At 71.2% G+C, this 115,343-nt stretch carries 85 protein-coding genes, 3 rRNA genes, 1 other RNA gene and 1 pseudogene (1 of these 90 running past the window's edge); 58 read left to right on the top strand and 32 right to left on the bottom strand.

Going from position 1 to position 115,343, the window contains the following annotated elements; genetic code table 11:
- Positions 1-204 precede the first annotated feature (204 nt).
- The gene (gene ahcY / locus K7C20_RS14440) at positions 205-1,662 is read left to right on the top strand and encodes an adenosylhomocysteinase (RefSeq protein WP_222892605.1); all 1,458 of its coding nucleotides are present in this window, start codon (positions 205-207) and stop codon (positions 1,660-1,662) included.
- 172 nt (positions 1,663-1,834) lie between these two features.
- Positions 1,835-2,449, top strand: coding sequence for a hypothetical protein (locus K7C20_RS14435; RefSeq protein WP_030082752.1), 615 nt, complete (start codon positions 1,835-1,837; stop codon positions 2,447-2,449).
- 819 nt (positions 2,450-3,268) lie between these two features.
- Here the strand turns inward: K7C20_RS14435 and K7C20_RS14430 are convergent.
- Positions 3,269-4,321, bottom strand: coding sequence for an RDD family protein (locus K7C20_RS14430; RefSeq protein ID WP_222892604.1), 1,053 nt, complete (start codon positions 4,319-4,321; stop codon positions 3,269-3,271).
- 113 nt (positions 4,322-4,434) lie between these two features.
- On the opposite strand from K7C20_RS14430, the gene K7C20_RS14425 reads away from it, so the two are divergent.
- The 4 genes from K7C20_RS14425 (at position 4,435) to rrf (ending at position 11,315) form a co-directional block, all read left to right on the top strand.
- Positions 4,435-5,442, top strand: a complete 1,008-nt coding sequence (locus K7C20_RS14425; RefSeq protein WP_030082748.1) for a stage II sporulation protein M — start codon at positions 4,435-4,437, stop codon at positions 5,440-5,442.
- Between the two features lie 729 nt (positions 5,443-6,171).
- Positions 6,172-7,700, top strand: a 16S ribosomal RNA gene (locus K7C20_RS14420).
- 302 nt (positions 7,701-8,002) lie between these two features.
- Positions 8,003-11,124, top strand: a 23S ribosomal RNA gene (locus K7C20_RS14415).
- A 74-nt stretch (positions 11,125-11,198) separates the two neighbouring features.
- Positions 11,199-11,315 (top strand): 5S ribosomal RNA (gene rrf / locus K7C20_RS14410).
- Together the 16S, 23S and 5S rRNA genes form the textbook arrangement of a ribosomal RNA operon.
- A gap of 416 nt (positions 11,316-11,731) precedes the next feature.
- Here the strand turns inward: rrf and K7C20_RS14405 are convergent.
- The 5 genes from K7C20_RS14405 to K7C20_RS14385 are packed head-to-tail and all read right to left on the bottom strand — an operon-like array spanning position 11,732 to position 17,513.
- Complete coding sequence (locus K7C20_RS14405; protein ID WP_053208506.1) at positions 11,732-13,042, bottom strand: DUF58 domain-containing protein; 1,311 nt, start codon at positions 13,040-13,042, stop codon at positions 11,732-11,734.
- A gap of 9 nt (positions 13,043-13,051) precedes the next feature.
- A complete protein-coding gene (locus tag K7C20_RS14400) occupies positions 13,052-14,017 on the bottom strand; it encodes an AAA family ATPase (protein WP_053208507.1) in 966 nt (321 codons plus the stop codon).
- Positions 13,998-15,227 carry a DUF4350 domain-containing protein gene (locus tag K7C20_RS14395; RefSeq protein ID WP_053208508.1) on the bottom strand — a complete coding sequence of 410 codons (1,230 nt, stop codon included), beginning with the start codon at positions 15,225-15,227 and terminating at the stop codon, positions 13,998-14,000. The genes K7C20_RS14400 and K7C20_RS14395 overlap by 20 nt, the downstream gene beginning before the upstream one ends.
- Complete coding sequence (locus K7C20_RS14390; protein WP_048828822.1) at positions 15,224-15,898, bottom strand: DUF4129 domain-containing protein; 675 nt, start codon at positions 15,896-15,898, stop codon at positions 15,224-15,226. The genes K7C20_RS14395 and K7C20_RS14390 overlap by 4 nt, the downstream gene beginning before the upstream one ends.
- Before the next feature lie 22 nt (positions 15,899-15,920).
- Positions 15,921-17,513 carry a DUF7544 domain-containing protein gene (locus K7C20_RS14385; protein ID WP_030076761.1) on the bottom strand — a complete coding sequence of 531 codons (1,593 nt, stop codon included), beginning with the start codon at positions 17,511-17,513 and terminating at the stop codon, positions 15,921-15,923.
- A gap of 152 nt (positions 17,514-17,665) precedes the next feature.
- On the opposite strand from K7C20_RS14385, the gene mtnA reads away from it, so the two are divergent.
- The 7 genes from mtnA (at position 17,666) to K7C20_RS14350 (ending at position 26,553) form a co-directional block, all read left to right on the top strand.
- Positions 17,666-18,838, top strand: coding sequence for an S-methyl-5-thioribose-1-phosphate isomerase (gene mtnA / locus K7C20_RS14380; RefSeq protein WP_030076763.1), 1,173 nt, complete (start codon positions 17,666-17,668; stop codon positions 18,836-18,838).
- On the top strand, positions 18,835-19,512 hold the full coding sequence (gene mtrA / locus K7C20_RS14375; protein WP_053208509.1) for a two-component system response regulator MtrA: 678 nt from the start codon (positions 18,835-18,837) through the stop codon (positions 19,510-19,512). Before mtnA ends, mtrA begins: the two co-directional genes overlap by 4 nt.
- Positions 19,513-19,516: 4 nt before the next feature.
- Positions 19,517-21,622 carry an MtrAB system histidine kinase MtrB gene (gene mtrB / locus K7C20_RS14370; protein ID WP_409351346.1) on the top strand — a complete coding sequence of 702 codons (2,106 nt, stop codon included), beginning with the start codon at positions 19,517-19,519 and terminating at the stop codon, positions 21,620-21,622.
- Positions 21,612-23,495, top strand: coding sequence for an LpqB family beta-propeller domain-containing protein (locus K7C20_RS14365; protein WP_030076769.1), 1,884 nt, complete (start codon positions 21,612-21,614; stop codon positions 23,493-23,495). The genes mtrB and K7C20_RS14365 overlap by 11 nt, the downstream gene beginning before the upstream one ends.
- Before the next feature lie 354 nt (positions 23,496-23,849).
- A complete protein-coding gene (locus K7C20_RS14360) occupies positions 23,850-24,578 on the top strand; it encodes a phosphoribosyltransferase family protein (RefSeq protein WP_078952829.1) in 729 nt (242 codons plus the stop codon).
- Positions 24,579-24,871: 293 nt separating this feature from the next.
- The gene (gene hpf / locus K7C20_RS14355) at positions 24,872-25,558 is read left to right on the top strand and encodes a ribosome hibernation-promoting factor, HPF/YfiA family (protein WP_030076773.1); all 687 of its coding nucleotides are present in this window, start codon (positions 24,872-24,874) and stop codon (positions 25,556-25,558) included.
- Positions 25,559-25,791: 233 nt separating this feature from the next.
- Positions 25,792-26,553, top strand: coding sequence for a response regulator (locus K7C20_RS14350; protein ID WP_030076775.1), 762 nt, complete (start codon positions 25,792-25,794; stop codon positions 26,551-26,553).
- 134 nt (positions 26,554-26,687) lie between these two features.
- Here the strand turns inward: K7C20_RS14350 and K7C20_RS14345 are convergent, their stop codons facing one another.
- Complete coding sequence (locus K7C20_RS14345; protein ID WP_048828824.1) at positions 26,688-27,917, bottom strand: winged helix-turn-helix domain-containing protein; 1,230 nt, start codon at positions 27,915-27,917, stop codon at positions 26,688-26,690.
- 130 nt (positions 27,918-28,047) lie between these two features.
- The gene (locus K7C20_RS14340) at positions 28,048-28,671 is read right to left on the bottom strand and encodes a GNAT family N-acetyltransferase (RefSeq protein ID WP_030076779.1); all 624 of its coding nucleotides are present in this window, start codon (positions 28,669-28,671) and stop codon (positions 28,048-28,050) included.
- 252 nt (positions 28,672-28,923) lie between these two features.
- On the opposite strand from K7C20_RS14340, the gene secA reads away from it, so the two are divergent.
- A complete protein-coding gene (secA, locus tag K7C20_RS14335) occupies positions 28,924-31,746 on the top strand; it encodes a preprotein translocase subunit SecA (protein ID WP_030076780.1) in 2,823 nt (940 codons plus the stop codon).
- A gap of 104 nt (positions 31,747-31,850) precedes the next feature.
- On the opposite strand, the gene K7C20_RS14330 is transcribed toward secA, so the two are convergent.
- Positions 31,851-32,753: an Rv3235 family protein gene (locus tag K7C20_RS14330; protein ID WP_222892602.1), complete on the bottom strand. Its 903-nt coding sequence runs from the start codon at positions 32,751-32,753 to the stop codon at positions 31,851-31,853.
- 294 nt (positions 32,754-33,047) lie between these two features.
- On the opposite strand from K7C20_RS14330, the gene K7C20_RS14325 reads away from it, so the two are divergent.
- The 3 genes from K7C20_RS14325 to K7C20_RS14315 all read left to right on the top strand — a co-directional run bounded on the left by K7C20_RS14325 (position 33,048) and on the right by K7C20_RS14315 (position 39,726).
- Positions 33,048-33,554, top strand: a complete 507-nt coding sequence (locus tag K7C20_RS14325; RefSeq protein WP_030076783.1) for a DUF6912 family protein — start codon at positions 33,048-33,050, stop codon at positions 33,552-33,554.
- A 95-nt stretch (positions 33,555-33,649) separates the two neighbouring features.
- Positions 33,650-34,312: an HAD family hydrolase gene (locus K7C20_RS14320; RefSeq protein ID WP_030076784.1), complete on the top strand. Its 663-nt coding sequence runs from the start codon at positions 33,650-33,652 to the stop codon at positions 34,310-34,312.
- Positions 34,313-34,764: 452 nt separating this feature from the next.
- On the top strand, positions 34,765-39,726 hold the full coding sequence (locus tag K7C20_RS14315) for an NAD-glutamate dehydrogenase (RefSeq protein WP_053208875.1): 4,962 nt from the start codon (positions 34,765-34,767) through the stop codon (positions 39,724-39,726).
- A gap of 139 nt (positions 39,727-39,865) precedes the next feature.
- On the opposite strand, the gene K7C20_RS14310 is transcribed toward K7C20_RS14315, so the two are convergent.
- Entirely contained in the window at positions 39,866-40,666 is an 801-nt protein-coding gene (locus K7C20_RS14310) for an ABC transporter ATP-binding protein (protein WP_222892600.1), read from the bottom strand.
- On the bottom strand, positions 40,659-41,594 hold the full coding sequence (locus K7C20_RS14305; RefSeq protein ID WP_222892598.1) for an ABC transporter permease: 936 nt from the start codon (positions 41,592-41,594) through the stop codon (positions 40,659-40,661). Before K7C20_RS14305 ends, K7C20_RS14310 begins: the two co-directional genes overlap by 8 nt.
- Positions 41,595-41,741: 147 nt before the next feature.
- On the opposite strand from K7C20_RS14305, the gene K7C20_RS14300 reads away from it, so the two are divergent.
- Both K7C20_RS14300 and K7C20_RS14295 read left to right on the top strand, forming a co-directional pair.
- Positions 41,742-42,365, top strand: coding sequence for a TetR/AcrR family transcriptional regulator (locus K7C20_RS14300; protein ID WP_030083539.1), 624 nt, complete (start codon positions 41,742-41,744; stop codon positions 42,363-42,365).
- A 172-nt stretch (positions 42,366-42,537) separates the two neighbouring features.
- On the top strand, positions 42,538-44,796 hold the full coding sequence (locus K7C20_RS14295) for a PIG-L family deacetylase (RefSeq protein ID WP_063781295.1): 2,259 nt from the start codon (positions 42,538-42,540) through the stop codon (positions 44,794-44,796).
- On the opposite strand, the gene K7C20_RS14290 is transcribed toward K7C20_RS14295, so the two are convergent.
- Genes K7C20_RS14290 through K7C20_RS14280 form a run of 3 tightly spaced genes read right to left on the bottom strand, consistent with a single transcriptional unit; the run spans position 44,700 to position 48,846 of the window.
- Positions 44,700-45,146, bottom strand: coding sequence for a GtrA family protein (locus tag K7C20_RS14290; protein WP_053209874.1), 447 nt, complete (start codon positions 45,144-45,146; stop codon positions 44,700-44,702). The two genes, K7C20_RS14295 and K7C20_RS14290, sit on opposite strands and share 97 nt — an antisense overlap.
- Positions 45,146-46,150 (bottom strand): glycosyltransferase family 2 protein, encoded by a 1,005-nt coding sequence (locus tag K7C20_RS14285; protein WP_053209873.1) that lies wholly within the window; start codon positions 46,148-46,150, stop codon positions 45,146-45,148. Before K7C20_RS14285 ends, K7C20_RS14290 begins: the two co-directional genes overlap by 1 nt.
- Complete coding sequence (locus K7C20_RS14280; RefSeq protein ID WP_107083474.1) at positions 46,147-48,846, bottom strand: YfhO family protein; 2,700 nt, start codon at positions 48,844-48,846, stop codon at positions 46,147-46,149. The genes K7C20_RS14285 and K7C20_RS14280 overlap by 4 nt, the downstream gene beginning before the upstream one ends.
- Before the next feature lie 115 nt (positions 48,847-48,961).
- Between K7C20_RS14280 and K7C20_RS14275 the strand changes: the two genes are divergently transcribed.
- From K7C20_RS14275 to K7C20_RS14265, 3 genes are all read left to right on the top strand, one after another.
- Positions 48,962-50,908 (top strand): glycosyltransferase family 2 protein, encoded by a 1,947-nt coding sequence (locus K7C20_RS14275; protein WP_053209872.1) that lies wholly within the window; start codon positions 48,962-48,964, stop codon positions 50,906-50,908.
- Positions 50,909-50,979: 71 nt separating this feature from the next.
- Entirely contained in the window at positions 50,980-51,252 is a 273-nt protein-coding gene (locus tag K7C20_RS14270) for a DUF1876 domain-containing protein (RefSeq protein ID WP_053209871.1), read from the top strand.
- 19 nt (positions 51,253-51,271) lie between these two features.
- Positions 51,272-51,502 (top strand): hypothetical protein, encoded by a 231-nt coding sequence (locus tag K7C20_RS14265; RefSeq protein WP_030083526.1) that lies wholly within the window; start codon positions 51,272-51,274, stop codon positions 51,500-51,502.
- On the opposite strand, the gene galE is transcribed toward K7C20_RS14265, so the two are convergent.
- From galE to K7C20_RS14250, 3 genes are all read right to left on the bottom strand, one after another.
- Positions 51,497-52,471 carry a UDP-glucose 4-epimerase GalE gene (gene galE, locus K7C20_RS14260; RefSeq protein WP_053209870.1) on the bottom strand — a complete coding sequence of 325 codons (975 nt, stop codon included), beginning with the start codon at positions 52,469-52,471 and terminating at the stop codon, positions 51,497-51,499. The genes K7C20_RS14265 and galE overlap by 6 nt on opposite strands.
- A gap of 52 nt (positions 52,472-52,523) precedes the next feature.
- A complete protein-coding gene (locus K7C20_RS14255; RefSeq protein WP_078953436.1) occupies positions 52,524-54,176 on the bottom strand; it encodes a glycosyltransferase family 2 protein in 1,653 nt (550 codons plus the stop codon).
- A gap of 265 nt (positions 54,177-54,441) precedes the next feature.
- Positions 54,442-58,080 (bottom strand): bifunctional glycosyltransferase/CDP-glycerol:glycerophosphate glycerophosphotransferase, encoded by a 3,639-nt coding sequence (locus tag K7C20_RS14250; RefSeq protein ID WP_053209869.1) that lies wholly within the window; start codon positions 58,078-58,080, stop codon positions 54,442-54,444.
- A 251-nt stretch (positions 58,081-58,331) separates the two neighbouring features.
- Between K7C20_RS14250 and K7C20_RS14245 the strand changes: the two genes are divergently transcribed.
- Complete coding sequence (locus K7C20_RS14245; protein WP_053209868.1) at positions 58,332-59,018, top strand: class I SAM-dependent methyltransferase; 687 nt, start codon at positions 58,332-58,334, stop codon at positions 59,016-59,018.
- A 91-nt stretch (positions 59,019-59,109) separates the two neighbouring features.
- On the opposite strand, the gene K7C20_RS14240 is transcribed toward K7C20_RS14245, so the two are convergent.
- The 5 genes and pseudogenes from K7C20_RS14240 to K7C20_RS14220 all read right to left on the bottom strand — a co-directional run bounded on the left by K7C20_RS14240 (position 59,110) and on the right by K7C20_RS14220 (position 68,156).
- Complete coding sequence (locus K7C20_RS14240) at positions 59,110-60,063, bottom strand: class I SAM-dependent methyltransferase (protein WP_030083511.1); 954 nt, start codon at positions 60,061-60,063, stop codon at positions 59,110-59,112.
- 353 nt (positions 60,064-60,416) lie between these two features.
- Positions 60,417-61,331, bottom strand: coding sequence for a carbohydrate ABC transporter permease (locus K7C20_RS14235; protein WP_030083509.1), 915 nt, complete (start codon positions 61,329-61,331; stop codon positions 60,417-60,419).
- Positions 61,328-62,706 (bottom strand): annotated as a pseudogene (locus K7C20_RS14230) (carbohydrate ABC transporter permease). Before K7C20_RS14230 ends, K7C20_RS14235 begins: the two are co-directional and overlap by 4 nt.
- Positions 62,707-62,853: 147 nt before the next feature.
- Complete coding sequence (locus tag K7C20_RS14225) at positions 62,854-64,227, bottom strand: ABC transporter substrate-binding protein (RefSeq protein ID WP_209443991.1); 1,374 nt, start codon at positions 64,225-64,227, stop codon at positions 62,854-62,856.
- A gap of 476 nt (positions 64,228-64,703) precedes the next feature.
- A complete protein-coding gene (locus K7C20_RS14220) occupies positions 64,704-68,156 on the bottom strand; it encodes an FtsK/SpoIIIE domain-containing protein (protein WP_053209867.1) in 3,453 nt (1,150 codons plus the stop codon).
- 494 nt (positions 68,157-68,650) lie between these two features.
- Here K7C20_RS14220 and K7C20_RS14215 point away from each other — a divergent pair, with 494 nt between their 5' ends.
- The 4 genes from K7C20_RS14215 to K7C20_RS14200 all read left to right on the top strand — a co-directional run bounded on the left by K7C20_RS14215 (position 68,651) and on the right by K7C20_RS14200 (position 74,344).
- Positions 68,651-70,300: a serine/threonine-protein kinase gene (locus tag K7C20_RS14215; protein ID WP_053209866.1), complete on the top strand. Its 1,650-nt coding sequence runs from the start codon at positions 68,651-68,653 to the stop codon at positions 70,298-70,300.
- Between the two features lie 347 nt (positions 70,301-70,647).
- Positions 70,648-71,919 (top strand): serine/threonine-protein kinase, encoded by a 1,272-nt coding sequence (locus K7C20_RS14210; RefSeq protein WP_053209865.1) that lies wholly within the window; start codon positions 70,648-70,650, stop codon positions 71,917-71,919.
- Positions 71,920-72,087: 168 nt separating this feature from the next.
- Positions 72,088-73,194 carry a peptide chain release factor 2 gene (gene prfB, locus K7C20_RS14205; protein WP_030083488.1) on the top strand — a complete coding sequence of 369 codons (1,107 nt, stop codon included), beginning with the start codon at positions 72,088-72,090 and terminating at the stop codon, positions 73,192-73,194.
- Between the two features lie 322 nt (positions 73,195-73,516).
- On the top strand, positions 73,517-74,344 hold the full coding sequence (locus K7C20_RS14200; RefSeq protein ID WP_053209864.1) for an LPXTG cell wall anchor domain-containing protein: 828 nt from the start codon (positions 73,517-73,519) through the stop codon (positions 74,342-74,344).
- 112 nt (positions 74,345-74,456) lie between these two features.
- Here the strand turns inward: K7C20_RS14200 and K7C20_RS14195 are convergent, their stop codons facing one another.
- The gene (locus K7C20_RS14195) at positions 74,457-74,651 is read right to left on the bottom strand and encodes a hypothetical protein (RefSeq protein ID WP_030083484.1); all 195 of its coding nucleotides are present in this window, start codon (positions 74,649-74,651) and stop codon (positions 74,457-74,459) included.
- Between the two features lie 249 nt (positions 74,652-74,900).
- On the opposite strand from K7C20_RS14195, the gene ftsE reads away from it, so the two are divergent.
- The 8 genes from ftsE to K7C20_RS14155 all read left to right on the top strand — a co-directional run bounded on the left by ftsE (position 74,901) and on the right by K7C20_RS14155 (position 81,053).
- Positions 74,901-75,590, top strand: a complete 690-nt coding sequence (ftsE, locus tag K7C20_RS14190; protein ID WP_018091242.1) for a cell division ATP-binding protein FtsE — start codon at positions 74,901-74,903, stop codon at positions 75,588-75,590.
- Positions 75,591-75,622: 32 nt separating this feature from the next.
- On the top strand, positions 75,623-76,537 hold the full coding sequence (ftsX, locus tag K7C20_RS14185; protein WP_030083482.1) for a permease-like cell division protein FtsX: 915 nt from the start codon (positions 75,623-75,625) through the stop codon (positions 76,535-76,537).
- Positions 76,538-76,605: 68 nt separating this feature from the next.
- On the top strand, positions 76,606-77,826 hold the full coding sequence (locus K7C20_RS14180) for a S41 family peptidase (RefSeq protein ID WP_030083480.1): 1,221 nt from the start codon (positions 76,606-76,608) through the stop codon (positions 77,824-77,826).
- 18 nt (positions 77,827-77,844) lie between these two features.
- Entirely contained in the window at positions 77,845-78,348 is a 504-nt protein-coding gene (gene smpB / locus K7C20_RS14175) for an SsrA-binding protein SmpB (protein WP_030083478.1), read from the top strand.
- Between the two features lie 124 nt (positions 78,349-78,472).
- Positions 78,473-78,842, top strand: a transfer-messenger RNA (tmRNA) gene (ssrA, locus tag K7C20_RS14170).
- A gap of 263 nt (positions 78,843-79,105) precedes the next feature.
- Positions 79,106-79,417, top strand: a complete 312-nt coding sequence (locus tag K7C20_RS14165; RefSeq protein WP_030083476.1) for a hypothetical protein — start codon at positions 79,106-79,108, stop codon at positions 79,415-79,417.
- Positions 79,417-80,373 (top strand): WXG100 family type VII secretion target, encoded by a 957-nt coding sequence (locus K7C20_RS14160; RefSeq protein ID WP_030083474.1) that lies wholly within the window; start codon positions 79,417-79,419, stop codon positions 80,371-80,373. The genes K7C20_RS14165 and K7C20_RS14160 overlap by 1 nt, the downstream gene beginning before the upstream one ends.
- On the top strand, positions 80,370-81,053 hold the full coding sequence (locus K7C20_RS14155; RefSeq protein WP_053209863.1) for a hypothetical protein: 684 nt from the start codon (positions 80,370-80,372) through the stop codon (positions 81,051-81,053). The genes K7C20_RS14160 and K7C20_RS14155 overlap by 4 nt, the downstream gene beginning before the upstream one ends.
- Here the strand turns inward: K7C20_RS14155 and K7C20_RS14150 are convergent.
- A complete protein-coding gene (locus K7C20_RS14150) occupies positions 81,046-82,356 on the bottom strand; it encodes an MFS transporter (protein WP_053209862.1) in 1,311 nt (436 codons plus the stop codon). The two genes, K7C20_RS14155 and K7C20_RS14150, sit on opposite strands and share 8 nt — an antisense overlap.
- Positions 82,357-82,496: 140 nt before the next feature.
- On the opposite strand from K7C20_RS14150, the gene K7C20_RS14145 reads away from it, so the two are divergent.
- Positions 82,497-83,471 carry a LysR family transcriptional regulator gene (locus K7C20_RS14145; RefSeq protein ID WP_053209861.1) on the top strand — a complete coding sequence of 325 codons (975 nt, stop codon included), beginning with the start codon at positions 82,497-82,499 and terminating at the stop codon, positions 83,469-83,471.
- A gap of 128 nt (positions 83,472-83,599) precedes the next feature.
- On the top strand, positions 83,600-84,139 hold the full coding sequence (locus tag K7C20_RS14140) for a DUF4232 domain-containing protein (RefSeq protein WP_053209860.1): 540 nt from the start codon (positions 83,600-83,602) through the stop codon (positions 84,137-84,139).
- 6 nt (positions 84,140-84,145) lie between these two features.
- On the opposite strand, the gene K7C20_RS14135 is transcribed toward K7C20_RS14140, so the two are convergent.
- Both K7C20_RS14135 and K7C20_RS14130 read right to left on the bottom strand, forming a co-directional pair.
- Positions 84,146-84,406: a DUF397 domain-containing protein gene (locus K7C20_RS14135; RefSeq protein WP_030083458.1), complete on the bottom strand. Its 261-nt coding sequence runs from the start codon at positions 84,404-84,406 to the stop codon at positions 84,146-84,148.
- Positions 84,403-85,230 carry a helix-turn-helix domain-containing protein gene (locus K7C20_RS14130; RefSeq protein WP_245171583.1) on the bottom strand — a complete coding sequence of 276 codons (828 nt, stop codon included), beginning with the start codon at positions 85,228-85,230 and terminating at the stop codon, positions 84,403-84,405. Before K7C20_RS14130 ends, K7C20_RS14135 begins: the two co-directional genes overlap by 4 nt.
- 111 nt (positions 85,231-85,341) lie before the next feature.
- On the opposite strand from K7C20_RS14130, the gene K7C20_RS14125 reads away from it, so the two are divergent.
- The 4 genes from K7C20_RS14125 (at position 85,342) to K7C20_RS14110 (ending at position 89,208) form a co-directional block, all read left to right on the top strand.
- Positions 85,342-85,746, top strand: a complete 405-nt coding sequence (locus K7C20_RS14125) for an ATP-binding protein (RefSeq protein ID WP_030083454.1) — start codon at positions 85,342-85,344, stop codon at positions 85,744-85,746.
- Positions 85,747-85,814: 68 nt separating this feature from the next.
- Positions 85,815-86,015 carry a hypothetical protein gene (locus tag K7C20_RS14120; RefSeq protein ID WP_030083452.1) on the top strand — a complete coding sequence of 67 codons (201 nt, stop codon included), beginning with the start codon at positions 85,815-85,817 and terminating at the stop codon, positions 86,013-86,015.
- A 242-nt stretch (positions 86,016-86,257) separates the two neighbouring features.
- Complete coding sequence (locus tag K7C20_RS14115) at positions 86,258-87,727, top strand: nitrate/nitrite transporter (RefSeq protein ID WP_030083450.1); 1,470 nt, start codon at positions 86,258-86,260, stop codon at positions 87,725-87,727.
- A 290-nt stretch (positions 87,728-88,017) separates the two neighbouring features.
- Complete coding sequence (locus tag K7C20_RS14110) at positions 88,018-89,208, top strand: uroporphyrinogen-III synthase (protein WP_030083448.1); 1,191 nt, start codon at positions 88,018-88,020, stop codon at positions 89,206-89,208.
- A 229-nt stretch (positions 89,209-89,437) separates the two neighbouring features.
- Here the strand turns inward: K7C20_RS14110 and K7C20_RS14105 are convergent, their stop codons facing one another.
- A complete protein-coding gene (locus K7C20_RS14105; protein ID WP_030083446.1) occupies positions 89,438-90,214 on the bottom strand; it encodes a class I SAM-dependent methyltransferase in 777 nt (258 codons plus the stop codon).
- 231 nt (positions 90,215-90,445) lie between these two features.
- Between K7C20_RS14105 and K7C20_RS14100 the strand changes: the two genes are divergently transcribed.
- The 6 genes from K7C20_RS14100 (at position 90,446) to K7C20_RS14075 (ending at position 97,633) form a co-directional block, all read left to right on the top strand.
- Positions 90,446-91,087 (top strand): CGNR zinc finger domain-containing protein, encoded by a 642-nt coding sequence (locus K7C20_RS14100; RefSeq protein WP_030083444.1) that lies wholly within the window; start codon positions 90,446-90,448, stop codon positions 91,085-91,087.
- Positions 91,088-91,188: 101 nt separating this feature from the next.
- Entirely contained in the window at positions 91,189-91,728 is a 540-nt protein-coding gene (locus K7C20_RS14095; protein ID WP_088797889.1) for a sigma-70 family RNA polymerase sigma factor, read from the top strand.
- Positions 91,725-92,459 (top strand): anti-sigma factor family protein, encoded by a 735-nt coding sequence (locus K7C20_RS14090; RefSeq protein ID WP_030083440.1) that lies wholly within the window; start codon positions 91,725-91,727, stop codon positions 92,457-92,459. The genes K7C20_RS14095 and K7C20_RS14090 overlap by 4 nt, the downstream gene beginning before the upstream one ends.
- 221 nt (positions 92,460-92,680) lie before the next feature.
- Complete coding sequence (locus K7C20_RS14085; protein WP_053209859.1) at positions 92,681-95,185, top strand: HelD family protein; 2,505 nt, start codon at positions 92,681-92,683, stop codon at positions 95,183-95,185.
- Between the two features lie 425 nt (positions 95,186-95,610).
- Entirely contained in the window at positions 95,611-97,044 is a 1,434-nt protein-coding gene (locus K7C20_RS14080; protein ID WP_030083434.1) for an NAD-dependent malic enzyme, read from the top strand.
- Positions 97,045-97,351: 307 nt separating this feature from the next.
- Entirely contained in the window at positions 97,352-97,633 is a 282-nt protein-coding gene (locus tag K7C20_RS14075; protein WP_030083433.1) for an HU family DNA-binding protein, read from the top strand.
- A gap of 157 nt (positions 97,634-97,790) precedes the next feature.
- On the opposite strand, the gene K7C20_RS14070 is transcribed toward K7C20_RS14075, so the two are convergent.
- Both K7C20_RS14070 and K7C20_RS14065 read right to left on the bottom strand, forming a co-directional pair.
- A complete protein-coding gene (locus tag K7C20_RS14070) occupies positions 97,791-98,471 on the bottom strand; it encodes an HAD family hydrolase (RefSeq protein ID WP_053209858.1) in 681 nt (226 codons plus the stop codon).
- 99 nt (positions 98,472-98,570) lie between these two features.
- Positions 98,571-99,311 (bottom strand): GntR family transcriptional regulator, encoded by a 741-nt coding sequence (locus K7C20_RS14065; protein WP_053209857.1) that lies wholly within the window; start codon positions 99,309-99,311, stop codon positions 98,571-98,573.
- 290 nt (positions 99,312-99,601) lie between these two features.
- On the opposite strand from K7C20_RS14065, the gene K7C20_RS14060 reads away from it, so the two are divergent.
- Genes K7C20_RS14060 through K7C20_RS14045 form a run of 4 tightly spaced genes read left to right on the top strand, consistent with a single transcriptional unit; the run spans position 99,602 to position 103,632 of the window.
- Positions 99,602-100,750, top strand: a complete 1,149-nt coding sequence (locus tag K7C20_RS14060; protein WP_409351307.1) for an extracellular solute-binding protein — start codon at positions 99,602-99,604, stop codon at positions 100,748-100,750.
- Positions 100,751-100,793: 43 nt separating this feature from the next.
- Positions 100,794-101,687, top strand: coding sequence for an ABC transporter permease (locus K7C20_RS14055; RefSeq protein WP_053208914.1), 894 nt, complete (start codon positions 100,794-100,796; stop codon positions 101,685-101,687).
- A complete protein-coding gene (locus K7C20_RS14050) occupies positions 101,675-102,583 on the top strand; it encodes an ABC transporter permease (RefSeq protein ID WP_030083417.1) in 909 nt (302 codons plus the stop codon). Before K7C20_RS14055 ends, K7C20_RS14050 begins: the two co-directional genes overlap by 13 nt.
- Positions 102,580-103,632, top strand: coding sequence for an ABC transporter ATP-binding protein (locus K7C20_RS14045; RefSeq protein WP_030083416.1), 1,053 nt, complete (start codon positions 102,580-102,582; stop codon positions 103,630-103,632). Before K7C20_RS14050 ends, K7C20_RS14045 begins: the two co-directional genes overlap by 4 nt.
- 172 nt (positions 103,633-103,804) lie before the next feature.
- Here the strand turns inward: K7C20_RS14045 and murA are convergent, their stop codons facing one another.
- Positions 103,805-105,151: a UDP-N-acetylglucosamine 1-carboxyvinyltransferase gene (gene murA, locus K7C20_RS14040; RefSeq protein WP_053208913.1), complete on the bottom strand. Its 1,347-nt coding sequence runs from the start codon at positions 105,149-105,151 to the stop codon at positions 103,805-103,807.
- Positions 105,152-105,448: 297 nt separating this feature from the next.
- On the opposite strand from murA, the gene K7C20_RS14035 reads away from it, so the two are divergent.
- Complete coding sequence (locus K7C20_RS14035; protein ID WP_053208912.1) at positions 105,449-106,120, top strand: YqgE/AlgH family protein; 672 nt, start codon at positions 105,449-105,451, stop codon at positions 106,118-106,120.
- A 233-nt stretch (positions 106,121-106,353) separates the two neighbouring features.
- A complete protein-coding gene (locus K7C20_RS14030; RefSeq protein ID WP_053208911.1) occupies positions 106,354-107,034 on the top strand; it encodes a hypothetical protein in 681 nt (226 codons plus the stop codon).
- Here K7C20_RS14030 and K7C20_RS14025 read toward each other — a convergent pair.
- Together K7C20_RS14025 and K7C20_RS14020 are read right to left on the bottom strand one after the other, a co-directional pair.
- The gene (locus tag K7C20_RS14025) at positions 107,031-107,987 is read right to left on the bottom strand and encodes an IS481 family transposase (protein WP_222892712.1); all 957 of its coding nucleotides are present in this window, start codon (positions 107,985-107,987) and stop codon (positions 107,031-107,033) included. The genes K7C20_RS14030 and K7C20_RS14025 overlap by 4 nt on opposite strands.
- 104 nt (positions 107,988-108,091) lie before the next feature.
- On the bottom strand, positions 108,092-109,105 hold the full coding sequence (locus tag K7C20_RS14020; protein ID WP_053209746.1) for a LysR family transcriptional regulator: 1,014 nt from the start codon (positions 109,103-109,105) through the stop codon (positions 108,092-108,094).
- Positions 109,106-109,236: 131 nt separating this feature from the next.
- Between K7C20_RS14020 and K7C20_RS14015 the strand changes: the two genes are divergently transcribed.
- The 5 genes from K7C20_RS14015 to K7C20_RS13995 form a co-directional block, all read left to right on the top strand.
- The gene (locus K7C20_RS14015; RefSeq protein WP_053209764.1) at positions 109,237-110,418 is read left to right on the top strand and encodes an MFS transporter; all 1,182 of its coding nucleotides are present in this window, start codon (positions 109,237-109,239) and stop codon (positions 110,416-110,418) included.
- Positions 110,405-110,698 carry a DUF3039 domain-containing protein gene (locus K7C20_RS14010; protein WP_026169910.1) on the top strand — a complete coding sequence of 98 codons (294 nt, stop codon included), beginning with the start codon at positions 110,405-110,407 and terminating at the stop codon, positions 110,696-110,698. The genes K7C20_RS14015 and K7C20_RS14010 overlap by 14 nt, the downstream gene beginning before the upstream one ends.
- Positions 110,699-111,347: 649 nt before the next feature.
- Positions 111,348-113,003: a beta-N-acetylhexosaminidase gene (locus K7C20_RS14005; protein WP_053209747.1), complete on the top strand. Its 1,656-nt coding sequence runs from the start codon at positions 111,348-111,350 to the stop codon at positions 113,001-113,003.
- A 336-nt stretch (positions 113,004-113,339) separates the two neighbouring features.
- A complete protein-coding gene (locus K7C20_RS14000) occupies positions 113,340-114,236 on the top strand; it encodes an FAD binding domain-containing protein (RefSeq protein ID WP_030077462.1) in 897 nt (298 codons plus the stop codon).
- A protein-coding gene (locus K7C20_RS13995; protein ID WP_053209748.1) for a (2Fe-2S)-binding protein crosses the window boundary here: on the top strand, positions 114,233-115,343 show its beginning. 1,289 nt of this gene lie beyond the right edge of the window; the window shows 1,111 of its 2,400 coding nt (coding positions 1-1,111); it begins with the start codon at positions 114,233-114,235; its stop codon lies off the right edge, out of view. Before K7C20_RS14000 ends, K7C20_RS13995 begins: the two co-directional genes overlap by 4 nt.

Here is a 115,343-nt window from a genome sequence, read left to right as displayed (position 1 = left end):
AGACGTCGCTGCTGATGGCGGTCGGGCGGCCCGCACCGCGGACCGGCCGAGGGAGAGAGGGCCTCCGACGGACTGCGCTGCGGCCAACGGGAGGGGTGCGTCCGCTTCCGCGTACGCTCGTATTCGCCCCGGTTGTTGCCGGGGACCTCGGCCCGCGCCGCAGACTGCCAGCCCATCCACCTCGACGCTCGAGGAGCAGCCCGCATGACGACAGCAGCCACCGGCCAGGACTTCAAGGTCGCCGACCTTTCCCTCGCCGCTTTCGGCCGCAAGGAGATCACCCTGGCCGAGCATGAGATGCCCGGTCTGATGGCGATCCGCAGGGAGTACGCGGCGGCTCGGCCGCTGGCCGGTGCGCGTATCACCGGTTCCCTGCACATGACCGTGCAGACCGCCGTTCTGATCGAGACCCTGGCGGCGTTGGGCGCCGAGGTCCGCTGGGCGTCCTGCAACATCTTCTCCACCCAGGACCACGCCGCCGCGGCGATCGCGGTGGGCCCGGACGGCACGCCCGAGGCGCCGGCCGGTATTCCGGTCTTCGCCTGGAAGGGCGAGTCCCTGGAGGAGTACTGGTGGTGCACGGAGCAGGCGCTGACCTGGCCGAACTCGCCCACCGGCGGCCCGAACATGATTCTCGACGACGGTGGTGACGCCACCCTGCTGGTCCACAAGGGCGTCGAGTACGAGAAGGCCGGCAAGGTTCCCGGCGTCGAGACGGCGGAGAGCGATGAGCACCGCGCGGTTTTGGAGCTGCTGACGCGCACGCTGGCCGAGGCGCCGCAGAAGTGGACGAACCTGGCCTCCGAGATCCGCGGTGTGACCGAGGAGACCACCACCGGTGTGCACCGTCTGTACGAGATGCACCGTGACGGGGACCTGCTGTTCCCGGCGATCAACGTGAACGACGCCGTGACGAAGTCGAAGTTCGACAACAAGTACGGCTGCCGTCACTCGCTGATCGACGGCATCAACCGTGCCACCGATGTCCTGATCGGCGGCAAGACGGCCGTGGTCTGCGGCTACGGCGATGTCGGCAAGGGCTGTGCGGAGTCGCTGCGCGGCCAGGGCGCCCGGGTGATCATCACGGAGATCGACCCGATCTGCGCGCTCCAGGCGGCGATGGACGGCTACCAGGTCACCACCCTCGAGGACGTCGTCGAGACCGCCGACATCTTCGTGACCACGACCGGCAACAAGGACATCATCATGGCGTCGCACATGGCGCGGATGAAGCACCAGGCGATCGTGGGCAACATCGGCCACTTCGACAACGAGATCGACATGGCCGGCCTGGCCAAGCTCGAAGGCATCGTCAAGGACGAGGTCAAGCCGCAGGTGCACACCTGGACGCACCCGGACGGCAAGGTCCTGATCGTGCTGTCCGAGGGCCGTCTGCTCAACCTGGGCAACGCCACCGGTCACCCCTCCTTCGTGATGTCCAACTCCTTCGCGGACCAGACGCTGGCCCAGATCGAGCTGTTCACCAAGCCCGCCGAGTACCCCACCGACGTCTACGTGCTGCCCAAGCACCTCGATGAGAAGGTCGCCCGCCTCCACCTCGACTCGCTCGGCGTCAAGCTGACCGAGCTGCGCCCGGAGCAGGCCGCCTACATCGGTGTCCAGGTCGAGGGCCCGTACAAGCCCGACCACTACCGCTACTGATCCAGCAGGCGATCACCAACCGGTCGGCCCCGCCGGCCGTTGGTGTTCTCCACAGCAGCCGGTGATCCCAGGCCCTCGCCACACACGGCGGGGGCCTGGCCCATAAGGACCCCGCACCGACCCGCCGCCCCCGACTCACCGGCCCGTCGCCGCCAGAAGGACTTGACCCCCCATGCCCCGCGGCCACTACTCCCTCCACGACCCGCACGATCACACCCCCCTGGGTGAAGAGCACTTCCATTGCGCCACCGGCCCCTCCGGCTGGCGCTATGTCTCCCAGATCGTCAACCCCTCCGGCGACCACATCGGCTCCGTCGACCTCACCCTCGACGAGCTCGGCCGCCCCATCCGTCTCGAACTCCACGCCTCCGCCTGGCAGGTCCGCGGCGCCGCCCTGGAAGGCGTCACCTGGGTACGCACCGACCCGACCGGTGAACACGCCACCGAGGGCAACGTCCCCGCCCACGCCTTCACCGGCGCGTCCCCCGCCTTTCTCATCGCCACCGCCCGCCTCCTGCGTCCCACGCTCGGCGCCGGCGCCGTCCGCACCCGCCTCGTCGCCTTCACACCCCCCGTCCTCGCCCCCCGCACACTCGACCAGTCCTGGGCCCTGCTGAAAAGCACACCACACGCCACTGACAGCGCCCCCCTCGTCGCCGACGAATACCAGGTCAACGACCTGGAAACCGGCGAACAGCACACCATCCACATCGCCGGCGACGTGGTCCTCTCCGCCCCCGGCATCGAACTCGAATCCCTCGAGTCCCCGCCGTCGACGTTCCCCTGATCCGTCCCGGCCCGGTGATCCGACCCGGCTGCCCGGCTCGGCCCAACCTGACCCCGCCGACGCTGCCCGCCGCTTGCCCGCCCCCTCGCAGCACGCCAGGAGCCGACGCGGAGCACACCACGGACCGCGCCAGGGACCGCCCACCGCCGCATGCATGCCCCGCCGACCGAAGGCGGGAGGTGGAGCGTGATCGTGACCTCGGCCGGCGGACGGAGCAGCGGCGCCACTTCATCGCGGTGCGCGAGGTCGGTCACCGAGCTGTGGGACGGCCGCCCAGACCTGCTGCCGAACGGGGCGGCCAACGGCGATCAGGGGGTTGAGGCTCGGGCCCGCGAGCAGTCCCCTCTCCGCACGCCGGACAGCCGCAGCGCCCCCGGCACGGTCCCCTGATCCGCGGTGCCGCCTCGTCCCAGCCCGCTCAGTAACCCTGCCCAGTGCACGGCCACCACCCGGGTCCGGTGCATACGCAGCCACCACCGAGAAGGCGAACACCCGGGCCCGACCCGCGCCCCTTGCACGCTCTGCCCACCACCAACGCAGAGGCATACGGCAGACTCACGCACGCCCCCACCACAAGCCCCGACGTACGGCCGACTCACGCACGCCCCCACGACCAGTCCCGACGTACGGCCGACTCACACACGCCCCACGACAGTCGCGGCATCCGCCGGGCATGCCCCCCGCCCGGCGCCCTACTTTCCCCACCGTCCCTGCGCCCTACGCCCCGCCATCCAGGCTCATCACCCGACGGCCGATCGCCGACAAGCGCCCACCCTCACGTCCTCGCCATCCCCCAACGCCGTCGCCACCCCACCCACCTCACACCGGAGGCGCAAACCCCGTACGCGGCGGCCGCCCTCCTCCGCCACCCCCTTCATCGCCCCCACGCTCCCGCACCGGCGCCCCCAAAGCCCCGCCACCGTCATGACGAGCCGGCCCGCCCCCGGCCGAAGCCCCGGACCCGGGCGACGCCCAAGCCCCCACCGGTGCCGACGCGACCACATCCCCCGCGGTGCCCGACGACGCAACATCCCCCGCCACCCCCACAGGCTGAACCGACGACACCGGTTCACCACCCCAGGGCTTCCCCCCACCCGCAAAGCGCGACGTCCCGGCCGCGGCCGCCCCGAACGCCCGCTGTGTCTCCCGTGCCTGCCGTTCCCCGACCACCGCCGCCAGATACGCCACCGGATGCACCCCCGCAGGCGCGGGCGCCCCGGTGAACCCCCGCAGATCCTCCGCCAGCCGCCCCGCCATCGTCCCGCCGACCTGTGGATCGAGCTGCCCCATCCGCGCCAGGTACTGCCGCACCGTCAGCCACCACCCATCGGGCACCCGCGACAGATCCAGCGCCCCGAGCTCGGCCACCAGCCACGGAGGCGGAGGCGGCAGCGCCGTCCCCGCCTCCGCCACCGGCATCCGCTCCCGTATGACCAGCGTCCCCGCGAACACATCCCCCATCCGACGCCCCCGCGCCGACACCAACGAGGCAATGGCCGCCACCACCCCCATCGTCATCACGATTTCGATGGCCCCCATCGCCCCGCGCACCAACGCATGCCGGAACCGGATCGGCCCGCCGTCCTCCCGTACGACCCGCAGTCCGCAGACCAGCTTCCCCAGCGACCGGCCGTGGCTCAGCGTCTCGATGACAATCGGTATCCCGACCTGCACCAGCACGAACGTCGCCACCGACACGGCCGCCACCGCCGCACTGTCCATCGACGACGTCGCACTCAACAGCAGCAGCGATACGCCGAGGTAGACCGCCCAGGCCACCGCCACATCCACGGCCACCGCCAGTCCCCGGCTCGGCAGCCTGGCCGGCCGCAGCCCCAGCACCACCGCTTCACCCGTTACGAGCTCACTCACGCCGCGCCCCACTCCCTCTCGATCCCCGAAGTCCCGCCCACCCCACGCCGGACACGCCCAGTCTGCCAAGCTGATCCGGCCCCCATCCACGGCGCTGCGAGGAGCGACAGCAAATGGACCTCGATGTCTTCGTCACGGCCCATGGCGCCGAATGGGACCGCCTCGACACCCTGCTGCACCGCAAACGCCGCCTCACGGGCGCCGAGGCCGACGAACTCGTCGCCCTCTACCAACGCACCACCACACACCTCTCCCTCCTCCTCTCCAGCGCCCCGGACCCCGCGCTGACCAGCCGCCTCACTTCTCTCGTGGCCCGCGCCCGCAGCGCGGTCACCGGCGCCCGCAAGGCCTCCTGGCGCGACGCCGCCCACTTCTTCACCACGGCCTTCCCGGCAGCGGTCTACCGCCTGCGCCACTGGTGGATCCCCACCGCGATCCTCTCGACCGCGGTCGCCGCCCTCATCGGCTGGTGGATAGCCGCACATCCCGAGGTCCAGGCGGCGATCGGCGCCCAGGAGGACCTCCGCAACATGACCCGACCCGGCGGCGAGTACGAGACGTACTACTCCAGCCATCCCGCCGCGTCCTTCGCCGCTCAGGTATGGACGAACAACGCCCAGGCCGTAGCCCTGTGCCTTGTCCTCGGCGCTTTCGCCGGCCTCCCCGTCCTGTGGGTCCTCTTCCAGAACATGCTCAACCTGGGCGTCGGCATCGGCCTGATGTCCTCAGCCGGCCGCCTCGACACCTTCCTCGGACTGATCCTTCCGCACGGCCTCCTCGAACTGACCGCCGTCTTCGTCGCGGCCGGCATCGGCCTCCGCCTGGGCTGGACCCTCATCGACCCGGGCCACCGCACCCGCCGGACTGCGCTGGCCGAGGAAGGCCGCTCCGCGCTGGGAGTCGCCATCGGTCTCGCCGCGGTGCTCTTCGTATCCGGCGTCCTCGAAGGCTTCGTCACCCCTTCCGGCCTGCCCACCTGGGCCCGCATCGGCATCGGCATAGCCGCCGAGGTGGCCTTCCTCCTGTACGTCTACGTCCTGGGCGGCCGCGCCGTACGCGCCGGAGCCATCGGCGACGTCGACCTCACCGACCGCGAAGCCACCGTCCCCACCGCCGCGTGATGTGCATCGAGCCCCGCTGACCTGCTAATCTCCTCTTCGCCCCAGGAGCCCGTTGACACGAGCGCCAGGGGGAGGTAGATTCGAACGGTTGCAGCGAACTGGACAAGTTCATCCGCGACGGGTAGTCTCTTCTCCGCTTCGGCCGGAATATCAATTCGGCGAAGCGCAACCGACCACTTACCGGAAGCCCCGGCTGATCAATTCGGCCGAACCCCTTCTGATAAAGTCGGAAAAGCCAAAAGGCGCCCCTCCGACGGGGAATCGGAAACGAATTCGGACCGGCAACGGAACGAAATCGGGCCTGATAGAGTCGGAAAGGCCGGAAAGCGAAAGCCGAACGGCCGACCCCGCTCCGACAGGGGCCAGAGACGGAAACGGATCTGGTAGAGTCGGAAACGCGAAGAAGTCGAAAGGCGGAAACGCACCGGCGAAAATCGGGCCCGCAAGGATCTGATAGAGTCGGAAACGCAAGACCGAAGGGAAGCGCCCGGAGATCCTGGTGAAACAGGAACAAAGGAAGCGTCCGTTCCTTGAGAACTCAACAGCGTGCCAAAAGTCAACGCCAGATATGTTGATACCCCGTCCACTTCGGTGGATGAGGTTCCTTTGAAAGCCCACCACGGCCCATGCGGTCGGGGTGGCACACACAGCGAGGACGCTGTGAACGACCGGACCTATTCCGTCTGGTCGTTCCGCTCTCGTGTGTGTTGACCCGATTACGGGTAAACATTCACGGAGAGTTTGATCCTGGCTCAGGACGAACGCTGGCGGCGTGCTTAACACATGCAAGTCGAACGATGAACCTCCTTCGGGAGGGGATTAGTGGCGAACGGGTGAGTAACACGTGGGCAATCTGCCCTTCACTCTGGGACAAGCCCTGGAAACGGGGTCTAATACCGGATACGACACACGACCGCATGGTCTGTGTGTGGAAAGCTCCGGCGGTGAAGGATGAGCCCGCGGCCTATCAGCTTGTTGGTGGGGTGATGGCCTACCAAGGCGACGACGGGTAGCCGGCCTGAGAGGGCGACCGGCCACACTGGGACTGAGACACGGCCCAGACTCCTACGGGAGGCAGCAGTGGGGAATATTGCACAATGGGCGAAAGCCTGATGCAGCGACGCCGCGTGAGGGATGACGGCCTTCGGGTTGTAAACCTCTTTCAGCAGGGAAGAAGCGAGAGTGACGGTACCTGCAGAAGAAGCGCCGGCTAACTACGTGCCAGCAGCCGCGGTAATACGTAGGGCGCAAGCGTTGTCCGGAATTATTGGGCGTAAAGAGCTCGTAGGCGGCTTGTCACGTCGGATGTGAAAGCCCGGGGCTTAACCCCGGGTCTGCATTCGATACGGGCAGGCTAGAGTTCGGTAGGGGAGATCGGAATTCCTGGTGTAGCGGTGAAATGCGCAGATATCAGGAGGAACACCGGTGGCGAAGGCGGATCTCTGGGCCGATACTGACGCTGAGGAGCGAAAGCGTGGGGAGCGAACAGGATTAGATACCCTGGTAGTCCACGCCGTAAACGTTGGGAACTAGGTGTGGGCGACATTCCACGTCGTCCGTGCCGCAGCTAACGCATTAAGTTCCCCGCCTGGGGAGTACGGCCGCAAGGCTAAAACTCAAAGGAATTGACGGGGGCCCGCACAAGCAGCGGAGCATGTGGCTTAATTCGACGCAACGCGAAGAACCTTACCAAGGCTTGACATACACCGGAAACGTCTGGAGACAGGCGCCCCCTTGTGGTCGGTGTACAGGTGGTGCATGGCTGTCGTCAGCTCGTGTCGTGAGATGTTGGGTTAAGTCCCGCAACGAGCGCAACCCTTGTTCTGTGTTGCCAGCATGCCCTTCGGGGTGATGGGGACTCACAGGAGACTGCCGGGGTCAACTCGGAGGAAGGTGGGGACGACGTCAAGTCATCATGCCCCTTATGTCTTGGGCTGCACACGTGCTACAATGGCCGGTACAATGAGCTGCGATACCGCGAGGTGGAGCGAATCTCAAAAAGCCGGTCTCAGTTCGGATTGGGGTCTGCAACTCGACCCCATGAAGTCGGAGTTGCTAGTAATCGCAGATCAGCATTGCTGCGGTGAATACGTTCCCGGGCCTTGTACACACCGCCCGTCACGTCACGAAAGTCGGTAACACCCGAAGCCGGTGGCCCAACCCCTTGTGGGAGGGAATCGTCGAAGGTGGGACTGGCGATTGGGACGAAGTCGTAACAAGGTAGCCGTACCGGAAGGTGCGGCTGGATCACCTCCTTTCTAAGGAGCACTTCTTACCAACTTCGGTTGGTCAGAGGCCAGTACATCAGCGAATGTCTGATGCTGGTTGCTCATGGGTGGAACGTTGACTATTCGGCACACTTGATTGGTTGTCACTAGTACTGCTTCGGCGTGGAACGTGGGGATTGATGGAGTGGGCCGGGCACGTTGTTGGGTATCTGAGGGTACGGACTGTTGAGTCTGGACCTTCGCGATGCCGGCCCCAGTGAACTCAGCCTTCGGTTGGGGTGGTGGGTGGCTGGTCGTTGCTTGAGAACTGCACAGTGGACGCGAGCATCTGTGGCCAAGTTTTTAAGGGCGCACGGTGGATGCCTTGGCACCAGGAACCGATGAAGGACGTGGGAGGCCACGATAGGCCCCGGGGAGCTGTCAACCGAGCTTTGATCCGGGGGTGTCCGAATGGGGAAACCCGGCAGTCGTCATGGGCTGTCACCCGCTGCTGAACACATAGGCAGTGTGGAGGGAACGCGGGGAAGTGAAACATCTCAGTACCCGCAGGAAGAGAAAACAACAGTGATTCCGGGAGTAGTGGCGAGCGAAACCGGATGAGGCCAAACCAGTCACGTGTGATACCCGGCAGGGGTTGCGTGGTTGGGGTTGTGGGATCTCTTTACTGCAGTCTGCCGGCTGTGGGACGAGTCAGAAACCGTTGGTGTAGGCGAAGGACATGCGAAAGGTCCGGCGTAGAGGGTAAGACCCCCGTAGCTGAAACATCAACGGCTCGTTTAAGAGACACCCAAGTAGCACGGGGCCCGAGAAATCCCGTGTGAATCTGGCGGGACCACCCGTTAAGCCTAAATATTCCCTGGTGACCGATAGCGGATAGTACCGTGAGGGAATGGTGAAAAGTACCGCGGGAGCGGAGTGAAATAGTACCTGAAACCGTGTGCCTACAAGCCGTGGGAGCGTCGCACAAGGAACTTGTTCCTTGTGTCGTGACTGCGTGCCTTTTGAAGAATGAGCCTGCGAGTTTGCGGTATGTTGCGAGGTTAACCCGTGTGGGGAAGCCGTAGCGAAAGCGAGTCCGAATAGGGCGTTGAGTAGCGTGCCCAAGACCCGAAGCGGAGTGATCTAGCCATGGGCAGGTTGAAGCGGAGGTAAGACTTCGTGGAGGACCGAACCCACCAGGGTTGAAAACCTGGGGGATGACCTGTGGTTAGGGGTGAAAGGCCAATCAAACTCCGTGATAGCTGGTTCTCCCCGAAATGCATTTAGGTGCAGCGTCGTGTGTTTCTTGCCGGAGGTAGAGCACTGGATAGGCGATGGGCCCTACCGGGTTACTGACCTTAGCCAAACTCCGAATGCCGGTAAGTGAGAGCGCGGCAGTGAGACTGTGGGGGATAAGCTCCATGGTCGAGAGGGAAACAGCCCAGAGCATCGACTAAGGCCCCTAAGCGTGTGCTAAGTGGGAAAGGATGTGGAGTCGCAGAGACAACCAGGAGGTTGGCTTAGAAGCAGCCACCCTTGAAAGAGTGCGTAATAGCTCACTGGTCAAGTGATTCCGCGCCGACAATGTAGCGGGGCTCAAGCACACCGCCGAAGTCGTGTCATTGCAGCATGAGGACCAACGTCCGTTGTGATGGGTAGGGGAGCGTCGTGTGCCGGGTGAAGCAGCCGTGGAAACGAGTTGTGGACGGTTCACGAGTGAGAATGCAGGCATGAGTAGCGATACACACGTGGGAAACGTGTGCGCCGATTGACTAAGGGTTCCTGGGTCAAGCTGATCTGCCCAGGGTAAGTCGGGACCTAAGGCGAGGCCGACAGGCGTAGTCGATGGACAACCGGTTGATATTCCGGTACCCGCTTTGAAACGCCCAATATCGAATCCATTAATGCTAAGGCCGTGAAGCCGGCCTGGAGTCTTCGGACAAAGGGACGTGGTGGAGCCGCCGATCCAAGGTGGTAGTAGGTAAGCGATGGGGTGACGCAGGAAGGTAGTCCAGCCCGGGCGGTGGTTGTCCCGGGGTAAGGGTGTAGCCCGTCATCTAGGCAAATCCGGATGACATGAGGGTGAGACCTGATGCCGAGCCGATTGTGGTGAAGTGGATGATCCTATGCTGTCGAGAAAAGCCTCTAGCGAGTTTCATGGCGGCCCGTACCCTAAACCGACTCAGGTGGTCAGGTAGAGAATACCGAGGCGTTCGGGTGAACTATGGTTAAGGAACTCGGCAAAATGCCCCCGTAACTTCGGGAGAAGGGGGGCCATTGCTGGTGATGGAATTTACTTCCTGAGCTGGTGGTGGCCGCAGAGACCAGCGAGAAGCGACTGTTTACTAAAAACACAGGTCCGTGCGAAGCCGTAAGGCGATGTATACGGACTGACGCCTGCCCGGTGCTGGAACGTTAAGGGGACCGGTTAGTCACATTTCGGTGTGGCGAAGCTGAGAACTTAAGCGCCAGTAAACGGCGGTGGTAACTATAACCATCCTAAGGTAGCGAAATTCCTTGTCGGGTAAGTTCCGACCTGCACGAATGGCGTAACGACTTCTCGACTGTCTCAACCATAGGCCCGGTGAAATTGCATTACGAGTAAAGATGCTCGTTTCGCGCAGCAGGACGGAAAGACCCCGGGACCTTTACTATAGCTTGATATTGGTGTTCGGTTCGGCTTGTGTAGGATAGGTGGGAGACTTTGAAGCAGCCACGCCAGTGGTTGTGGAGTCATTGTTGAAATACCACTCTGGTCGTGCTGGATGTCTAACCTGGGTCCGTGATCCGGATCAGGGACAGTGTCTGGTGGGTAGTTTAACTGGGGCGGTTGCCTCCTAAAGAGTAACGGAGGCGCCCAAAGGTTCCCTCAGCCTGGTTGGCAATCAGGTGTTGAGTGTAAGTGCACAAGGGAGCTTGACTGTGAGACTGACGGGTCGAGCAGGTACGAAAGTAGGGACTAGTGATCCGGCGGTGGCTTGTGGAAGCGCCGTCGCTCAACGGATAAAAGGTACCCCGGGGATAACAGGCTGATCTTCCCCAAGAGTCCATATCGACGGGATGGTTTGGCACCTCGATGTCGGCTCGTCGCATCCTGGGGCTGGAGTCGGTCCCAAGGGTTGGGCTGTTCGCCCATTAAAGCGGTACGCGAGCTGGGTTTAGAACGTCGTGAGACAGTTCGGTCCCTATCCGCTGTGCGCGTAGGAGTATTGAGAAGGGCTGTCCCTAGTACGAGAGGACCGGGACGGACGAACCTCTGGTGTGCCAGTTGTCCTGCCAAGGGCATGGCTGGTTGGCTACGTTCGGAAAGGATAACCGCTGAAAGCATCTAAGCGGGAAGCCTGCTTCGAGATGAGTACTCCCACCCCCTTTGAGGGGTTAAGGCTCCCAGTAGACGACTGGGTTGATAGGCCAGATATGGAAGCCTGGTAACGGGTGGAGTTGACTGGTACTAATAGGCCGAGGGCTTGTCCTCAGTTGCTCGCGTCCACTGTGTAGGTTCTGAAGTAACGACCTGTGTTATTGCCGGGTTGGTCAACTTCATAGTGTTTCGGTGGTCATTGCGTTAGGGAAACGCCCGGTTACATTTCGAACCCGGAAGCTAAGCCTTTCAGCGCCGATGGTACTGCAGGGGGGACCCTGTGGGAGAGTAGGACGCCGCCGAACAATCATTGTGGGGAAGCCCCGCACCTTATGGTGCGGGGCTTTTCTGCGTTCCGGGGTGCCTCGTTTCCGGGTTTCGGTCCGGGGCGGGGCATTTTCGCGTTGAGGGCCGGTGTGGGTGACCGATGGGTGGGGGATGAGAGCTCGGCGCTGGTGGCGATGTGGGATGTTTGGTCCCTCAGGGCGGTGCGGACCGGTAGGTGCGGCTCAAGGAGCTGAGGCTGAGGGCTTTCCCTCTACTGGTCCTTCGGTGAGAGTGCATGGGGCGGCCGGGCTCCGAGGTGGCACAGCGACTGCTAGCGGGGGGGGGCGTTGCCTCGTATCGCTGCTCTGTAGTCCCGTGTCCCGTGGAGCCCCGTGTCCCGTGGGCTGTAGCTGCTGGGGCCATGTTCTGTGAGGGGCGGGGAGGAGCGCGGAGGCTACAGGCGGCCGGCGGACTTCAGGGTGAGGTAGGCGTCGGCCAGGTCGGGGGCCAGGCGGGCCGGGGTGGAGTCGATGACCGTGATGCCGTGGTGGCGGAGGCGGTCTGCGGTGCGGCGGCGGGCGGCGTGGGTCTGTTCTGCGGCTGCTGCTGCGTAGACGGCCTGGGGGGTGTGCCGGCCGGCGGCCATTTCCTCGATGCGGGGGTCGGCCACGGCCGCGACGATCAGCTCATTGCGTTGGATGAGGCTGGGGAGGACGGGCAGGAGAGCCTCCTCCACGGGAGCTGCGTCCAGGCCTGTGAAGAGCACGATGAGGGACCGGCGCGGGGTGCGGCGGTGGATCGTGGCGGCCAAGCCGCGGGCGTCCGCCTCGACCAGTTCGGATTCGAGGGGGGCCATGGCGTCGGTCAGGGCCGGGAGAAGATCGCGTGCCGTGCGGCCTTGCACGGAGGCGCGTATGCGGCGGTCGTAGGCGAGCAGGTCCACGCGGTCACCGGCGCGGGCGGCGAGGGCGCCGAGCAGCAGGGCGGCGTCCATGGAGGCATCGAGGCGGGGGATGTCGCCGACGCGGCCGGCAGAGGTGCGGCCGGTCTCCAGGACGAGCAGGATGCGTCGGTCGCGTTCGGGGCGCCAGGTGCGGACTGCGAGGTTCTGCCGACGGGCGGTGGCGCGCCAGTCGATGGAGCGGGTGTCGTCGCCGGGGGTGTAGTCGCGGAGGCTGTCGAACTCGGTTCCCTCACCGCGGGTCAGGATGCTGGTGCGGCCGTCGAGTTCGCGGAGCCGGGCGAGCTTGGCGGGGAGATGCTTGCGGCTGGTGAAGGGCGGCAGGACGCGCAGCGTCCATGGGACGTGCTGGCTTCCTTGGCGGGCGGCCAGGCCGAGCGGGCCGTAGGAGCGGACCGTGACGCGGACTGCGTGATGGTCACCGCGGCGGGTGGGGTGGAGCGTCGTGGTGAGGCGTCGGCGTTCGGCGGCGGGGATGCGCACGGTGTGGCGGGATGAGGGGAAGTCCGAGCCGGGGTGGAAGGAGCTGGGGGGCCAGGCGTCACGGATCTGGGCGCGCAGCGTGCGGCGGCTCGGGTTGGTGACCGTGAGGTGGGTGTGGGCTTCGTCTGCGAGTCGAACTGTTGTGTCACCGGTTCGGGTGAAATGGAGCTTTCGCACTGGCGCGGCGAGCGCGATATCGCACAAGATTGCTATCAGCAAGGCGAGTTGGATGGTGAGGATGCCAAGCCAGCTGGGCAGCACGAAGCCGACGAAGAGGGCTCCGAGTGCGGAGATGAGGGCGGTGCGTCCGGTGAGGGCCACGGTGTCGTCTCAGCGGGGGACGGGGAGATGAGCGAGCACGGCGTTGATCACGGAGTCGGCGGTGACTCCTTCCATCTCCGCTTCGGGGCGGAGGTGGACGCGATGTCGGAGCGTGGGAAGGGCGAGGGCCTTGACGTCATCAGGGGTGACATAGTCGCGGCCGGTCAGCCAGGCCCAGGCTCGTGACGTGGAGAGCAGGGCGGTGGCGCCTCGGGGGGAGACGCCGAGAGAGAGCGAGGGGGATTCGCGGGTGGCACGGCAGATATCGACGATATAGCCGGTGACTTCAGGGGAGACGGCGGTCTTGGCGACCGCGGCCCGGGCAGCGTCGAGGTCGGCGGTGGAGGCGACGGGGCGCAGACCTGCGGCGCCGAGGTCGCGGGGGCTGAAGCCGGCCGCGTGGCGGGTGAGGATGTCTATCTCGTCGTGGCGGGCGGGGAGCGGCACTGTCAGCTTCAGTAGGAAGCGGTCGAGCTGAGCCTCGGGGAGGGGGTAAGTGCCCTCGTACTCCACGGGGTTCTGGGTGGCAGCCACCAGAAACGGCTCGGGGAGGGGGCGGGCTGTGCCGTCGACGGTCACCTGCCGCTCTTCCATCGCTTCGAGCAAGGACGCCTGGGTTTTGGGAGGCGTGCGGTTGATCTCGTCGGCGAGCAGGAGGTTGGTGAAGACGGGGCCCGGCTGGAAGGAGAACTCGGCGCTGCGGCTGTCGTAGACCAGTGAGCCGGTGACATCACTCGGCATCAGGTCAGGGGTGAACTGGACGCGCTTGGTGTCGAGTTCGAGAGCGGCCGACAGGGCACGTACGAGCAGGGTCTTGGCGACGCCGGGGGCGCCTTCGAGGAGCACGTGACCGCGGCAGAGGAGTGCGACGACCAGCCCGGTGACGGCGGGGTCCTGGCCTACGACGGCCTTGGCTATCTCGGTGCGCAGGTCCTCAAGGGAGGTTCGGGCGCTGTCAGCGGTCGGGGTGCTCACGGGGGGCGTGCCTCTCTTGGGAAACGATCGAGGATTCGAGTGCGTCGAGTTGGTCGGCCAGGCGCACCAAGGCTTTGTCGTCCGCGGGTGCCGGACCGAAGAGCAGGACATGGAGGTCTGCTGAGGGGCCGGGCGCGACGTGCAAGTGGGCGTGAATGGCAGGCAGAAGGACGTCGGCGGTGTGGGCGTGTGCTGCGGACACGCCGATGAGGGGGGCGAGTCGCGTGCGGGTCGCGGAGCGCAACACGTCGGAGGCCCGGTCGCGGGCATTGGCCTGCTCGTAGAGGCGGGCGTGGCCCTCGGTGGTCTCGGCGGCGGGGACGGTCACCGGGAGCTTTTCCGGAACCAAGGGGCCGAGGCGGCGGGCGCGCCACAGGGCTGCGAATCCAGCGGCGAAGGCGAGTTGGAGCAGGGCCCAGCGCCAGCCGGAAGGGATGAGGCCGAAGAAACCGCGCTGTTGGTCCTGGGCGGATGACGGGTCGCTCACGGAGGGGAGGTACCAGACCAGATGCTTGTGCTCACCGAGGAGTTGAAGGGCCAGCGAGGCGTTGCCGTGCTCGGCGAGGTGCTGGTTGTAGAGGAGGTCGGCGGAGCCGAGGAGCACGGTGTCGCGGCCGGTGTCGCGGGCCGGCAGGCGCAGCAGGGTGGGCCGGCCGCCGCTGACGTAGCAGCGGTCGGCGCCGTTGGTGGCCGTGGCGTAGCGGAGGCCGCCGAGGAGGGCACTGCCCGCGCGTCGGGCGTCCGGCAGGGAACAGGCCGGCGGGCGTGCCGACGTCCGGACCGGGGGTTCCATCCGGACGCCGGGGGTGAAGGTTTCGAGGGACGAGGTGCCGGGGGCGAGCAGGACGGTGCGGCCGGGGGTGTGCGCGGTCGCGGTGTGCAGGCCCGTCAGCTGATCCTGCGTCAGTACGTCGGGGTCGGTGACGAGCAGGGTGGTGTCGGGGCCGGCCGCGGCCGCGGCTTCCTCAGAGGTGGTCACGACCTGGGTGGAGACACCGTGGGAGGCCAGGAGCCGGGCGATGGCCCGGCTTCCGGTCCGGTCCGTCGACCGGGGATCGAGCCGGCCGTGCTGTTCGCCGGACTGGAGGGCGCCGAGGACCACACCGCTGACGACGAGCAGAAGAAGCGCGAGCAGTGGCCCGCGGGACCGGGTCCACAGACCACGAGCGGGGGGAGCGATTCCGGGGGAGTCGGGGGCGGCCGTAGTCATCCGCGGCTCCCGGTCGGGGTGATGGCCAGGTCGGGCTTGGCGTGCTGGAGGTCGGTGTCGAGGCTGGTCAGGAGGGTGTGCGCCCGTTCCGTGCCGGGGCGGCCGCCGTATGTGACCTCGTCGAAGGTGCGGGCCGCGGTGCGCAGCCGGTCGGCGTATGCGGGAAATGCCCGGGTGGCTTCGCCGGCGGCCTCGTCGGCGGTGCGGCCCGGGCCGGGGGCGAGCAGTGTGCGCTCTTCCAGGGCGAGGACGAGGGCCCGCATGCGGTCCTGGATCGCTTCGTTCCAGCGGCCCTCGGCGGCGTGCCGGTCAGCTGCGGAACGGTGTTCGGCTGCGGTTCGGGGCGTTTCGGCGAAGAGCACGCCGCTCGTGGTCGGAGTGCGGCGCACCGCGCCGAGCCGCAACCGGAGGGCGGCGATCAGCAGAACGACGAACGCGGCGATGGCCAGAAGCCCGATCCAGCCACCCGGGGTGGTGCCGGCAGCGGCGCCGACGAGCTCGTCGACGCGTGCCCAGAGCCAATCAAGGGCCTGCTGGATCGGGTTGGGGTCGTGCTGGTGGTACCGGGGGTCGGACAGTTCACGCTCGGCCGCCTCGCGGGCGGGGACGCGCGGGGTCCTCACCGGTATGTGGTCGTCGGAGCGCGCCATGAGTGGTCCGAGCGCGGTCATGTTCCCCCCTCTGGTCACCGCATCAGTTTCCCGGTGCGGCGTCGTTGGGGCGTTGCCCGGAGTCGCCGGCGGGGGTGGTGTCCGAGGCGGCGTCTGTCGGCGTGGGGCCGTCCGTGGCCGCGGAGCCCGGCTCGGGGGCGGTCGCGCCGTTGCTTTCCGCCGGGGAGCCGTCTGCCGTGGGGCCGTCCGGTGTTGCGTCTTCCGTCTTCGCGCTGCCTGGAGAGGTGTCAGCGGGGCTCGGGGCTGCTGCTGTGGGCGCGTTGCCGGCGGTCGGGTCCGTGGAGGCGGGAGTGGGCGCGGCCGGGTGGGTGGTGGGGATGTCGGCGCCGTAGCCGGGGAGGCCTGCGGCGCGGGCGAGTTCGAGGTCGAGTGCCTCGCGGCGGATGCGCTGGTCCACGTACAGGAGCGCGGTGACGCCGGCGCTGATCGGGAAGGTGATGGTGGAGCTGATGACGGCTCCGATGCCCAGCACGATCAGGAACGACCAGCCGGCGGTGTTGCCGGTGCCGTTCGCCCAGTCCATGAGGTTCTCGCCACCGATGAGGAAGGCGATGACGGTGGCAGGGATCTGGATGATGAATTCGACGATGCCGGTGAGGAGGAAGGCGAGGAGCTGGACACCCAGCACGCGCCACCAGGTGCCCCGGACGAGCTTCGCCGAGCGGCGCATGGCGGCGATGACGCCCTGCTTCTCCAGCATCAGGGCCGGGGAGGCGAGGCTGTAGCGGACCCCGAGCCAGATGCTCACGACGCTCGCGGCGAGCCCGCCGAGCAGGGTGAGCAGCAGGCCCACTTCCAGCGTGCCGGTGGCGGTGAGGATGAGACCGGGAGCCATGCCCACCGCGACTATCGCCGTGATGAGCAGGGGCAGCAGGACAAGCAGGCCGAGCAGGCGCGGGAGTTGGGGACGCGCATCGCGCCAGGCTTCCCCGGCGGTCACCGAGCGGCCCAGGACGGCGCGGCTCACGACCATGGTCAGCAAACCTGTGACGACGATCGTGGCGAGCAGCCCTATCGCCGAGGTGATGCCGGAGACGGCGAGCGAATTGCCCATCTGGTGCAGGGTTTCGCGGAGGGGCGGGACGTTGTCGTTCGCCAGGGAGGGGTCGCGGCCGGCGCCCCGGAACCAGATGCCGGTGACCACGGTGATGGCGGTCTGTGCGACGACCGCGACGATCAGCGAGATGCCGAGGACCGTGCGCCAGTGGGCGCGCATGGTGGCGACCGCACCGTCGAGGATCTCGCCGACGGCGAGCGGACGCAGCGGAATGACGCCGGGCTTGGCGGCCTGCGGAACCGGGGCCCAGGCGCCGCCCCAGGGCGGCTGATTGCCGGGGTGGCCGCCCCAGCCGGGACCGCCGGGACCGGGCGACGAGGCGCGGGAGCGGTCACCTGCCGTGTCCCGGCCACTGCTCCCGTGGGGGCCGCTTTGGCTGGGGATGCCGGTGGGGGCCGACCACTGGCCGGCGGGCGGCTGTTGCTTGGACCAGTTCGGTGGGGACGACTGCTCGCCGGGGGCGGGCTGGTCTTCCTGAGGGGGCTGCTCCTGTGTGCCGCGGGCCGGCTCGTCGGAGGGAGTGGATCCGGGCGAGGCCCAGCCCGGAGAGTTGTTCATCGTCGCTCCTTCTTGCTGCCCGTCCGCCGGGGCGGCGGGGGTCCGGGGTCCGCGGTGGCAGTCATCGTGTCATGGCGGCCGACGTTGTGTACCGGGGCCCGGAGCGCGAGGGGACCTTCTGTTCGAGGGGCGGTCGGCGTCAGACTGAAGGAATGGGCGATCAGTACGAGGTATCCGAGCCGGGCGCCGGGGCGCTCGCCATTCCGTCATTGCGCTGGGAGGAGCCGCCCGAGGGGCCCGTATTGGTCCTCCTTGACCAGACCCGGCTGCCGGCGGAGGAGGTCGAGCTGGTCTGCACGGACGTGCCGGCGCTGGTTCAGGCGATTCGGACGCTGGCCGTACGCGGCGCTCCGCTGCTGGGCATCGCGGGTGCCTATGGCGTCGCGCTGGCCGCTGCGCGGGGCTTCGACGTGGAGGAGGCGGTGGAGGCGCTGGCGCAGGCCCGGCCGACCGCGGTCAATCTGGGCTACGGCGTGCGGCGGGCGGCTGACGCCCACCGTGCCGCGGTGGCCGACGGGGCCGGTGCTCAGGCGGCCGCGGAGGCGGCGCTGGCCGAGGCGCGGGCCGTGCACGCCGAGGACATCGAGGCCAGCGCACGGATGGCGGAGCACGGGCTGGCGCTGCTGGGCGAGCTGCTGCCGGGCGGCGGCCACCGGATTCTCACGCACTGCAATACGGGAGCGCTGGTGTCCGGGGGCGAGGGCACCGCCCTGGCGGTGGCGCGGGCGGCACACCGGGCCGGAGAGCTGCGCCGGCTGTGGGTGGACGAGACACGGCCGCTGCTACAGGGGGCGCGGTTGACCGCCTATGAGGCGGCTCGGGCGGGTATGGCGTACACGGTGCTCTCGGACGGTGCGGCAGGTTCGCTGTTCGCCGGGGGTGAGGTGGATGCGGTGCTGATCGGCGCGGACCGGATCGCGGCGGACGGATCGGTGGCCAACAAGATCGGCAGCTATCCGCTGGCGGTTCTGGCGCGGTTCCACCACGTTCCGTTCGTGGTGGTGGCACCGACGAGCACGGTGGATCTGGAGACCGAGGAGGGATCGGACATCGAGGTGGAGCAGCGGCCGGGCCAGGAAGTGACGGAGTTCTCGTTGCCGCGTGTGCAGGGGCCCGGGGTGGAGGCGGGCACCGGTATACCGGTGGCGCCGCTGGGCGCACAGGCCTACAACCCGGCCTTCGACGTCACTCCGGCGGAGCTGGTGACGGCGATCGTCACGGAGGCCGGAGTGGTGTCGCCGGTGACCCGGGAAGGGCTGGCAGAGGTGTGTTCCACGTCACGATGGAGTAAGTCACGATCAGGTAATGGGATGATGGCCGAATGAAGGGACGCGTCCTGGTCGTCGACGACGACACCGCACTGGCAGAGATGCTTGGCATCGTGCTGCGCGGCGAAGGTTTTGAACCGTCGTTTGTGTCGGACGGTGACAAGGCCCTTGCGGCCTTCCGCGAGGCCAAGCCCGATCTTGTACTGCTCGACCTGATGCTGCCGGGGCGGGACGGTATCGAGGTGTGCCGCCTGATCCGGGCCGAGTCCGGAGTGCCGATCGTCATGCTGACCGCCAAGACCGACACGGTGGATGTGGTGGTCGGGCTCGAGTCGGGCGCGGACGACTACATCGTCAAGCCGTTCAAGCCCAAGGAGCTGGTGGCCCGTATCCGGGCGCGGCTGCGGCGTTCGGAGGAGCCGGCGCCCGAGCAGCTGGCGATCGGTGACCTGGTCATCGATGTGGCGGGCCATTCGGTGAAGCGCGACGGGCAGTCGATCGCGCTGACCCCGCTGGAGTTCGATCTGCTGGTGGCGCTGGCGCGCAAGCCGTGGCAGGTGTTCACCCGTGAGGTGCTGCTCGAGCAGGTCTGGGGCTATCGGCACGCCGCCGACACCCGGCTGGTCAATGTCCACGTGCAGCGGCTGCGCTCCAAGGTCGAGAGGGACCCGGAGCGGCCGGAGATCGTGGTGACCGTGCGCGGGGTCGGCTACAAGGCCGGGCCCAGCTGAGATGATGACCCGGGACGGTTCGGGCCCGGAGGGAAAGCGGGGGCGAACCGTCGACCCGGCGGGTGATATGTCCTTTTCGGGAAAAATGGTCGCTCGATTGCTGCGCGGCGGGCAGTTGCTGCCCGATGGCGCGGTGAGCGGGCCGGTCCACCCCCTGGTCCGGCTCTTCAGCCGCTGGGTGCGGCGGCCGCTGCTGCCCGCCCTGCGCCTGTGGCGGCGCAATATTCAGCTCCGCGTGGTGGCGACCACGCTGCTGATGTCGCTGGCCGTGGTGCTGCTGCTCGGTGTCGTGGTCGTCGGCCAGGTCCGGAACGGCCTGCTCACGGCCAAGGCACAGGCCGCGCAGAGCCAGGCCGTGGGCGGTTTCAGTGTGGCCCAGAAGATGGCCGACGACACCCGGCCCGAGGACACCGTGCGTACCGGCAACCGCGGCACCCAGGACTCCGCGACCTGGCTGACCGGCCTGGTCGAGCAGCTCGCCAGTGGCGGGCAGGGCGTCTTCTCCGTCGTGGCACTCAGCTCCGACTCCGACGAACCGTTCGGCGACTCCAGCCCTGGCACCCGCGGTCCGCGTGCCTCCGGCGATGTCGATCCCGAACGGAGTGTGCCTCCCGAGCTGCGGCGGAAGCTGGACACCAAGTCCGGGACGTTCCGCCAGTACACCCAGATCAAGCGCATCGGGTCGGACGACGGTGTGTCGGCGCTGATCATCGGCAAGCGGCTCAACGATGCAAACAGCAATCAGTACCAGCTCTACTACCTCTTCCCGTTCAGCCAGGAAGAGGAGTCGCTCAAGCTGGTGACGGGGACGCTGGCGACGGCCGGGGTGTTTGTCGTGATCCTGCTCGGCGCGATCGCCTGGCTGGTGGTGCGGCAGGTCGTCACGCCCGTACGGATGGCCGCCGGGATCTCCGAGCGGCTGGCCGCAGGCCTCCTCCAGGAGCGGATGAAGGTCACCGGCGAGGACGACATCGCCCGGCTGGGCGAGTCCTTCAACAAGATGGCGCAGAACCTCCAGGTCAAGATCCAGCAGCTGGAGGAGCTGTCCCGGATGCAGCGCCGTTTCGTGTCCGACGTCTCGCACGAGCTGCGTACGCCGCTGACGACCGTACGGATGGCGGCCGATGTCATCCATGACGTGCGGGACGAGTTCGACCCCGCCACCGCACGCTCCGCCGAGCTGCTGCGCGGGCAGCTGGACCGCTTCGAATCGCTGCTCGCGGAGCTGCTGGAGATCAGCCGGTTCGACGCCGGCGCGGCCGCGCTGGAGGCCGAGCCGGTCGATCTGCGCGATGTGGTGCACCGCGTCATCGAGGGCGCCGAACCGCTCGCCGAGCGCAAGGGCACCCGGATAGTGGTGCGCGGCGCCGAGCAGCCCGTGATCGCCGAGGCCGACTCCCGCCGGGTGGAGCGCATACTGCGCAATCTCGTCGTCAACGCCGTCGAGCACGGCGAGGGCCGAGATGTGGTGGTGCGGCTGGCGTCGGCGGGCAGCCGGAACGGCGGCGCGGTGGCCGTCGCGGTGCGTGACTACGGCGTCGGCCTCAAGCCCGGCGAGGCCACCCGCGTCTTCAACCGTTTCTGGCGTGCGGACCCGGCCCGGGCCCGCACGACGGGCGGTACGGGGCTGGGCCTGTCCATCGCCGTCGAGGACGCCCGGCTGCACGGTGGCTGGCTTCAGGCCTGGGGCGAGCCGGGCGGCGGCTCGCAGTTCCGGCTGACGCTGCCCCGTACGGCAGGCGAGACGCTGCGCGGATCCCCGATCCCCCTGGAGCCGGAGGACTCGCGGCGCAACCGGGGGCTGGACGAGTCGGGCCAGCCGCGCGCCGGGTCGGACCGCAAGGCGTCCACGATCCCGGTGCAGACGCGTGCCACCCCGGCAGACGATGCCTCGGCCCCCGCCCCGGAGCCGAAGGTGGCCTGGCCGGCGGCCGACCCGACGGCACTGCCCGGCAACGGTGCCCGTGTGGTGCCGCAGAGCGGGGGCGAACGGAGCGAAGAGGCAGCGCGCGGCGAGAGCGCGCGCACCGACGAGCCGGTCCGTGAGAACGGAGCCGAGCAGAAAGCCGAGCACGGCGTGGATCGGGAAGGCGGGCTGCGTGGACACTGAGCGCGGAGGCGAGCGCGGGGAGGCGACCGGGTCCCGTACGCGCGCCCGCAGGGGAGCCGGGCCGGCGCGGACATTCCTGCTGCTCGGCTGTGCGGCGGTACTGCTGGCCGGGTGTGCGTCGATGCCCGACGGCGGGGATGTCACGTCGGTCGACCAGTCGCCGCGCTCCGAAGGCGAGTCGCAGGTGCGGGTCTACGGCGTGCCCCCGCAGGACGGTGCGCAGCCGACCAACATCGTGCGCAGCTTCCTTGACGCCACGACCAGTGACGAGGCGGATTTCCGTACCGCCACCCAGTATCTGGCCAAGTCGGCGAAGCGGACCTGGCGGCCGTTCCAGGTCACCAATGTGCTCCAGGAACGCCCGAAGCCGGAGCCGAAGGCGCTGCCCAACCGGGAGGACTCCAACGGCTACACGGTCACCCTGTCCGGCAGCCAGGTGGCGGCGGTGGACGACAGCCACGCCTACACCCCTGAGGAGAAGCCGTACCGCCAGACGATCCACCTCATCAAGGAGGGCGGACAGTGGCGTATCGACCGGCTGCCCGATGGGCTGGTGCTCGGGCTGTCCGACTTCCAGCGCATCTACCGCTCCGTCAACAAGTACTACTTCGCGTCCTACAACTCGGAGTCGGGAGAGCCGAAGGCGAGCCGGAACGCGCTTGTCGCGGATCCCGTCTACCTCCGGCAGCGAATAAAGCCGATCACCTCCAGTGTGGAGGCGCTGCTGTCCGGGCCCACCGACTGGCTGAACCAGGTGACGACTTCGGCGTTCCCGACCGGCACCCAGCTCGCCGCGCACGATCTGGTGTTGGACGACTCGAACGCGCTGCTGGTCAAGCTCAGCAAGGACGCGGTGAACACCGACCACACCCAGTGCCAGCAGATGGCGGCTCAGCTCTTCTTCACCGTGCAGGACATGACGCGGGCCTCGAAGATCAGCAAGGTGGAGCTCGAGGACAACAGTGGCAACTCGCTGTGCGGGCTGACCCAGGAGGACGCCGAGCACGACTTCGCACCCTCCCCGGGCACCGGGCGCTCCGGCAAGGAGTACTTCATCGACGGTGACCACCAGGTCGTCGCCATGTCGGACTCCGCGACTGAACCGACGCCGGTGCGCGGGCCGTTCGGAACGGGCAAGACCCCGCTGCGCTCGGTCGCCATCTCGCGCGGGGAGGACACCGCGGCCGGAGTGTCGAGCGACGGCCGGTCCCTGTATGTGGCCGGCCTGGAGGACGGCATCGAGCGTGGCGATCCGCTGCTGACCAGTACCGGTTCGGCCAAGAACCCCGATAGGGGGCTGACGGCACCGAGCTGGGACGGTCTGGGCGACCTGTGGATCGCGGACCGCGATGCGCACGGTTCGCGGCTGATGCGGCTGCGCGAGGGCAAGGGCGCTCCCGAAAAGGTGACGGTACCCGGTCTCGGCGGGCGGCGGATCAAGGCGATCAAGGTGGCCGCTGACGGTATCCGGATCGCGGTCCTGGTGGAGGACAAGGGGCGTACGACACTCCAGCTGGGCCGGGTCGAGCGCGACGGCACTTCCACGCATCCGGTGCTTTCGGTGCAGGAGCTCCGGCCGATCGCACCGCAGTTGGAGGATGTGGTGGCGGCGTCCTGGGCGGGCGGCAGCCGACTGGTGGTCGTCGGACGGGAGTCCGGCGGGGTTCAGCAGATGCAGTTCATGGAGACCGACGGCTCGACGTCGAACGTGCAGCCGCTGCCCGGCGTCAACGGCGTCATAGCGGTGGCGGCCTCGGAGGACGAGAACAGGCCGCTGATCGCCCACGCCACTGAGGGCATCGTGCGGCTGCCTCTGGACGCGAACTGGAAGACGGTGGCGAAGGAAGGGACGGCGCCGGTCTACCCCGGGTGACCGCGAGCGTGGCGGTGACCGTGAGCGTTCGCCGGTGACTGGTGACTGGTGACTGGTGGCTGGTGACCCGTGACGCGGGTGACGCAGGACCGGCCCGGTGCCGATGGCGAGGGGGCGGCCGGTCCCGGGCCGGGGCGTGCGGCGGGCTCGGCCTGCCGCGATGTGCCGTACGGCTGACCCGCAGCCTGCAGCCCGCAACCCGCAGCCCGCAGCGGGACAGGCCGCAGCCCGTCCCCAGACCCCACCAGGTCCGTACGGCCCCAGCTCCCTACGTCCCCGGTTTCCGCCTGTCCGCGCTGCCCACGGTTATCCACAGGGGTGGTGGCCGGGCGTGGACGGCGGGACAGTGGAGTTATGCAGGGGGTGTGGCGCGAACTGGCCGCTCTGGTGCTGCCGGTCGACTGTGCAGGGTGCGGCCGGCCGCGTACGGAGCTGTGTGCGGAGTGTCGTCGGGTGCTTGCGCGGGACGGGCGCGGGGCGCGGCGGGTACGGCCGCGGCCGAGCCCGGTGGGGTTGCCTCGGGTGTGGGCGGGGGCGCCGTACGCCGACGAGGTGCGGGCGGTGCTGCTGGCCCACAAGGAGCGGGGTGCGCTGCCGTTGGCCGGGCCGCTGGGAGCGGTGCTGGCCGGGGCCGTGCGCGGGCTGCGGGCGGGCGACGGGCCTCAGCTGCTGGTGCCGGTGCCCTCGGCTCGGAGATCGGTGGCCGGGCGGGGCCATGATCCGGTGCGCAGGATCGCGCTGGCGGCGGCCGGCGAGCTGCGGCGGGCGGGGACGGAAGTCCGGGTGCTCGCGGCGTTGCGGCAGCGGCGTGTGATGGCCGACCAGGCGGGGCTGAGCGCCCGGCAGCGGCTGGCGAATGTCGCCGGTGCCCTGGAGGTGCCGGGCGGGGCCAGGAGGCTCCTGGCGGGGCGGTCAGCCGTACTGGTGGACGATCTGGTGACCACGGGGGCGACGCTCGCCGAGGCTGCCCGGGCGGTCGCGGCGGCCGGTGGCCGGGTGAGCGGGGCGGCGGTGGTGGCGGCACCCCGGGGTGCCTTCGCCGTCGAGGGCGGACCGATGGAGCCGTTATCACGGGGAAAGTAGTCGAGGAGGAAAAGTCACCCAAATGGAGCCGGGGGCTCCGAGGGGGTGCCGACATCCGTCCGGGAGAGCTATGTTCGGTTGTGAGGACTTGGCGAGTGTTTTGCCTCGAATGTCGGGTTGAATGCGTTCAGGGGCGTTTGCAGCGATCCTGAAAACGGGGGAGTGGAGAGCGGGTCGTCGGGGGAGGAGGAGGTGAAAGTCGCCAAGTCCGAGGCTTCGGCAACCACCGGAGCCTGGTGCAAGAAGGAATTGCTCCGCTTGATGAGCGGAGCGATCCGGGAACGGAGTTCTGCGTGGACATCGTCGTCAAGGGCCGCAAGACAGAGGTGCCCGAGCGGTTCCGCAAGCACGTGGCCGAGAAGCTGAAGCTGGACAAAGTCCAGAAGCTCGACGCCAAGGTGATCAGCCTGGACGTCGAGGTGTCCAAGGAGCCCAACCCGCGGCAGGCCGACCGTTCCGACCGAGTGGAGATCACCCTCCGCTCCCGTGGCCCGGTGGTCCGGGCCGAGGCCGCCGCAGCCGATCCGTACGCCGCGCTGGATCTGGCCACCGCGAAGCTCGAGGCGCGTCTGCGCAAGCAGCACGACAAGCGTTACTCGCGTCGCGGCAACGGCCGCATCCCGGCGAGTGAAGTCGCGGTCAGCGTGCCCGACGCCGCGAGCCTGACCCCCAACGGCGAACTCGCCGCTGACGTCGACCAGAAGGTGCCGACCACCCGTATGGGGTCGATCGACGTCCAGGGCGAGGGGCCTCTGATCGTCCGTGAGAAGACCCACTCGGCCGCGCCGATGCTGCTCGACCAGGCGCTCAACGAGATGGAGTTGGTCGGGCACGACTTCTACCTCTTCGTCGACGCCGACACCAAGCTGCCGAGCGTCGTCTACCGGCGGCACGCCTACGACTACGGCGTCATCCACTTGAACCCCGATTTGTTCGGGGAGGAGGAGCCCGGCGGCGCAGGCGGCGCGCTGGGCGGCTGAAGCCCATCCGTTCGGTGCCCCCGGCGTACGCCGGGGGCACCATCGTGCCCGGAGGAGCCAGGAGTTGAAGCCGTATAGTGTTTGTGCCAGCCAGGGAGCGTGTGGGCACGAATCGGCGACATGCCGGGGAGACGGTCGTATGGCATTGATCGGGCTGGCCGCAGGGGGCTGTTGTCAACCAGCCTTATTTCCAAGCTCAGGCCTTACGGCCGAGTAGTTGACGGGGAGGACCAATGGGGGACAGTTTCGGTCCCGTGCGCGACGCCGCGGACCATGACCACAACGCTGCCGGGGGCGACGACGAGGCCGGCCGGGACGTCAGCGTGCCGCGCAAGGAGCCGATCCGGGTCCTGGTCGTGGACGACCACGCACTCTTCCGGCGGGGCCTGGAGATCGTTCTGGCCCAGGAAGAGGACATCCAGGTCGTCGGCGAGGCGGGGGATGGTGCGGAGGCGGTCGACAAGGCCGCGGATCTGCTGCCCGACATCGTGCTGATGGACGTGCGGATGCCCAAGCGCGGCGGAATCGAGGCGTGTACCTCCATCAAGGAGGTGGCTCCCAGCGCAAAGATCATCATGCTGACGATCAGCGACGAAGAGGCCGATCTCTACGACGCGATCAAGGCCGGAGCCACCGGCTACCTCCTCAAGGAGATCTCCACCGACGAGGTGGCGACCGCGATCCGTGCCGTGGCGGACGGGCAGTCGCAGATCAGCCCGTCGATGGCGTCCAAGCTCCTGACGGAGTTCAAGTCGATGATCCAGCGCACGGACGAGCGCAGGCTGGTGCCCGCGCCCCGGCTCACCGACCGCGAGCTGGAGGTCCTGAAGCTGGTCGCCACGGGTATGAACAACCGCGATATCGCCAAGGAACTCTTCATCTCCGAGAACACGGTGAAGAACCACGTCCGCAACATCCTGGAGAAGCTGCAACTGCACTCCCGGATGGAAGCGGTGGTGTACGCGATGCGGGAGAAGATCCTCGAGATCCGGTGAGCCGGCCGGTGGGCGGGTGAACGTTCCCGCTGCCCGCTGCCCGCTGCCCGCTGCCCGCTGCCCGCTGCCCTCGGCGCCCTCGATGCGCCGGGTGACCGGGGGCCGGACGGGCCCCCGGCGTCATCGCCCGCTGCCTACTGGTCGCTCATGTGGGTGAGTTCTGCGCGCAGGGCGCCGGCCAGCTTCTGGTCGTCGCAGCGCTCGACGCGTACGGAGTCGCAGCCCACCCAGCTCGCGGCCTCTCCCAGCGCACGGGCCATCGGGACGACGGCCTTGGAACTCTGCAGGGAGACCTGGCGGGCGACGAGGGTGGTGCCCTCGCGGGCCGGGTCCACCCGGCCGACCAGCTGACCGCCGGCCAGCAGCGGCATCGCGAAATACCCGTGGATCCGCCGGGGGCGCGGGACGTACGCCTCCAGGCGGTGCGTGAAGCCGAAGATCCGCTCCGTGCGCGGCCGGTCCCAGATCAGGGAGTCGAAGGGCGAGAGCAGGGTCGTGCGGTGCCGGCCGCGGGGCGGGGCGTCCAGCGCGGCGGGGTCGGCCCACGCCGGCTTTCCCCAGCCCTCGACCTCGACCGGGACCAGCCCGGAGTCCGCGACGACGGCATCGACCTGCTCGGCCTTGAGGCGGTGGTAGTCCGCCAGGTCGGCGCGGGTGGCCACCCCCATGGCGGCCCCGGCCTGCGCGACCAGACGGCGGAGGCACTCGGCGTCGTCCAGATCGTCGTGGAGCAGCGCGTCCGGGACGGCGCGCTCGGCGAGGTCGTACACACGCTTCCAGGCGCGGCGTTCCGTACAGACCACGTCGCCGGTGTCCAGCAGCCACTCCACCGCGATCTTGGTCTCGGACCAGTCCCACCACTCGCCGCCCTTCCGCCCGCCACCCAGCTCCGAAGTGGTGAGCGGGCCCTCGGCCTTCAGGCGGTCCAGCACGGCGGCACAGGAGCGCGCGGAGTCCTCCATGACATGCCAGCGGTGGCCCTTGGCGCGACGGGCACGCCGGCGGAAGGCGAAGTGCGGCCACTCCTCGATGGGGAGGATGCAGGCGGCGTGCGACCAGTATTCAAAGCTGTGCGGCGGTGCCGCAGGCGCGTCGGAAGGAGCCGGGGTCCAGTAAGCGGCCTCGACGGCGTCGCGGCCCACGGCGCCGAGCCGGGCGTACGGCACCAGCTCATGGGAGCGGGCCAGCACCGAGATCGTGTCCAGCTGCACCGCGCCCAGCTGCCGCAGCACCCCGCGCACCCCCGCCCGGCGGTCCGGCGCGCCCAGCAGCCCCTGGGCCCGCAGCGCCAGGCGCCGGGCATCGTCGCGGGACAGGGCGGTCACAGGCTGCGGCAGAGGCGGTGGCTGCGTCACGGCGGTCATGCGGCAAAGGGTAGGGGCGGGCACTGACAACCGCCCAGGATAGAGGAATCACCGCTGGTGGGGGCGGTGCCCGCGCGCGGACGGGGCGGTTGTGGCGCGGCGGGGTGCGGCCCGGTCCACGCCGACGGGGTCAGCCGGGGTAGGGCAGATACGGCGTCGTGTCCGGGACGGGAGTGCCTGCGGCGCCGGACGATGCGGTCCTTCCGGGCACGTCGGACGGGAGCAGGGAGCCGATCCAGGCGTCCCGGCGGATGCCCTCGCGCACCACCTTGGCGCGCAGGGTGCCTTCCATGTGGAAGCCGAGCTTGCGGGCCACTGCCCGGGAGCCTTCGTTTCCGGCCTCCGCGTGCCACTCCAGGCGCTCCACCCCCAGGTCGCGGAAGGCCCAGTGCACCACCGCGCGGCCCGCCTCGACGGTGTGGCCGCGGCCGCGGTGCTCCTCGGCGGTCCAGTAGCCCAGCTCGGCCTGCCGTTCGGGGGTGTGCAGCTGCGCGAGGCGTACCAGGCCCATCGCGCCCACCAGGGAGCCGTCCGCCCGGGAGACCAGGGCGAAGTTGTACGTGGTGTCGTCGCGCCAGCCGTCGGGGACGACCGCGCCCACGAACCGCTCCGCGTCCTTCATCCCGTACGGTGAGGGGACACTCGTCCAGCGCAAAATGTCGGGGTCCTGGCACGCGGTATGCACCGCGGGCGCATCGGAGGGCTCGAAGGGACGCAGCACGAGGCGCTCGGTGGCGAGGGTGACGGGCTTCATGACGTGAGTCTGCAAGGTTGCGGAAAGCGTGGCGAAGGGTTTTCGGGTTGATTCCCGGCACCCGCCCGGCACCTTCTCGCGGCCCCATGCGTTCACGCTGGGAAGGGGACAACGGGGTTCGCTGCGGCGTACCTCCCGGCCCGGCAGCGTCCTCCTTTACGATGGCCGTTGCGGCGGGGCCTGCCCCCTTGGAAAAATGCCGCGCCCGCGCACTCGACCGTGCAGGCCCGACCGGCAAGGAGACCAGCCCAAGTGTCCGTCTTGACGAAGATCATGCGTGCAGGCGAAGGAAAGATCCTGCGCAAACTGCACCGCATCGCGGGCCAGGTCAACTCCATCGAGGAGGATTTCGCGGCTCTCTCCGACGCTGAGCTGCGGGCGCTCACGGATGAGTACAAAGAGCGCTACGCCAACGGCGAGAGCCTCGATGACCTGCTGCCCGAGGCGTTCGCCACGGTCCGTGAGGCCGCCCGGCGGGTGCTCGGCCAGCGCCCCTACGACGTCCAGCTGATGGGCGGCGCGGCCCTTCACATGGGCTACGTCGCCGAGATGAAGACCGGTGAGGGCAAGACCCTCGTCGGTACCCTCCCGACGTACCTCAACGCGCTGTCCGGCAAGGGCGTCCACCTGATCACGGTGAACGACTACCTGGCCGAGCGCGACTCGGAGATGATGGGCCGTGTCCACAAGTTCCTGGGCCTGACGGTCGGTTGCATCCTCGCCGATATGACGCCGGCCCAGCGCCGTGAGCAGTACAACTGCGACATCACCTACGGCACGAACAACGAGTTCGGCTTCGACTACCTGCGCGACAACATGGCCTGGTCGCAGGACGAACTCGTCCAGCGGGGCCATAACTTCGCGGTCGTCGACGAGGTCGACTCGATCCTCGTCGACGAGGCCCGTACGCCGCTGATCATCTCCGGCCCGGCGGACTCGGCCACCAAGTGGTACGGCGACTTCGCCAAGTTGGTGCGCCGTCTGAAGCGGGGCGAGGCCGCCAACCCGCAGCGCGGCATCGAGGAGACCGGCGACTACGACGTCGACGAGAAGAAGCGCACCGTCGGCATCCACGAGTCCGGTGTCAGCAAGGTCGAGGACTGGCTGGGCATCGACAACCTGTACGAGTCGGTGAACACCCCGCTCGTTGGTTACCTCAACAACGCGATCAAGGCCAAGGAGCTCTTCAAGAACGACAAGGACTACGTCGTCATCGACGGCGAAGTCATGATCGTCGACGAGCACACCGGCCGTATCCTCGCAGGCCGCCGCTACAACGAGGGCATGCACCAGGCCATCGAGGCGAAGGAAGGGGTGGAGATCAAGGACGAGAACCAGACGCTCGCCACGATCACCCTCCAGAACTTCTTCCGCCTCTACGACAAGCTCTCCGGCATGACCGGTACGGCCATGACCGAGGCCGCCGAGTTCCACCAGATCTACAAGCTCGGCGTCGTCCCGATCCCGACGAACCGCCCGATGGTCCGTATGGACCAGGCGGACCTGATCTACCGCACCGAGACCGCGAAGTTCGACGCGGTCGTCGAGGACATCGTCGAGAAGCACGGGAAGGGCCAGCCGATCCTGGTCGGCACCACCTCGGTCGAGAAGTCCGAGTACCTCTCCCAGCAGCTCAACAAGCGCGGCGTCGCCCACGAGGTGCTCAACGCCAAGCAGCACGACCGTGAGGCGCCGATCATCGCGCAGGCCGGACGCAGGGGCGCGGTGACGGTCGCCACGAACATGGCCGGCCGTGGTACGGACATCAAGCTCGGCGGCAACCCCGACGACCTCGCCGAGGCGGAGCTGCGCCAGCGCGGCCTGGACCCGGTCGAGCACGTCGAGGAGTGGGCGGCTGCGCTGCCCGCGGCCCTGGAGCGCGCCGAGGCCGCGGTCAAGGCGGAGTTCGAGGAGGTCAAGGAGCTCGGCGGGCTCTACGTGCTGGGCACCGAGCGGCATGAGTCGCGGCGGATCGACAACCAGCTGCGTGGTCGTTCCGGCCGTCAGGGCGACCCCGGCGAGTCGCGGTTCTACCTGTCCCTCGGTGACGACCTGATGCGGCTGTTCAAGGCGCAGATGGTCGAGCGGGTCATGGCGATGGCCAATGTCCCCGACGATGTGCCGATCGAGAACAAGATGGTGACGCGGGCGATCGCCTCCGCCCAGTCGCAGGTCGAGCAGCAGAACTTCGAGACGCGGAAGAACGTCCTGAAGTACGACGAGGTGCTCAACCGCCAGCGTGAGGTCATCTACGGCGAGCGCCGGCGTGTCCTGGAGGGCGAGGACCTGCAAGACCAGGTCAAGCACTTCATGGAGGACACCATCGACGCCTACATCCAGGCGGAGACGGTCGAGGGCTTCGCCGAGGAGTGGGACCTGGACCGCCTGTGGGGCGCGTTCAAGCAGCTCTACCCGGTCAAGGTGACGGTCGAGGAGCTGGAGGACGAGGCCGGCGACCGTGCGGGCATCACCGCCGATTTCATCGCCGACGCCATCAAGGACGACATCCACGAGCAGTACGCCGCCCGCGAGGAGCAGCTCGGCTCGGACATCATGCGGGAGCTGGAGCGCCGGGTCGTGCTGTCCGTCCTGGACCGCAAGTGGCGTGAGCACCTCTACGAGATGGACTACCTCCAGGAGGGCATCGGCCTGCGGGCGATGGCCCAGAAGGACCCGCTGGTCGAGTACCAGCGCGAGGGCTTCGACATGTTCACCGCGATGATGGAGGGCATCAAGGAGGAGTCCGTCGGCTACCTGTTCAACCTGGAGGTCCAGGTCGAGCAGCAGGTCGAGGAGGTCCCGGTGCAGGAAGCGGCGGAGCCGGCCTCGCTGGACAAGGACGTGGTGCCCGCCGGTGCGGGGCGTCCGGAGATCCACGCCAAGGGCCTGGAGGCGCCGCAGCGGCCGGACCGGCTGCACTTCTCCGCTCCCAAGGTGGACGGCGACGGCAGCGTCATCGAGGGCGACTTCATCAGCGACGAGGAGGCCGGGCCGGCCCGTTCCGAGGCGGACGGCCTGACCCGTGCCGAGCGGCGCAAGGCCCAGAAGAGCAGCGGGCGTCGCCGCAAGAAGTAAGAAGTAAGCAGTGAGCGGTAGGTGCCCCGGACACGCGGCGCCCTACCGCGGAGACAGGGGCGCCCCGGCCGGAGCACGGCCGGGGCGCCCCTGTTTTTGCTCGGTCAGGGGACCACCGGGCCCCGGACGGCCGGGGACGGGCCGATGTCGAGGGCGGCGCAGCGCCACCGGGAGTCGGCGCCCAGCTCCAGCCGGAAGGCCAGGGCCCGCAGCCGTCCGTCCGCCGCGATCCGGGCGAAGGCCTCGATGACGCCGCGGCGCGGCCGGCACAGTCCGCAGTCGCGCACGACGGGGGCGGGCCCGCGCCGGCCGGGACCGCTGACCGGCCGCAGCGGCGCCTGCGGGGCGAGCTCCGCCAGCCGGTCGTACGCGGCGGGCAGCGCATGACCCAGCAGGGCGTGTACGGGGCGCTGGCCGCTGAGCGCGAGCACCAGTTGACGGGCGAACCAGTGATGCGGCCGGCTCTCGTGCGCCCGGCGCTGCGCCCCGGCCGTGGGCAGGGGGACGCCGGCCGCGGTGACGGGCGTGGCCGGGGTGCCGGTGCCGGGCCGCCGGCTGGCTGCGGCGGCCCGGGCGGTGGGGCGGCCCTCGCGTGCAACGGGTGGCTGGGCGGGGCGGCCCTGGCGCGGGACGGACGGGGCGGTACGAGTGGGGCCGCGGCCGGCGGAGCCGGGGCCGCGACCGCCCGGACCGGGGCTCCGGCGGGTCGAGCCGGGGCCGCTCCCGGCGGAGCCGAGGGGCCGGCGGTCGGCGGGGGACCGACGGGGCCGGGGGACGGTGGCGGCCTCTGCCGGTGCCCCTGCCGGTGCTTCTGTGGGGCGCGTACGCGGGCCGTGGATGTCCGTGGTGTCGGCGGGCGGGGTGGGCGTGGCGGGGCGTGTGGTGCGTGCGGCGGTGGGCGGGGCGGGGCGCGTGGTGGGTCCGCTGATGCCGGGGGTGGCGGATGGAGTGCGGTGCCCGGTGAGGGCGGGTGTGGTGTGCGCGGTGGTGTCGTTCGTGCCGGTCATGCTGTGGATCGCCCCCGTGGTGCCGGGCCCGTGAATTACTGGGCGGTAGCTTTTGGTGGGAACTTCGTATCGGCGCGCTCGGGGCGGCAGCAAGGCGCGGACCGGCCGGTAGGAGGGGTGCGAGGAGTTCACCCTTCCGTGTCGCGGCCTTGGGGTGAGGCCTCAGGAGCGGGGTGGGGGACGGACTCCGGGCGGGCGGCGCGGGGGATGCGGGGGCGGCACGATGGGGGACTCGCGCCCGTATGCTGGCGGGACAATCTTCGGAGTCGAGCGAATCGAGCGGAAGCGGCTGCCATGCGCGTCTATGTCCCCCTGACCCTTTCCGGTCTCGCAGAGGCGCACAAGAACGGTGAGCTGGGCCCCGGCCCCTTGGACGCGTTCGCCGTCACCCCCGCGCTGCGCGAGTGGTACGTCTCGGACGACATCGAGGAGCTGGAGTACGCCGCGCTCAACCGTGCCGCGCAGGCGTCGCTGCGGCAGCTCGCGGGGCACCCGGAGGCCGCGCGGCGGCGTGTGGTGGTGGCCGTGGACGTGGCGGACGGCGCCGCGGTGGCGGATCCGGACCGGGGGCTCGACCAGTCGGCGCTGGGCGAGGTGCGGGTGGCCGGACCGGTGCGGTTGTCGAAGGCCGCGGCGGTGCATGTGGATGCCGCGGACGCGGAGGCGGACATCGCAGCGGCCGCGGCGGCGCTCGGCGCGGCGGACCAGGGCGATGACGACGCGCAGTTCACGGTGGACGGCGCGGAGGACCACGATCTGATGTGGTTCGGGGTGCAGGAGATCCCGCATCTGATCGGGTAGGGGCGGGCGGTCCGCGGACCACCCGCTGCGTTGTCAGTGGCTGCGGGTATTTTTTCTTCATGGGGAAGCGCACGGGCAACGACGTGGGGGACGACATGGGGAAGCACGCCACACACATCGTCTGGGACTGGAACGGCACGCTGTTCCATGACATCGACGCCGTCATCGGGGCGACGAACTCCGCCTTCGCGGAGATCGGGCTGGAGCCGGTCACCCTGGAGTCGTACCGGGACCTGTACTGCGTGCCCGTGCCGCGGTTCTACGAGCGGCTGATGGGCCGGCTGCCGACGGACGCGGAGTGGCTGGTGATGGACGAGGCCTTCCACCGTCACTACAGCACGCACCGGCTGGGCTGTGAGCTCGCCGAGGGCGTGCATCAGCTCCTGGAGGGGTGGCAGGCGGCCGGGCGCAGCCAGTCGATCCTGAGCATGTACGGGCACGACGAGCTGCTGCCGATCGTGCGCGGCTTCGGGATCGAGTCGCGGTTCGTCCGGGTGGACGGCAGGACCGGGCCGTCCGGAGGCACGAAGAGCGCGCACATGGTGCGGCATCTGGCGGCGATGGAGAGCGTGGATCCCCGGCGTACGGTCGTGATCGGTGACGCCGTGGACGATGCCGTGGCCGCGCGGGACGCCGGGGCGCACGCGGTGCTCTACACGGGCGGTTCGCACAGCCGCGGGAGCCTGGAGGCCGCCGGGGTGCCGGTGGTGGACACCCTGGCCGAGGCGGTCGAGCTGGCGGGGGACATAACCGTCTAGGGGCCGTGGTGCGCGCGGCGGCGGGGCGTGCCCATGCGCTGCTCCTCCGCGAGACTGCCGGGTGTCCGGGCGCCACGGCACCACGCACATTCCACCCCGCCACTCCGTTGTCCAGAAGGTCTAAGTTCGGGCCGTGGATTTGTACGCCCACGGCCCATGACGGCACCCGTGTGGGGAGCGATAGCCTTGCACCGTGATCAGCGCGATAACCCGCGGGGGCATCGAGGCCCCTGCCGTGCGCCCGGGGCACCAACGTGACCGGGCGGTCGCTGGTCGTTGCGGCCAATATTCCATGTCGACTTTGTCAAAGACCGTCGATAACGACACGGCCCTCTCTCATCGCGGCATAGCGTCGACAGCGACAGGACACCCTGCGTCGCTGCGGCGTTGTGCGGCTTCCACCACGTTCTTCCACAACGTCACGCAACGGCGCGCGACAGGAGCCAGAGGACATGCAGACCAAGCTGGACGAAGCCAAGACCGAGCTGCTCGCAAGGGCCGCCCGGGTCGTAGAGAGCAGCCCGGCCGGGGGTAAGCACCCGGTACGGGGTCTCGACCCGGACACCCTTGCGGGATACCTCCAGCGCTACTACCTGCACACCGCGCCCGAGGACCTCACCGACCGGGACCCGGTTGATGTCTTCGGCGCCGCGCTCTCCCACTACCGCCTCGCGGAGATGCGTCCTCAGGGCACCGCGAACGTCCGGGTGCACACCCCGACCGTCGAGGAGAACGGCTGGACGTGCAGCCACTCCGTCGTCGAGGTCGTCACCGACGACATGCCGTTCCTGGTCGACTCGGTCACCAATGAGCTCTCCCGGCAGGGGCGCGGCATCCATGTCGTGATCCACCCGCAGGTGATCGTCCGCCGTGACGTCACCGGCAAGCTCATCGAGGTCTTCGACTCCACCTGCGACGCGCACGGCAGGACCGGCCGGGGCAAGGGCGCGAAGCTGCCGCACGACGCGGTGACCGAGTCCTGGATCCATGTCGAGATGGACCGCGAGACCGACCGCGAGGACCTCAAGCAGATCACCGCGGATCTGCTGCGGGTGCTGTCCGACGTCCGCGAGGCCGTCGAGGACTGGGAGAAGATGCGCGCCGCCGCCGGCCGCATCGCCGACGAGCTGCCCGCCGAGCCGATCGCCGACGATCTGCGTGCCGAGGACATCGAGGAGGCCCAGGAGCTGCTGCGGTGGCTGTCCGCCGACCACTTCACCTTCCTCGGCTACCGCGAGTACGAGCTGGCCTCCGTGCCCGGTGAGGGCGGCGTCGACGAGGATGTGCTGACCGCCGTGCCCGGCACGGGCCTGGGCATCCTGCGGGCCGACCCGGCGCACCACGAGAGCGCCGACGGCCACCCGGTCTCGCCGTCGTTCAACCGGCTGCCCGCGGACGCCCGCGCCAAGGCCCGTGAGCACAAGCTGCTCATCCTGACCAAGGCCAACAGCCGCGCCACCGTCCACCGCCCCTCCTACCTCGACTACGTCGGCGTGAAGAAGTTCGACGCCGAGGGCAATGTCGTCGGTGAGCGGCGCTTCCTGGGCCTGTTCTCCTCGGCCGCGTACACCGAGTCCGTGCGCCGGGTGCCGGTCATCCGCCGCAAGGTCGCCGAGGTCCTGGAGGGCGCCGGGTTCAGCCCCGACAGCCACGACGGCCGCGACCTGCTCCAGATCCTGGAGACCTACCCGCGCGACGAGCTGTTCCAGACGCCCGTCGACGAACTGCGGGCCATCGCCACCAGCGTGCTCTACCTGCAAGAGCGCCGCCGGCTGCGGCTCTACCTCCGCCAGGACGAGTACGGCCGCTACTACTCCGCGCTGGTCTACCTCCCGCGCGACCGCTACACCACCGGGGTGCGGCTGCGGCTGATCGACATCCTCAAGGAGGAGCTCGGCGGCACCAGCGTCGACTTCACCGCGTGGAACACCGAGTCGATCCTCTCCCGGCTGCACTTCGTCATCCGGGTCGAGCCCGGTGCCAGCCTTCCCGAGCTCACCGACGCCGATGCGGACCGCCTCGAGAGCCGGCTGGTGGAAGCCGCCCGCTCGTGGGCCGACGGCTTCGGCGAGGCACTGACCGCCGAGGTCGGTGAGGAGCGCGCCGCCGAGCTGCTGCGCCGCTACGGCCACGCCTTCCCCGAGGGCTACAAGGCCGACAACAGCCCGCGCAGCGCGGTCGCCGACCTCCAGCATCTGGAGAAGCTCACCGGCGAGCCCGGCCACGACTTCTCCGTCAGCCTCTACGAGCCGGTCGGCGCGGGCCCCGGCGAGCGCCGCTTCAAGATCTACCGCAGGGGCGAGCCGGTCTCGCTGTCGCGGGTGCTGCCCGGCCTGAACCGTCTGGGCGTCGAGGTCGTCGACGAGCGTCCGCACGAACTGCGCTGCGCCGACTCCACCATCGCGTGGGTCTACGACTTCGGGCTGCGGATGCCGGAGCACATCAAGGGCGACGACGCGCGCGAGCGCTTCCAGGACGCGTTCACGGCGGTGTGGACCGGCGCGGCCGAGAGCGACAACTTCAACACCCTGGTGCTGCGGGCCGGGCTCAACTGGCGCCAGGCGATGGTCCTGCGGGCCTACGCCAAGTACCTGCGGCAGGCCGGTTCGACCTTCAGCCAGACGTACATGGAGGACACCCTCTCCAACAACGTCCACACCACCCGGCTGCTGGTCTCCCTCTTCGAGGCGCGGATGTCCCCGGACCGCCAGCGGGCCGGCACGGAGCTGACGGACGGACTGCTGGAGGAGCTGGACGGCGCGCTGGACCAGGTCGCCTCGCTGGACGAGGACCGGATCCTGCGGTCCTTCCTCACCGTCATCAAGGCGACGCTGCGCACCAACCACTACCAGAAGGACAGCCAGGGGCGGCCGCACTCCTACCTGTCCATGAAGCTGGATCCGCAGGCCATCCCCGACCTGCCGGCGCCCCGCCCGGCCTACGAGATCTGGGTGTACTCCCCGAAGGTCGAGGGCGTCCACCTCCGGTTCGGCAAGGTCGCGCGCGGTGGTCTGCGCTGGTCGGACCGCCGGGAGGACTTCCGTACGGAGATCCTCGGCCTGGTCAAGGCGCAGATGGTCAAGAACACCGTCATCGTGCCGGTCGGCGCGAAGGGCGGCTTCGTCGGCAAGCAGCTGCCGGACCCGTCGCAGGACCGCGACGCCTGGCTGGCCGAGGGCATCGCCAGCTACAAGACCTTCATCTCCGGTCTGCTGGACATCACCGACAACCTCGTCGGCGGCGAGGTCGTCCACCCGCAGAACGTCGTCCGGCATGACGAGGACGACACCTACCTGGTCGTCGCCGCCGACAAGGGCACCGCGACGTTCTCCGACATCGCCAACGAGGTCGCCGAGTCGTACGGCTTCTGGCTCGGTGACGCCTTCGCCTCCGGCGGCAGCGCGGGCTACGACCACAAGGGCATGGGCATCACCGCCCGCGGCGCCTGGGAGTCGGTCAAGCGGCACTTCCGCGAGCTGGACCACGACACCCAGACCGAGGACTTCACCACGGTCGGCGTCGGCGACATGTCCGGTGACGTCTTCGGCAACGGCATGCTGCTCAGCGAGCACATCCGGCTGGTCGCCGCCTTCGACCACCGGCACATCTTCATCGACCCGAATCCGGACGCGGCGACCTCCTACGCCGAGCGCCGCCGGCTCTTCGAGCTGCCCCGCTCCTCTTGGGCGGACTACAACACCGAGCTGCTCTCCCAGGGCGGTGGCATCCACCCGCGCTCGGCCAAGTCCATCCAGATCAACGCCCAGGTGCGGGCCGCTCTCGGCATCGAGGCCGGGGTGAAGAAGATGACCCCCGCCGACCTGATGCGGGCCATCCTCAAGGCGCCGGTCGACCTGCTGTGGAACGGCGGCATCGGGACGTATGTGAAGTCCTCGGCGGAGTCCAACGCCGATGTGGGCGACAAGTCCAACGACGCCATCCGCGTCAACGGCGAGGACCTGCGGGTCAAGGTCGTCGGCGAGGGCGGCAACCTGGGCCTGACCCAGCTCGGCCGGATCGAGTTCGCCGCGGCCGGCGGCAGGATCAACACCGATGCGATCGACAACAGCGCCGGTGTGGACACCTCCGACCACGAAGTGAACATCAAGATCCTGCTCAACTCCGTGGTCGCGGACGGCGATATGACGGTCAAGCAGCGCAACAAGCTGCTGGCCGAGATGACCGACGAGGTCGGCGCCCTGGTGCTGCGCAACAACTACGCGCAGAACACCGCGCTGGCGCTGGCCCTCGCCCAGTCCTCCAGCATGCTCAACGCCCAGCAGCGCTTCATGCGCCGTCTGGTGCGCGACGGCGACCTCGACCGGGCGCTGGAGTTCCTGCCCACCGACCGGCAGATCCGTGAGCGGCTGAACGCCGGCCGCGGGCTGACCCAGCCCGAGACCGCGGTGCTCCTGGCCTACACCAAGATCACTGTCGCCGATGCGCTGATCCAGACCGGGCTGCCGGACGACCCCTACCTCCAGCGGCTGCTGCACGCCTACTTCCCCTCGGCGCTGCACGACCGCTTCGCCGAGCAGGTCGACGGGCATGCACTGCGCCGCGAGATCGTCACGACGGTGCTGGTCAACGACACCGTCAACACCGGCGGTACGAGCTTCCTGCACCGGATGCGGGAGGAGACCGGGGCCTCCCTCGAAGAGGTCGTGCGGGCGCACACCGCGGCGCGGGCGATCTTCGGGCTGGGCCAGGTCTGGGACGACGTCGAGGCGCTCGACAATGTCGTCGCGGCCGATGTCCAGACCCGGATCCGGCTGCACTCCCGCCGGCTGGTCGAGCGCGGCACCCGCTGGCTGCTCAACAACCGCCCGCAGCCGCTGGAGCTGTCGGAGACCATCGAGTTCTTCGCGGAGCGGGTGTCCGGGCTCTGGAAGGAGCTGCCGAACCTGCTCCAGGGCAGCGACCTGGAGTGGTTCCAGACCATCCTGGAGGAGCTGACCGCCGCGGGCGTGCCCGAGGCGCTGGCCGTCCAGGTGTCCGGATTCTCCTCGGTCTTCCCGGCGCTGGACATCGTCGCCGTCGCGGACCGGATGGGCAAGGAGCCGCTGGATGTCGCCGAGGTCTACTACGACCTGGGCGAGCGGCTGCGGATCAACCAGCTCCTCGACCGCATCCTGGAGCTGCCGCGCAACGACCGCTGGCAGTCGATGGCCCGCGCCTCGATCCGTGAGGACCTCTTCGCGGCCCATGCGGCGCTGACCGCGGATGTGCTGTCGGAGGGCAATGGCACCTCGACGCCGGAGCAGCGGTTCAAGGCCTGGGAGCAGGCCAACGCGGCGATCCTCAGCCGTGCGCGGGCGACGCTGGAGGAGATCTACGGGTCGGAGGGGTTCGATCTGGCGAACCTGTCCGTGGCCATGAGGACGATGCGGACGCTGCTGCGCACCCACAGCTGACGCGTAGGCACGGCGGACGGCCCCGGAAGCTCAGGCTTCCGGGGCCGTCCCCGTTTCCGTGCGGCGCGGGCGGAGCCGGTCGTGGTCCGCCGGACCGGCTCCGGGGCGTGGACGCGGTGTCTTTCGGATCACTCCGGGCCTAGCGGTGGTGGTCCTCGTATGCCTTGATCACTTCGTCCGTCGGGCCGTCCATCAGCAGTTCGCCGCGCTCCAGCCACAGGACGCGGTCGCAGGTGTCGCGGATGGACTTGTTGTTGTGGCTGACCAGGAAGACCGTGCCGGCTTCCTTGCGCAGTTCGCGGATGCGGGCCTCGGAGCGCTTTTGGAAGCTGCGGTCGCCGGTGGCCAGGGCCTCGTCGATCATCAGCACGTCGTGGTCCTTGGCCGCGGCGATGGAGAACCGCAGCCGGGCGGCCATGCCGGAGGAGTAGGTGCGCATCGGCAGCGAGATGAAGTCGCCCTTCTCGTTGATGCCGGAGAAGTCGACGATGCCGTCGTAGCGCTCGCGGACCTGGTCGCGGGACATGCCCATGGCCAGGCCGCCGAGGAGGACGTTCTTCTCGCCGGTCAGGTCGTTCATCAGCGCGGCGTTCACGCCCAGCAGCGAGGGCTGGCCGTGGGTGTAGACCTTGCCGCGCTCGGCGGGCAGCAGGCCGGCGACCGCCTTGAGCAGCGTCGACTTGCCCGAGCCGTTGGAGCCGATCAGGCCGATGGACTCGCCGCGGTAGGCGGTGAACGAGACGCCCTTGACCGCGTGCACCTCGCGTACGCCCGCCGAGGGCTTGCGCCGGACGATGCGGTTGAGCGCCGCGGTGGCACCGCCCTTGCCCGTACCGGTGCCGTAGACCCGGTAGACGATGTGCAGATCGTCCGCGATCACCGTCGGGATGCGGGCCTCCGCGGCTTCTGTCGGCTCGATGCCGTTGCTCTGCTCAGCCACGTCCGTACCGCTCCTCAGCCTTCCAGAAGTACACAAAGCCGACGACGCCCATCAGCAGCGCCCAGCCCCCGGCGAACGCCCACACATGCGGCGGCAGCTTGTGGTGCGTGAAGCTGTCGATCAGCGCGAAGCGCATCAGGTCGATGTACACGGCGGCCGGGTTGGCGTTCAGCAGCACCTCCACGAAGGCCGGGACGTGCTTGCCCTTGAGGATCAGGTCGATGCTGAACATCACGCCCGACGCATACATCCACGTCCGCATGATGAACGGCATCAGCTGCGCCAGGTCCGGGGTCTTGCTGCCCAGCCGGGCCATGACCATCGCCAGGCCGGTGTTGAAGACGAACTGGAGCGTCAGCGCCGGGACGGCCAGCAGCCACGACCAGGTGGGGATCTGCCCGAAACCGAGCAGGATCACCACCAGCACACCCATCGAGAACAGCAGCTGCTGCAGCTGCATCAGGCAGAACGAGATGGGCAGGCAGGCGCGCGGGAAGTGCAGCGCCCGCACCAGGCCCAGGTTGCCCGAGATCGACCGCGTTCCGGCCATCACCGAGCTCTGGGTGAAGGTGAAGATGAAGACACCGGTCACCAGGAACGGGACGAAGTCCGGGACGCCCTTCCTCGTGCCGATCAGCAGACCGAAGATCAAGTAGTAGACGAGCGCGTTCAGCAGCGGCGTCGCCACCTGCCAGACCTGTCCCAGCTTGGCCTGGCTGTACTGCGCCGTCAGCTTGGCACTGGCAAAGGCGGAGATGAAGTGCCGCCGGTCCCACAGCTGCCGGACGTACTCCGACAGCGAGGGGCGGGCCCCGCTCACCGTGAGGCCGTGGCGCTCGGCCAGCGCGCTCAGCTCGGGGTCGGGAGAGGTGCCGGAGGCGGGCGCCCCGGCCGGTGCGGGGGCCGGAGGCGCGAGGGTCTGGGGCATCGAGGAGGCCGCTTTCGCTTGCGTACGGGGGCGGTGGAACGAGAACGGGGAGCCTACGACGGAACGGGCCCGTATCGTCGCGACGCCGACACTAAAGGGAGCTCACGTCGAAACGCAACCGTAGCGTCGTGACGCTATGCTCCCGGCATGGCAAAAGACGGCAGCGGGAACGACTCCGTGGCGGCGCGCCGGACCCCGGCAGGCGCCGCCGTACTACGCGAGGACAAGACCGAGGCGATCCGCGCCGCGGTCTTCGAGGAGCTCGCCGCGGTGGGCTTCGCCCGGATGTCGATCGAAGGCATCGCGCGACGGGCGGGCGTCGGCAAGACCGCCGTCTACCGGCGGTGGCGCTCCAAGCTGCACCTCGTTCTCGATGTGGTCTCCGCGGTGGCCGCGGCGGGCATGCCGACCCCCGACACCGGTTCGCTCCACGGTGACGTGCGGATGCTGTTGGAGGTCGCGGCCCGTGCGCTGCGGCACCCGATGGCCTCGCAGATCATCCCGGACCTGCTGGCGGAGGCGGCCCGCAGTCCGGAGCTGGCGAGTGCGCTGAAGGCCGCGCTGCACGACAGCCAGCAGGGCATCGCCGCGGCGATGGTGGCGCGCGCCGTCGAGCGCGGGGAGATCCCGGCCGGTGCGGACGGCCGGCTGGCCCTGGACCTGCTGACCGGCCCGCTCTACTGGCGCCTGCTGGTCGTCCGTGACGAGGTGCCGTCCGGCTATCTCGACGAGCTGACGGCGGCGGTGGTCAGCGCGCTCGGCGGGCGCTGAGACGGCAGGACCGGGGCCGGGACCGGAACGGCGTGCGGGGTGCCGCGGCGGGGAATCCGGCGCGCCACCTCTGTCCGGGGCGAGCCTGACACTTCCGTGGTGCTCCTCGCGGATCTGGTGAAGTGCGGGTTTCGGGTGAGCGGGATCGCGCGGACGACCGAATACTGAGGGCGTGTCACCCGCGCACCCGCCCCGTGTCTCCCGCCGCCGGCTGCTCCAGGCCACCGGCGGCGGTGTGCTCGCCGCGACGGCGGGTGCGGGCGTCTGGGCCCGGCTGTCGGACCACCCGCCCCGTACGGCCGAACCGGCAGGCCCAGGAGGGTCCCTGGCCGATCCGGCGGCCCAGTCCTTCCTCCAGGTCATCGCGCATGCCGATGACGGGCTGTACTTCATGAACCCCGACCTGGAGCAGTCCCTGCGCGGCGGGGCGCGCTCGGTCACCGTCTGCCTCACGGGCGGCGAGGCCGACGGCCGCAACGTCAGCCGGCGCGCCCCCGATCCCGCCCGCGTCCCGCAGAACCGGGCCGCCTTCGCCCGGGCGCGGGCCAACGGACTGCGTGCCGCCCACGCCGCGATGGCCACCGGCGACCCCGCCGCCCGCTGGGACGTCGCGGCGCTGTCGCTGCTCCCCGGCTTCGAGGTGGAGATCCAGACGCTGCGCGACGCCCCGCAGCACCAGCTGATCTTCCTGGGGCTGGTGGAGGCCAGGGCCGTCTGGCAGTCCCGGGCGGCCACTCTGCGCGGTCTGTGGCTGGGGGCCACCGGCACCCTCCCCACGCTGCGCCCCGTGGGCACCCCCGTGAAGCGGCAGTTCCACTACACCCGCGACCAGCTCACCGAGACCCTGGTGGCGGTGCTCGACCGGGTCCGGCCCACGGTCGTACGCACCCTGGACCCCAACGCGGTGCACTCCCGCAGACGGCCGCCGGCCACCCCGGACCGCGACCCGCGGCTGGTGGGGCTGCGCTACTACGACCATCAGGACCACACCGCCTCCGCCTACTTCGCGCAGGCCGCGCTGGCCGCCTACGCCGGCCGGGGCCGCCCCGCGGTCGTGGAGAACTACCTCGGTTACGAGGCCGGTGCGCTGCCCAACGACCTCGACCTCAGGGCCGCCCGCCGCAAGGCCCGGCTGCTGTCGGTCTACGGCTGGGCCGACCACCGCGCCTGCGGCGACCCGGCGGGCTGCGGCGACCGCAAGGTGGGCGGCTCGGCGCTCAACGGCGGCTCCCGCAACTGGACCCGCAGCACCCGGCTGCGCGCGCCCGGCTCCAACGCCTGGGTCCGCCGGGCCGCGGACGGCCGGCTCGCCGCCTTCGCGGTGCTGGGCGGTACGGCGTACTGCTGGGCGGAGACCCGTCCGGGCAGCGGGAGTTTCGGTGCGCCGGTGCCGGTCGGCGGTGAGCTGTTGCAGGGGCAGATCCAGGTGGTGCGCCGCCCCGGCGGTGCGCTCCAGCTGTTCGCCTCCCGCACCGTGCTGCCGGGCCGCAACGCCGCCCACCGCCGCGAGCTGCTGACCGCGCCGCAGCGCGGCACCGCCCCCGACGGCAGCCCCGTCTTCGCGCGCTGGGAGTCGCTGGGCTCGCCGGACCCGGACCCGGTCCGGTCGCTGGAGACCGGCTTCCCGGCGGCGGTGGCCACCCCGGACGGCACGGTGCATGTCTTCGTACGCACCTGGGACGGCAATGTCGCCCACCGCAGCGGTCCGCACGGCGGGAACTGGTCGCTGTGGCAGCGGCTGGAGGGCCCGGTCAGCACCCTGAAGGCGTCACCGCGGATCGTCGACGGGCTGGATGCCTGTGTGGACTCCGACGGGCTGATCCATCTGGTCGCGCCGACCGTCGGGACCGTGCAGCACTGGGTGTCCAAGGAACCGGGGCAGCTCCCGCGGCCGGCTGCGGCCACCGGACTGCCGCAGCCGGCCGGCCCGGTCAGCATCGTCGGTGTGGCCGACGGCGCGGTGCGGGCCGTCTTCCGGCGGTCGGTCACCGCGCAGGTGCTGATCGCCGAGCGGCAGCGGATGATCGGCGGCTGGCGGGTGTCGGCGCGGTGCGAGGCGGTCGGCGGCTACGGGCGGGTGGCGGTGGCGCCGGTCGGCAGCGGTGACCGGATGGTGCTCGCGGCGCGCGATGACGCGGGCGACGTACGGATGGCGATGGCCCAGGAGGGCCCCAGGCCCTGGCAGCGGGGCAGGGTGCCGCATTCGGCGGCGGCCGGTGTCGCCCAGGATGCCGTCGGGCGCGCGGTGGTGGTCGCGCTGGGCCTCGACGGCAGGCTGTACACGACGCGTCAGGCCTCCGTCGGGCAGAGCGCGTTGTTCGGCGGCTGGCGGGCTCAGGCGGGTCCGCCGGAGCGGACCGGGGGCGGACCGGCCTTGGTGCTCGGACCGGACCGGGCGGACGGGCGCAGAATGCGCCGGGAGACCAGATAGCTGAAGGGGAGGGCGCACAGCGCCGCCACCAGCGGCGCCACCGCGGTGTTCATCCCGCACCAGCCCACCAGCACCACCAGCCCCGCGCTCTGCACGCCGTAGTTGGTGACCTGTGTCAGCGGGAAGAGCAGGAACTTCGTCCAGGTCGGGCGGGTGCGGTAGGTGAAGTAGGTGTTCAGGAAGAAGGAGCCGGCCATGCTCGTCACAAAGGCGGCGGTGTAGGCCGCGAAGTACGGCAGCAGACGGTGCAGCGGCAGATAACAGGCGTAGAACGTCAGGGTGTTGACCCCGCCGACGGCGGCGAAGCGCACGATCTGGCACCGGCGGCCGGGCGTGGGCAGGGCGCGCATCAGCCGGCCCGTTGGCCGGGGGTGGCGGCGCCCGCCGGACCGCGCGCGGCGGGCGTGGCGGCGGTGACGGGCGTGCCGGGCGTGACGGCGTTGCTCTCCTTGACCAGGAAGTGCGGGCGCCGCTTGGCCTCGTAGTAGATCCGCCCGATGTACTCGCCGATCAGTCCGAGCATCACCATCTGGAGCCCGCCCAGGCCCACGATGATGGCCACCAGCGTCACATAGCCCGGGGCGGTGGGGCCGCCCACGAGGGCCGCACCGATGATCCACAGGGTGTAGACGGCGGCGAGCGAGGCGAGGCCGAGCCCGGCGTAGATGGCCAGCCGCAGCGGGCGGCAGTTGAAGGAGAGCATGCCGTCGATGCCGTAATTGACCAGTGAGCCGAAGCGCCACTTCGTCTCGCCGGCTTCCCGGGCGGCATTGCGGTAGTCGAAGGTGACGGTGTCGAAGCCGATCCAGGAGAACAGGCCCTTGGAGAAGCGGTGGTACTCCGGCAGCGCGAGCAGCGCGTCCACGGCCTTGCGCGACAGCAGCCGGAAGTCGCCCGCCCCGTCGGTGAGTTCGACATCGACCCAGGTGTTGACGGTGCGGTAGTAGAGCCTGCTCAGCACGGTCCGCAGCCGCCGGTCGCCGGTCCGGCTGCGCTTGGCGACGACCTGGTCGTGGCCGAGCTGGTAGAGGTCGAGCATCGTCTCGATGAGCTCGGGCGGATGCTGGAGATCGGCGTCCATGAGGATCACCGCGTCGCCGGTCGCCGCCTTCAGGCCGGCCAGTATGGCGGGCTCCTTGCCGAAGTTACGGCTGAAGGAGAGGTAGCGGGTGGTGCCGCGGTGCTGCTGGGCGAGGCCGCGCAGCCGGGCCAGGGTGCCGTCGGCGCTGCCGTCGTCCACGTAACAGAGCTCGTACTCGACGGCGAGCGAGGCGAGGACCGTGCGGACCGTGGCGTCGAAACGGCTCAGGACGGCCTCTTCGTTGTAGCAGGGGACGACGATGGAAAGCTTCATGAGCAGCCCTTTTCGCCGGGGCCGGGGGGCGGCTCGGACACCGGCCCCTGAGGGGTGATTCGGCACATCGGCGGGGCGGTCGCCGGGTGCAGGGCGGGGTGGTGGCGGACGCGCCGCCGGCCGCGCACGGCGCCGGAGACGGCCACCGCGGCGACCACGAGCGCCGCCGCGACGCTCCCCGCAAGCCCCGTCTGCAGGCCCGGCGGCAGGTAGGAGCACGACAGCCGCCCGGCCCCCGGGCCCAGCGGAACGGCGAGCAGACCGCCGAACGAGTCCGGTGCCTGCCGCGGCCCGCCGTCCACCGAACAGCCCCACCCCGGCACGGCCGGCAGCGCCAGCACCGCGCTGCCCCTGCTGCCCGGGTGCAGCCGGGCCGTCAGCCGGTGGCCGCCGGCGGTCAGTGCCACCGGGCCCCGGGCCCGCAGCGCGTTCACCGCCGCCGTCAGCTTGCGCCCGGACAGACAACCGAGCGCCTGCCGGGGGACGTGCTGCGGGCCCTTGCCGAGGAAGCGCACCGACACCGTGCCGTCCGCGGGCACCGGGCCCAGGGGCCGCAGCGGATTGGCGGTGACGTCATGGTTGCCGATGCCCGTGGAGCGCCCGCCCAGGCCGCTGACCTCACCGGAGAACCAGGGCGCGTACCAGAGGGCGGTGCTGCCCGGGGTGCAGTGCGCCGTGAAGGTGGTCCCCGCGCTGTCCGGGTCCGTCCCCGGCCGCCGCGCCGCGGGCAGCAGCCAGCCGTCACGGTCGGGCACCGGGGCCGCGCCCGCGGCGGGCGTCAGGGCCGGCACCTCGTACACGGCGGCTCCCAGCACCCGCTCCTGGCGGGCGAAGACGGTCTCCGCGCCGACGGCGGGCGGCAGCGTGGGGCGTACGGTCAGGAGGGGAGCCGGGCGCGCCGGACGGGGGACGGACAGGGCGCGGCGCTGCGGCACCGGGGACAGGGAGCTGCTGACGCCCATGAGCGCCCGGCCCGCCGGGTCCTCGAAGCTGAGCGTATGACGGCCCTTCATGTACCAGCCGGCGCCCAGGCCTTGGAGGGTGCGGGCGGTGGCCGCGGGCACGAAGCTGCTGTAGTACGAGCCGCCCTCGCCGCCGAGCAGCAGCGGGTCGTTGTCGGCGAACTCGTGCGGGCCCGGATCGGTGCGGGAGCGCGGCCAGTCGGCGCGGGCGAGCAGCCCGTCCCGCGCCGCGAGCGAGGGCCCGGACAGCGTGATCTTGGGCTGGAACCAGTCGATCCCGTCCCGTACCGCGGTCACGGACAGCGCGGTGTACGCCGAGCCGAGCAGGACGGTGCAGGTCAGCGCGGCGGTGACGGCGGCCCGGGTGCGGGAGGTGTGCGGCGCGGTGAGCGCGGCCAGCCCCAGGAGGGTCACCGCGCCGCCGCCGGCCACCAGGATCCAGGTGGTGGTGCCGACCGCGGGCTGGTCGCGGCAGAGCCAGGCGAGCAGCGCGACCAGCGCCGCGCCCGCGGCCAGTTCGCGGGGCCGCGGGTGGTGTGCCAGCGCGAGCCAGGAGATCATCACGAGGATGCCGCTGAGGACGAAGGCGGCGCGGTAGAGGCTGCCGTTGGGCAGGGCGAAACCGTGCCACAGCAGGATCGTCGGCTCCCAGGTGAACGAGGCGGCGACGCCCGCCGCCAGGCCGTACCAGCCGAGGCGCACCCGCAGCGGCAGGGCGCGCACGAACGGGAAGACGGCCACCAGCAGCAGCCCGGGGATCCCGATGGAGATGTTGGGGGCCGAGGTCCCGGGGGGGCCGCCGGGCAGCAGCTGGGCCCACTGGGCGAGCAGCGACGGCGGGTCGTCGTAGGGCATCGCGGGGGCCGGCTGGGCGGACCGGCCGGCCTGGAGGGTGACGGTCAGTACGGGGGCGGCGAGCAGGATTCCGGTCAGCGCCATCGAGGCGGCGCGGGCCAGCGCCTCCCCCCGGTCGCGCCACGTCACCCGGGAGGCCGTCAGCAGCCGCAGCACCAGCACCAGCGCCATCGCCAGGGTCGCCATCGCGGCCGTATAGAAATTGCCCGCCCAGGCGAGGGCGACCAGCAGGGTGCCGGACACCCAACGGGTGCGGCGCAGACACCAGTCCGCGGCGATCCCCAGCAGGGGCAGTGCGACCAGGCCCCACATCCACATCGGGTCGGCGAAACCGTCGTTCAGCACCCAGGCGCACAGCCCGTAGCCCGCCGACAGCAGCGCCCGCAGCAGGCCGGAGCCCTGGTGCAGCCGGCCGAGGAAGACGGTCATCAGGGCGGTGCCCAGGCCGATGCTGAGCAGGGTGACCAGGAAGACGGGGAGGTCGGCCAGCGCGCGGGGGAAGAGCCCGACGAGCCAGGAGAAGGGGTTCATCAGATAGGTGAAGAAGTCGGCGAGGAACGGGACGCCGTAGCCGCTGCTCCAGTTGAAGAACAGATCGCCGCTGGTGGTGCCGTGCATCAAGTCCCACAGCCGGGCGTGCAACGGCACGAACTGATTGCCCAGGTCGTTGACGGCGCGGGAGCGCGGGCCGAACGGGTAGCTGCCGTACAGGGCGAGGGCGAGGCAGTACGCCCCCATGGACAGGGCCGCCGCGAGCCAGGGCGCCGGCGGCCGCCCGCGGGGCCGGTGCGCGGCGGGCGGGCGTTCCTTCGGGGGAAGGGGCCGGGCAACCTCCAGGGGCCGGACCGCCTCTTGTGGGGTGGCGGGCGTCGGAGCCACCGGCACTCCTCCACGATCGGCGAACGTTCACCCCACGTTATATGTCTTAATAGTCCCTTTTGCTCGGCTGGGACGCCGGGCAATTCGGGGGATTGAGTAAAGAACGGAGGGCACGTTGCCCGCCCCTGACGATCTCGTGGCCGCGGCTCCCGCCGGCCCGGACACCATGACACCGACGGTCTCCGTGATCGTGCCGGTGCACAACACCCGGCGCTACCTCGACCGCAGCCTCGGCTCCGTCTTCGCCCAGACGCTCGACCAGCGCCGCATCGAGGTGATCGCGGTCGATGACGGATCCACCGACGGCAGCGCGGAATGGCTGGCCGAACAGGCCCGCCGCCACCCCAATCTGACCGTGCTGCACCAGGAGGCCTCGGGCGGCGCGGGCAAGCCCCGCAACGCCGGACTGGACCGCGCCACCGGCGACTACGTCTTCTTCCTCGACTCCGACGACCGGCTCGGCACCGAGGCCCTGCTCCGGCTCACCCGCATGGCCGAGAAATGCGGCTCGGACATCGTCTACGGCCGGATCGTCGGCGCCGACGGCCGCGCGGCCCCCGTCGAGCTGCGCACCACCAGCGAGAAGGTCTCGGTCTTCGACTCCCCGGTCTACTGGTCCCTGGCCGCCTACAAGCTCTTCCGCCGCTCCTTCGTCGAAAAACACGGGCTGCGCTTCGTCGAGGGCCGGCTGCTGGCCGAGGACCTGCCGTTCGGCATCACCGCCCTGCTGCGCGCCGAGACCGTCTCCGTCCTCGCCGATCACGACTGCTACTACCTGCACGGACGCGACGACAACAGCAACGCCAGCCGTCAGGACATGGACTGGTGCGAGTACCTCGCCTACATCGGCACCGTCCTCGACGGTCTCGCGGCCGAGGTCCCGCCCGGCGAGCAGCGCGACACCCTGATGGTCCGGCACTTCCACGGCGAGATACTCATGCCCTTCGGGGCCGCCTACCTCGCCCGCGACGCGGCCGGCCGGCAGCGGATGGCCGCCGCCGCGCGCCCGCTCGTCGCGCGCCACCTCACCGACCGGGTGCTGGCCGCCCTGCCGCCCCGGCTGCGGCTGCGCGCCCACTGCCTGCGCGCCGGGCTCGACGACGAACTGACCGCCGTCGTGCGCGCCGACACCGCACAGGAGCCGGACCGGCCGCACATCGACGGCGACGGCCGGGTGTACGCCCACTACCCGTACTTCCGCGACCCGCAGCGGGCCCTCCCCGACGCCTGCTACGACCTCACCGACCGTGTGGTGCTGCGCCAGCGGCTGGTCCGCCGGCGCTGGGCGGGCGGCGTACTGCATCTGCGGGGCACCGCCGCCCTTCCCTGGCTCGGCGGCGACACCGTCGAGATCGTGCTGCTCCGCAGCGGCGCCACCCACCGTGTCCCGGCCCATTACGCGGACGGCGCGTGGCAGGCCGCCGTCGACCCGGCGACCGCCGCCGACGGCGGGCCGCTGTCCGGCGGCATATGGGGCCTCAAGATCGCGGTCACCGCCCACGGCACGGAGGGCGCGGACGGGCCCGCCTTCCGCCGTGAGGCCTGGCTGGCCCCCGAGGACGACACGGAGGAGGAGTGCGTGCCACGGATCGTCGGCCGGGGCCCGGCAGGACCCGCCGTCGCCGCGCTCTTCCTGTCCCGGCCGCACGGCCATCTCCACCTCGACCTGGACCCGGACGGGGTACGCCGCCCGCTCGGCGGCGATCTGCGCGGCGCGGCGGACTGCACCCGCTCCGGGCGGGCCACCCTCACCGCGCGCCTCACCCTGCCCGGCTGCCCCGTGGACGCCGAGCTGCGGCTGATCCTCTACGACGCGACGCGCACGGTGGCACTGCGCACCACCGTCGAACGCGGCGCCGCCGACCACTACACCGTGCGCTCCCTGCTGCGCAGCGGCCCCCCGGGCACCTGGCGGGTGGCGCTGCGGGTGACCGCGGGCCCGCTCCGCCGCGAACTGCCGGTCCGGACGGCCGGCGGTCCGGCCGACGGGCGGACACCGCTGACCCTCACCGTCCCCGGCGCCGGCTCCCCGGCGCGGCAGCTGCTCCGCCGGCGCGGCTGACCGGGACGGACCGCGTGCGCCTGCCGGCCGGCAGGCGCACGCTGGTAGCAGGGGCTCCGGAGGTGACCGTCATGTTGCAGACCACTGTCGGATGGCATGTCGACATGGAATTCGAGGAGGACACCCACCGAACCCGCGCGGCCGCCCTCGTACGGCTCCCCGACGGGAGCGAGGTGCGGGCCCACGGATACGCCAGCCGCCACCCCGTCGACTCGAACCAGCCGAGGGTCGGCGAGGAAGTCGCGGGAGCCAGAGCGCTCAACGAACTGGCGATGAAGCTGCTGACCAAGGCACACGACGAGATCGACGAGGTCTCGGGCCGGACCTCGCACCCGCTGACCTGACCGACCCGCGCCCCCGGGCATGTCGCGGGCGGCCCAGGGCGGCCATCTGCTGCTCGCCTTCCAAGTGGGGGACGGGCCACTGCACTTGACGGAGCCGTTCGGCCACCCGGTGTCGCCCGACTTCCGGCGCCGGCCGCCGGACCGGATCGCCGTGCGGGCCCGGGTGGTGCGCGAGCCTGAGGAGGGCAGGGGGGCGACCCCGCAGGCCTGCCTCATCCTCCGCAGACCGGCCGCGGCGGGCGGCTCATGACGGGTGGTGGTGCTGCCAGCCCGCCCACGCCGAGGTGATCATGTCGCGGACGTCGTGACGGGCCTTCCAGCCCAGCTCGGCGGTGATCCGGTCGGCGGCCGCGACCACCCGGGCCGGGTCGCCCGCACGGCGCGGGGTGACCTCGGCCGTGACGCCCTGATGCCCGGTGATCTCGGTGATCAGATCGACCATCTCGCGCACCGAAACGCCCTCGCCGCGCCCGATGTTGAGGGTCAGATCGCGGACGGGGCCCGGCTCGGCGAGCTTGCGGGCGGCCGTCACATGGGCCTCCGCGAGGTCGGCGACATGGATGTAGTCACGGATGCAGGTGCCGTCGGGGGTGTCGTAGTCATCGCCGAAGATGCGCGGTGCGGCGCCCTCGGTGAGCTTCTCGAAGACCATCGGGACGATGTTGTAGACCCCGGTGTCGGCCAGCTCGGGGGTGGCCGTCCCGGCGACGTTGAAGTAGCGCAGACAGGCGGTGCTGATGCCGTGCGCCTTGCCCACCGCACGGGCCATCCACTCGCCGACGAGCTTGGTCTCGCCGTACGGGTTGATCGGAGTGCAGGGGGTCTCCTCGGTGACCAGGTCGACATCCGGCATGCCGTAGACCGCGGCCGAGGAGGAGAACACCAGCCGGCCGACACCGCCCGAGGCCATCGCCTCCAGCAGCGTCTGAAGACCGTGCACGTTCTCGCGGTAGTAGAGCAGCGGCATCTCGACGGACTCGCCGACCTGCTTCTTGGCGGCCAGATGCACGACATCGGTGACGCCGTGCTCGGCGAGGGTGGCATCGAGCAGCTCGCGGTCGAGCGTGGAGCCGACGACCAGGGGGACGTCCTCGGGGATCCGGGCGGCCACGCCCGTCGTCAGATCGTCGAGGACGACGACCGTCTCGCCGGCCTGCCGAAGGGCCCGTACGACATGGGCGCCGATGTAGCCGGCACCACCCGTGATCAAGTAAGACATAGCGCCAATCCTAGGTCGGGGTCGAAGAGTGCGGGGGGCGGGCCGGGGCGGGTCAGCCGCGCAGCCGCCGGGCGGCGATCCGCCATACGCTGCGCGGGCCCGAGGCGACCCGCAGTGACAGTGCGCCGCCGGTCGTCGCATACGGCTGCACCAGCAGCACGGCATGGCGGCGGCTGGGCAGCACCCGGCGGCGCAGGCCCGGACCCGTGGCCCGCAGCGCGGCCCGGAAACCGGCCCCGTCCACGCAGCTGACCTGCGCCATCAGGTCCCATGGCTCGGGGTCGGCACGGTGCCGGCCGCCCCGCTCGACCAGCGCGCCGAGATCCAGCACGACCTCGGCGGTCCAGCAGGCCTCCGAACCGCCGACGGCCGGGGACGGGGTGAGCGTGGCGGTGTGGACCGGGCCGCGCCGGTCGTCCCGGCGGCGCCGCAGCTCGATATCGATGCTCTCGGGACCGGCCGCGGCCAGCCGCCCGTACAGATCGTGCACCCGCAGCCGCAGCACACCGGGGCTGCTGACGGACGGCTCCGCATCTATGGTCACCGGCAGCCGGTGCATCGGCTTGGTGCCGATCGCGTCCAGTTCGACCTCCGGCAGGTCCTTGGACCACACCGCGCGGCCGTCGGCCTCCGCGTACGGCGGCAGCAGCCGGCCGGGCCGGGCCGCCAGCTGGGTCAGCCGTCCCAGGTCCCGCGGGGCCGGCGAGGCCAGCACCACCCGGGCCAGCCAGCGGGCCGGGGCGCGCGCCGCCCGCAGATCGGCCTCGTCGAAACCGGCCAGATAGTCACGGGTCAGCCGCCACCACTCGGTGCGGTAGTCGGCGCCGCGGGTGTGCAGCTCGCGGACGTACATCCGCAGATCGTGGTCGAGGAACTTGGTGCCCGCGGCGTGCGCCAGCGCCTTGTGCCCGGCGTCCTGGAAGATCTGCACGCTGGCGCGGTGCGCCGCGATCCGCGCCTGCCAGTTGGCGACGTCCTTGCGGTCCAGCGAGATCGACTGCCGGGCGGCCGACCGGCGCACATGCCAGACATAGACGCGGTCGGGGATCGTGACCACCCGCGGGGCGGCGGCCAGCACCCGCGCGGTGAACACGAAGTCCTCGTAGGTGAAGCGGCCCTCGGGGAAGGTGATGCCGTGCGCGGAGAGGAACGCCCGCTCGTAGAGCTTGTTGACGCACAGAGTGTCCCGGACCAGCTGGGGGCTGTCCTCGGGGGAGCTGTGGACCGCCGGCTCGCGGTAGAGGCCGGGCTGCCAGGCGACATCGCGGTGCGCGGGCAGCTCACGGCGTACGCAGGCGCCGGCCGCGACCGGGGCGTCATGTTCCAGAGCGGCGGCCAGCAGCGCCCGGGCCGCGCCCGGGGGCAGCACGTCGTCGCTGTCGAGGAACATCACGAACTGTCCGGTGGCGGCGCGCAGGCCGTCGTTGCGCGGGGTGCCGCAGCCGCCGCTGTTCGTGTCGCGGTGGATCACCCGCAGCCGTGGTTCGGTGTGGGCGAGGGCGTCCAGGGCGGCGCCGGTGCCGTCGGTGGAGGCGTCGTTCACCGCGATCACTTCGGTGACCGTTTCGCCAGGGGGCCCCTGCGCGAGTGCGGAGCGCACCGCCTCGCAGACATGGCCGGCATCGTTGAAGGCGATGACGACGATGCTGACCTGTGCGGATGGCGTGATGGTGGGCCCCGTCAGCGGATCGAGGGCTTCTTTCACAGTCACTGAATCTACATTTCGTGTCGACAGCATCTCTTGGGCGCGAGCGGGGTCCGAACCTGTTTCCGATGGTTCAGAGGGCGAATCCCGTCGAGCGGTTGCACCCCCCGCTCCGCTTTTCCCGCCCTCTTGCCGTCTTGTTACCGGGCGGGAGTCGGGGCTCGGGGGTGTGCAGGCCCGTAAGGGCGCCTGCACATGCTGTAACGACGCGAGTGCCGCACGATGTTGATCCGCACGCCACTACCTTGCGGCGGACCCGTCCCGGTCACCGCTCCATCAGATCCGCGACCCGGCCCGCCGCACCTCCGTCGTCCCGGTGGCAGAACGTTTCCCGGAAATCCGCATACGCATCCGCACCCGCCGCGGCGATCGCCTCCAAGTCGCCCAGCGCATCGATCAGTTCACCGGTCGAGGTGAGCAGCGGGCCCGGCACCCGGGCCTCGAAATCGAGGGTGAAGCCGCGCAGGGTGTCGCGGTAGTGCGGCAGGTCGGGCGTCAGAAAGAGCATCGGGCGCCCGGTGTTGGCGAAGTCGGCGGCCAGCGACGAGTAGTCGGTGACCAGGACGTCCGCGGCCAGCAGCAGTTCCGTGGCGTCCGGATGGGCGGAGACGTCGAGGGCGAAGGGGGCGTGGTGGGCGGGCAGCCGGTCGGCGACCAGCGGGTGGCTGCGGACCAGCAGGACATGGTCGTCCGCCAGCTCCCGCCCGGCCAGCTCCAGGTCCAGCGGCAGATGCAGCCGGTGATGACCCGCGTCGTAGGCCAGGTCGTCGCGCGGGGTCGGCGCGTACAGCACCACTTTCTTCCCGGGCCCGATGCCCAGACGCTCGCGGACCGCGGCCGCCCTCCCGTCACGGTCGGCGGCGAAGAAGGCGTCGGTGCGCGGCAGGCCGGTCTCCAGCAGCCGGCCGGAGTAGCCGAGCGCGGAGCGCAGCACGGGTGTGCTGTGCGCGTTGGGCGACAGCAGCACGCTCCACTGCCGGCTGACCCGCGGCCGCGGCGCCAGATGGGCCAGCCCCGCGCACAGCGTCCCGGCCAGGTCGGCGCCGATCCGCTTGAGCGGGGTGCCGTGCCAGGTCTGGATGATGCGCTGGCCGCCGCGCCGGGTGAACCAGCGGGGCAGATGGGTGTTGGTGACCACCCAGCGGCTGTGCGCCAGCGCGCCGTGCCACTCGGCGCTGCCCACCAGCACCGCCCGCGCCGTCTCCGGCACCGCGGTCTGCGCGTCGCGCACCGCCCACAGATGCTCCACGTCCATGCCCCGGCGCACCAGCTCCTCGTGCACCGCCCGCGGCGAGTCCCCGTACGCGCGGCCGCCGAAGCTGCTGTAGAGGACGGTGTCGCGCAGCGGGCGCGAGCGGTGCAGCGAGTAGTGCTGCTCGCGCAGCACCCGGCGCCGGTAGGGGCCGCGGTCGGTGGCGGGCAGCGCGGGACCCGCCACCACCAGCGCCTCGTCGTGCCGGTGCCGGTCCAGGGTGAGCGGCTTGCCGCGGACGGTACGGGCGGCCGGCAGCCCGTCGAGGAGGGACGGCGCACAGCGGACCGGGGCGTCCAGCGGGGAGCCGGGCGCGCCCTGCTCGCGCAGATGCAGCGTCCAGCGGCCCTCGCGCAGCGGCACCGGGCCGGCGAGCGAGGGCAGGGCGCCCAGCGGCAGCGTGCCGTGGAACCGGCCGTCGTCGTGGAGGGTGGGGAAGGCCAGCTCGGCGGCGTGCGCACCGTGCTTGAGGACCAGTTCGGTGGCGTGCGGCGCGGCGTCCGGCAGCCTTCCCGCCACCAGCAGGGCGCCGTCCGCGCGCCACATCGCCCGGTCCAGGAACGGCTGCGGGGTGCGGTCGTGCAGCACGAGGTGCCCGGCCGGGGAGGCCGCCACGACCAGCTCACGGCCGTGCGAGAGCGGATGGGCGACGGGGGCGAGCCGGGGATCGCAGGCGATCGGGTCGGTGCCGCCGTCGGCCAGCACCACCTCGGCCGCCCAGCTCTCGGTGTGCCCCGGCAAGATCGCCAGCGGCGCGCCGTCCCGGGTGGGGCGCGCGGCGGCGAGGGCGTCGAGCCGGACCCGGAAGGTGAGCGGCGGGGGCGGGGCGCCCGGCGCGCCGTCGGGCGCCCCGCCCGCTTCCCGCTGCCCGTTGCCCGGCCCCGTCCCCGCCCCCGCGGGGCGTTCCGTCTCCACCGGGAACGACACCACCGTGCCGCTTCCCTGGTGGGTCAGCCGCAGGGCCGAGAGCGGCGGGCCGGGCGTGGTGACGGTCAGGTCCAGGGCGCCGGCCGCCGCCGCACGGTGGCCGGCCAGCCGCCGGGCCGGACGGGCCACCGACAGCCGCAGCCGCCCGTCCGTGAACCGGGGCGTGATCCGTACGCCGTCCCCGGGCAGCTCATGGGCGCACGGTGTGGCGCCGGAGCCGGTCTCCGGGGCGTGCAGCGCCGCGGCCCGCACCACGCCCGCCGACGCCAGCACCACCCCGACCGTCCAGTCGCCCTCCTCCCAGCGCCCGCCCTTGCGCAGCCGGGCCGGGTCGACCCGCAGCTCGAAGCCCGACCAGTCGTAACAGTGCAGCTCCTGACCGGACTCGGCGGTCGCCTCCACCATCGGCACCGGCCGCAGCGGCAGCAGGATCCGGCGCCGCCCGCAGGACAGCACCGCCGTGCGGAGGTAGCTGTGCCGGGCCGCGGCGTCCAGATTCCGGATGTAGGCGTAGCCGCGCAGTACCAGCACGCCGTTTTGCCACACCGCTTCCCGGACCCGGGCCCGTACGGGGAAGTCGGCGCGATCCAGCCGGGTCACGCCCGGCGGCAGCTCCAGCGGCGGGGTCAGCGGCAGCACCGCGCGCTTGCGCAGCGGCGGCCCGGCGACGGTGAACCCCGCCGGGTTGCGGGCCTCGTGCACGAGCAGGGTGAGCAGGTCGGCCAGGCGCCCGGCGCGGATCAGATACCAGCGCATCCGCAGCTCGACGGGGAGCGTGGGGAACAGCCGCGGGTCGACGCCGGAGAGGAAGTCGCGGGCGCAGTCCAGGAACGCGGTCCGGCACTCCGGCGCGGCCGCCGGCAGGGCGTCGACCAGGTCGAGCAGCCCGTCGGTGAGCTGTGCGCGGTCGTAGTCGCGCTGATGGACGCTCAGCCGGGCGTGGGCCGGGTCCGCGAGGAAACGCCGGATGCCGGCCACCGCCGCGAACCGGTCCCGTACGCCCCGGGCATCGGGCCGCCGGTGGCGGTCGGGCCCTTCCGGCAGCCGCCAGTAACAGACGTGCTCGTGCAGGACGTCGATCGCCTCGGCGAGGAAGAGCGCGGGCAGCGTCACCGCCGCGTCGTGGCACAACCCGCCCTCGGGAAACGCGAATTGATGGGTGTCCCAGAAGGTGCGGCGGAAGACCTTGTTGCGGGCGAAGTGGTCGGACAGCAGGGTGAGGTCCTCGCCGACGTGGGTGCGCAGCGCGGTGGCGCGGGTGGCCGGGTGGTGGGCGGACTGGCTGCGTCCTGCCGCACCGAGCCGGTAGACATTGCCGGTCGCGAGGTCCGCACCGGACTTGTCCAGCAGGCCGACCAGGTCCTCGTAAGCGCGCGGCAGCAGCACATCGTCGGCGTCCAGGAAGGCCAGGTATTCGGTGTGCGGATAGGCGTGCCGGGCACCGGTGTTGCGGAGCGCGCCGCAGCCGGGCGCCGGACCGCCCCCGGGATGGTGGACGATCCGGAAGCGCGGGTCGCGCTCGGCGAAACGGCGGACGGGAGCGGCGGGCGCGCCCGCGGCGGAGGTGGCGTCCCCGCCCGCGTCCGCGGGCGGACCGTCGTCCACCATCACCACATCCAGATCGGTCAGCGTCTGGGCCGCGACCGACTCCAGGCACTCCTCCACATTCCGCTCGGACCCCTCGATGCGATGGACCGGGACGACGACGGTGAGCCGAGGCTTCATACGTGGACCGAGCCTTTCCGGACTGGCGATGCACAAGACCGGTCCGTTCAACTCGCCCACGGCGGCACGGTCACCGGATCTGCGCTGAAAGGGTGAGAGACATCATCGACAGTCCGTGTGTGCATCGTTACGCTCGGTGCGCGAATTCGGCGCGCCGTAGTGCCGGGCCGCGTCCGATGCCGTAGACCCGTTGCACAGCTTCAGGGCGCCCCGCGCGCCGTGTTTCCCCCAGGGAAGGTGACCGCGTCCCGATGCCCGGCCGAACCGACAGCTCCGCCGCCACCGACAGCCCCGACGCCGGGCCGCCCGGCAGCGACACCCGGACCGCCCGGCCCGCGCGCCCCACGGGCACCGCGCCGGCCGCCTCCACCGCGCGGCTGCCGGTCGAACGGGGGCGCGGCGGCCCGGCCCGGCTGCTGCCCGCCCGGTCCCCGTACCGCAGCCAGCTGCGGCGGATCGGCACCGGACGGGTGCTGGAGATCGGCTGCGGGACCGGCGACACGCTCGCCGACTGCGCGCCCGGCAGCGTCGGGGTGGACCACGACCCGCAGTCCGTGGCGCACTGCCGCGCGCGCGGCCTGACCGCCTACACCGCCGACACCTTCCTCGCGAGCCCGCACGCCCGGCCCGGCGCCTTCGACGCGCTGCTGACCGCACATGTCCTGGAGCATCTGGACGACGAGCAGGTCGAGGGCCTGCTGCGGGCCTATGTCCCCTACGTACGACCCGGCGGCGGGGTGCTGCTGATCACCGCGCAGGAGGCCGGGCACCGGGCCGGGCCCGCCCCCGTGCGCTTCACCGACTTCGCCCTGCTGCGCGCCTTCGCCGAGTCCGCCGGCCTGGCCGTACGGCGTACGTACTCCCATCCGCTGCCGCGTCCCGCCGGGATGCTGCTGCGGTCCAACGTCTTCGTCCTGGTGGGACAGGTCCCGCGCTGAGACAGGCCCGGCGGAGCGGGCCGGACGGCTCCTGGGCGCGGCAGGGCGCGGGCCGGGCACAGTTCCCCGCCCGGCCCGCGCGCCCGATGCCTCAGTGCGTACGGGCCCGCCGGCGGGCCTTCACCAGCGCACGGGTGACGACCGGCGGCAGCACGTCCAGGGCGACCCGGCGCAGCGCGGCGCGCGAGGGGACCGGCGGGCGCGCGGCCGGGCGGGACGCGGAGGCCTTCGGCGCCCGAGCCGCCGGCCGCTGCGGGGCGCGGGCGGCGGACTTGTGCCGGGAGACCGGATGGGCGGGCTCCTGGGCACCCTTGGCGCTCAGCCGCACCAGCGGGGCGTCGTTGACGTACTGCACCTCGTGCCAGATGTCGCCGCGCGAGGTGATCCACTCCACCAGCGCCTTCTGTAGCGGCTCGGGATCGCCCCAGGTCCCGTAGAACTTGGTGCCGGTGATGCAGATGGGGCGCAGCCCCTCGTTCGCGACGGCCTGCCAGGTGGCGGCGGCCACCCCCGGGCAGTGCTCGGCGCGGTAGTCGTCCATCACCACGACGCCGTGGGCCGTGAGCAGCTTGCGCACTGTGAGGATGTCGCCGTGCACATGCTCGTACAGATGCGAGGCATCGATATGGGCGAAGCGCACCGACCCCTCGTCCACATGATCGCCGACGAACGAGCTGAGGCCCTGGATGATCGTGGGCAACTCCTCGTGAAAGGCAAGGTAGTTCGCCTCGAAGGCGCGGCGCGTCAGGGTCGCGTAGGACTTCTTCATCTCCTTGGAGTTGGAGGCGTCCTCGGCGGGGGAGTCGAAGAGATCGCAGACCGTGAAGCGCTCGTCGGGACGCAGCCGCGCACCGAGGAAGATGGCGCTCTTGCCCATATACGCGCCCAGTTCGAGCAGATCACCCGGCTCCGAACGGTCCTGCTGGTGCGCCAGGAACCAGTCGAAGAGCAACTGGTCGGCGGTGAAGAACCAGCCTTTGACATCGGACAGCCGGGTGGGGCGCGGGAGTTGTTCGGCACTCTGGTCTGCGATGGGGGCAGTCATGTGCGGTCCGTCTCCAGACGGTCGGGAACGTAGGGCTGAGTACGACGCGTGCAGGGGGAGTACGTGCGGTATGTGCCGGCGCTGTCCGCCGTGGATGTACCGGGTGTGCGAGGAGAAAACTGCGGGATCTGAGGGATCTGAGGGTGCCGCGGGCTTTGCGGGCTCTGCGGGAGGGATCTGCTGTTGTCGGCGTCTGTGCAGTTGTGGACGCGCCCGGCGTCATGGCCGCCGCGCACCGGCGCGGCCTCGTGGCACGGCAGCGACGTCACTGTAGGCGGACGAAAATGAACGGGAGGTGGCGTGGCGACGGGGACTGCCGGGACCACCGTGCCTGCCGGGCCCCCGCGGGGGTCTCACTTCACCGCGCCGGCCATCACACCGGAGACGAACTGACGCTGGAAGGCGAAGAAGACGATCAGCGGCACCACCATCGACAGAAAGGCGCCGGGCGCCAGCACATCGATGTTGTTGCCGAACTGGCGCACCTCCTGCTGCAGCGCGACGGTCACCGGCGGGTTGCCGCTGTCCGCGAAGATCAGCGCGATCAGCATGTCGTTCCACACCCACAGGAACTGGAAGATCCCCAGCGAGGCGATCGCCGGCCCGCCCAGCGGCATCACGACACGGGTGAACAGCCGCAGCTCGCCCGCCCCGTCCAGCCGGGCCGCCTCCAGCAGCTCGCGCGGGATCTCGGCGAAGAAGTTCCGCAGCAGGAACACCGCGAACGGCAGCCCGAAGGCCGTATGGAAGAGGATCACCCCGGCCGTCGTCTCGAACAGCCCGACCGCGCCGAACAGCTTGGCCACCGGGATCAGCGCCACCTGCACGGGCACCACCAGCAGCCCGACGACGACCATGAACCAGCCGTCCCGTCCGGGGAACTCCATCCACGCGAACGCATAACCCGCCAGCGATCCGATGACCACGACCAGTACCGTCGCCGGCACGGTGATCGCCGCCGTGGTCAGCAGCGAGCCCATCACCTTGTCGTTCGACAGCAGCTGGCTGTAGTTGTCCCAGGTGATCTGGGCCGGTGCGCTGAAGACCTGCCACCAGCCGGACTCGGCGATCTGCTGCGGGCTGCGCAGCGAGGACAGCAGCAGCCCCACCGAGGGCATCAGCCAGAACAGGGCGACAAGGACCAGGAAGACCCGCATCGCGCCGCCACCGGCCCGCGCCGCGATCCGGGCGGCCAGCGGCTGCCGGGCCCGTACGGCACCGGCACTGCCGGAGCGCCCGTCCGGTACGCCACCGTCCACGGTCGTCATCGGCGACGCTCCTTCCGTATGCGCCGGAGATTGACGTACATCACCGGCAGCACGAGCAGCAGCAGGAATACGGCGATCGCGCTGCCCAGGCCCTCGTCGACGTCGGTACCGAACGACGACTGGAAGAGCTGGAGCGCCAGCACGTTGGCGGATCTGATGCTGGAGCCCGGCGCGATGATGTAGACCAGGTCGAAGATCTTCAGCACATTGATCATGAGGGTGGCCAGCACGACCACCAGGACCGGCGCCAGCAGCGGCACCGTGATCCGGCGGAAGACCTGCCACTCGCCCGCGCCGTCCACCCGCGCCGCCTCCAGCAGCTCCCGCGGAACGCCCGCCAGCCCCGCCGCGATCAGCACCATCGCGAAACCGGCCCACATCCAGACGTAGGAACCGATGATCGCCGGGGTGACCAGCGCCGGGCCGAGCCAGTCGACGCCGCGGTAGGCCTCGGCGAAATTGGCCGCGGGCAGCCGGAGGCGGGCGCCGTCGGCCTGGGCGGCGGGCAGCGCAAAGGTGCCGTCCGCCGCCGTCGTCGCCGAGCCGACCACCCGGCCGCCCCTGACCGCCTCGACCGTCAGCCCGGCCAGCGCCTTCTCGTTGCCGTCGACGACGTCGGGCGGCCGCCGCCACCGCGGGTGAAGTCCAGCCACACGGTGCCGGTCACCTGGCCAGGACGGGACCCGGCGGCGGCCGCGGACCGAGCACCGCGCAGATCGCCCGGCTGGACGGCGACCAGCGGCAGCTTCACCGGGGAGCCCGCCCGTACGGCCGAGCGCGTGGTGAACGCACCGCCGCCGGACGGCGCGAGATCGGCCTTGGGCCGCGGTTTGGCACCCGGGAACGGCGCCGGGTCGGCGAACGTGTCATGAATGCCGACCCACACCGCGTTGCCGACCCCGCGCTGCGGGTCCTGGTCGTAGACCAGCCGGAAGATGATGCCCGCCGCCAGCATCGAGATCGCCATCGGCATGAACACGATCAGCTTGAAGGCGGTGCCCCAGCGGATCCGCTCGGTCAGCACCGCGAAGATCAGCCCCAGCACCGTCGAGACGGTCGGCGCCACCACCACCCAGATGACGTTGTTCCTCAGCGCCGTACGGATACCGTCGTCCGAGAACATCGCCCCGTAATTGCCCAGCCCCACGAAGCCGTTGCCGGACGCGTCGAACAGACTGCGGTACACGGAGAAGACGATCGGGTAGACGACCAGCGCCCCGAGCAACAGCAACGCCGGCAGCAAAAACACCGCCGCGGTCCAGGGGCGGGTGCCCAGGACACCGCCGCGCCGCCTGCCGCCGCGCCGCCTGCCGCCGCCGCTGCGCCGGCCGCCCTCGCTGCTCTCACTGGCCTTGCTGACCTGTACGGCGCTCATCGTGACGGTCCCCCGGTCCCGGTCGAGGCGGTCGGCGGCAGCTGCTCCGCGTCCGGACGACTTCGCGTACTCGGTGCCCGGACGGCTTCACGGACTCGGTGCGTCCGGACGGCTTCGCGGGCTCAGTGCCCGGACGGCTTCGCGTACTCAGTGGCTGAACGACTTGGCGGCGTCCTTCTCCAACTGCGCCTGGGTGCCCGCGACATCCTTGGGGTTCTTCAGGAAGTCCTGTAGGTCCTTCCACTCGCCCTGGCCCGGCTTGCCGCCGAACGAGGCGGGCGCCTGGTCGGACATGTCGAAGCGGAAATCGTCACCCGCCGCGATCAGCGCCTTGGCGATCTCGCGCATCACCCCGTCGGCGTACGCAGCCTGGTCGAGCTCCTTGTTCGGCGAGATGAACCCGCCCGCCTGCGCCCAGATCTTGGCGGCATCCGTCGACGCCAGGAACGTCAGCAGCGCCTGCGAGGCCTTGCTGTCCTTGAGGGCCACCGCCACATCACCGCCGGTCACCACCGGGGACTTGGCGCCCACCGCCGGGAACGGGAAGACCTTGGCGTCGGTACCGACCTTGGCCTTGGTCTGGGCGATGTTGGCGGCGGCGAAGTCGGCCGAGGAGACCATCGCGGCCTTGGGGGCATCACCGCCGCTGAAAGTCCGGGTCACCGACGTCGGGAAGTCCGTCTGGAGCGCACCGGAGTTGCCGCCCGCCAGCAGATCCTTACGGCCGAAGAGCTGCCCGAGCGTGCTCAGCGCCTGCTTGACCGTCGGGTCAGTCCACTTGATCTTGTGCTGCGCCAGCTGGTCGTACTTCTCCGGCCCCGCCTGGGAGAGATAGATGTTCTCGAACCAGTCGGTCAGCGTCCAGCCGTCCGAACCGCCCACCGAGACCGGCTCGATACCCGACTCGGCGATGATCTCCGCCGCCTTGACGAAGTCCGGCCAGGTCTTCGGCTCCTTGGCACCCGCATTGTCGAACGCCTCGGTGTTGTACCAGACCAGCGACTTGTTGCTGGCCTTGAAGTAGACGCCGTACCCGGTGCCCTTGTGGGCGCCGAGGTCCTGCCAGCCCTTGGTGTAGTTCTTGGCGAGCTGCGCCTTGGCGGCGCTGCCGAGCGGCTTGAGCCAGCCCTTCTCGGCGAACTCGTCCAGTACACCGACCTGCTGGAGCATCGCGACGTCCGGCGGCCCGCCACCGGCGATCTTGGAGCCGATGAAGCCGGCCATGTCGTCGCCGCTGGGCACGAAGTCGACCTGGGCACCCGTGCGCTTTTCGAACTCATCCAGCACCTTGACGAAGTTCTCCCGCTCGGGGCCCGTCCAGACCGCAGTGACCTGCAACTTCTGGCCCTTGAGCTGGGGGAGCTGCACGGTGGGGGCGGTGCTGCCGCCCTTGCTGCCGCCGCTGCCGTTGTCCTTCGTGCCGCCGCCGCTGCCGCAGGCGGCCAGCATCAGGGCGAGCGCCGAGGCCGCCGCCACCGCGGTCGTGGCGCGTACAGCCGTGCGGTCGAGTCGTCTGCGCATCCCCGTAGCCCCTTATCGCTGCGCCTGCCGTGCCGGTTGCGAAGGGGGCCGTATCACGTCGTGCCGCGGCGCCCTCGCCGTGCCGTTCGCGTCGTGCCGTGCGGTGGTGCGTGGTGCCGTGCGGTGGTGCGTCGTGCCTGCGGTGGTATGTCGTGCCGTGCGGTGGTACCTGGAGCCATGCCGTGGTGCGTCGTGCCTGCGGTGCTATGCGGTCCTGTGAGGCGGTTCGTGGTGCCGTGCGGTGCTATGTAGTCCTGTGCGGCGGTTCGTGGTGCTGTGCGGTGGTGCATCGTGCCTGCGGTGCTATGTGGCCTGTGCGGCGGTACGTGGTGCCGTGCGGCGGTGCGTCGTCGCGCTGCGCCTCGTCGTGCTCTGCGGTGTGCGACAGTCCTACGCCCTGGCCACGGGGTCCGCAATACCGCGTTCCGCGTCAACCGGCCTTTCGTGACGGTGCTGTTATGGGCGGGGCCCGGGGCTCACAGCAGGGGCGGGGCGGAGGGGGCACCCGAGGACTGTGCGGCCCGCTGGAGCGCGCTGGCCAGCAGGGCCAGGTCCGTCGGGCCGTTGCCCAGCTCGCGCAGCGGGCGCCGGGCCGGCGGGTCGCCCATCCGCTGCCACTCCAGTGGCACGACCGTCGGCCGGAGCGTGGACGTCCGGGGTATCCGGCCGGTCACCCGGCCCGCCTGGAACGGCGTCGAGGAGCCGTCCGCCGCGCGGTGCAGCCGGCCGCGGCCCGCGGGCACCGGCTCGGACGGATCGCCGTCGGCGCCCAACCGGACCCGCAGACCGGCCCGTTCGCTGGTCGCGGTCTCCGCCGTACGGTCCGGATGGCCGGTGGCGGCTATCAGATGGACCCCGAGCGCCGCCCCGTCCCGGGCCACCGCCTCCAGGGCGCGCACCACGGAGCCGGCGGCGGGCCGGCCCGTGCTGCCCAGTGCGGGGGCCACCAGGGCGTCGAAGTCGTCGACCAGGACGAACAGGCGGGGCATCGGCACCGCGGTCTCCGCGCCGTCCGCCGCCGGCGGTTCGCTGCGCGCCCGCAGGCGGAGTGTCCCGGTCGTGGAGGGGTCCGCCGGTGGGCCGCTTTCCCCTTCCTTGTTTTGGCAACGATTACGGAGAGTAGTTGGTTCCTGCTCTCTGTGACCACCGCCGCCTTCGGTCGAACGCCGGGGCGCGATGACCCGCGGCGCCGGCAGATGCTTGCTGCGCCACTCGGCGAACGGGGTACCGGCCAGTATTTCCGCCCGCCGCTTCAGCTCGGAGGACAGCGCCTGGGCGAACTCCCGCATCCGGACCGGGTCCGAGGCGGCGAGGTACGTCGTGACATGCGGCAGGTCCGTACAGACCCGCAGTCCTTCGCCGCGCTCGCTGCCGCCGCCGTCGACCAGCACCAGCGACAGCAGATCCGGGCGGTCGGCGGCGGCCAGCGAGGCGGCCATCGAACGCAGCAGCTCGGTCTTGCCGGTGGCCGTCGCGCCCTCCAGGACGAGATGCGAACCGTCGCCGGCGAGATCGGCGCACAGCGGTCCGTGCGGTCCGGCGCCGAGCACCGCGGCGGCGCCGGGCCGGTCGGTGTCCAGGGCGGCGGCCCAGCGGGCCATCAGGGACGCCGGGGTGGCGCGGGCCAGCCCCAACTCGTCCAGCAGCCGCGCCGAATCGGGCAGCGGGACGGCGGCACGGGGCGCCGCCCGGCCGCCGGCCAGGGCCGCCGCATCGGTCTCGCGCAGCGGCGCCAGCGCCCGCGCGAACCGCTCGGCCCAGGCGCCGGAGACCGCGTCCACCGCCGCGACCGTGCCGTTGGGCCCGGAGCCCGGCTGGACCACGCGCAGTGCCGTGGCGACATCGCCGCTGAGCACCGCGACCGCCCCGCACTCACCGAAGGCGGGCGACGCCTCCCGCGCCGCCTCGTACGTCGCGGCCAGCGGGAAGGCGGGGGAGGCGGCCGGGGTCTCGGCCAGGCACAGGAGATGGATACCGGCCGCCGGGCCGCCCGCGGCGAGCCGGGCGGTGGTCTCGCGCAGCGCGGAGCTGCCGGGGTCGCCGTCCACGACCACGAGCGTGTACGGGCCCTGGTGGCGGGCGGCGGCGGAGGCGATCTCCGCCCGGTCGGCGTTGGCCCAGCCGTGGCCCAGCGGGCCGTCGTCGAGCCGGCGCACCAGCTCGGACGTACGGGCCAGGGCCTGTTCCTTGTCGTACGCGAGCAACAGCCGGCAGTCCTGGCCATGGGCCGGGCGGACCTGCGGCAGCCAGCCGAGCCAGGACCAGTCCGCCACCCGCTCCTCGGCGGTCCGCGCCCGGTCCGCGCTGATCAGCACCAGGTCGAGGGTGCCGGGGGAGTGCAGGGCCGCGAGCTGGGCGAGGGCGCTGCGGGCCAGCCCGGCCAGCCGTGCGCGCGGCCCGGCGAGGCCCAGGGAGCCCGCCCGGCGCAGGTCGACGGTGACCGGCACGGCGGTCCGGCCGCCGCTGCGGGCGGCCGTCCCCAGCCGGACGGTCAGCGCGTCGGGGTGGTCCGGGCCGCGCTCCCACAGGCGGGGTCCCGGGCCCAGCGCGGTGAGCAGGACCGCGGCGGCATCCGGCCATCGTTCGTCGGCGGCGGGCCCGGAGCGCGCTTCGGGTGCCTGGGCGTCCTCGGGAGCGGCGGCGAAGGCCGCCGCGGGGGCGTCGGCCGGTGCGTACTCCGGTGCGTGGGCGTCCTCCGGCCCCGCCACGGCGGGCCGGCTGCCGGCCAGCCGCCGCGCCCAGGCGCCGATGCCGCCCCGCCGCCCGCCCTTACGGGGCGCCTCGTCGGACGGCGCCAATGACTGCTGCCCGCCGTGCGTCCGCTCCTGCCCACCGGCCGGAAAGCCGTCGGTGCGCTCCCGGACACCGGGGCCGAAGCCGTCCGCCGGGGCGCCGCCCTCGGTCGTGCGGTCGTAGACATGGCCCGTGTGGGCGGCCGGGAAGGGCGTACCGGCGCTGCCGCGCGGGGAGTTGTGGCCGGGGGCCGGTGCGCCGTGGCCGGGTGCGTCGTACCGGGCCGGGGTGCCGCGCAAGGGGGTGTCCCGCCGTCCCGTCGCGCCCGGTGCCGGTGCGGTACGGGGGTCCGGTGCGGTACGGGGGTCCGGTACGGGAGAGGGCGCACCGCCGGCCAGCCGGGCGTAGGCCCCGGCTCCCGCGTACGCCCCTTCCGCGGCGGCGGTGGCTCCCCGCGGGCCCGGCGCGCCGTACTCCCCGTACTCCTCCGCCCGGCCCGCCGCCCCCGCGTCCGGGCCGGGGCCGGCCGTCCCGGGGGTGATCCGCAGATGGCCCTCGCCATCCGGGGCGGTCGGCAGGGCGGGGTCCGGTGCACTCGGCGCGGACTGGAGGCGCAGGGCGGACTCGCCGATGCGCAGCAGGGCGCCGGGCCGCAGCGGCGCGGGCCGTTCCCCGAGGTCGGTGCCGTCCACCACGGTGCCGTTCGTGGAGCGCAGGTCGGCTACGTACACCGAGCCGTCCGGTTCGACGGTCACGGCGCAGTGCAGCCGGGAGACATCGGGGTCGTCGAGGGGGACGTCGGCGTCGGCGGAGCGGCCGATGCGGACCTGGCCCCCGTGCAGCAGATGCACTCCGCCGGCGTCGGGGCCGGAGATGACCCGCAGACGGGCGGAGCCGTGCGGCAGGCCGTGTGCCGGGGCGGGGCCGGGGCTCTGGAGGGAGAGCACCGCGCCGTCGATCAAAGGGGGCTCGCCGATCGCCGCGCGCTGCGGATCGAGCCGCTCGGTCCCGGCGTACAGCACGACGGGGCCGCTGCCGCCCGCACCGCCGACATCCGCTCCCGAGCCCGCCACGGAGGCCGCGAGCGCGCCTGCCACCGCCGCCAGGGCGGTCCCGGCGGGGGCCGTCACGAGCACATCGCAGGTACGTGTGGTGTGGCCGCTGCGCGGCCCGAGGACGGTCAGCCGGATCTGCATCGCCGTCAACGGTCCCTTCTGCCGGGGATCCGGCGAGGGCTCCGCTCACTCCCCCCACCACACCCGGGCACGTCGGCACGTACAAGTCCCAAGTGCACGTCGCGACAAAGACCGCCCGCCCCCACCGCTTCGTGCTGGGTGCATCCTCGCACCTGCCGCTGACAACACGCCCGCCGACCGCCATTCAGTGATCTTGATTGGTCTTCTAAGGGCGAAAAAGTGCCTGCTTGCGTGCCGTGCCCGGCCGGATTTCGACGCCCGTGGTCAGCTCGGAACGGTCCCGGCAGGATGCTGCGGGCGGCGCCCGGCACCGGCCGGACGCGGCGGGCAACCATCCGTCCCGAAAGTGCGTCTTCCCCACAAGCCCCCAGCGGGCCGACGGACCGAAAAGTTTGTACGACGGCACTACAGTGGGTCGGACGGGCCGCGCGGAGTTGATCATTCGGACCCCGCGGGCCGGGCAAGAGAACCACCACGACCAGGGAGCGCATGACGTGCGGCCGGTAGGCAGCAAGTACCTGCTCGAGGAGCCGCTGGGACGCGGTGCCACGGGCACCGTCTGGCGTGCCCGCCAGCGGGAGACGGCGGGCGCCGAGGCCGCCGTGGCAGGAGAGCCCGGTGAGACGGTCGCGATCAAGGTCCTCAAGGAGGAGCTGGCGCACGACGCGGACGTGGTGATGCGCTTCCTGCGGGAGCGCTCCGTCCTGCTGCGGCTCACCCACCCCAACATCGTCCGTACCCGCGACCTCGTCGTCGAGGGCGATCTGCTCGCTCTCGTCATGGACCTGGTCGACGGCCCCGACCTGCACCGCTATCTGCGCGACAACGGCCCCTTCAGCCCGGTGGCCGCCGCGCTGCTCACGGCCCAGATCGCCGACGCGCTGGCCGCCAGCCATGCCGACGGTGTGGTGCACCGCGACCTCAAGCCCGCCAACGTCCTGCTCGCCGGGTCGGACGGCAGCAGCGAGATGCACCCGATGCTGACCGACTTCGGCATCGCCCGTCTCGCCGACTCCCCGGGCCTGACCCGCACCCACGAATTCGTCGGCACCCCCGCCTACGTGGCGCCGGAGTCCGCCGAGGGCCGCCCGCAGACCTCCGCCGTGGACATCTACGGCGCCGGCATCCTGCTGTACGAGCTGGTCACCGGCCGCCCGCCGTTCGCCGGGGCGACCGCGCTGGAGGTGCTGCACCGCCACCTCAGCGAGGAGCCGCAACGCCCCGGCACGCTCCCCGAGCCGCTGTGGACGGTCATCGAGCGCTGTCTGCGCAAGCGGCCCGAGGAGCGGCCCAGCGCCGAGAACCTCGCCAGGGCGCTGCGCACCGTCGCGTCCGGCATCGGGGTGCACGCCACCCCGGCCGCTGCCGAGGCCGCGCTCGGGGTCGCCGCACTGCTCGCCCCCGATCCCGCGCCCGCCCCCGTTCCCGGAACGGGCGAGGGCAGCCAGCCTGGCGGAGGCGACGCCGACCCCACCCAGGTGCTCCCGTCCGGCGCCGGTTCGTACGACCCGGGAGCGGCGACCAGCGTGCTGCCGTCCACGGGCGGACCGGGCGGACCGGGCGGCCCCGGCGGCGACCCCACCCGGGCCATGCCGCCGATGCCCATGGGCGCACCGGCCGGCGGACCGCAGGAGCCCGACGGCCCCCATCCGTGGGAGTCCCAGATGCGGGCCGCCCGCGACCGCAACGAACAGACCCAGGTGCAGTACCTGGACCCCGGCCAGGACCCGCTGCGCCGCCGCCCGCAGCGCCAGGCCGCCCCCCAGCAGCAGCCGCCGCAGCGCCCGCAGCAGCCGCAGTACCGCCAGCAGCCCGCTCCGGTGCCGTACGCCCAGCAGCAGCCGCAGGCCCCGCAGCGCCGCCAGGAGCCGCCGCCGCAGCGCTACGAACCGCAGCGGCCGCCCGCCCCGGAGCCCCGGCCCCGGCGTGAGCCCCGTCAGCGCAGTGCCAACCCCATGAAGATCCCGGGTCTGGGCTGCCTCAAGGGCTGCCTGGTCACGCTGATCCTGCTGTTCGTGGCGGCCTGGCTGGTCTGGGAGCTGACCCCGCTCCAGGAGTGGATCGGCACGACGCGCGGCTTCTTCTCCCAGGTCGGGCACGTCTTCGAGAGTGTGCAGCGCTTCGTGCAGAAACTCGGCGGCTGACGCCGCCCGACGGCGGGCTCGGTGCAGTCCGCGGGCGTGGGGAGCGGGCCCGGTGGATCATCGCCGGGCCCGTTCCGCCTTTTCAGGACGGGCGGACCCGTGCCGTCCGTCCGGTCCCGAGGCGTCGACGCGGCGGTGCGCCGTGGCGCCCGAGGCCTTCCTGCGACGACCCGTCGGACAGCCCCGGGAAGCAACTCAGTGGATTTGTCGACTTCTGACGGACAATTTCGCTCACAGAAGTGAAGGTTGCCACGTTCCGGGGCACTGAACCCCCTGGCACCCGCGTAGCTTTGACGCCAACCTCAGCCCCCGCAGGACGCTCGGGGGCCCGACACGTCGGAGCAGTCTTGGCACGGAAGATCGGCAGCCGGTACACCGCCCACCAGATCCTGGGGCGCGGCAGTGCCGGCACGGTATGGCTGGGCGAGGGCCCCGAAGGGGCCGTGGCCATCAAGCTGTTGCGTGAGGATCTCGCATCCGACCAGGAACTCGTCGGCCGCTTCGTGCAGGAGCGGGCGGCGCTGCTGAGCCTGGACCACCCCCAAGTCGTCGGCGTCCGTGATCTCGTCGTCGACGGCAACGACCTGGCGCTGGTCATGGACCTCGTACGGGGCACCGACCTGCGCACGCGCCTGGAGCGCGAACGCCGGCTCGCCCCGGAGGCCGCCGTCGCGATCGCCGCCGATGTCGCCGACGGGCTCGCCGCGGCGCACGCCGCCCGGATCGTCCACCGCGACGTCAAGCCCGAGAACGTCCTGCTGGACATGCAGGGACCGCTCGGCCCCGGCGGCGCGCACCCCGCCCTGCTCACCGACTTCGGCATCGCCCGGCTCGTCGACTCGCCGCGCCGGACCAGGGCCACCAAGGTCATCGGCACCCCCGACTACCTCGCCCCGGAGATCATCGAGGGGCTGCCGCCGCGCGCCTCCGTGGACGTCTATGCGCTGGCGACCGTCCTGTACGAGCTGCTCGCCGGGTTCACGCCGTTCGGCGGCGGGCACCCCGGGGCGGTGCTGCGCCGCCATGTGACCGAGAGCGTGGCGCCGCTGCCCGGCATCCCCGACGAGCTGTGGCAGCTGCTGCTCCAGTGCCTGGCCAAGGCGCCGGCCTCCCGGCTGCGCGCCCCGGAGCTCGCCGCCCGGCTGCGCGAGATGCTGCCCGGCCTGGCCGGTATGCCGCCGCTGGACATCGACGAGCCCGACAGCGAGCAACCGGAGGACGAGCAGGAGGCCACCGCCGGTTCCCGCGAGGAGCCGTTCTACCCGTCGCCGCCCCCGGGGGAGGCCACTCCGCCGCGCGGCGCGGTCCCGCTCGTCCAGGGCGCGGTCCCCGACTCCAACCGGGAGACGCACACCAGCATGCGGGTGCCAGGACCGGACGAGCTGGCGGGCGGCGCGCACGGCACCGCCCGTGCCCCGCGGGCCGCCGGTGAGCGCCGGGCGGGCTCGGCCCGGCACCGCTCGTCGCCGGATGCGGTGCGCCGCCGCCGGATCAAGCTCGGCGCGGCCGCCGCCGCGGTGGCCCTGGCGGCCGGCCTGGGCGGCTGGCTGGCCTCCGGCGACGATACGGCGGGCGACGCCACACCGGGCGTCCACCAGCCGGAACCCGGCACCCCGTAACGGCCCGCCCGCGCCCCGGCCGGGCCCGGAAACGGCCCGCAGGACCGGGCCCCGCCCGGCACGCGGCGTCGCGTACGGCCCGCGGGGGGCCCGCCGTCCACGGTTCCGGGCAGGTCCCACCTGCCGGGGCCGGGTCACGCTGACGGTGGTAGCCGTTAGGCTGGGTGCGTGGCAGTCGTCGATGTATCCGAAGAGCTGAAGTCCCTCTCCTCGACCATGGGGTCGATCGAGGCCGTCCTGGACCTCGACAAGATGAGGGCCGATGTCGCCGTGCTCGAGGAGCAGGCCGCGGCGCCGTCCCTGTGGGACGACCCGGAGAGTGCGCAGAAGATCACCAGCCGGCTGTCCTACCTCCAGGGCCAGCTGCGCAAGGCCGAGGACCTGCGTGGCCGGGTCGACGACCTCGAGGTGCTCTTCGAGCTCGCCGAGGCCGAGGGCGACGAGGACGCCAGGGTCGAGGCCGAGGACGAGCTCACCGCCGTCCGCAAGGCGGTCGACGAGCTGGAGGTCCGCACCCTCCTGTCCGGCGAGTACGACTCCCGTGAGGCCCTCGTCAACATCCGCGCCGAGGCCGGTGGCGTGGACGCCGCCGACTTCGCCGAGAAGCTCCAGCGCATGTATCTGCGCTGGGCCGAGCGGCACGGCTACAAGACCGAGCTCTACGAGACCTCGTACGCGGAAGAGGCCGGCATCAAGTCGACCACCTTCGCCGTCCAGGTCCCGTACGCCTACGGCACGCTCTCCGTCGAGCAGGGCACGCACCGCCTGGTGCGTATCTCGCCGTTCGACAACCAGGGCCGCCGCCAGACGTCGTTCGCCGGTGTCGAGGTGCTCCCGGTCGTCGAGAAGACCGACCACATCGAGATCGACGAGTCCGATCTGCGGATCGATGTGTACCGCTCCTCGGGCCCCGGCGGCCAGGGCGTCAACACCACCGACTCCGCGGTGCGGCTGACGCACCTCCCGACCGGCATCGTCGTCTCCTGCCAGAACGAGCGCTCGCAGATCCAGAACAAGGCGTCTGCGATGAACGTCCTCCAGGCCAAGCTCCTCGAGCGCCGCCGCCAGGAGGAGCAGGCCAAGATGGACGCGCTCAAGGGCGACGGCGGCAATTCCTGGGGCAACCAGATGCGTTCGTACGTCCTGCACCCGTACCAGATGGTCAAGGACCTGCGGACCGAGTTCGAGGTCGGCAACCCCACCGGTGTGCTGGACGGCGACATCGACGGCTTCCTGGAGGCCGGAATCCGCTGGCGCAAGCAGCAGGAGAAGTAGCGGATCCGCTACTTCCGTACGTGAAACAACTGCCTCCTTCGGGGAGGCAGTTGTTTTTGCTGTGGCGGTTTGGTCACAGTCGTATGTCCATGTACCGCCCACCGCTTGGCAATTCGGGCATCCGGCCTTTAATCGACCTTGACGATGGTGGCCGAACTGGGAAGGCTGAGCGCGGCATGCGTATGTCTGGGGCGCGTGTAAGAACGGGGAATTGAGCGGCCTGCCCGCAGTGCGGGGCCGAAGCTCGTGCACCCCGACATCGGCTCGTCGCCCCGTACAGCGGTGCTCCAATGACGAGTTCAGCTACTGGGGGTAGCAGTACATGACGAAGAAGACGCGGCTGCGCGTAGCGCGCATTGCGGCCGGCGCAGTGATTGCGGCCGGTGCGTCGCTCACGGCCGCCGGAGCTGCTTCCGCGGCCAGCCCGGGCGATGTCCAGGGCCAGGACGGCGGCATCATCGGCGGCATCATCGGCGGGCTCATCGGTGGCGGTGACTCCGGCGGTGACTCCTCCACCGGTGCCACCGACGGCGGCGAGTCCAGCGGTCAGGTCGGCGGCGAGATCGGCGGCGACGACAGCACCGGCGGCGAGATCGGCGGTGACGACAGCACCGGCGGTGAGATCGGCGGTGACGACAGCACCGGCGGTCAGTCCGGCAGCACGACCGGTGGCGACGAGACCACCGGCGGTCAGTCCGGCAGCACCACGGGCGGTGACGAGACCACTGGTGGCCAGTCCGGCAGCACGACCGGTGGCGACGACACCACCGGCGGTCAGTCCGGCAGCACCACGGGCGGTGACGAGACCACCGGTGGCCAGTCCGGCAGCACGACCGGTGGCGACGACACCACCGGTGGCCAGTCCGGCAGCACGGGCGGTGGCAACGCCACCGGCGGTGACTCCACCGGTACCGGCACCGACAACGAGGGCTCCAAGCCGATCGAGCAGCCCGGTCAGGGCAAGGAGCAGATTGCTGACACGCCCGGCCAGGCGAAGCAGCAGGCCAAGGGCGGCGAGCTGGCGGAGACCGGTTCCACCGGTACCACCTTCCTGCTCATCGGCGCTGCGACGATGATCGCGGGCGGTGTCGGCTTCCGTATGCTGCCCCGTCTGATCAACAAGAACGGCGGCGGCGCCGCAGCGGCCTGATGCCGACGCGGTACAGCTGACTGAGGGGCCCGGGACGCGCTTGCGTCCCGGGCCCCTCGGCCGTTCGCGTGCTCGCTGTCGCCGGGAAGCCTCGTACGGGTGCCGGCGGGTGTCAGGAAGCCTGGTGGAGGAGTATGCCCACCGCGATCAACACGATCATCAGCGCCACCAGCATGGCGGGGCTGAGCTGGGCGAACATGCCGCCCGCTTGCTGCTGAAGTCGTTCTCTGCTGGCCCGGCACACGGGGCAGCGGCCCTCGGTCACAGGGGCCGCGCAGTTGGCGCACACCAGTCGGTCGTACGTCATGCGACCTCCTTCTCCACTGCGCCAACGCACCGGAAGGCGCGTTGGTTCCCTCTTCCACTGTGCCAGCACATCGCCGGAACGGCGCGCCCCGCGAGATTGTGCGCCTTTTGTCCCGTAGGTGCCGTGAATAAACGCACCAACCCCCTACGGCGACTGCGCCGCCCTGCGAGGTTCGCGTATGGTCACGCACACCGACGGGAGCCGCAACTCGGCAACCGTGCCCCTATCCAGGTCGACCGTGGTGCATCAGTGATCCGATTCGACAACGTCTCCAAGACCTACCCGAAGCAGAACCGCCCTGCACTCAGGGACGTCTCGCTCGAGATCGAGCGCGGCGAGTTCGTCTTCCTGGTGGGCTCCTCGGGATCCGGTAAGTCCACCTTCCTGAGGCTGCTGCTGCGCGAGGAGCGCGCCAGCCATGGCCATGTGCACGTACTCGGCAAGGACCTCGGGAAGCTCTCCAACTGGAAGGTCCCGCAGATGCGGCGCCAGGTGGGCACGGTCTTCCAGGACTTCCGGCTGCTCCCCAACAAGACCGTGGGGGAGAACGTCGCCTTCGCCCTCGAGGTGATCGGCAAGCCGCGTGGCCAGATCCGCAAGACGGTGCCCGAAGTCCTCGAACTCGTCGGCCTCGGCGGCAAAGAGGACCGGATGCCGGGTGAACTCTCCGGTGGTGAGCAGCAGCGTGTCGCCATCGCCCGGGCCTTCGTCAACCGCCCGATGCTGCTCATCGCGGACGAGCCCACCGGCAACCTCGACCCGCAGACCTCGGTCGGCATCATGAAGCTGCTGGACCGGATCAACCGGACCGGTACGACGGTGGTCATGGCCACCCACGACCAGCAGATCGTCGACCAGATGCGCAAGCGGGTCATGGAACTCGAAAAGGGCCGGCTCGTACGCGACCAGTCGCGCGGCGTGTACGGCTACCAGCACTAAGCGTGTACGGCCCCCAGCACTGAAAGGACGCCATGCGCGCCCAGTTCGTCCTGTCGGAGATCGGCGTCGGTCTCCGCCGAAACCTCACGATGACTTTCGCCGTCATCGTCTCCGTAGCCCTCTCGCTGGGCCTGTTCGGCGCCTCGCTGCTGATGCGCGACCAGGTCAGCACGATGAAGGGCTACTGGTACGACAAGGTCAACGTCTCGATCTTCTTCTGCAACAAGAACGACGCCGACTCCGGAGCCAATTGCGCCAAGGGTGCGGCCACCCAGCAGCAGAAGAACGACATCAAGGCCGAGCTCGACCGGCTGCCGATCGTGCAGAAGCCGGTGACGTACGAGTCCAGCGACCAGGCGTACAAGCACTACAAGGAGCAGTTCGGCGACACGCCCGTCGCCGGGCTGGTGACGCCCGACCAGCTTCCGGAGTCCTTCCGCGTCAAGCTCAAGGACCCGACGAAGTACGCCGTCATCAAGTCGGCGTTCTCCGAACGGCCCGGTGTCCAGGAGGTACAGGACCAACGGGACACCGTCGAGCCACTGTTCAACCTCCTCAACGGCATGAACATCGCCGCGATATTCGTGATGGCGCTGATGCTGGTCGTTGCGCTGATGCTGATCGTCAACACCGTGCGGGTGTCGGCGTTCAGCCGGCGGCGGGAGACCGGGATCATGCGGCTGGTGGGAGCGTCCAGCTTCTACATCCAGATGCCGTTCATCCTGGAGGCCGCCATCGCGGGGCTGCTGGGCGCGGCTTTCGCCTGTGTGCTGATCATCGGCGGCAAGTACGTCCTCATCAACAACTGGCTGTCGAAGAAGATCCAGGTGATCAACTTCATCGGCTGGGACTCGGTGGCGGCGGTCCTCCCGCTGGTCCTCCTGATCGGGCTGCTGATGCCCTCGCTCGCCGCGTTCTTCGCGTTGCGCAAGTACCTCAAGGTGTGAGCTTTGCCAAGGGGCGCCGTACGGTCAACTTGCCGTACGGCGCCCTTTTGTCCCCTAGACTCACCGCCATGTCGGGCCCGTGTTCGTACGACCGGCCCCGCCGCATTCGCCGCGGGGCGGCCCTGACGTTGTTCCTCGCGAGTGTGCTCGCCACCGGCGCGGCAACCGGCACCTGGAGCGACGAAGCAGAGGGCGCGGTGGAGCGCAACGCCCCGGACCGTACGGCCTCCGGAGCGCACGCGCACCGGTCCGACACGGCGGACCGCGCGGCCGTCGAACGGGCCGCCGCCCAGGCCGTGGAGGACGGCAAGTCCGGTGCGCAGGCCGCCGCCGACGTCGTCAGCCGCAGCGGCGACCGCTGGTCGACGATCTATTCACCGGGCGAGTTCAAGGATTTCCAGGCGCAGTTGGACGGCTCCTATGTCGGCGTCGGGCTCTGGGTGCGGCAGGCGGCCCACGGCCGCATAGAGGTCTCCCGGGTCCAGCCCGGCGGCCCCGCCGCACGTGCCGGCATCACCACGGGCGACCGGCTGCGCGCCGTCGACGGCCGGCCGTCCCGGGGCACACCGGTCACCGAGGTCGTCGGCCGGCTGCGCGGTGCCCCCTCCGGCGGCTCCCGCGGGCCCGCCGCCGCTGCCGGTACGCCCGTGACGCTGGACCTCCAGCGCGGCGCCCGCCGCTGGACGGTCACCCTGCACCGCACCCGTCTGAGATCCCGGAACGTCGTCATCGACCGGCCGGCCGGTGCGCACGGCCCGACCCGCGTCAAGATCTCCGCGTTCAGCCAGGGCACCGGCGACGCGGTCCGCCGGGCGGTGCGCCGCGCCTCCCCGCACGGCGGCATGCTGCTCGACCTGCGAGGCAACACCGGCGGCCTGGTCACCGAGGCCGTGAAAGCCGCCTCGGCCTTCCTGGACGGCGGCCTGGTCGCGACGTACGACGTACGCGGCAGCCAGCACGCCCTGTACGCCCGGCGCGGCGGCAACACCCACCTCCCGCTGGTCGTCCTCGTGGACGGCGGCACGATGAGCGCCGCCGAGCTGCTCTCCGGCGCCCTCCAGGACCGCGGCCGGGCGCTCGTGGTGGGTTCCCGGACCTTCGGCAAGGGCTCGGTGCAGATGCCGAGCACGCTGCCGGACGGTTCGGTCGCCGAGCTGACCGTCGGCCACTACCGCACCCCGTCCGGCCGGACCGTCGACGACGCGGGCCTGACGCCCGACGTGACCGTCGGCAGCGGAGCCGAAAAACGGGCCCGCACGGTATTGAGTGGCATCGGGGGCGGGGCGTAGTGCGAAAATGGCCGCACTATGGCTAAGGACAAAGGCAAGGGCAAGGACAAGGACCCCGGGCGCAAGCTCGTCGCGCAGCACAAGAAGGCGCGGCACGACTACCTCATTCTGGACACCTATGAGTGTGGCCTGGTGCTGACCGGCACCGAGGTGAAGTCGCTGCGGCAGGGCCGGGCGTCGCTGGTGGACGGTTTCATCCAGATCGACCGCGGTGAGGCCTGGCTGCACAACGTACATATCCCCGAATACGCCCAGGGCACCTGGACGAACCACAGCGCGCGACGCAAGCGGAAGCTGCTGATGCACCGCGTGGAGATCGACAAGCTGGAGGCCAAGAGCCAGGAGTCGGGGCACACGATCGTGCCGCTGGCCCTCTATTTCAAGGACGGCCGGGCCAAGGTCGAGATCGCTCTGGCCAAGGGCAAGAAGGAGTACGACAAGCGGCAGACGCTCCGCGAGCAGCAGGACCGCCGCGAGACGGACCGGGCGGTCTCGGCTGCCCGCCGGCGACAGCGGGCCTGATCTGCCCCGATGGGACCGGTCCCGGCCGGCCCGCAGGGAATACGCTGGCAACGGCAGCCGTTGTTCACGTACGATGGGTCCACACCCCATGAGGGGTGCGGGTACCACCTTGATAAATCAACATGGGGATGATCGGTTTCGACAGCGGATGTCGAAGCAGGGGAAGCGAGTCGAGGAAGCGGCAATGATCTCGTAAACCATATGTCGCAACCAATAATCGCCAACACCAAGCGCGATTCCTTCGCCCTCGCTGCCTAAGTAGCGACTTGCGAAGTGTCAGCCCGGGGCTGTTCCCGACCCGGATCCTGGCATCGACTAGGGAACTAAACTTCTAGACCCGGTCACGGGGTTTAGAAGGAAATCAAACAGTGACTGAGCCCGTCGGAGACTTGTTCGCGTGATCTCCGGGGCCGAGAAAATCGCAGCGAACTGCACTCGGAGAAGCCCTGTTTCTGCACCGTTGGACGCGGGTTCGATTCCCGCCATCTCCACAATTCCCATGTGAGGCCCAGGCCCCGCTGTCCGACAGGACGGCGGGGCCTGAGTCGTTTCGGGCGCCGGTTCCGGGCGCCGGGCACCGCGTTCCCTTCGGGGTGCGAGCTTTTCTGCGGGTTTCCACCCGATAGAGAATTCAGGCCGATACGCGAGCTTCGGGCCGAGCGGTGGGTGAATGCCCCAGAGGTGTTTGACGAATCCTTGACTCCAGGTGTGTCATTGCCAGGCAAAGTGACGGCAATGGGGGAGCAACGGGGGAGCAATGGGTCAGGGCGCCGATGTCGAGGGCGATGCGCTGCGTCGCTATGCCAATGCGGCGGAGAGCGCGGCGGACCGGATCGACAAGATCCGCAAGCGGACGGCCGGGCTGGATCTGTCGGACGGAGTGTTCGGGCAGCTCCCCGAGGCGAACAGTCTGCGGGCCGACTACATCGATCAGAAGGACCAGTCGGGCACGGACCTCGAAGGGGCCGGCGAGATGCTGCGGTCCATCGCCGACGCGGTCCGTGGCTCCGCGGACAATTACGACGCCAACGAAGAGGACACCGCGAACAGCTTCGGCGGCGGTGCCTGATGGGGGCGGGACAGGCCGCGTCGAGCGCGCTGGACCGGATCAACTACACCCTGGACTGGAGCAATCCGCTCGCCGCGACCCTCGACGAGATCATCAAGGGCGTCCTGAAGCAGTGCGGCGCCGACGACTGGTTCGACTGGGTCACCGGCGACAGCGAGTTGCTGGAGGAGACCGCCCAGGAGTGGCGGAGCGCGGCGCGCGATCTGCGCGGTGTGGTCGAGGACCTGGTGGCGGAGCGCAAGGCCGTGCGGCATGCGTGGCAGGGCGACGCCGCCGAGGGGTTCGACAAGACCATGACGGACTTCGAGCAGGCCCTGCTCGGTGAGGCCGACGACATGGATACCGTCGCCGAGCTGCTGGAGATGGCCGCCGCGGCCTGCGCCATGGCCGAGCAGGCCATGAGCGAACTCCTCGTGGAGATCGTCGAGGCGCTGATGGTCACCGCCGCCACCACGGCGATCCTCTCGCTGCTGACGGCCGGTGCCGCCGCGGCGATCGGGCCGATGGCGGGTGCGGCGAATGTCGCGTACCGGGCCGCGAAGGCCACCCGGATCGCTGCCAAGCTCGCCGACAAGCTCGCCGATATCGCCAAGCGGACGCAGGCGCTGGCGAAGCTCTCCCGGCTCCGCCGGTATCTGCGCGGGCTGGACCGCGCGAAGATCAAGGAGTGGAAGGGCGCACGGCGGCGGATCGCCGGCGACCTGCTGCACGGCAACCGGCCGTCGGGTACGGATGTCGCCCAGTTCCTCGCCTGGAAGCAGGGCAAGAAGATCGCCAAGGGTGTCCTCGGGGTCGATCCCGGTGGTGCCCTGACGGGTGCCATGATCGAGAACGGTCCGGCGCTCGCGGAAGAGACAGTGGAATACCACAGGCGCCCGGAGCCGAAGAGCTTCGACGAGCGCATGGACGAGTCGCCGGCGCAGGCCAAGCAGTCGGTGCGGGAGGCCTTCGGGTGAAATTCGCCGACGAGCTGTGGTCGGGGCTCAAGTCCGCCTTGGTGCCCACGGACCGGCATGCACTGGCCCGTGCGGCCAAGGAGCGGGCGGCGGCCGTGCTGCCGCCCGGGGAGAGGGTCGTCGCCGGCCATCCGGTCGAGGCGGGCGAACAGCTCCCCGAGCCGCCCCGGCAGTTCCGGCAGCAGGCGTTCTCGGCACAGCGCACCACCGGTGACCGGCTCGTCGACGGCATGGGACGGGCCGAATGGGGACTGCACCGCCTCAACCCCGTCAACGCCGTGGTGGACCGGTGGGACGACCGCCACCACCCCGACACCCCTCAGCTGTCGGGCAGCTGGGAGAGCCTGGCCGGGCAGCTGGCGGCCGTGCTGCGGCCCCGCTGTTCGTTTCGGTACCTGTCGGTGCTGCTGGTGACCGACCGCCATCTCCATGTGGTGCGGGTGCGGCTGGCCGGCAACCGGCGGGAGCCGATGGCCGGTGCGGAGGCGGTGGAGTACGCCTGGCGGGTGGAGCGGCGGCAGGTCGCCTGGGTGCGCAACCGTACCGACGTGCGGCACGGCACGCACGAGGTCGGCTTCGTGGACGGTTCCTGGGTGACGTTCGCGTTCACGGTCGGGGGGTACGGCCCGGCCGTTGCGACCTTCCCCCGGCAGTTGCGGTACACGGACCCGATCAGATGACGGGCGCCGCCGGACGGTTCGGGCGACGGCGTGCCGTGAGCAGGGTGACGGCCGGCGCGAGGGCGGCCGCCGCCGCGGGAACCCCGTAGGCGGCGCCCGCCCCGGCCAGGTGGTCGACCGCCCACCCGCCGCTCGCCGATCCGGCCGCGATACCGCCCAGCAGCGCGGTCACGGCGAGCGTCATGCCCTCGTTGAGCTGACCGGGCGGCGTCAGCGACTGGACGAGTCCCATGCCGGTGACCATGGTCGGCGCGGTCGCCATACCGGCCAGGAGGAGCGCGACGGCCAGTGCGGCAAGGCTCCCCGTCGCGGCCGCGAGCAGCGGGAGAAGCATCAGGGCCGCCATCGCCGCGGTGCAGCCGAGGAAGCGGTGGCCGGCGCGGCCCCTCGGCCGCAGCAGGCCGTAGAGCAGTCCGGCCGCGCAGGAGCCGGCCGCCTGGAGGGCGAGCAGGCCGCCTGCCGCGGTCCGGATGCCGTGCCCGTCGGCGAAGGCGATCGTCACGACCTCCAGGGAGCCGAAGACCGCGCCGGTGGCGAGGAACGTGACCAGGAGCGGCGGCAGCTCGGGCAGGCGCAGGGGTGAGCGGGGCCGGCCGGTGGCCGGTGCCGGCGCCACGGGCGGTTCGGTGCGGCGCTGGGCGGCGAAGAGCAGCACCCCGGTCAGCAGCAGCGCCGCGGCCACCGCCGTGCCCGCCTCCGGGAAGAGGACGGTGCACAGCAGCGTGGCGAGCACCGGTCCGAGCATGAAGCACAGCTCGTCCGCGGCCTGTTCGAAGGAGTTGGCGGTGTGCCGGGCGGCCGGGTCGTCGCGGAAGAGGTGCGCCCAGCGGGCGCGCGACATCCCGCCGGTGTTGGGCGTGGTGGCGGTGGCGGCGTAGGAGGCGAAGAGGGTCCAGTCGGGCGCGCCGTGGCGGACGCACAGGAGGAGCGAGAGCGAGCCCAGGACGGCGAGCGCGGTGGCCGGGACCGCGATGCGGGCCTGGCCGTGGCGGTCGACCATCCGGGCGGTCCACGGCCCGACCAGCGCCGTTGCCGCCAGCCCGGTCGCGGTGACCGCCCCGGCCAGCGCGTAGGAGCCACGCGACCCGGCGATCATCAGCACCGCGCTGACGCTGAGCATCCCCATCGGCAGCCGCGCCAGCAGGTTGGCGGCCGTGAAGGCGCGGGTGCCGGGGACGGCGAAGATCCGGCGGTAGGGGGCGAGGGGACGGAAGCGGAGGCGTACGGGCCGTGCCGGGCGTACGGGCCGTGCCGGGCGTACGGGCGGGGCGGTGACCGGGCGAGCAGCGAGGAAGAGGATCATGCGTCTACGGTCGCTGTCGCTCCTGCGGTACGTCCAACACCTGGTCAGCGCCCATTCACGCACCTGTGTTGTCAATGTGCGTCAGCCCTCGGCACGCATCGGCACACACCGGCAAGGAGCGCTGCTGCCAGGATGAGCCGATGCCGTACGACACCGATCCGCGTCTGCTCCGCGTCTTCCTCGCCGTCGCCGAGGAACTGCACTTCACCCGGGCCGCCGCCCGCCTGTACGTCGCCCAGCAGGCGCTGAGCCGCGACATCCGGCGCCTGGAGCGGGAGCTGGGTGCCGCGCTGTTCGTACGGACCACCCGCCAGGTTTCCCTGACGGCGGACGGGGCGCGGCTACTGCCGCTCGCGCGGCGGGTGTTGGCCGCACACGACGAGCTGGCCGCCACGTTCCGGTCCGCCCCCGAGCGGCCGCTGCTGGTCGATGTGGGGGTCCCGATCGGTACCGCCCACGGGGCGCTGGAGGCGGCCAGGGAGCGGGTGCCGGACAGCTGTGAGCTGGTCGCCCGCTTCCACAGCGGGCTGACGGGTGCGGCGGCCGAGGTCGCGGCCGGGCGGCTCGATGTCTCCTTCGGCCGGATCGCGGCGCTGCCGCCCGCTGTACGGGCCGGGCTGGAACATCAGCCGGTCCGCCTGGAGCCGATGGCGGTCCTGCTGCGCGAGGACCATCCGCTGGCCGCGCGGCCCGCCGTCGCCCTCGCCGAGCTGGCCGGCGAGACGCTCTACGCGGGCGCCGGAAACCCGCAGACCGCGGAGTGGACGGACCTGGCCGAGCGGCTCTTCGCGAGCCGCGGCATCGCGACGGCCGAGCCGTTCCCGGAGATCGAGGGCTCGCAGGAATTCGTCCGGGTGGTGCGCAAGAGGGGGTGGTCGGTGCTGGCGAGCGTGGAGTTCATCGAGGTGCCCGGGATGGTGCTGCGGCCGCTCGTCGATCCCGTACCGCTCTCGCCGGTCTCGATGGTGTGGCGGCGGGGGCTGCGGCATCCGGGGCTGGACGCGTTGCGGGCGGCCGCCCGGGAACTGGCCGAGAAGCAGGGCTGGTTGGTGCTGCCCGGGAACGCCTGGTGGCTCCCGGAGGGGGATGCGCGGGTGATGGGCATACGGGGGTGATGGGCGTACGGGGTGACGGCCCGGCGTGCGCGGCGTTCGGCAGAAGATGTGGTCGCAGAGGGAACCCCGGGTGCGCAAAAACTTTCCTAAACGGCAGGGAAATGTGTGCCGAACGAACAGGGGGAGCCATGCGACGGCGTTCACTTCTTGCGGTGGGGGCGGCCGCGCTGACCTTGACCGTGACGGCGGGCCTGGCCGTGACGGGCTGCGGTACGTCGCGGATGACGGCACTGCACGCCAACTGCACGACCAAGGGCCTGCGCTGGAAGCTCACCGTCCTGAAGAAGAAGCCGCGCACGGTGCATCGCGAGGCGCGGCTGTCCATCGCCAACACGGGCGCGGGCCCCTGTGTGTTCCGCGGCTTCCCGGCCTTCGAGATCCACGTCGGCAAGGGACCCGAGTCCGATGCCGTAGGGCATGGCAAGACCCTGCCGATAGACCTGCCGCGCGGCGGTACGGTCCTGGCGCCTCTGCGCTACAAGGACTGCCCCAAGGACACGCCGCCGAGTGCCGCCATGGTCAGCAACGACACCGCCGTGGTGTCCGCGCCGCGCGACTACCCCCGCCGGCAGGCGGTCGTGGCACGGGACGAGGCGGGCAAGCGGCTGCGGATGACTCTCTGCGCGGACCGGATATGGATGGACCCACCGCGGGAGGCGGCCGAGTAGCCCCGGTTACGGAGCCGTTGTGGCGGCAGCGCTACGTACGGCGTACGAGGTGAACGAGGCCCAGGCGCCCGGCGAGAAGTCCAGGTGCGGGCCCCGGGGGTCCTTGGAGTCGCGGACGTGGATGGTGGTGGGGTGGGTGGCCACCTCTACGCAGGCGCCGCCTTCGTCGCTGCTGTGGCTGGACTTGCGCCAGGTGTAGGCGACTTCCAGGCAGGCGCCGCCTTGCTCGCTGCTGTAGCTGGACTTGAACCACGTCAGGTCGGTCATTGCTCTCCTAGCAGCCGGTCCAGAAGGCCCATGGTCTCTTCGGCGTTGAGGGCCTGCATTCGCAGCATTCCATATTTCTGGGTGAGACTGCTGACCTTGTCCGGGTCGGAGATGAGGTGGCTGCCGAGTTGCGTCTCGGAGTATGCGAAGTGCTGGTGGTCGGGGGTCTCCAGCAGCACGAAGGGCCCGGAGAGACCGGCATGGCTGGTGTTGCCGAACGGCATGACCTGGATTGCTACTCCGGGTAGATCGGCACATGCGCGCAGATGCCGCAGCTGCTCCCGCATGACGTCATGGCTGTCGAGGTGATCCTTGAGGACGGCCTCCGAGATGATGAAGCTGGCAATGACGGGTACGGCGCGATGCAGGATTTCTTGGCGTTCGAGCCGGGCCTCGACACGCTGCTCGATCGTCTCTTTGCTCAGGGCTGGTAGGTCGTTGCGAAATGTCGCGCGGGCGTACTTCCCGGTTTGGAGCAATCCGGGGAGCACTTGGTTCTCGTACCACGACAAGGCGACAGCCACCCGCTCATAGGCGATGAACTCCTCCGCCCAGATCGGGTACTTCTCCTTCGGTGGCAGCTTCGCGACCCCCGCCGCCAGCGCCCCGCCCGTGTTCAGGAGCTGGTCGAACTCGGTCGCGAGATGCGGCATCAGGGCACGCCTGCCCTGCTCGATGGAGGCGATGGTCTCCTCGGACGCGGTGGTGCGCTCCCCGAGGCTGCGCTGGGTGAGGCCGGCGTTGATGCGGAACAGCGCTAATTGGGCGCCGATGACTTCCATGGCTGCGGAGTGTCGGTTCTTGGGCTTGGTTCGCGCCTGCATGGCGTTGCCCTCCCCGTACTTCGGTGCCGGTGACCGTGCGTGCGCCCGTACTCACCACGTGTACGGGTTCACCCACTGTGCAGCGTAGTTACTCACTGCGACCGTCGTCGCATGAACGCAGAGACTCAACTCCCTTTTCCACGCGAGCGGTTCTACCGGCGCGAGCGGCGGTCGGTGCCGCTCGCGAGGGAATTCGTGCGGGCGGCGCTGGTGGAGTGGGGCGTCGGGGAGCGGGCGGAGGCGGTGTTGCTGTGTGTGAGCGAGCTGGCGACGAACGCGCTGCGTCACGGGGTCCCGCCTGGGCGCGGGTTCCAGCTGTACGTGTGGCCGCCGGCGGGCGGGGTGCTGCGGCTGGAGGTGCACGACAGCGGGGACGGATGGCCGCGGGTGCGGACGGGCGACGGTCCGGTGGACGAGGGCGGGCGCGGGCTGCTGCTGGTGGAGGCGCTGGCGGACAAGTGGGGCGTGGGGGAGCGGATGCCCGGCAAGATCGTCTGGTGCGAGTTCGCCGTGTGACCGGTCTGGGGGTGGAGGTGTACTACCACCGTTGGACAGGTGTTGCGCACGGCGTCAATCTGTCCTGTATGGCAGCGACGAAGGGATTTCGGCCCACCGAAGAGGACGCGCGGATCATCAGGGATGCGATGCGTGGTGGCGAGGGCACCAGTGATGTGATCCGGCGTGCGCTGCGACTTCTGGAGCGTGAGGAATGGGTCTCCCGCGCCCGCAGCGACGCAGGGCGTCTGGCCGATGAGGACCTGACCACGGAAGAGGACGCCTGGTGATCTGTGGCGCCGTCTGCCGCGTCGACTTCGGTGATACGAAGCGCGGGAACTATCTCGACCGAGATGAACTCGCCGAAGTCGAACATGCCGTGACGCATTACCTCGGCCTCTGAAGAGGCCCGCCCTCACCGGCCACCGCCCCGTCGCGTGAGTGCAAGGTTGCGTCCCCGTCACCGGGCGGCACGGTACGGAAACCCGTCGCCCCTAGCGTCAGGGAGCAGGACCTGAACCCTGGAGGCGCGATGACGGCCGCGGCAGCAGATACCCGTAGCGAGAACCCTGACGACACCCCTGCCGACGGCCGTAGCGACGGCCCTATTGAGGGCCGCGCGAGGAGGGGCGGCCGCTGGATCGAGCACTGGGACCCGGAGGACGAGGGCTTCTGGCGGGAGACGGGGGAGCGGGTCGCGCGGCGGAACCTGGCCTTCTCCGTCGTGTCCGAGCACATCGGGTTCTCCATCTGGAGCCTGTGGTCGGTGATGGTGCTGTTCATGGGGCCCGAGTACGGGATCGATCCGGCCGGGAAGTTCTTCCTGGTGGCGATGCCGACGCTGGTGGGCGGGGTGCTCCGGGTGCCGTACACCTTCGCGGTGGCGCGGTTCGGCGGGCGCAACTGGACGGTGATCAGCGCGGCGATGCTGCTGGTGCCGGTCGCGGTGGCGGCGGTGGTCATGGAGCCGGGCACGTCGTACACGACGTTCATGCTGGTCGCGGCGCTGGCGGGGGTCGGCGGCGGGAACTTCGCCTCGTCGATGACCAACATCAACTCCTTCTATCCGCTGCGGAAGAAGGGGTGGGCGCTGGGGATGAACGCCGGTGGCGGCAACATCGGCGTGCCGGTGATCCAGCTGCTGGGGCTGCTGGTGATCGGGACGGCGGGGGCCGCGCATCCGCGGATCGTGCTGGCCGTCTATGTGCCGCTGATCGTCCTCGCGGCGGTGCTCGCGGCGCTGTTCATGGACAACCTGGCGCCGGTGACGAACGACACCGGGGCGGCCCTCGACGCCGCGCGGGAGCCGCACACCTGGGTGATGTCGCTGCTGTACATCGGCACGTTCGGGTCGTTCATCGGCTACAGCTTCGCCTTCGGGCTGGTGCTCCAGAACCAGTTCGCGCGCACGCCCCTCCAGGCCGCGTCGCTGACGTTCATCGGGCCGCTGCTGGGGTCGCTGATCCGGCCGGTCGGCGGGCGGCTGGCGGACCGGTTCGGCGGCGCCCGGATCACCCTGGGGAACTTCGTGGCGATGGGCCTGGCCACCGGGGTCGTCATCTACGCCTCGACGGTGCGCTCGTTGCCCGTGTTCCTCGTCGGGTTCATCGCGCTGTTCGTGCTGACGGGGCTCGGCAACGGCTCCACGTACAAGATGATCCCGGGGATCTTCCAGGCCCAGGCGCTGCGGCGCGGGCTGGAAGGGGAGGCGGCCGCGGTATACGGACGGCGGCTGTCGGGGGCGGCGATGGGGCTGATCGGTGCGGTGGGTGCGCTCGGCGGGCTGGGCATCAATCTGGCCTTCCGGCAGTCGTTCATGGTGGCCGGATCGGGCACCCCGGCGTTTGTGTCGTTCCTGGCCTGCTACGTGGTGTGCGGGGCGGTGACCTGGGGCGTGTACCTGCGGCCCGCGGTGCGCGGGCGGCGTGCGGCGCAGGCGGCGGACGGGGCGGACGCGGCGGCCGTGGACGGGGAGCGGCCGGCGGTGTACGCGGAGGTGTGAGCGGGGGGAGGGGGAGGGGCGCGGGGCCGTCGTATCGGGCCGTCGGGCCCCTTCCGCTGCCTCTGCCCCGGCCCCTGCCCCTGCCCGTGCCGTGCCCGTGCACCGGCCGGTGCACGGGGCGTCGTACGGGTGGGCAGGCGGCCGCCGTAACCGCGGGGAAATACTGGAGGACCGGGACCGTCACGTGCCGTTGACACCTTGGCATCTTGACAACCTGGTACTCGGTGCCGCCCGAGCCGCGGCGGTACGGGAGCACGAGGCAACACCACTCTGGGCGGAGCGGGACGACCATGCACGATCAGCAGCAGGAGCACAGTGAGCAGGAGCGGACGGCGCCGGAGGCGGAACCGGCCGTCCGGCCGCTGGACGGGTTCACCGTCGGGGTGACCGCGGCCCGGCGGGCGGAGGAGCTGGGCGCCCTGCTGGAGCGGCGCGGCGCCCAGGTGATGCATGCGCCCGCGCTGCGCATCGTCCCGCTGCCGGACGATACCGAGCTGCTCGACGTGACCCGGGACCTGATCGACCAGGCGCCCGATGTCGTCGTGGCCACCACCGCCATCGGCTTCCGCGGCTGGATCGAGGCCGCGGAGGGCTGGGGCCTGGGCGAGGCGCTGCTGGACCGGCTGGCCGGGGTGGAGCTGCTCGCGCGCGGGCCCAAGGTGCGCGGCGCGATCCGGGCCGCCGGGCTGACCGAGAAGTGGTCACCGGCCTCCGAGTCGATGGCCGAGGTACTGGACCGGCTGCTGGCGGAGGGCGTCTCCGGGCGCCGGGTGGCCCTACAGCTGCACGGGGAGCCGCTGCCGGGGTTCGTCGAGGCGCTGCGGGACGGTGGTGCGGAGGTGGTCGGCGTCCCCGTGTACCGGTGGATGCCGCCGGAGGACATCGGGCCGGTCGACCGGCTGCTGGACGCGGTGGTGTCGCGCGCCCTGGACGCGGTGACGTTCACCAGCGCGCCGGCCGCCGCGTCGCTGCTGCGCCGGGCGGGGGAGCGCGGGGTCCGCGAGGAGGTGCTGGCGGCGCTGCGGCAGGAGGTGCTGTCGGTGTGCGTGGGGCCGGTGACCGCGCTGCCGCTCCAGGCGGAGGAGATCCCCACGCTCCAGCCGGAGCGCTTCCGGCTGGGTCCGCTGGTGCAGCTGCTGTGCCGTGAACTCCCGGGCCGGGTACGTACCTTGCCGGTGGCGGGGCGGCAGCTGGAGATCCGCGGGCACGCCGTCGTGGTGGACGGGGCGCTGCGGCCGGTGCCGCCGGCCGGGATGGCGCTGCTGCGTGCGCTGGCGCGCCGCCCCGGCTGGGTGGTCTCGCGCGCGGAGCTGCTGCGCGCGCTGCCGGGGTCGGGCACGGACGAACACGCGGTGGAGACCGCGATGGCCCGGCTGCGGGGGGCGCTGGGCGCGCCCAAGCTGATCCAGACGGTCGTCAAGCGCGGCTACCGGCTGTCGCTCGACCCGCATGCGGACACGGACAAGTACAGCGGGGAGTAGCGGACACGGGCAAGGACGGCGGGGAGTTGCGGACCCGGGCAAGGACGGCGGGGAGCGGCGGACCCGGACTGGTACGGCGGGCAGTAGCGGCCCCGGACTAGTCGGCGGGGAGTAGTGGACCCGGACTGGTACGGCGGGCAGTAGCGGCCTCGCGAGGGCCGGGACCGGGGCCGGGGCCGTTCCGTCGGGCCGGGGCGGCTTCTTTCGGCCATGATCCCTCGGGCCGGCCCTACTCCGGGTTGTTCACGCGGATCTTGGACTGGCCGTGCGGCCGCTTCTCCCAGTCGTCCATGAAGCGCGCCTGAAGGCCGTGCTTCCGGGCCAGTTGCAGCAAGGTCTCGGTCCGGTAGTAGAAGTCCTCGTGCAGTACCTGGTGTTCGGCGCCCTCGGTGCGGTCGAAGGTGAAGTCGAAGAAGCCGCCGGGGGCCAGGATCCGGCCGACATGGGCCAGGCACTCGTCGATGACGCCGATCGGCGAGTGCGAGAAGACGCTGTGCGCGTGGACGACGTCGAAGTGGGCGGACGGCAGGAAGTCCAGCTTCAGGTCCTGCGTGATGGTCAAGTGCGGCAGCTTGTCCTGGAGTTCGTAGGTCGTCAGGGTCTGCTTCGCGGAGATCAGGATGTCCGGCGAGATGTCGATGCCGTAGTAGTTGCCGGTGTCCAGATGGGCGATGAAGCGCCAGCCCGCGCGCAGATTGCCGCAGCCGATGTCGAGCATCCGGTGGCCGGGCTCCAGGCCGTGCTCGGCCAGGTAGTCGAACTGCATCTCGCCCAGCGCCAGCCAGCGGTCATGGCTGCGGCTGCCGACCGCGGCCTCCGGGTTGCGGCCCGCGTCGGAGGCCATCACCGCCCGGTAGTACGCGACGTGGTCGGGGTGCTTGAGGCGGAGCCAGGTGTCGCGGGCGGTGCGCTTGACGTACGGGGCGATCCGGGCCGGATGGCGGACCGCGTACCCGATCTTGTGGGTCAGACCGGCGCGGTTCGTGAGCAGGGACTTGCGCGACATGGAGACCTTCGTCCTGGAGGGGCGGGGGCGCTACGGCATGCGGCGGGCCGGGGCGAGGGCCCGCTGACCGCCGCGCCGCGGACTATACCCGAGATGTATACGCAGAGCGTCTACTCTCCGTGTCTACGTGCGGTGTATGCATGGAGTGACCGCTTCCGGAGGGTTCCGGCGGGCCCGTGCGGCGGGCACTCTGGGAGCACACACGTTTGGTCCCTAAGGAGTGACAGGCACATGGCGACGCCTTGCGACCTGCGGTTCGACTGCGGGCGGATCTGCCTGGACCTGGCGGCCACGACCGGCGGCGCCCCCGCCGAACGGCTCACCGGCCCCGACCAGTTGCGGGCCTGGCTGGTCGGGGCGGGGCTGGTGCCGCGCGGCACCCCGTTGGATGGCCTCGACGCCGGCTGGGTCGGCCGTTTCCGCGCCCTGCGGGAGCTGGTGCGCCGCCTGGTGCACGAGGAGCTGCGGGGCGGGGCGTCCGATGCCGATCTGGCGCTGCTCAACTCCGCGGCCGCGTCCGGGCAGCCGCCCGCCCCGCGCGCGGTACGCACCGCCGACGGCACCCTGGCCCGTGCCCTCCCCGGCCCGCCCGACTGCGCCGGGCTGCTGGCCGCGGTGGCCCGGGACACGGTCTCGCTGCTGACCGACGAGGTGGCCCGCGAACAGCTGCGCCAGTGCGAGGGCGAGAGCTGCACCCTGGTGTATCTGGACACATCACGCGGCCGGCGCCGCCGCTGGTGCTCCAGCGAGGTGTGCGGCAACCGGGAGCGGGTGGCGCGGCACCGGCGGCGGACGACGGTGCGCCGGGAGCAGTCGGCACGTGCTGGTCAGGGGGCTGTGACCGGCGCAGAAAAGTTTTCCGCCGAACTCTGAGTAACCCGCCCGTCCCGTCCGTACTCCTCACCGCAAGTCCGATTCATGGCAGGGTCCCCCGGCGATCTTGGGCGATCTGGGCTATCGACCCGGGAGTTGGAGTGCGTAAGGATGCCGTCGTGGCAGACAGGACGACACCTGACGAGGAGCTCATGCGAGCCCTCTATGACGATCACGCGGGCCCGCTTCTCGCCTTCGTCCTGCGATTGGTGGCGGGCGACCGGCACCGCGCGGAGGACGTGGTGCAGGAGACGCTGGTGCGCGCCTGGCGCAACGCCGACCAGTTGCAACGGGCTACCGGCTCGATACGACCCTGGCTGGTGACCGTCGCACGGCGGATCGTCATCGACGGGCACCGCAGCCGGAAGGCAAGACCCCAGGAGGTCGATCCGACCCCTCTGGAGACGATGCCGGCCGCCGACGTCATCGACCGGGCACTGCGCATGATGACGATTTCGGAGGCGCTGAGCGACCTGAGCCAGGCCCATCGAGAGGCTCTCGTCGAGACGTACTTCAAAGAACGTACGGTCAACGAGGCAGCGGAGGTGCTGCGCGTACCGGCCGGGACCGTGCGGTCCCGGGTCTTCTACGCGCTGCGCTCCCTGAGACTCTCGCTAGAGGAACGAGGAGTGACGGAGTGAACCCGCCCACGCAGCACACCGACGTCGGCGCCTACGCGCTGGGCGTCCTGGACGCTGCCGACGCCGACCGGTTCGAGGCGCATCTCGTCGGCTGTCACCAGTGTGCGGCCGAACTCGAAGAACTCATGGGCCTGTCACCGGTACTGGCCGAGTTCAAACAGTCCGCCCCGACCCCGCAGACCATCACGGCCGTGCCCGGCCCGGGGCTGCTGGACGGACTGATGGGCGAGGTCGCCGCCACCCGGCGCGGCCGTGCCCGGCGCCGGCTGTTCCTGGTCGCCGCGGCCGTCGTGCTGATCGTCGGCGGGCCGGTCGCCGCCCTCTCCCTGAAGCCCCAGGCCCCCGAGGAGAAGCCGGCACCGCCGCTGGCGAACGCCGTCCGGGCCCAGTACGCGGCGGGCGAGAAGGCGAGCTCGGTCGACCCGGACACCAAGGTCTCGGCGGGCGTCTCCATGGAGGCCCGGCCCTGGGGCACCCAGGTGGTCCTGGAGCTCGCCAACGTCAAGGGGCCGCTCACCTGCGACCTGGTCGCCGTCGGCAAGGACGGCAAGCGGCAGACCGTCACCACCTGGGCGGTGCCCAAGGGGGGCTACGGCATCCCGGACGGCGCCATGAAGTGGAACCGCGAGCCCCTGTACGCGGCGGGCGGCGCGGGCTTCAACCGCGGCGATATCGACCATTTCGAGATCAACACGCAGGACGGCAAGAAACTGGCGAAGGTGGACGTCTGAGGCGGGCGGGCGACGCCCCGGGCCGGGTACGGCACGGGGCGCCCCGTCAAGGACCGCCATGCCGACGATCGGCAATCCCCACGACCGGGGCACGCCCGACGTAAAGCCTTGAGTCAACATCCGACCAAACTCGCCCGACTTTGTCCCTTTCACCAGGTGCGCGCGGTGCCTGGTTCGCGTACGGTTGACGGCTGCCCTACGCACAGCAGAAGGGGGCCTGGGTGGCCGCGCACAACGCCACGCACGCACCGGATCACGCTTCGGATTCCGTTCGCGACCGTGAGATCGAATCCGAGCAGACGCATCTGGACCGCGTCTACCGGCGCCTTGAGGAGAAGATCCACGAGGCGGAGTTCCTGATGGACGACGCCGCCAAGCGCGGCCAGGTCGGCACGCCCGGCGCGCTCGCCGAGCGCGACGCGCAGGTCTTCCAGGCCGGCGCCCATCTCCACCGCCTGAATTCCGAATACGAGGACTTCCTCTTCGGCCGGATCGACCTGCTCCTCGGCAAGGACGGAAAGAAGGGCCCGGACGGCGCCTTCACCTCCGTCGAGCCTGCCGACGGGGCGATCGAGGACAACCGCGCCGCGATCGCCGAGACGCTGCACATCGGCCGCCTCGGCGTGCTCGACGCGGAGTACTCCCCGCTGGTCATCGACTGGCGGGCGCCGGCCGCCGCGCCCTTCTACCGGGCCACCCCGGTCGCCCCCGGCCGGGTCGTCCGACGGCGGGTGATCCGTTCCAAGGGCCGAAAGGTCCTGGGCGTCGAGGACGATCTGATGCGCCCGGAGGTCACCGCGACGCTGGACGGCGAGGAGCTGCCGGCGGTCGGTGACGGTGCGCTGATGGCCGCGCTGGGCCGGGCCCGCAGCCACACCATGCGGGACATCGTCGCCTCCATCCAGGCCGAGCAGGACATGGTGATCCGGGCCCCCGCCGCCTCCGTCACCGAGGTCGAAGGCGGCCCCGGCACGGGCAAGACCGCGGTCGCCCTGCACCGCGCCGCCTACCTCCTCTACCAGGACCGGCGGCGCTACGCGGGCGGCATCCTGATCGTCTCCCCGACGCCGCTGCTGGTCGCGTACACCGAAGGCGTGCTGCCCTCGCTCGGCGAGGAGGGCCAGGTCGCCATCCGGGCGCTCGGCTCGCTCGTGGACGGCGCCGAGGCGACCGCCTACGACCCGCCGGCGGTGTCCCGTATCAAGGGCTCGTCGCGGATGCAGAAGCTGCTGCGCAAGGCGGCCCGCGGGGCGCTGGAGCTGGCGGCCCCCGCGGCCGCGGCGCCGGAAGAAGCCGACGGGACGGCGGGCGCGGACGCCCAGCTCTCCCTGGAGGACCTCTTCACCGCGCCCGCGCAGAACGGCGACGACGGTGCCCGCAACGGCCGCCGGACCCGCTCCAGACCCTCCCGGCCCGCCCCGGCCGCACCCGCCCGGCTGCGGGTCGTCGCCTTCGGCGGCCGGATCGAGCTGGACGCCGACGAACTCCACGCCATCCGGCAGTCCGCGCTCAGCGGCACCGCACCGGTCAATCTGCTGCGCCCGCGCGCCCGCCGGCTGATCCTGGACGCCCTGTGGACGAAGTCCGGCGCGGCCCGCCGCTACACGGACCCCGAACTGGCCGCCGAGGCCCGCGAGGGCTTCGACGAGGACATCACCACCGAGCCCGACTTCCAGGAGTTCCTGGACGCCTGGTGGCCCGAGCTGTCCCCGCGCGGGGTGCTCGCCGCGATGGCCGACGAGCGTCTGCTGGGCCGCTGGGCGCGCCGCCTCCTCAACCAGCGCGAGGTGCGCCAACTGGCCCGCTCCCTGCGCCGGTTGGACAGCACGGGGCAGGGCCCGCTGTCGGTGCACGATGTCGCGCTGCTGGACGAGCTCCAGATGGTTCTCGGCGCCCCGCTGCGCCCGCCCCGCCCGCGCGAGGCCGATCCGCTGGACCACCTGACCGGCCTGGAGGAGCTCTCGACCTACGCGGACCGCAACGGCGGCGGCCGCAGCCGGCGCGAGCGGCTGGAGGAGGAGCGCACCGACTACGCCCATGTCATCGTCGACGAGGCGCAGGACCTGACGCCGATGCAGTGGCGGATGGTCGGCCGCCGGGGCCGGCAGGCGACCTGGACGGTCGTCGGCGACCCCGCGCAGTCCTCCTGGTCCGACCCGGACGAGGCCGCCGTCGCCCGCGACGAGGCGCTCGGCACCCGCCCGCGCCGCCGCTTCACGCTCACCGTGAACTACCGCAACCCCGCGGAGATCGCCGCGCTGGCCGCCAGGGTGCTCGCGCTGGCGATGCCCGGTATGGAGTCGCCGAAGGCGGTCCGCTCCACGGGCCTCGAACCGCGCTTCGCGTGCGTCGCGGACGGGGACCGGGGAGCCGGGCCCGCCGACGACGCCGCGCTGGCCGAGGCCACGGTGGCCGAGGCCGAGCGGCTGCTGGGCGAGGTGGACGGCACGGTGGGCGTGGTGGTGGCCATGAACCGTCGGGCGCAGGCCCGGCGTTGGCTCGCCCCGCTCGGCGACCGGGTGGTGGCGCTGGGCTCCCTGGAGGCCAAGGGGCTGGAGTACGACGCCACGCTGGTGGTCTCGCCGGCCGAGATCGCCGACGAGTCCCCGGCGGGACTGCGGGTGCTGTACGTGGCGCTGACCCGCGCCACCCAGCAGCTGACCGTGCTGTCGGCCGGACGGGACGATCCGGATGCGGCCGGAGTGCCCGACCTGCTGCGGGACTGACCGCGCGCCGGCGTGTGCCGGCACCCGTACGGCGGCCTCGGCCGGGCGCTGCGCGCCGCCGTACGAGGGGTCTTGAAATCGGCCCCGCGGGACGGGATTCGCTTCCGGGGTTGGTTTGTTAGCCTTGGTGACGGCACCGGCCCGATCCAAGCCCCCGGGCCCAACCATCGTCGCTACGAGCGACCACTTGCCGCGAGGCGAGCATGGCGGGTCGGTGTCATTGACTTCCGAGAGGCCCACGTCACCTGGTGACGTGGGCCTCTTTGCTGCGTAGGCAATTTCTCGTATGGTGGAAGTCGTTTTCCGAAGGTGCGCGCGCCCGCGAACAAAATGTTCGCAATGCGGGGCGGCTACCGCGTACTGCGCGGTAGGTGCGACGATCGGACGGCAATCCAGCGACACGGTGAAAGCAGAGGAAGTCGGCCATGGCAACGGCGCCCAGCGTCTCCTACTCGATGACGGTCCGGCTGGAGGTGCCCGCGAGCGGAACCGCGGTCTCCCAGCTCACCACGGCCGTAGAGTCCCACGGAGGCTCGGTGACCGGCCTCGACGTCACGGCGTCCGGACACGAAAAGCTCCGCATCGACGTCACGATCGCGGCGACCTCCACGGCCCACGCCGACGAGATCGTCGAGCAGCTGCGCCACATCGAGGGCGTCTCGCTCGGCAAGGTCTCCGACCGTACCTTCCTGATGCACCTCGGTGGCAAGATCGAGATGTCGTCGAAGCACCCCATCCGCAACCGTGACGACCTGTCGATGATCTACACCCCGGGCGTCGCCCGCGTGTGCCAGGCCATCGCCGACAACCCCGAGGACGCCCGCCGGCTGACGATCAAGCGCAACAGCGTCGCGGTCGTCACCGACGGCTCCGCCGTCCTCGGCCTCGGCAACATCGGCCCCAAGGCCGCGCTGCCCGTCATGGAGGGCAAGGCGGCCCTCTTCAAGCGCTTCGCCGGCATCGACGCCTGGCCGCTGTGCCTGGACACCCAGGACCCCGACGCGATCGTGGAGATCGTCAAGGCCATCGCCCCCGGCTTCGCGGGCATCAACCTGGAGGACATCTCCGCCCCCCGCTGCTTCGAGATCGAGGCGCGGCTGCGCGAGGCCCTGGACATCCCGGTCTTCCACGACGACCAGCACGGCACCGCCATCGTGGTGCTCGCCGCGCTCACCAACGCGCTGCGCGTCGTCGGCAAGAAGACCGAGGACGTGCGGGTCGTGATGTCCGGCGCCGGTGCGGCCGGTACGGCCATCCTCAAACTGCTGATCGCGGCCGGTGTCCGGCACGCCGTCGTCGCCGACATCCACGGTGTGGTGCACGCCGGCCGTACGGACCTGGTCGACGCCGACCCGGACTCGCCGCTGCGCTGGATCGCCGACAACACCAACCCGGAGGGCGTCACCGGCACCCTCAAGGAGGCCGTGGTCGGCGCGGACGTCTTCATCGGCGTCTCCGCGCCCAACGTCCTGGACGGCGACGACGTCTCGAAGATGGCCGAGGGCGCGATCGTGTTCGCACTCGCCAACCCCGATCCGGAGGTCGACCCGGCCGTCGCCCGGCAGACCGCCGCCGTCGTGGCCACCGGCCGCTCGGACTTCCCGAACCAGATCAACAACGTCCTGGTGTTCCCCGGCGTCTTCCGCGGCCTGCTGGACGCACACTCCCGTACGGTGAATACCGAGATGATGCTGGCCGCGGCCGGCGCCCTCGCGGATGTCGTCCTGGAGGACGAGGTCAACCCGAACTACATCATCCCCAGCGTCTTCAACGAGAAGGTCGCGGGCGCGGTGGCCGGAGCGGTCCGGGAAGCGGCGAAGAGCGGCGACCCGGCTGTGACGGCTGCCACGGCGGTCTGAGTACGGCGCGTCGCTGGACACGCCGCCGTTGGGGCCCCCATAGGGTGGCGGGCAGCAAGCGACCGCCGCCCTGTGGGGCCGGCCCGGAGCGGGAATGATACGGAGCGTCACCACTAACGAGGCAGTGGCGCTTTTCGTGTGACCCTCCTGGGTGCCGGATTGGCTTTACCGCCGCAGGTGGGGGCAGGATGCGTAATCGGGCGCGAGGGTCTGGCACCAGACCCGGGTCCGGGGACTGTCCGAGGACCCTGGCAGCATCGGCTTCGATCTCACGCCTCATTGGCAAGAAGAACACGGGAGTACAAACATGAACCGCAGTGAGCTGGTGGCCGCTCTGGCCGATCGCGCCGAGGTGACCCGCAAGGACGCCGACGCCGTTCTGGCCGCCCTCGCCGAGGTGGTCGGCGAGGTCGTCGCCAAGGGCGACGAGAAGGTCACCATCCCCGGCTTCCTGACCTTCGAGCGCACCCACCGTGCCGCTCGCACCGCGCGCAACCCGCAGACCGGCGACCCGATCCAGATCCCGGCCGGCTACAGCGTGAAGGTCTCCGCGGGCTCCAAGCTCAAGGAAGCCGCCAAGGGCAAGTAATACCCCTAGAACGGCATAAAAGGCGGCCATCCCTCCCAGGGATGGCCGCCTTTTCGTGTGCCACGGGGTCCTGCCCGGGGTTCCGTTTGGGGTCACGCCCGGGGGCTGCCCCGCGGAACGGCCCGCGCCCGTCCGGAGCGGCCTGTGCCCGCCGGGATCAGGCGGGCCGGGGGAACGGGAAGTCCGCCAGGTCCACGTCCTCCAGAGAGGCCACCACGGCCGTACGGGGACCGGGCACGATGCCCGGCACGCTCGGTACGGCCAGCAGCCGGCAGCCCGCGGCCAGCGCCGCCGCGGCGCCCGTGGGGGTGTCCTCGACGGCCAGGCAGTCCGCGGGGGCGACGCCGAGACCGGCCGCGGCGGCCAGATAGGGGTCCGGGTGCGGCTTGCCGCGCGGCGCCTCGCCCGACGTGACCGACAGCGCGAAGCGGTGCGCGCCGAGCGTGCGCAGCACCAGATCGGCGACATGCCGCTCGGAGGCGGTGACCAGGGCGGCCGGGACGCCCAGCGCCCGCGCCCGGTCCAGCAGCCGCAGCGCACCCGGCTGGACGGTGACGCCGGATGCGACCCGGGCGGTGAAGTCCTCGTCCAGCCGGGCGGCCGTCCGGGTGACACCGAGGCGCACCCCGTACGTGTGCACCAGGCGCTCGGCGGCGGCGTCGACCGGGGCCCCGGCGAAGTCCGCCAGCACCTCGTCCGTGGCCGCCAGGCCCTGCTCCCGCAGGAACCCGGCCACCGCGTCCAGCCATTGGTGCTCGGTGTCGACGAGAGTGCCGTCCATGTCGCACAGCAGGGCCGCGGGGAGCGTGCGGGCGGGCGGCGGGGGGATCACGGGCATCGGCGGGCTCGCAGTTCGCTGGTGAGGGCGTGAGGCGTGAGGGCGTTGGGGCGTCGAGGGTGTGGCGAAGGGGCGGGGCCGGGGCGCGGGGGCCCGGGGTCAGTCGGCCTGGGTGCGGGCCAGCGGGTTGGCCTGGGTGGAGTTGCGGACGGTGAAGACCACCGCGCCGGGGCGGTAGCGGTCGTCGGAGGTCTCGACCGGTCGGCCCTCCGCGGTGGTGGTGGTGCGGCGTACGCGCAGCAACGGGCTGCCCCGTCGCACCCGCAACTCCCGGGCGTCCACGGTGCCCGCCGCGAGGGCGTCCAAGTGGTGCTCGCCGTGGGCGAAAACCAGGCCGCACGAGTCCAGGAGCGCCTGGGTGACCGATTCGCAGGCGGCCGGCAGCTCCTCGACGGCCTCGGCGATCCAGCCCGCGTAGACCGTGCGCTCCAGCAACACCGGCTCGCCGTCAAGGGTCCGCAGCCGCAGCACCCGCAGCACTTCGGCGCCCGGCGCCAGTTGCAGCAGCGCGGCCTCCTCCCGGTCGGCGGTGCCCCGGTCGCTCTCCAGGACCTGGCCGCCGGGGGTGTGGCCGCCCGCGTGCGCCCACTGGGCGAAGCTGCGCAGTTCGGTGAAGCTCTGGCTGGGCGCGGTGCTCAGTACGAGATGCCGGGCGCCCTGGCGGGAGCCGATCAGGCCTTCGGCGAGCAGCGCGGACAGCGCCTGGCGGACCGTGCCGCGCGAGACGCCGTGGGTGGCGGCGAGTTCGGTCTCCGAGGGCAGTGCGCTGCCCACCGGGAGCCGCCCGTCGGTGATCTCCCGGCGCAGGGCCTCGGCGATCTGTTGGTGGCGTCGGGTCAACAGGGCTCCTCGCGGCCTGGTCAGGACGTGGCCGGCGGTCTGGCTCCGGGGCTGCGGACAGGGTCGGAACGATCGGGTCAGCTGTGCACAGGTGTAGATATCCACGCAGTCACGGGGTATGCGTCTAACCACTGCGCCAAACTCTAAACCTTTTCCATTATAACGCTTATGACCTGCGGTTTTTATGTCGCCAGGGGTTTATTTCGAGTCCATCTTGCGGTTAGTTTGACGGGGCTTACTGACGGCAGCTTGTTCATACAGGTGGGCTGCCAAAGATCCAGGAGTAACCAGTGAAGCGACCCCGACCGGCCCCCGCGCGCCGGGCGCTCGCCGTCGGCATCGCGGTCCTTGTGGCCGCCACGGCCGCCGGCGGCTGCGGCTATGCCCCGGCCGCTGTCACCGGCAAGGCGGCCACCGCCCGGTCGGCGGCCGACCTCGGCGGCATGGGCGCGCTCGTCAAGGCGGCCAAGAAGGAGGGCCGGCTCAACGTCTATGCGTTGGCCCCCGATTGGGCGAACTACGGCGAGATGATCAAGACCTTCGAGCGGAAGTACGGCATCGAGGTCAACAACGAGAACCCCGGCGGAAGCAGCCAGCTCGCCCTCGGCGCCGCCGACAAGCGCCGCGGCCAGGACCGCGCCGTCGACGCCCTCGACCTGGGCACCGCGTTCATGCGCAACGCCCAGGGCAAGCGGCTGCTCGCGCCGTACAAGGTGACCGGCTGGCCGGGCATCCCCCGCGCGCAGAAACAGGCCGACGGCTCGTACCTCAACAACTACGGCGGCTACATCTCCATCGGCTGCGACGCCCACGCCGTCAAGAAGTGCCCCAGGACCCTCGCCGAACTGCTGCGGCCGGAGTACCGCAACAAGGTCGCGCTCAACGGCAACCCGGCCGAGTCGTCCTCGGCGTTCTCCGCGCTCTTCGCCGCCGCGCTCGCCAACGGCGGCTCCTTCGACGACGTCCGGCCCGGCCTGGAGTTCTTCAAGAAGCTCAAGCAGCGCGGCAACTTCGTGCCGGTCGAGTCCTCGCCGGCCACCATCCGCAAGGGCGAGACCCCGATCTCCCTCGACTGGGACTACCTCAACCTCGGCTACCGCAAGGAACTCACCGCCAAGGGCGTCGACTGGAAGGTCACCGTGCCGTCCGACGGCCAGTACTCCCAGTACTACAACCAGGGCATCAACGCCTACGCCCCGCACCCCGCAGCCGCCCGCCTGTGGCTCGAATTCCTCTACAGCCCCCAGGGCCAGAACATCTGGCTGCGGGGCTACTCCCGGCCCGCCCTCCTCGACCGGATGGAGAAGGACGGCACCGCCGACAAGAAGGCCGCCGCCCGCCTCCCCGAGGTCCACGGCACCCCCCGGTTCCCCACACCGGAACAGGAGGACGCCGCCAAGGTGGCCATCAACGAGGGCTGGGGCAAGGCCGTCGGCTGACCCCCCACACACCCCCTCCCCGCCCCCTGGAGACCTCCCGCGCATGAGTGACCGACCCACGACGGCCGCCGGCCCGCCCGGCCGCCCGACCCGCAGAACCGGCCGCCTCCACTGGCCCGCCGTCGTCCCGTTCTTCGCCTTCCTCGCCCTGTGCTTCGGCCTGCCGGCCGGCGCCCTGGTGTACGGCGCCTTCACCGCCACCGACCCGGCCACCGGCGACAGCCACGCCACCCTCGACAACGTCCGCCAGTCGCTCAAGGGCATCTACGCCACCGGCCTCGGCGGCAGCGTCCAGCTCTCCTTGATCTGCGCCCTGCTGGCGACGCTCTTCGGCACCCTCATCGCCCAGGCCGTCGTCGGCTCCCGGCGCCCCGCCCTGCGGCGCGCCGTGGTCGCCGCCTCCGGCGTGCTCGCCAACTTCTCCGGCGCCCCGCTCGCCTTCGCGTTCGTCGCGACGCTGGGCACCACCGGCACCCTCACCCGGCTGCTGTCCCTGGACCGCACCGGCTTCAGCCTCTACACCACCGCCGGACTGGTGCTGGCCTACCTCTACTTCATGATCCCGCTGATGGTGGTGACCGTGCTGCCCGCGCTCGACGGGCTGCGCACCCAGTGGCGGGAGGCCGCCGCCTCCTGCGGCGCCACCCGCGGCCAGTTCTGGCGGCACATCGGCATCCCCGTGTTGCTGCCCTCACTGCTCGGCGGCGCGGTGCTGCTCTTCGGCACCGCCTTCGCCTCGCACGCCACCGCCGCCGTCATGGTCGGCAGCTCGGTGCCGCTGATCACCGTGCAGATCTCCAACGCACTGGCCGGAAACGTCCTGGTCGGCCAGGAGAACCTGGCCCTCGCCATGAGCCTCAACATGGTCGTCATCGCGCTGCTGGTGATGGCCGTACAGATACCGCTACAGCGCAGGAGTGCCCGATGGCTGGGATGACCACCGCCGCGCAGCCACCCGTGGCACCGCCCTCGGACCGCGCCCCCGGGCAGCGCCCCGCACCCCCCGCCCGCGGCCGCCGCCCCTACGGACGCCTCGTCGTCCTCCTCGTGGCGTTCCTCTACTTCGCGATCCCCGTCGCCGCGTCCCTCTGGTTCACCGTCGACGACCCCGTAAAGGGCTTCTCGCTCGACGTCTACACCGGCCATCTGGTCTCCGGAGACATGCTGGGCAGCCTGCTGCTCTCCGTCGAACTGGGCCTGGCCACCGTCGCGCTGGGGCTGCTGCTGGTCGTCCCCGCCATGGTCGTCGTGCATCTGCGGCTGCCCCGGCTGCGCCCGCTCGTCGAGATCCTGTGCATGACGCCGCTGGTCGTCCCGCCGATCGCGCTGGTCGCCGGCGTCAACACGGTGCTGTCCTGGGCACCCGGCCTGGCGCGGACGCCCTTCTACCAGACCCTGATGGTCATCCAGAACGAGCACTTCCCGCTCGTTCTCGTCCTGCTCTACACCGTCATGTCGCTGCCGTTCCTCTACCGCTCGCTGGACGCCGGACTGCGCGCCGTCGACCTCAAGACGCTGGTCGAGGCCTCCCGCAGCCTGGGCGCCGGACGGCTCATGACCCTGGGGCGGGTGGTCGTGCCGAATCTGCGGCCCGCCGTCGTCAGCGGTGCGGTCCTCAGCCTGGCCATGGTGCTCGGCGAATACACCGTGGCCTCCGTGCTCGGCTACCGGCCGTTCGCCGTGTGGATGGTGGAGGTCGGCATCGAGGAGGCCGAACTCGCCGGGGCCGCCGCCATGCTGAGCCTCTTCCTCACCTGGGGCCTGCTGCTTCTGCTCACCCTCCTGGCGGGCGGACGGACCCGTCGTACCCGCCGGCAAAGGAAGACGTCATGACCGTACCCGTACAACTCAAGGGGCTGCGCCGGAAATTCGGCGCGACCACCGCGCTGGACGGCCTCGACCTGGACATCGCGCCCGGCGAGCTGGTCGCCCTGCTCGGCCCGTCCGGCTGCGGCAAGACGACCGCGCTGCGCATCGTCGCGGGCTTCGAGACCGCCGACAGCGGCGAGCTCACCATGGACGGCCAGGACGTCACCCACGTCCCCGCGCACCGCCGCGACATCGGCATGGTCTTCCAGTCCTACAGCCTCTTCCCCAACATGACGGCCGCCCAGAACGTCGGCTACGGCCTGCGGGTCCGCAAGTCCTCCACCGCAGAACGCACCGCCCGCGCCGCGGAGTTGCTGGAACTGGTCGGCCTGCCCGGCCGCGAGGACCACTATCCGCACCAGCTCTCCGGCGGCCAGCAGCAGCGCGTCGCCCTGGCCCGCGCGCTCGCCGTCCGGCCGCGCGTGCTCCTCCTCGACGAACCGCTGTCCGCGCTCGACGCCAAGGTGCGGCTCAGCCTCCGCGAGGAGATCCGCCGCATCCAGCTCGAACTCGGCATCACCACCGTCTTCGTCACCCATGACCAGGAAGAGGCGCTGTCCATGGCGGACCGCGTCGCCGTGATGCAGGGCGGACGGCTCGAACAGTGCGCCGCACCCGCCGAGTTGTACGAGCGCCCGGCGACACCGTTCGTCGCGGAGTTCGTCGGCACCATGAACCGCCTGCCCGGGACGGTCCGGGACGGCGGGGTGGTGGAACTGTTCGGCCGCCGCCTGCCCATCCACGGGGCGGCGCCGGGCACCGAGGGCCGTACGGTCGACGTACTGCTACGGCCGGAAGGCCTCGCCATCCGTACGGACGCGGGCGCGGAGGGGATGTCCGCGACCGTACGGGTGGCGACCTTCCTGGGCGCCACCACCCGTCTGCACCTGACCACCGAGACCGGCGTCCAGCTCAAGGCCGATGTCCCCAGCTGGGAGGCGGGCGGCCTGACACCGGGCGCCCGGTGCACGGTCACCCCGCACGAGAAGCCGGTGCTGGTGGCGGAGGGCTGAGCTGGGGCTTCGCGGTACGGAGTCCTGCCCCGTCCCGCGATACGCCGCGCGCCCTGGCTCCCCTCCGGGGGGAGGGGAGGCAGGGCGCGCGGGTGGGGCGGGGGAGCGGTGCAAACCGCACCTCAGCCCTCAGTTGGTCAGTGCTCCGCCCTCGGCCGGGCGTCGTCCGCCCTCAGTTGGGCAGTGCGCCGTTCGGCAGTTCGACATCGGCGCCCAGCTCGACGAGCTTCTCCATGAAGTTCTCGTAGCCGCGGTTGATCAGGTCGATGCCGTGCACCCGGGAGGTCCCCTGCGCCGCCAGCGCCGCGATCAGGTACGAGAAGCCACCGCGCAGGTCGGGGATGACCAGGTCGGAGCCCTGGAGCTTGGTGGGCCCGGAGACGACCGCGGAGTGCAGGAAGTTGCGCTGCCCGAAGCGGCAGGCGGAGCCGCCCAGGCACTCCCGGTAGAGCTGGATGTGCGCGCCCATCTGGTTGAGCGCGGAGGTGAAGCCGAGCCGGGACTCGTAGACCGTCTCGTGCACGATCGACAGGCCCGACGCCTGGGTCAGCGCGACGACCAGCGGCTGCTGCCAGTCGGTCTGGAAGCCGGGGTGGACGTCGGTCTCCAGGGCGATGGCGTTGAGCAGGCCGCCCGGGTGCCAGAAGCGGATGCCCTCGTCCTCGATCTGGAAGGCGCCGCCGACCTTGCGGAAGGTGTTGAGGAAGGTCATCATCGACCGCTGCTGTGCGCCGCGGACGTAGATGTTGCCCTCGGTGGCCAGCGCCGCGGACGCCCAGGAGGCCGCCTCCAGGCGGTCCGGGAGGGCGCGGTGGGTGTAGCCGTCGAGCTTGTCGACACCGGTGATCCGGATCGTCCGGTCGGTGTCCATGGAGATGATCGCGCCCATCTTCTGCAGTACGCAGATGAGGTCCTCGATCTCCGGCTCCACGGCGGCGTTCGACAGCTCGGTGACGCCCTCGGCCAGGACGGCGGTCAGCAGCACCTGCTCGGTGGAGCCGACCGACGGGTACGGCAGCCGGATCTTGGTGCCGCGCAGTCGCTGCGGGGCCTCCAGGTACTGCCCGTCGGCGCGCTTCTCGATCGTCGCGCCGAACTGGCGCAGCACGTCGAAGTGGAAGTCGACCGGCCGGCCGCCGATGTCGCAGCCGCCCAGGCCCGGGATGAAGGCGTGGCCCAGCCGGTGCAGCAGCGGGCCGCAGAAGAGGATCGGGATCCGTGAGGAGCCCGCGTGCGCATCGATGTCCGCGACGTTGGCGCTTTCCACGTGCGACGGGTCGAGGATCAGCTCGCCCGGCTCATCACCCGGGCGCACCGTGACGCCGTGCAGCTGGAGCAGCCCGCGCACCACCCGTACGTCGCGGATGTCGGGCACATTGCGCAGCCGGCTGGGGCCGCTGCCGAGCAGGGCGGCGACCATGGCCTTCGGCACAAGGTTCTTCGCACCGCGAACCCGGATCTCGCCCTCGAGCGGGGTGCCGCCGTGGACAAGCAGTACGTCGTCAGTAGAGACGGTCATGGATCTCGCGTTCCTGGAGACGGGCAGGGGCCAAGCTGAAATGGTAAGGGCGGGCGGGGGTGAGTCCGTAGGCCCGTGCAGCCTCTGTGCATGTAATGGCTTTGCCACAACACGCTCCGCTACGATCCGCCTTTGATCTGTAATCGCCCTTTGACTGAAAATGCGGGGGAATGTCTTGAATGGCCTATCCGGCGCCGACGTTGTGCGCCGGTGCTGCCGCCGTACGCCCTGCCCTGCTCTCGGCCGGGTCCGGGCGTTGACTCCCCGCTCCGGGCAGAAGTGCGGGATCATGTGGCCATGACCGAGGTGTCCTCGCTCACAGGGCGGCTTCTTGTCGCGACCCCCGCGCTCGCCGATCCGAATTTCGACCGCGCGGTGGTGCTGCTCCTCGACCACGACGAGGAGGGCTCCCTCGGCGTGGTCCTCAACCGCCCCACGCCGGTCGGCGTCGCCGACATCCTCGCACCCTGGGCCGCGCTGGCCGGTGAGCCCGGGGTGGTCTTCCAGGGCGGCCCGGTGTCGCTGGACTCGGCGCTCGGGGTGGCCGTGGTGCCCGGCGGGCTGTCCGGTGAGGGCGGTATCCCGTCGGTGGACAGTGGCGCCCTGGCCAACGGTGGCGGCGCGGAGACGGCCGGCGTGCCGGCCGCGGACCGGGCGGACGTCCAATCGGGTGACGAGCCGCTGGGCTGGCGCAGAGTGCACGGTGCGATCGGCCTGGTCGATCTGGAGGCCCCGCCGGAACTCCTCGCGGCGGTGCTCGGCAGCCTGCGGATCTTCGCCGGTTATGCGGGCTGGGGGCCGGGCCAGCTGGAGGACGAACTGGTCGACGGTGCCTGGTACGTCGTCGAGTCCGAGCCCGGCGATGTCTCCTCGCCCGACCCGGAACAGCTGTGGCGCGCGGTGCTGCGCCGGCAGCGCAACGAGCTGGCGATGGTGGCCACATATCCGGACGATCCGTCGCTGAACTGACCCTCGTCGGGATCCGTTTCGCGCCGTTCCCGGGCGGGTGAGGGGCGTGGCCGGGATCCGGATCGCGGCGGACGACGGGCATGTCGGCGTCGCCACATTTTTGTTGACGACTTGATTATTGTGACGGCTTCGTCATGGGGAATTGTCAGCCCTCGTCGCTATCGTTCGAGACGACAGGGGACGGTGCGCGGTCGCGTCGGCGGGACCGCGCTGGACAAGCGGGGGAGAGCGCCATGCACAGGCCGAGTGTGCCCGAGGACCTGGATCACCCGGAGCGCCTGTGGGCGCGCGCCGCGACGCTGGCGGTAGTGGCGGCCGCCATGGACGACGGGGACGAATTCTCCTGGGGCGAGCTGGGATTGCAGTGCTGGAACGGCGGCGGAAGCTACTGGTGGCGGCTGAAGACGTTCGAGGACGGCCGGGCCCTGCTGTGCGGCCAGGACTCGGACGGCAGCCATACGCACAGCGGCAGCCGGCAGATCGACTTCCTGGACGGCGGCCCCGAATGGCTGCCCTGGGAGCAGTTGCGCGAGGACGCCGAGGGCAATCTCTTCGGGTTCGTCTACTGGTGGCAGGACGGCGCCTGGGCCCGCGCGCCGTACCCCGAGAAGATGCCCGACGACGGCCTGGAGATGGCCATGAGCTGGGTCGCGCCCGGTGACGACGCGGTCCGGGACATCGTCGAGGACCTCGTGGCCCGCACGGAGACCGAGGTCGACGCCCTGGCGGCGGTCCGGGCCTTTCTCGCCGCAGCCGAGGCCCGCAGCGTCGGCGCCGAGGACATCAGCACGCTCCTGGACGCGGTCTGCGGCCAGGATTCCTGGTACGAGGTCCGGCCGGACGCCGCGCTGGCATTCGCCGCGAAGCTGGGCCTGACGGCCGGGGCGCGGGGCGGGATGGCGGTGGCTTCCTAGGTGTATTGACCCGCAGGGTTGTTCACGCGGGTGATGGGTGGCTGGCCTGCGAGTGCGGTGTGGCAGCGGTGGTGGTTGTAGGTGTGAAGAAAGCCTGGCAGGGCTGCTGTGCGTTCGTCGTTGCTGGTGTAGGGCCGGGTGTAAGCCCACTCGTCGGCCAGGGTGCGATGGAAGCGTTCGACCTTGCCATTGGTCTGTGGCCGGTAGGCACGTGTGAGCTTGCCTGTCGCGCCGGGACGGGCCAGAGCCTCGCGCCAGGCAAAGCTCTTGCGGTAGGGCCAGGCGTTATCGGTCAGGACACGTTCGATGCGGTCGATGCCCGCGGTCTTGAAGAACGCTGCGGCCCTGTCGAGGAAGGCCGCGCAGGTGGTGGCATTCTCGTCGCCATGGACCTCGCTGTAGGCGAGGCGGGTGTGGTCGTCGACGGCGGAGGGGACGTAGTCGAAGCCCATGCTGCTGCGGGTGACACGGCCGGCTTGGCGGCCGAGGACCTTGTGGCCACCACCGTCGGGGATCCGGCCGAATTTCTTCACGTCGACGTGGACCAGTTCGCCGGGGCGGTCACGTTCGAATCGGCGGATGACCTGCCCGGTGGGCCGGTCGATGAAGGCCAGGCGGCTCAGACCGTGGCGGGTCAGGACGCGGTGCACGGTGGAGGCGGGCATTCCCAGAATCGGCCCGATGCGGGCCGGTCCGAGCTTGCGGCTTGTGCGTAGGTGGCACACGCGTGCCTCGTCTGCTGCCGAGGTGCGGTGCGGGGTGCTGTGCGGACAGCTGGCGCGGTCGCGTAGCCCCACATCGCCTTCCGCCACGAACCGCCGGACCCACTTGTGAGCTGTGGTGCGTGAGACTCCCATCTCGGCTGCCACATGAGCCACGGGCCGACCGGACCGAACACGGTCGACCAGCAGCCTCCTGCCGTGAACAGTGAGCCGGGCATTACGGTGGGACACGAAGACCTCCGTTGTGTGGTGAAGCCTAGACACCTCCACCACACCGGAGGTCTTCGCCATTGATCAAGCCTGGCGACTGTTAACAACGCTCGTGATCAATACACCTAGGGCGTGTCCGGGGAGCACCCGCCAGGAGTGGTGGGCCCCTCACCGGCCGTCGCCCGGCTCCGGGCTCCCAGGGCGAAGAAGCGCTCGGCCGGCGGATGGGCGTCGCGGGCGGGCAGCGCCAGGTGGACGGGCACGGCCGGCGCGTTCTTCAGGCGGAGGTAGCGGATCCCCGGGTGGGTGTGCCGCTGGGCCACCGGCTCCGGGGCCACCCCGACCCCGTGCCCGGCGGCGACTGCTTCCAGCCATTCATCGAAATTTCCCGCGGTGCAGGCAAGTTGGGGCTGCCGGCCGGTGGGCCAGAGCTCGGGCCGGGTGCTGCCGGTGACGGTGTTCACCACCAGCGGCAGCTCGGCCAGCTCGGCCCAGTCCAGCACCCGGCGCCGGACCACGGCCCGAAGGGCGGCCGCCTGGGCCGCCGTGAGGCCGTCTTTTCCGGCGTGGCCCGGCGCGCGCCCGGCCGTACGGCTTCCCGCCGCGAGCGGTGTACGGGGCACCGCGGCCACCCGTGGCTCATGGAGCAGGACCGTGGTGCGCAGCCCGGCGTCCCGGGGGACCTCGCCGCGCAGCACCACGATGTCCGCATCCCCGGTCTCCAGCCCGGCGAGCGGGGAGTCCCGGCGCACCAGCCGCACCCCGGCCCCGGTCGCCGCCTCGAACTCCGCGGTGAGCGCGGTGCAGGCGGCGGGCAGCAGCGAGGTGAACCCCAGCCGCAGGGGTGCGGGCCCGGTGGGCGAGCGCAGCGCGGCGGCCAGCCGGGGCAGGAGCGGGGCGAGATCGGCGTAGAGCCGGCGGCCGGCGTCGGTGAGCTCGACCCGGCGGGTCGTACGGTCCAGCAGCCGGGCCCCCAGGGCGCTCTCCAGCGCGCGCACGGTCCGGGTCAGCGCGGGCTGGCCGATCCGCAGCCGGTCGGCGGCGTGGGTGAAGCTGCGCTCCTCGGCGACGGCGACAAAGCCGCGCAGATGCCGCAGTTCGATGCCGTCGAGGCCGTGGAGTGTGCTGTCGTCATTCATGCCGCGCCAGCATAAGTGCACCCCGCCGGGCATTTCCCCGGGCATCCGGAGACTCCCTACGTTTCACCCGTCGGTTCACCCCGGGGACGGGACCTCCCCAGTACCCCGGACGATCACGGGAGTTGAGCACGGTGCGCAAGGTCGGGCTGCTGACGCTGGGGGCCTTCACCCTCGGTCTGGACGCGTATGTGATGGCCGGGGTGCTGCCGGTCCTGGCGGACGACATCGGGACCCGGGTGTCGCTGGCCGGCCAACTGGTCACGGTCTTCACCCTGGCGTACGCGCTCTCCGCGCCGTTGGTCGCCGGGCTGCTCTCCGGCGTACGGCCCCGTGCGCTGATCCTGGCCGCGCTGGCGGTCTTCACGCTCGGCAACAGCGCGACGGCGCTGGCCCCCTCGCTGGGGACGCTGCTCCTCGCCCGGGGCGTCGCGGGGGCCGGTGCCGGGGTCTACTCGGCGCTGTCCACGGCGGCGGCCGCCGCACTGGTGCCGCCCGAGCGGCGCGGCCGGGCACTGGCCCTGGTGATGGGCGGCATGAGCGCGGGCACCGTACTGGGCGTACCGATCGGGGTACTGCTGGCCGAGCACACCGGCTGGCGGGCCACGATGTGGCTGCTGACGGGGCTCGGCGCCGGCGCGCTGGCCGGGCTGGCGGCGCTGCTGCCGCCGGTCCCGGCCGAGCCCGTGGTGCCGGTACGCGCCCGGCTGGCGGCCCTCACGGACCGTGCGGTGGCCCCCGTCGTGGCGGTGTCCTTCCTGGCCGCGGTGGCCAGCCTCGGGCTGTACACCTACCTTGCGCCGGTGCTGGCCGCGGCGGGCGGTGTCGGCGAGGTGGCCCCGTACTTGTGGGCCTGGGGCGCCGGCGGGGTGCTGGGCAGCGTGCTGGCCGGGCCGCTGGTGGACCGCACGGGGCGGGCGCGGATGCTGACCGGAGGGGTGCTGGCGGTGATCGTGCCGGCGCTGGCGCTGCTGCCGGTGCTGGCCGCCGCTGCGCTGCCCGGCGCGGTGGTCGCGCTGGTGGCGTGGGGTGCGGCGGGCTGGGCGCTTCAGGTGCCCCAGCAGCACCGGTTGCTGGCGCTGCGCGCCGAGCGCGGCACCATCGCCCTCGCCCTGAACAACTCGGCCCTCTATCTGGGCAGCGCGGTCGGCTCGGCGCTCGGCGGGCTGGCGCTCGGGGCGGGGCTGGCGCCGTACGCGCTGCCGTGGGTGGCCGCCGGGGTGGCGGCGACGGGTCTCGCGCTCCACCTGGCGGCGGGCCGACGCTCCCGGGTTGCGGCGCGCGTGAGTACCCTTGGCTGTTATGAGCACTCTTGAGCCCGAGCGCGGGGCAGGTACGGGGACCCTCGTAGAGCCGACACCGCAGGTGTCGCACGGCGACGGCGACCACGAGCGCTTCGCCCACTACGTCCAGAAGGACAAGATCATGGCGAGCGCGCTCGACGGCACCCCCGTCGTGGCGCTGTGCGGCAAGGTCTGGGTCCCGGGCCGCGATCCGAAGAAGTACCCGGTCTGCCCGATGTGCAAGGAGATCTTCGAGTCCATGGGCGCCGGTGGCGACAAGGACAAGGGCGGCAAGGACGGCGGCAAGAAGTAGGCAGCCGCAGGCCGTGACGCCCGGCCGGCCACGGCTGGTTGCCGCCGCGTGAGCACAGCGGAGCCGAAGTGCCGCAGAGCCGCCGGGCGCAGTCGTCCGTCATCAGGTGGCGGCGTTCCGCCTCGGGTACGGGCCCGGGTCCCCGCGTGGACCGGGCCCGTCGGCATTCCCGTCAGGAGGTCTTCCGGCGGGAAACCCCGCCTGGGCCGGTGGCCGCTTCCGTGCCCGGCGAGCGGGCGGCTGTTTTCGGCGGGTGAGCGGGTGGCTGCCTTCCGGCCCGTGAGCGGGCAACGGTCCGGTGCCGGGGCACAACCGCCCGGTGCCGGGGCACAACCGCCCGTGATCTTCCCTGAATTGCGCGGTTTGGTCACCGCCCCCGCCCGCTTGCGCTGGTCATCTCCGGCCCCGCGCCACCGCACTGCTGTGCGCCACGTCCCTCACCGGCACCACCGTGCACTCCACCCTGCCCTGGCACGGCCGGTCCTCCGCACCTTCACGCCGAACCGGAACGAGCGGGGAACGAGCGGGGCGCGATGATGGCAGCATCGACCGTGACGACCATCCCCGCGCTGGTCTTCTTCGTGCTCCTCTTCGTACTCGTACAGGCCGACCGGTCCCGGGCCGGGCGGCACGGTGAAGGACGGACGGCATGCCGGACACAGACCCCACCCCGACGGCACCGGGCGGCGGCCTGGTCCCGGCGCCCCTGAGCATCGACGGGCCCTACCGCAGCGCCGTCCGCCTGGGCGCGGACACCACGTTGGCGGCCGCACCCGGCACCGAGGACACCGCGCGCTGGCTGCGCACCACCCTCGGCGCGGCCTTCGGCCTGGCGCTGCCGCCCGGCTCCGACGGGGCGACGGACACCCTTGCGCTCACCCTCGACCCGGCCCTCCCCGCGGAGGGCTACCGGCTGGAGGCCGAGCCCCGCTGGGGCGTACGGATCACCGGCGGCGGCCCGGCCGGCGTCTTCTGGGGAGCGCAGACGCTGCGGCAGCTCCTCGGCCCGCACGCCTTCCGCCGGGCGCCGCTCGCCCCCGGGCGCGCGGCCGTCCTGCCGCAGCAGACCATCGAGGACGGTCCCCGCTTCGGCTGGCGCGGCATGCTGCTCGACGTCGCACGGCACTTCCTGCCCAAGGACGGGGTGCTGCGCTGCCTCGACCTGCTCGCCGCCCACAAGCTCAACGTCCTGCACCTCCACCTCACCGACGACCAGGGCTGGCGGATCGAGATCGCGCGCTACCCGAAGCTGACCGGGACCGGCGGCTGGCGGGAGCGCACCAAACTCGGTCACCGGGCCTCCCCCCTCTGGGACGAGCGCCCGCACGGCGGCTACTACACCCAGGACGACATCCGCGAGATCGTCGCCTACGCCGCCCAGCGGCATATCACCGTCGTGCCCGAGATCGACATCCCCGGACACTCGCAGGCCGCCATCGCCGCGTATCCGGAACTCGGCAACACCGACGTCATCGACACCACCTCCCTGAAGGTCTGGGACACCTGGGGCGTCAACCCCAACGTACTGGCACCCACCGACAACACCCTGCGGTTCTACGAGCAGGTGCTCGAGGAGGTCCTCGCGCTCTTCCCCTCGCCCTTCGTGCACATCGGGGGCGACGAGTGCCCCAAGGACCAGTGGCAGGCGTCCGCCACCGCCCAGGCGCGGATCGCCGAGCTGTCACTGGCCGGTGAGGACGAGCTCCAGAGCTGGTTCATCCGGCACTTCGACCGCTGGCTCGCCGACCGCGGCCGCCGCCTGATCGGCTGGGACGAAATCCTGGAGGGCGGACTGGCCGAGGGTGCCGCGGTCTCCTCCTGGCGCGGCTACGCCGGGGGTATCGCCGCCGCGAAATCCGGCCATGACGTCGTGATGTGCCCCGAACAGCAGGTGTACTTGGACCACCGGCAGCATCACTCCCCGGACGAGCCGGTGCCGATCGGCTTCGTACGGACCCTGGAGGACGTCTACCGCTTCGAGCCGGTACCACCGGAGCTGACCGCCGACCAGGCCGCACACGTCCTGGGCACCCAGGCCAATGCCTGGACCGAGGTCATGGACAGTCAGCAGCGCCTCGACTACCAGGTGTTTCCCCGGCTGGCCGCGTTCGCCGAGGTCGCCTGGTCGCGGCTGCCCGCACCGGCCGACCGCGACTACCAGGACTTCACCCGGCGGATGGCCGTCCACTACGCCCGCCTCGACGCCCTCGGTGTCGACTACCGCCCGCCCGGCGGCCCCCTGCCCTGGCAGAAACGGCCCGGCGTGCTCGGACGCCCGATCGACGGGGCGCCCCCAAACGTGTGAGCCCCGGTGCAAGGAGGGCGCTCGCGCGGCCGGACCCTGGGACGGTGGTGCGGTACGGCGGTCCCCCCGCACCGCTGTGCCGCCGTACCGGGCGGCATTGCCGTACCGACGGTGTGCGCGACGCCGGACTCCTCCGCCGACGCGCCACACCGCAATTCCCGCACGGCCGGCGGCGGACGAAACCGGACCAGCGCCCTGTCCGGGGACGGATCGCCGGTTCGCGGACCCTCGCGCCGAGGGCCCGGGAAGATGTGCCAGAGTTGCCACGTCCGGGCTGGGAGCACGTACCGTACGGCGGAGCGGAACTGCCGGGACACCGGGGAAGGGGCAGCTGGCTTGACCACGCACGCACCGCACGCGTCGCACACGGTGACGTTGCCGGCCTCGCTCGACGAGGCGGTGGCGGCGCTCACGGCCATGCCTGCCGCCGTGCCCGTCGCAGGCGGCACCGATCTCATGGCGGCGGTCAACGCCGGACTCCTCAGACCCGCAGCCCTGGTGGGCCTCGGCCGGATCAGCGAGATCCGCGGCTGGCAGTACCTGGACGGCCATGCGCTGCTCGGCGCCGGCCTCACCCTCGCCCGTATGGGACGCCCCGATTTCGCCGCCCTGATCCCGGGCCTCGCCGCCGCCGCCCGCGCGGCCGGCCCGCCGCAGGTCCGCAACGCAGGCACCCTCGGCGGCAACATCGTGACCTCCGCGCCCACGGGCGACACCCTCCCGGTGCTCGCCGCCCTCGAAGCCACGGTGATCATCGCCGGCCCCGGGGGCGGCCGCCGCGAGATCCCGGTCAGCCATCTCCTGGCCGGCCGGGAGATGCTGAACCCCGGCGAACTCGTCGGCTTCGTACGGGTGCCGCTGCTGCACGCCCCGCAGACCTTCCTCAAGGCCACCGGCCGCACCGGCCCCGGCCGGGCCACCGCCTCCGTGGCGCTCGTCCTGGACCCGGCCAGGCGCGGCGTGCGCTGCGCGGTGGGCGCGGTCGCCGCCATGCCGCTGCGCCCCCTGGAGGCCGAACAGTGGGTGGCCTCGCTCATCGACTGGGACGGCGAACGCGGCCTGGTGCCCGAGGCACTGACGGCCTTCGGTGACTATGTCGCCGCCGCCTGCATCCCGGACCCGGCACCGCCCGAGGACGGTTCGGAACCGGCCACCCTGCCGCCGGCCGCACTGCACCTGCGCCGTACGGTGGCAGCCCTGGCCCGCCGCGCACTTGGGAGGGCGCTCTCGTGAGCGACGACAACCGTCATCCGTACCAGCCGCACCCCGATCAGGGCTGGCAGCCGCTGCCGCAGGGCGGCGAGTACGAGTCGGAGGCGACGGCCTTCGTACAGCTCCCGGAAGGGTTCACCACCGGGGTCTACGGAGGCGGTTCGCCCCGGTACGGCACCCCGGGCACCGAGCCGCTCGCCGCACCCGGCCACGGCTACACCCCGCCGGCCTCCTTCACCCCGCACGACCCCACGTCGCCGGCTACGGACGAGGGTGCCGATCCGGCGGCCACGGGCCAGTGGACGATGCCCTTCGCGGACCACTCGGCCGGCTACGCCGACCCGTCCGCCGGATACCCGGCCCAGGCGGAGCATGCGGGCCACCACGGCCCGTCCACGGGCTACCACGGCGACGCTCCCGAGGGAGCCCGGTCGTGGCACGGCGACCCGGTGGACTGGCCCGTCGCGGGCAGCCAGGAGGCGGGTGGCACCGGTACCTGGTCGGTCCCCGCGGCGGCGGACGACGGCCTGGAGGAATCCGGCGAATACCTGCTCGGCGACGACGGACTGACGGGGTATACGGGACTTACGGGCGGCCATCCGGGCCACCCCGGTCACTCGGGGCATCCCGGTCACTCGGGTCATCCCGGGCATCCGGGCTTCACGGGCCCCGGGGGCGCCGCCGGTTATCAGGGCGGGTACCCGGGCGCCGGTGCGTACGACGGCGCCGGGGGCACGGCGGACAGCGGCGAGGCCGCCGGGACCGGTCACTGGAACTTCAGCGCCGGGCTGAACGCCACGGGCGGCCCGGAACCACACTCCGCGGCGCCGCATGAGGCCTCGCGCGATGCCTCGCACGGCGGAGCGGTGCACGATCCCTTCGCTCACGCGCGCGATCCGTATGCGCACGACGCACACGACGCGCAGGAGAGCGGCCTGCCGGACCGCGGTGCCGAGCCGGACGGTGAACTGCCCGGCGACGGTGGCCCGTCGGGCGGCGACCCGTACGGGACGGGCGCGGGCGGTCTGAACGGCGCCGCCGGCGCGGCGACCGGACACTGGTCGCTGCCGGCCGACGCACTGGCCCAGTGGCCGCCGGCCCCGGAGGCGGCGCAGCCGCCGCACGACG

It is taken from the genome of Streptomyces decoyicus, from assembly GCF_019880305.1.
GTDB lineage: Bacteria > Actinomycetota > Actinomycetes > Streptomycetales > Streptomycetaceae > Streptomyces > Streptomyces decoyicus.
The sequence above is the reverse complement of the archived record's forward strand: the minus strand, read 5'-3'. Positions and strand labels throughout refer to the sequence as shown.

Coding starts and splice junctions, on each gene's coding strand:
- K7C20_RS14265 (WP_030083526.1), top strand. CDS start 51,272: ATGTCGCGGGCGGCCCAGGGCGGCCATCTGCTGCTCGCCTTCCAAGTG.
- K7C20_RS14345 (WP_048828824.1), bottom strand. CDS start 27,917: ATGACCGCCGTGACGCAGCCACCGCCTCTGCCGCAGCCTGTGACCGCC.
- galE (WP_053209870.1), bottom strand. CDS start 52,471: ATGTCTTACTTGATCACGGGTGGTGCCGGCTACATCGGCGCCCATGTC.
- K7C20_RS14110 (WP_030083448.1), top strand. CDS start 88,018: ATGCACGATCAGCAGCAGGAGCACAGTGAGCAGGAGCGGACGGCGCCG.
- K7C20_RS14330 (WP_222892602.1), bottom strand. CDS start 32,753: ATGACCGGCACGAACGACACCACCGCGCACACCACACCCGCCCTCACC.
- K7C20_RS14140 (WP_053209860.1), top strand. CDS start 83,600: ATGCGACGGCGTTCACTTCTTGCGGTGGGGGCGGCCGCGCTGACCTTG.
- K7C20_RS14010 (WP_026169910.1), top strand. CDS start 110,405: ATGAGCACTCTTGAGCCCGAGCGCGGGGCAGGTACGGGGACCCTCGTA.
- K7C20_RS14390 (WP_048828822.1), bottom strand. CDS start 15,898: ATGACCGCGCTCGGACCACTCATGGCGCGCTCCGACGACCACATACCG.
- K7C20_RS14125 (WP_030083454.1), top strand. CDS start 85,342: ATGAACGCAGAGACTCAACTCCCTTTTCCACGCGAGCGGTTCTACCGG.
- K7C20_RS14105 (WP_030083446.1), bottom strand. CDS start 90,214: ATGTCGCGCAAGTCCCTGCTCACGAACCGCGCCGGTCTGACCCACAAG.
- K7C20_RS14300 (WP_030083539.1), top strand. CDS start 41,742: ATGGCAAAAGACGGCAGCGGGAACGACTCCGTGGCGGCGCGCCGGACC.
- K7C20_RS14320 (WP_030076784.1), top strand. CDS start 33,650: ATGGGGAAGCACGCCACACACATCGTCTGGGACTGGAACGGCACGCTG.
- K7C20_RS14180 (WP_030083480.1), top strand. CDS start 76,606: ATGTCGGGCCCGTGTTCGTACGACCGGCCCCGCCGCATTCGCCGCGGG.
- K7C20_RS14225 (WP_209443991.1), bottom strand. CDS start 64,227: ATGCGCAGACGACTCGACCGCACGGCTGTACGCGCCACGACCGCGGTG.
- K7C20_RS14075 (WP_030083433.1), top strand. CDS start 97,352: ATGAACCGCAGTGAGCTGGTGGCCGCTCTGGCCGATCGCGCCGAGGTG.
- K7C20_RS14115 (WP_030083450.1), top strand. CDS start 86,258: ATGACGGCCGCGGCAGCAGATACCCGTAGCGAGAACCCTGACGACACC.
- K7C20_RS14035 (WP_053208912.1), top strand. CDS start 105,449: ATGACCGAGGTGTCCTCGCTCACAGGGCGGCTTCTTGTCGCGACCCCC.
- K7C20_RS14150 (WP_053209862.1), bottom strand. CDS start 82,356: ATGATCCTCTTCCTCGCTGCTCGCCCGGTCACCGCCCCGCCCGTACGC.
- K7C20_RS14350 (WP_030076775.1), top strand. CDS start 25,792: ATGGGGGACAGTTTCGGTCCCGTGCGCGACGCCGCGGACCATGACCAC.
- K7C20_RS14200 (WP_053209864.1), top strand. CDS start 73,517: ATGACGAAGAAGACGCGGCTGCGCGTAGCGCGCATTGCGGCCGGCGCA.
- K7C20_RS14245 (WP_053209868.1), top strand. CDS start 58,332: ATGCCCGGCCGAACCGACAGCTCCGCCGCCACCGACAGCCCCGACGCC.
- K7C20_RS14160 (WP_030083474.1), top strand. CDS start 79,417: ATGGGGGCGGGACAGGCCGCGTCGAGCGCGCTGGACCGGATCAACTAC.
- K7C20_RS14340 (WP_030076779.1), bottom strand. CDS start 28,671: ATGAAGCCCGTCACCCTCGCCACCGAGCGCCTCGTGCTGCGTCCCTTC.
- K7C20_RS14120 (WP_030083452.1), top strand. CDS start 85,815: ATGGCAGCGACGAAGGGATTTCGGCCCACCGAAGAGGACGCGCGGATC.
- mtrB (WP_409351346.1), top strand. CDS start 19,517: ATGACCCGGGACGGTTCGGGCCCGGAGGGAAAGCGGGGGCGAACCGTC.
- K7C20_RS14290 (WP_053209874.1), bottom strand. CDS start 45,146: ATGCGCGCCCTGCCCACGCCCGGCCGCCGGTGCCAGATCGTGCGCTTC.
- K7C20_RS14425 (WP_030082748.1), top strand. CDS start 4,435: ATGGACCTCGATGTCTTCGTCACGGCCCATGGCGCCGAATGGGACCGC.
- K7C20_RS14250 (WP_053209869.1), bottom strand. CDS start 58,080: ATGAAGCCTCGGCTCACCGTCGTCGTCCCGGTCCATCGCATCGAGGGG.
- K7C20_RS14195 (WP_030083484.1), bottom strand. CDS start 74,651: ATGACGTACGACCGACTGGTGTGCGCCAACTGCGCGGCCCCTGTGACC.
- ahcY (WP_222892605.1), top strand. CDS start 205: ATGACGACAGCAGCCACCGGCCAGGACTTCAAGGTCGCCGACCTTTCC.
- K7C20_RS14325 (WP_030076783.1), top strand. CDS start 33,048: ATGCGCGTCTATGTCCCCCTGACCCTTTCCGGTCTCGCAGAGGCGCAC.
- K7C20_RS14235 (WP_030083509.1), bottom strand. CDS start 61,331: ATGACGACCGTGGACGGTGGCGTACCGGACGGGCGCTCCGGCAGTGCC.
- K7C20_RS14395 (WP_053208508.1), bottom strand. CDS start 15,227: ATGACTACGGCCGCCCCCGACTCCCCCGGAATCGCTCCCCCCGCTCGT.
- K7C20_RS14020 (WP_053209746.1), bottom strand. CDS start 109,105: ATGAATGACGACAGCACACTCCACGGCCTCGACGGCATCGAACTGCGG.
- K7C20_RS14070 (WP_053209858.1), bottom strand. CDS start 98,471: ATGCCCGTGATCCCCCCGCCGCCCGCCCGCACGCTCCCCGCGGCCCTG.
- K7C20_RS14165 (WP_030083476.1), top strand. CDS start 79,106: ATGGGTCAGGGCGCCGATGTCGAGGGCGATGCGCTGCGTCGCTATGCC.
- smpB (WP_030083478.1), top strand. CDS start 77,845: ATGGCTAAGGACAAAGGCAAGGGCAAGGACAAGGACCCCGGGCGCAAG.
- K7C20_RS14005 (WP_053209747.1), top strand. CDS start 111,348: ATGCCGGACACAGACCCCACCCCGACGGCACCGGGCGGCGGCCTGGTC.
- K7C20_RS14220 (WP_053209867.1), bottom strand. CDS start 68,156: ATGCAGATCCGGCTGACCGTCCTCGGGCCGCGCAGCGGCCACACCACA.
- K7C20_RS14080 (WP_030083434.1), top strand. CDS start 95,611: ATGGCAACGGCGCCCAGCGTCTCCTACTCGATGACGGTCCGGCTGGAG.
- K7C20_RS14240 (WP_030083511.1), bottom strand. CDS start 60,063: ATGACTGCCCCCATCGCAGACCAGAGTGCCGAACAACTCCCGCGCCCC.
- K7C20_RS14305 (WP_222892598.1), bottom strand. CDS start 41,594: ATGCCCCAGACCCTCGCGCCTCCGGCCCCCGCACCGGCCGGGGCGCCC.
- murA (WP_053208913.1), bottom strand. CDS start 105,151: ATGACCGTCTCTACTGACGACGTACTGCTTGTCCACGGCGGCACCCCG.
- K7C20_RS14315 (WP_053208875.1), top strand. CDS start 34,765: ATGCAGACCAAGCTGGACGAAGCCAAGACCGAGCTGCTCGCAAGGGCC.
- mtrA (WP_053208509.1), top strand. CDS start 18,835: ATGAAGGGACGCGTCCTGGTCGTCGACGACGACACCGCACTGGCAGAG.
- K7C20_RS14045 (WP_030083416.1), top strand. CDS start 102,580: ATGACCGTACCCGTACAACTCAAGGGGCTGCGCCGGAAATTCGGCGCG.
- K7C20_RS14130 (WP_245171583.1), bottom strand. CDS start 85,230: ATGCAGGCGCGAACCAAGCCCAAGAACCGACACTCCGCAGCCATGGAA.
- K7C20_RS14270 (WP_053209871.1), top strand. CDS start 50,980: ATGTTGCAGACCACTGTCGGATGGCATGTCGACATGGAATTCGAGGAG.
- K7C20_RS14385 (WP_030076761.1), bottom strand. CDS start 17,513: ATGAACAACTCTCCGGGCTGGGCCTCGCCCGGATCCACTCCCTCCGAC.
- K7C20_RS14050 (WP_030083417.1), top strand. CDS start 101,675: ATGGCTGGGATGACCACCGCCGCGCAGCCACCCGTGGCACCGCCCTCG.
- K7C20_RS14135 (WP_030083458.1), bottom strand. CDS start 84,406: ATGACCGACCTGACGTGGTTCAAGTCCAGCTACAGCAGCGAGCAAGGC.
- K7C20_RS14030 (WP_053208911.1), top strand. CDS start 106,354: ATGCACAGGCCGAGTGTGCCCGAGGACCTGGATCACCCGGAGCGCCTG.
- K7C20_RS14100 (WP_030083444.1), top strand. CDS start 90,446: ATGGCGACGCCTTGCGACCTGCGGTTCGACTGCGGGCGGATCTGCCTG.
- K7C20_RS14285 (WP_053209873.1), bottom strand. CDS start 46,150: ATGAAGCTTTCCATCGTCGTCCCCTGCTACAACGAAGAGGCCGTCCTG.
- K7C20_RS14435 (WP_030082752.1), top strand. CDS start 1,835: ATGCCCCGCGGCCACTACTCCCTCCACGACCCGCACGATCACACCCCC.
- ftsX (WP_030083482.1), top strand. CDS start 75,623: ATGCGCGCCCAGTTCGTCCTGTCGGAGATCGGCGTCGGTCTCCGCCGA.
- K7C20_RS14360 (WP_078952829.1), top strand. CDS start 23,850: ATGCAGGGGGTGTGGCGCGAACTGGCCGCTCTGGTGCTGCCGGTCGAC.
- mtnA (WP_030076763.1), top strand. CDS start 17,666: ATGGGCGATCAGTACGAGGTATCCGAGCCGGGCGCCGGGGCGCTCGCC.
- K7C20_RS14055 (WP_053208914.1), top strand. CDS start 100,794: ATGAGTGACCGACCCACGACGGCCGCCGGCCCGCCCGGCCGCCCGACC.
- K7C20_RS14145 (WP_053209861.1), top strand. CDS start 82,497: ATGCCGTACGACACCGATCCGCGTCTGCTCCGCGTCTTCCTCGCCGTC.